Source organism: Klebsiella sp. BIGb0407, assembly GCF_024807845.1.
Lineage (GTDB): Bacteria > Pseudomonadota > Gammaproteobacteria > Enterobacterales > Enterobacteriaceae > JGM124.
Genome location: NZ_JANUEQ010000001.1, coordinates 1 through 115343 on the forward strand (window position 1 = coordinate 1; position 115343 = coordinate 115343).

The 115343-nt window shown below is 46.6% G+C and carries 110 protein-coding genes and 7 pseudogenes (1 of these 117 running past the window's edge); 52 read left to right on the plus strand and 65 right to left on the minus strand.

Features of this window, described 5'->3' with window-relative positions; all coding sequences use genetic code 11:
- Both M2387_RS00005 and M2387_RS00010 read left to right on the plus strand, forming a co-directional pair.
- The coding region (locus tag M2387_RS00005; RefSeq protein WP_259046451.1) for a phage tail tip fiber protein at positions 1-2503 on the plus strand (2503 nt) is incomplete at its 5' end.
- A gap of 1412 nt (positions 2504-3915) precedes the next feature.
- Positions 3916-4410, plus strand: a pseudogene (locus M2387_RS00010) (phage tail fiber protein); the annotation flags it as partial.
- Here M2387_RS00010 and M2387_RS00015 read toward each other — a convergent pair.
- Positions 4361-4873, minus strand: coding sequence for a phage tail fiber protein (locus M2387_RS00015; protein WP_259046452.1), 513 nt, complete (start codon positions 4871-4873; stop codon positions 4361-4363). The pseudogene M2387_RS00010 and the gene M2387_RS00015 sit on opposite strands and share 50 nt — an antisense overlap.
- Positions 4874-5433: 560 nt before the next feature.
- Here M2387_RS00015 and M2387_RS00020 point away from each other — a divergent pair.
- From M2387_RS00020 to M2387_RS00045, 6 genes and pseudogenes are all read left to right on the plus strand, one after another.
- Entirely contained in the window at positions 5434-6000 is a 567-nt protein-coding gene (locus tag M2387_RS00020; protein WP_259046453.1) for a recombinase family protein, read from the plus strand.
- Positions 6001-6316: 316 nt separating this feature from the next.
- Complete coding sequence (locus tag M2387_RS00025; RefSeq protein WP_259046454.1) at positions 6317-8317, plus strand: ATP-binding protein; 2001 nt, start codon at positions 6317-6319, stop codon at positions 8315-8317.
- A gap of 255 nt (positions 8318-8572) precedes the next feature.
- Positions 8573-8749: pseudogene (locus tag M2387_RS00030) on the plus strand (NADP-dependent isocitrate dehydrogenase); the annotation flags it as partial.
- A gap of 255 nt (positions 8750-9004) precedes the next feature.
- Positions 9005-10453, plus strand: coding sequence for an anaerobic C4-dicarboxylate transporter DcuC (gene dcuC / locus M2387_RS00035; protein ID WP_409039341.1), 1449 nt, complete (start codon positions 9005-9007; stop codon positions 10451-10453).
- Between the two features lie 384 nt (positions 10454-10837).
- On the plus strand, positions 10838-11332 hold the full coding sequence (locus M2387_RS00040; RefSeq protein ID WP_259046455.1) for a putative pterin-binding protein: 495 nt from the start codon (positions 10838-10840) through the stop codon (positions 11330-11332).
- A 17-nt stretch (positions 11333-11349) separates the two neighbouring features.
- Positions 11350-13278, plus strand: coding sequence for a putative bifunctional diguanylate cyclase/phosphodiesterase (locus M2387_RS00045; RefSeq protein ID WP_259046456.1), 1929 nt, complete (start codon positions 11350-11352; stop codon positions 13276-13278).
- Between the two features lie 87 nt (positions 13279-13365).
- Here the strand turns inward: M2387_RS00045 and catA are convergent, their stop codons facing one another.
- From catA to M2387_RS00060, 3 genes are all read right to left on the minus strand, one after another.
- Positions 13366-14043 (minus strand): type A chloramphenicol O-acetyltransferase, encoded by a 678-nt coding sequence (catA, locus tag M2387_RS00050; protein WP_259046457.1) that lies wholly within the window; start codon positions 14041-14043, stop codon positions 13366-13368.
- Positions 14044-14291: 248 nt separating this feature from the next.
- Positions 14292-14678, minus strand: coding sequence for a DUF1090 domain-containing protein (locus M2387_RS00055; RefSeq protein WP_259046458.1), 387 nt, complete (start codon positions 14676-14678; stop codon positions 14292-14294).
- A gap of 231 nt (positions 14679-14909) precedes the next feature.
- Positions 14910-16856 carry an autotransporter domain-containing protein gene (locus M2387_RS00060; protein ID WP_259046459.1) on the minus strand — a complete coding sequence of 649 codons (1947 nt, stop codon included), beginning with the start codon at positions 16854-16856 and terminating at the stop codon, positions 14910-14912.
- Between the two features lie 435 nt (positions 16857-17291).
- Between M2387_RS00060 and M2387_RS00065 the strand changes: the two genes are divergently transcribed.
- The 3 genes from M2387_RS00065 to M2387_RS00075 all read left to right on the plus strand — a co-directional run bounded on the left by M2387_RS00065 (position 17292) and on the right by M2387_RS00075 (position 19447).
- The gene (locus tag M2387_RS00065; RefSeq protein ID WP_259046460.1) at positions 17292-18212 is read left to right on the plus strand and encodes a bifunctional helix-turn-helix transcriptional regulator/GNAT family N-acetyltransferase; all 921 of its coding nucleotides are present in this window, start codon (positions 17292-17294) and stop codon (positions 18210-18212) included.
- A gap of 102 nt (positions 18213-18314) precedes the next feature.
- Positions 18315-18779 (plus strand): GNAT family N-acetyltransferase, encoded by a 465-nt coding sequence (locus M2387_RS00070; protein WP_259046461.1) that lies wholly within the window; start codon positions 18315-18317, stop codon positions 18777-18779.
- A gap of 356 nt (positions 18780-19135) precedes the next feature.
- Positions 19136-19447: an alpha/beta hydrolase gene (locus M2387_RS00075; RefSeq protein WP_259046462.1), complete on the plus strand. Its 312-nt coding sequence runs from the start codon at positions 19136-19138 to the stop codon at positions 19445-19447.
- 169 nt (positions 19448-19616) lie between these two features.
- Here the strand turns inward: M2387_RS00075 and M2387_RS00080 are convergent, their stop codons facing one another.
- Together M2387_RS00080 and M2387_RS00085 are read right to left on the minus strand one after the other, a co-directional pair.
- A complete protein-coding gene (locus tag M2387_RS00080; RefSeq protein ID WP_259046463.1) occupies positions 19617-20366 on the minus strand; it encodes a hypothetical protein in 750 nt (249 codons plus the stop codon).
- A 70-nt stretch (positions 20367-20436) separates the two neighbouring features.
- Positions 20437-21048 carry a TetR/AcrR family transcriptional regulator gene (locus M2387_RS00085; RefSeq protein ID WP_259046464.1) on the minus strand — a complete coding sequence of 204 codons (612 nt, stop codon included), beginning with the start codon at positions 21046-21048 and terminating at the stop codon, positions 20437-20439.
- Between the two features lie 128 nt (positions 21049-21176).
- On the opposite strand from M2387_RS00085, the gene M2387_RS00090 reads away from it, so the two are divergent.
- The 3 genes from M2387_RS00090 (at position 21177) to M2387_RS00100 (ending at position 23710) form a co-directional block, all read left to right on the plus strand.
- Entirely contained in the window at positions 21177-21758 is a 582-nt protein-coding gene (locus tag M2387_RS00090) for a sugar O-acetyltransferase (RefSeq protein ID WP_259046465.1), read from the plus strand.
- 114 nt (positions 21759-21872) lie between these two features.
- On the plus strand, positions 21873-22634 hold the full coding sequence (locus tag M2387_RS00095; protein WP_259046466.1) for an isocitrate lyase/PEP mutase family protein: 762 nt from the start codon (positions 21873-21875) through the stop codon (positions 22632-22634).
- A complete protein-coding gene (locus M2387_RS00100) occupies positions 22634-23710 on the plus strand; it encodes a bifunctional transcriptional activator/DNA repair enzyme AdaA (RefSeq protein ID WP_259046467.1) in 1077 nt (358 codons plus the stop codon). Before M2387_RS00095 ends, M2387_RS00100 begins: the two co-directional genes overlap by 1 nt.
- Positions 23711-23765: 55 nt before the next feature.
- Here M2387_RS00100 and M2387_RS00105 read toward each other — a convergent pair whose 3' ends face one another.
- On the minus strand, positions 23766-24797 hold the full coding sequence (locus M2387_RS00105; RefSeq protein ID WP_259046468.1) for a methionine synthase: 1032 nt from the start codon (positions 24795-24797) through the stop codon (positions 23766-23768).
- A gap of 25 nt (positions 24798-24822) precedes the next feature.
- Positions 24823-25806, minus strand: coding sequence for a DUF1852 domain-containing protein (locus tag M2387_RS00110; RefSeq protein ID WP_259046469.1), 984 nt, complete (start codon positions 25804-25806; stop codon positions 24823-24825).
- A 347-nt stretch (positions 25807-26153) separates the two neighbouring features.
- On the opposite strand from M2387_RS00110, the gene M2387_RS00115 reads away from it, so the two are divergent.
- Positions 26154-26492: a nuclear transport factor 2 family protein gene (locus M2387_RS00115; protein ID WP_259046470.1), complete on the plus strand. Its 339-nt coding sequence runs from the start codon at positions 26154-26156 to the stop codon at positions 26490-26492.
- A gap of 445 nt (positions 26493-26937) precedes the next feature.
- Here the strand turns inward: M2387_RS00115 and M2387_RS00120 are convergent, their stop codons facing one another.
- Both M2387_RS00120 and M2387_RS00125 read right to left on the minus strand, forming a co-directional pair.
- Positions 26938-28056 (minus strand): mandelate racemase/muconate lactonizing enzyme family protein, encoded by a 1119-nt coding sequence (locus M2387_RS00120; protein WP_259046471.1) that lies wholly within the window; start codon positions 28054-28056, stop codon positions 26938-26940.
- Positions 28056-29591, minus strand: a complete 1536-nt coding sequence (locus M2387_RS00125; RefSeq protein ID WP_310572760.1) for a BCCT family transporter — start codon at positions 29589-29591, stop codon at positions 28056-28058. The genes M2387_RS00120 and M2387_RS00125 overlap by 1 nt, the downstream gene beginning before the upstream one ends.
- A 145-nt stretch (positions 29592-29736) precedes the next feature.
- Between M2387_RS00125 and M2387_RS00130 the strand changes: the two genes are divergently transcribed.
- Positions 29737-30642 carry a LysR substrate-binding domain-containing protein gene (locus tag M2387_RS00130; RefSeq protein ID WP_259046472.1) on the plus strand — a complete coding sequence of 302 codons (906 nt, stop codon included), beginning with the start codon at positions 29737-29739 and terminating at the stop codon, positions 30640-30642.
- 4 nt (positions 30643-30646) lie between these two features.
- On the opposite strand, the gene M2387_RS00135 is transcribed toward M2387_RS00130, so the two are convergent.
- On the minus strand, positions 30647-30994 hold the full coding sequence (locus M2387_RS00135; RefSeq protein WP_259046473.1) for a DUF488 domain-containing protein: 348 nt from the start codon (positions 30992-30994) through the stop codon (positions 30647-30649).
- A gap of 163 nt (positions 30995-31157) precedes the next feature.
- On the opposite strand from M2387_RS00135, the gene M2387_RS00140 reads away from it, so the two are divergent.
- The gene (locus tag M2387_RS00140) at positions 31158-31874 is read left to right on the plus strand and encodes a CTP synthase C-terminal region-related (seleno)protein (RefSeq protein ID WP_259046474.1); all 717 of its coding nucleotides are present in this window, start codon (positions 31158-31160) and stop codon (positions 31872-31874) included.
- A gap of 63 nt (positions 31875-31937) precedes the next feature.
- On the opposite strand, the gene M2387_RS00145 is transcribed toward M2387_RS00140, so the two are convergent.
- Complete coding sequence (locus M2387_RS00145; RefSeq protein ID WP_259046475.1) at positions 31938-33122, minus strand: CynX/NimT family MFS transporter; 1185 nt, start codon at positions 33120-33122, stop codon at positions 31938-31940.
- Between the two features lie 96 nt (positions 33123-33218).
- On the opposite strand from M2387_RS00145, the gene M2387_RS00150 reads away from it, so the two are divergent.
- On the plus strand, positions 33219-34016 hold the full coding sequence (locus M2387_RS00150) for an AraC family transcriptional regulator (RefSeq protein ID WP_259046476.1): 798 nt from the start codon (positions 33219-33221) through the stop codon (positions 34014-34016).
- A gap of 90 nt (positions 34017-34106) precedes the next feature.
- Here M2387_RS00150 and sugE read toward each other — a convergent pair whose 3' ends face one another.
- From sugE to yeaG, 3 genes are all read right to left on the minus strand, one after another.
- Entirely contained in the window at positions 34107-34424 is a 318-nt protein-coding gene (gene sugE, locus M2387_RS00155; protein ID WP_259046477.1) for a quaternary ammonium compound efflux SMR transporter SugE, read from the minus strand.
- A gap of 540 nt (positions 34425-34964) precedes the next feature.
- Positions 34965-36251, minus strand: coding sequence for a YeaH/YhbH family protein (locus M2387_RS00160; RefSeq protein WP_259046478.1), 1287 nt, complete (start codon positions 36249-36251; stop codon positions 34965-34967).
- 120 nt (positions 36252-36371) lie between these two features.
- The gene (yeaG, locus tag M2387_RS00165; protein WP_259046479.1) at positions 36372-38306 is read right to left on the minus strand and encodes a protein kinase YeaG; all 1935 of its coding nucleotides are present in this window, start codon (positions 38304-38306) and stop codon (positions 36372-36374) included.
- 362 nt (positions 38307-38668) lie between these two features.
- Between yeaG and M2387_RS00170 the strand changes: the two genes are divergently transcribed.
- Complete coding sequence (locus M2387_RS00170) at positions 38669-39415, plus strand: MipA/OmpV family protein (protein ID WP_259046480.1); 747 nt, start codon at positions 38669-38671, stop codon at positions 39413-39415.
- A 140-nt stretch (positions 39416-39555) separates the two neighbouring features.
- Here the strand turns inward: M2387_RS00170 and M2387_RS00175 are convergent, their stop codons facing one another.
- The 10 genes from M2387_RS00175 to gapA all read right to left on the minus strand — a co-directional run bounded on the left by M2387_RS00175 (position 39556) and on the right by gapA (position 49825).
- The gene (locus tag M2387_RS00175) at positions 39556-40716 is read right to left on the minus strand and encodes a hypothetical protein (protein WP_259046481.1); all 1161 of its coding nucleotides are present in this window, start codon (positions 40714-40716) and stop codon (positions 39556-39558) included.
- Between the two features lie 33 nt (positions 40717-40749).
- Complete coding sequence (locus tag M2387_RS00180; RefSeq protein ID WP_259046482.1) at positions 40750-43356, minus strand: fimbria/pilus outer membrane usher protein; 2607 nt, start codon at positions 43354-43356, stop codon at positions 40750-40752.
- Positions 43357-43375: 19 nt separating this feature from the next.
- Complete coding sequence (locus M2387_RS00185) at positions 43376-44164, minus strand: fimbrial biogenesis chaperone (RefSeq protein WP_259046483.1); 789 nt, start codon at positions 44162-44164, stop codon at positions 43376-43378.
- A complete protein-coding gene (locus M2387_RS00190; RefSeq protein WP_259046484.1) occupies positions 44161-44901 on the minus strand; it encodes a fimbrial biogenesis chaperone in 741 nt (246 codons plus the stop codon). The genes M2387_RS00185 and M2387_RS00190 overlap by 4 nt, the downstream gene beginning before the upstream one ends.
- Entirely contained in the window at positions 44894-45508 is a 615-nt protein-coding gene (locus M2387_RS00195) for a fimbrial protein (RefSeq protein ID WP_259046485.1), read from the minus strand. The genes M2387_RS00190 and M2387_RS00195 overlap by 8 nt, the downstream gene beginning before the upstream one ends.
- An 11-nt stretch (positions 45509-45519) precedes the next feature.
- Positions 45520-46104, minus strand: coding sequence for a fimbrial protein (locus tag M2387_RS00200; RefSeq protein ID WP_259046486.1), 585 nt, complete (start codon positions 46102-46104; stop codon positions 45520-45522).
- Complete coding sequence (locus M2387_RS00205; RefSeq protein ID WP_259046487.1) at positions 46088-46816, minus strand: fimbrial biogenesis chaperone; 729 nt, start codon at positions 46814-46816, stop codon at positions 46088-46090. The genes M2387_RS00200 and M2387_RS00205 overlap by 17 nt, the downstream gene beginning before the upstream one ends.
- 63 nt (positions 46817-46879) lie before the next feature.
- On the minus strand, positions 46880-47401 hold the full coding sequence (locus M2387_RS00210) for a fimbrial protein (RefSeq protein WP_259046488.1): 522 nt from the start codon (positions 47399-47401) through the stop codon (positions 46880-46882).
- 462 nt (positions 47402-47863) lie between these two features.
- Positions 47864-48751, minus strand: coding sequence for a D-hexose-6-phosphate mutarotase (locus M2387_RS00215; RefSeq protein WP_259046489.1), 888 nt, complete (start codon positions 48749-48751; stop codon positions 47864-47866).
- Positions 48752-48829: 78 nt separating this feature from the next.
- Entirely contained in the window at positions 48830-49825 is a 996-nt protein-coding gene (gapA, locus tag M2387_RS00220) for a glyceraldehyde-3-phosphate dehydrogenase (RefSeq protein WP_259046490.1), read from the minus strand.
- A gap of 349 nt (positions 49826-50174) precedes the next feature.
- Between gapA and msrB the strand changes: the two genes are divergently transcribed.
- Positions 50175-50588, plus strand: a complete 414-nt coding sequence (gene msrB, locus M2387_RS00225) for a peptide-methionine (R)-S-oxide reductase MsrB (RefSeq protein WP_259046491.1) — start codon at positions 50175-50177, stop codon at positions 50586-50588.
- 40 nt (positions 50589-50628) lie between these two features.
- Positions 50629-50910: a YeaC family protein gene (locus tag M2387_RS00230; protein ID WP_259046492.1), complete on the plus strand. Its 282-nt coding sequence runs from the start codon at positions 50629-50631 to the stop codon at positions 50908-50910.
- A gap of 55 nt (positions 50911-50965) precedes the next feature.
- On the opposite strand, the gene pncA is transcribed toward M2387_RS00230, so the two are convergent.
- The 3 genes from pncA to sppA form a co-directional block, all read right to left on the minus strand.
- Complete coding sequence (gene pncA / locus M2387_RS00235) at positions 50966-51610, minus strand: bifunctional nicotinamidase/pyrazinamidase (RefSeq protein ID WP_259046493.1); 645 nt, start codon at positions 51608-51610, stop codon at positions 50966-50968.
- Positions 51611-51619: 9 nt separating this feature from the next.
- Positions 51620-52636 carry an asparaginase gene (ansA, locus tag M2387_RS00240; RefSeq protein ID WP_259046494.1) on the minus strand — a complete coding sequence of 339 codons (1017 nt, stop codon included), beginning with the start codon at positions 52634-52636 and terminating at the stop codon, positions 51620-51622.
- A 221-nt stretch (positions 52637-52857) separates the two neighbouring features.
- A complete protein-coding gene (gene sppA, locus M2387_RS00245; protein ID WP_259046495.1) occupies positions 52858-54708 on the minus strand; it encodes a signal peptide peptidase SppA in 1851 nt (616 codons plus the stop codon).
- 181 nt (positions 54709-54889) lie between these two features.
- On the opposite strand from sppA, the gene M2387_RS00250 reads away from it, so the two are divergent.
- The 4 genes from M2387_RS00250 (at position 54890) to M2387_RS00265 (ending at position 58791) form a co-directional block, all read left to right on the plus strand.
- Positions 54890-55441 carry an NAD(P)H nitroreductase gene (locus tag M2387_RS00250; RefSeq protein ID WP_259046496.1) on the plus strand — a complete coding sequence of 184 codons (552 nt, stop codon included), beginning with the start codon at positions 54890-54892 and terminating at the stop codon, positions 55439-55441.
- Positions 55442-55558: 117 nt separating this feature from the next.
- A complete protein-coding gene (gene selD, locus M2387_RS00255; protein WP_259046497.1) occupies positions 55559-56602 on the plus strand; it encodes a selenide, water dikinase SelD in 1044 nt (347 codons plus the stop codon).
- A gap of 4 nt (positions 56603-56606) precedes the next feature.
- The gene (locus M2387_RS00260; RefSeq protein WP_259046498.1) at positions 56607-58580 is read left to right on the plus strand and encodes a DNA topoisomerase III; all 1974 of its coding nucleotides are present in this window, start codon (positions 56607-56609) and stop codon (positions 58578-58580) included.
- Positions 58510-58791 carry a YnjH family protein gene (locus tag M2387_RS00265; protein WP_259046499.1) on the plus strand — a complete coding sequence of 94 codons (282 nt, stop codon included), beginning with the start codon at positions 58510-58512 and terminating at the stop codon, positions 58789-58791. Before M2387_RS00260 ends, M2387_RS00265 begins: the two co-directional genes overlap by 71 nt.
- A 60-nt stretch (positions 58792-58851) precedes the next feature.
- On the opposite strand, the gene M2387_RS00270 is transcribed toward M2387_RS00265, so the two are convergent.
- The 3 genes from M2387_RS00270 to M2387_RS00280 all read right to left on the minus strand — a co-directional run bounded on the left by M2387_RS00270 (position 58852) and on the right by M2387_RS00280 (position 61290).
- Entirely contained in the window at positions 58852-59313 is a 462-nt protein-coding gene (locus M2387_RS00270) for a YbaK/EbsC family protein (RefSeq protein WP_259046500.1), read from the minus strand.
- Positions 59314-59434: 121 nt separating this feature from the next.
- Positions 59435-60373 carry a DMT family transporter gene (locus M2387_RS00275; RefSeq protein ID WP_259046501.1) on the minus strand — a complete coding sequence of 313 codons (939 nt, stop codon included), beginning with the start codon at positions 60371-60373 and terminating at the stop codon, positions 59435-59437.
- Positions 60374-60411: 38 nt separating this feature from the next.
- A complete protein-coding gene (locus M2387_RS00280; protein ID WP_259046502.1) occupies positions 60412-61290 on the minus strand; it encodes a PhzF family phenazine biosynthesis protein in 879 nt (292 codons plus the stop codon).
- Between the two features lie 193 nt (positions 61291-61483).
- Between M2387_RS00280 and M2387_RS00285 the strand changes: the two genes are divergently transcribed.
- Entirely contained in the window at positions 61484-62938 is a 1455-nt protein-coding gene (locus M2387_RS00285; protein ID WP_259046503.1) for an aminotransferase-like domain-containing protein, read from the plus strand.
- Positions 62939-63053: 115 nt separating this feature from the next.
- Here the strand turns inward: M2387_RS00285 and M2387_RS00290 are convergent, their stop codons facing one another.
- Positions 63054-63602 (minus strand): GNAT family N-acetyltransferase, encoded by a 549-nt coding sequence (locus M2387_RS00290; protein WP_259046504.1) that lies wholly within the window; start codon positions 63600-63602, stop codon positions 63054-63056.
- Between the two features lie 226 nt (positions 63603-63828).
- Positions 63829-64233, minus strand: coding sequence for a DUF2251 domain-containing protein (locus tag M2387_RS00295; RefSeq protein WP_259046505.1), 405 nt, complete (start codon positions 64231-64233; stop codon positions 63829-63831).
- 535 nt (positions 64234-64768) lie between these two features.
- Between M2387_RS00295 and M2387_RS00300 the strand changes: the two genes are divergently transcribed.
- The gene (locus M2387_RS00300; RefSeq protein WP_259046506.1) at positions 64769-65356 is read left to right on the plus strand and encodes a phosphatase PAP2 family protein; all 588 of its coding nucleotides are present in this window, start codon (positions 64769-64771) and stop codon (positions 65354-65356) included.
- 95 nt (positions 65357-65451) lie between these two features.
- On the opposite strand, the gene M2387_RS00305 is transcribed toward M2387_RS00300, so the two are convergent.
- Positions 65452-66219: an AraC family transcriptional regulator gene (locus M2387_RS00305; protein WP_259046507.1), complete on the minus strand. Its 768-nt coding sequence runs from the start codon at positions 66217-66219 to the stop codon at positions 65452-65454.
- 116 nt (positions 66220-66335) lie between these two features.
- Between M2387_RS00305 and M2387_RS00310 the strand changes: the two genes are divergently transcribed.
- Both M2387_RS00310 and M2387_RS00315 read left to right on the plus strand, forming a co-directional pair.
- Positions 66336-67229 (plus strand): EamA family transporter, encoded by an 894-nt coding sequence (locus M2387_RS00310; protein ID WP_259046508.1) that lies wholly within the window; start codon positions 66336-66338, stop codon positions 67227-67229.
- 125 nt (positions 67230-67354) lie between these two features.
- Positions 67355-67951 carry a GNAT family N-acetyltransferase gene (locus M2387_RS00315; protein ID WP_259046509.1) on the plus strand — a complete coding sequence of 199 codons (597 nt, stop codon included), beginning with the start codon at positions 67355-67357 and terminating at the stop codon, positions 67949-67951.
- Here M2387_RS00315 and M2387_RS00320 read toward each other — a convergent pair.
- The 3 genes from M2387_RS00320 to M2387_RS00330 form a co-directional block, all read right to left on the minus strand.
- Positions 67946-68848 (minus strand): GNAT family N-acetyltransferase, encoded by a 903-nt coding sequence (locus M2387_RS00320; protein ID WP_259046510.1) that lies wholly within the window; start codon positions 68846-68848, stop codon positions 67946-67948. The two genes, M2387_RS00315 and M2387_RS00320, sit on opposite strands and share 6 nt — an antisense overlap.
- A 341-nt stretch (positions 68849-69189) precedes the next feature.
- Positions 69190-69762: a hypothetical protein gene (locus M2387_RS00325; RefSeq protein ID WP_259046511.1), complete on the minus strand. Its 573-nt coding sequence runs from the start codon at positions 69760-69762 to the stop codon at positions 69190-69192.
- Between the two features lie 233 nt (positions 69763-69995).
- Positions 69996-70544, minus strand: coding sequence for a GNAT family N-acetyltransferase (locus tag M2387_RS00330; protein ID WP_259046512.1), 549 nt, complete (start codon positions 70542-70544; stop codon positions 69996-69998).
- Between the two features lie 533 nt (positions 70545-71077).
- Here M2387_RS00330 and M2387_RS00335 point away from each other — a divergent pair.
- Positions 71078-72169: pseudogene (locus M2387_RS00335) on the plus strand (DUF4238 domain-containing protein).
- A 184-nt stretch (positions 72170-72353) separates the two neighbouring features.
- On the opposite strand, the pseudogene M2387_RS00340 reads toward M2387_RS00335, so the two are convergent.
- From M2387_RS00340 to M2387_RS00365, 6 genes and pseudogenes are all read right to left on the minus strand, one after another.
- Positions 72354-72957 (minus strand): annotated as a pseudogene (locus tag M2387_RS00340) (site-specific integrase).
- Positions 72958-73047: 90 nt separating this feature from the next.
- Positions 73048-73470, minus strand: coding sequence for a GNAT family N-acetyltransferase (locus tag M2387_RS00345; protein ID WP_259046513.1), 423 nt, complete (start codon positions 73468-73470; stop codon positions 73048-73050).
- Positions 73471-73634: 164 nt separating this feature from the next.
- A pseudogene (locus M2387_RS00350) lies at positions 73635-73918 on the minus strand (site-specific integrase).
- A gap of 119 nt (positions 73919-74037) precedes the next feature.
- Entirely contained in the window at positions 74038-75024 is a 987-nt protein-coding gene (locus M2387_RS00355; protein ID WP_259046514.1) for a hypothetical protein, read from the minus strand.
- A 69-nt stretch (positions 75025-75093) separates the two neighbouring features.
- Positions 75094-75648, minus strand: coding sequence for a TetR/AcrR family transcriptional regulator (locus M2387_RS00360; RefSeq protein ID WP_259046515.1), 555 nt, complete (start codon positions 75646-75648; stop codon positions 75094-75096).
- 213 nt (positions 75649-75861) lie between these two features.
- Positions 75862-77064, minus strand: coding sequence for an MFS transporter (locus tag M2387_RS00365; protein WP_259046516.1), 1203 nt, complete (start codon positions 77062-77064; stop codon positions 75862-75864).
- A gap of 61 nt (positions 77065-77125) precedes the next feature.
- On the opposite strand from M2387_RS00365, the gene M2387_RS00370 reads away from it, so the two are divergent.
- Complete coding sequence (locus M2387_RS00370; protein WP_259046517.1) at positions 77126-78139, plus strand: AraC family transcriptional regulator; 1014 nt, start codon at positions 77126-77128, stop codon at positions 78137-78139.
- A 246-nt stretch (positions 78140-78385) separates the two neighbouring features.
- Here M2387_RS00370 and panB read toward each other — a convergent pair whose 3' ends face one another.
- Both panB and M2387_RS00380 read right to left on the minus strand, forming a co-directional pair.
- Positions 78386-79186, minus strand: a complete 801-nt coding sequence (panB, locus tag M2387_RS00375; RefSeq protein ID WP_259048196.1) for a 3-methyl-2-oxobutanoate hydroxymethyltransferase — start codon at positions 79184-79186, stop codon at positions 78386-78388.
- A gap of 165 nt (positions 79187-79351) precedes the next feature.
- A complete protein-coding gene (locus M2387_RS00380; protein ID WP_259046518.1) occupies positions 79352-79966 on the minus strand; it encodes a LysE family translocator in 615 nt (204 codons plus the stop codon).
- A gap of 180 nt (positions 79967-80146) precedes the next feature.
- Between M2387_RS00380 and M2387_RS00385 the strand changes: the two genes are divergently transcribed.
- Entirely contained in the window at positions 80147-80599 is a 453-nt protein-coding gene (locus M2387_RS00385) for an Lrp/AsnC family transcriptional regulator (protein WP_259046519.1), read from the plus strand.
- A gap of 140 nt (positions 80600-80739) precedes the next feature.
- Here the strand turns inward: M2387_RS00385 and M2387_RS00390 are convergent.
- The 3 genes and pseudogenes from M2387_RS00390 to cho form a co-directional block, all read right to left on the minus strand.
- Positions 80740-80993: pseudogene (locus M2387_RS00390) on the minus strand (PIN domain-containing protein); the annotation flags it as partial.
- A gap of 288 nt (positions 80994-81281) precedes the next feature.
- Positions 81282-81446, minus strand: a complete 165-nt coding sequence (locus tag M2387_RS25850) for an integrase core domain-containing protein (RefSeq protein WP_409039499.1) — start codon at positions 81444-81446, stop codon at positions 81282-81284.
- Between the two features lie 143 nt (positions 81447-81589).
- On the minus strand, positions 81590-82450 hold the full coding sequence (gene cho, locus M2387_RS00395) for an excinuclease Cho (protein ID WP_259046520.1): 861 nt from the start codon (positions 82448-82450) through the stop codon (positions 81590-81592).
- Positions 82451-82711: 261 nt separating this feature from the next.
- Between cho and M2387_RS00400 the strand changes: the two are divergent.
- Positions 82712-82900, plus strand: a pseudogene (locus M2387_RS00400) (class I SAM-dependent methyltransferase); the annotation flags it as partial.
- On the opposite strand, the gene M2387_RS00405 reads toward M2387_RS00400, so the two are convergent.
- Positions 82897-83436: a P-loop nucleotide/nucleoside kinase family protein gene (locus M2387_RS00405; RefSeq protein ID WP_259046521.1), complete on the minus strand. Its 540-nt coding sequence runs from the start codon at positions 83434-83436 to the stop codon at positions 82897-82899. The pseudogene M2387_RS00400 and the gene M2387_RS00405 sit on opposite strands and share 4 nt — an antisense overlap.
- Positions 83437-83623: 187 nt before the next feature.
- Here M2387_RS00405 and M2387_RS00410 point away from each other — a divergent pair, with 187 nt between their 5' ends.
- The gene (locus tag M2387_RS00410) at positions 83624-84190 is read left to right on the plus strand and encodes a nucleotidyltransferase family protein (RefSeq protein WP_259048198.1); all 567 of its coding nucleotides are present in this window, start codon (positions 83624-83626) and stop codon (positions 84188-84190) included.
- Between the two features lie 58 nt (positions 84191-84248).
- Here the strand turns inward: M2387_RS00410 and M2387_RS00415 are convergent, their stop codons facing one another.
- Positions 84249-85151, minus strand: coding sequence for a LysR family transcriptional regulator (locus M2387_RS00415; protein ID WP_259046522.1), 903 nt, complete (start codon positions 85149-85151; stop codon positions 84249-84251).
- 171 nt (positions 85152-85322) lie between these two features.
- Here M2387_RS00415 and M2387_RS00420 point away from each other — a divergent pair, with 171 nt between their 5' ends.
- The 5 genes from M2387_RS00420 (at position 85323) to M2387_RS00440 (ending at position 90490) form a co-directional block, all read left to right on the plus strand.
- Entirely contained in the window at positions 85323-86087 is a 765-nt protein-coding gene (locus tag M2387_RS00420) for a type 1 glutamine amidotransferase domain-containing protein (RefSeq protein WP_259046523.1), read from the plus strand.
- Between the two features lie 201 nt (positions 86088-86288).
- Positions 86289-86978, plus strand: a complete 690-nt coding sequence (locus M2387_RS00425) for a helix-turn-helix transcriptional regulator (RefSeq protein WP_259046524.1) — start codon at positions 86289-86291, stop codon at positions 86976-86978.
- Positions 86979-87049: 71 nt separating this feature from the next.
- A complete protein-coding gene (locus tag M2387_RS00430; RefSeq protein WP_259046525.1) occupies positions 87050-87796 on the plus strand; it encodes an SDR family NAD(P)-dependent oxidoreductase in 747 nt (248 codons plus the stop codon).
- Between the two features lie 304 nt (positions 87797-88100).
- Positions 88101-89477: a hemolysin family protein gene (locus M2387_RS00435; protein ID WP_259046526.1), complete on the plus strand. Its 1377-nt coding sequence runs from the start codon at positions 88101-88103 to the stop codon at positions 89475-89477.
- Positions 89474-90490, plus strand: a complete 1017-nt coding sequence (locus M2387_RS00440) for a CNNM domain-containing protein (protein WP_259046527.1) — start codon at positions 89474-89476, stop codon at positions 90488-90490. Before M2387_RS00435 ends, M2387_RS00440 begins: the two co-directional genes overlap by 4 nt.
- Positions 90491-90682: 192 nt before the next feature.
- Here M2387_RS00440 and M2387_RS00445 read toward each other — a convergent pair whose 3' ends face one another.
- On the minus strand, positions 90683-90979 hold the full coding sequence (locus M2387_RS00445; RefSeq protein ID WP_259046528.1) for a YciI family protein: 297 nt from the start codon (positions 90977-90979) through the stop codon (positions 90683-90685).
- A gap of 27 nt (positions 90980-91006) precedes the next feature.
- Positions 91007-91567: an NAD(P)H-dependent oxidoreductase gene (locus M2387_RS00450; protein ID WP_259046529.1), complete on the minus strand. Its 561-nt coding sequence runs from the start codon at positions 91565-91567 to the stop codon at positions 91007-91009.
- A gap of 180 nt (positions 91568-91747) precedes the next feature.
- On the opposite strand from M2387_RS00450, the gene M2387_RS00455 reads away from it, so the two are divergent.
- Positions 91748-92650, plus strand: a complete 903-nt coding sequence (locus tag M2387_RS00455; RefSeq protein WP_259046530.1) for a LysR family transcriptional regulator — start codon at positions 91748-91750, stop codon at positions 92648-92650.
- A 156-nt stretch (positions 92651-92806) separates the two neighbouring features.
- Entirely contained in the window at positions 92807-94012 is a 1206-nt protein-coding gene (locus M2387_RS00460; RefSeq protein WP_259046531.1) for an MFS transporter, read from the plus strand.
- 10 nt (positions 94013-94022) lie between these two features.
- Here M2387_RS00460 and M2387_RS00465 read toward each other — a convergent pair whose 3' ends face one another.
- The 5 genes from M2387_RS00465 to M2387_RS00485 all read right to left on the minus strand — a co-directional run bounded on the left by M2387_RS00465 (position 94023) and on the right by M2387_RS00485 (position 98991).
- Positions 94023-94748, minus strand: a complete 726-nt coding sequence (locus M2387_RS00465; RefSeq protein WP_259046532.1) for a DUF3142 domain-containing protein — start codon at positions 94746-94748, stop codon at positions 94023-94025.
- Positions 94718-96880, minus strand: a complete 2163-nt coding sequence (locus tag M2387_RS00470; protein ID WP_409039364.1) for a hypothetical protein — start codon at positions 96878-96880, stop codon at positions 94718-94720. Before M2387_RS00470 ends, M2387_RS00465 begins: the two co-directional genes overlap by 31 nt.
- A gap of 282 nt (positions 96881-97162) precedes the next feature.
- Positions 97163-97732 carry a PadR family transcriptional regulator gene (locus M2387_RS00475; protein ID WP_259046533.1) on the minus strand — a complete coding sequence of 190 codons (570 nt, stop codon included), beginning with the start codon at positions 97730-97732 and terminating at the stop codon, positions 97163-97165.
- A 10-nt stretch (positions 97733-97742) separates the two neighbouring features.
- Entirely contained in the window at positions 97743-98507 is a 765-nt protein-coding gene (locus M2387_RS00480; protein ID WP_259046534.1) for a siderophore-interacting protein, read from the minus strand.
- An 82-nt stretch (positions 98508-98589) separates the two neighbouring features.
- The gene (locus tag M2387_RS00485; RefSeq protein ID WP_259046535.1) at positions 98590-98991 is read right to left on the minus strand and encodes a pyrimidine (deoxy)nucleoside triphosphate diphosphatase; all 402 of its coding nucleotides are present in this window, start codon (positions 98989-98991) and stop codon (positions 98590-98592) included.
- Between the two features lie 203 nt (positions 98992-99194).
- Here M2387_RS00485 and M2387_RS00490 point away from each other — a divergent pair, with 203 nt between their 5' ends.
- The 4 genes from M2387_RS00490 (at position 99195) to M2387_RS00505 (ending at position 103206) form a co-directional block, all read left to right on the plus strand.
- Complete coding sequence (locus M2387_RS00490; protein WP_259046536.1) at positions 99195-100475, plus strand: DUF1479 domain-containing protein; 1281 nt, start codon at positions 99195-99197, stop codon at positions 100473-100475.
- Positions 100476-100544: 69 nt separating this feature from the next.
- Positions 100545-101300, plus strand: coding sequence for a DeoR/GlpR family DNA-binding transcription regulator (locus tag M2387_RS00495; protein ID WP_259046537.1), 756 nt, complete (start codon positions 100545-100547; stop codon positions 101298-101300).
- A 108-nt stretch (positions 101301-101408) separates the two neighbouring features.
- Positions 101409-102620: a multidrug effflux MFS transporter gene (locus M2387_RS00500; protein ID WP_259046538.1), complete on the plus strand. Its 1212-nt coding sequence runs from the start codon at positions 101409-101411 to the stop codon at positions 102618-102620.
- A 22-nt stretch (positions 102621-102642) separates the two neighbouring features.
- Positions 102643-103206 (plus strand): TetR/AcrR family transcriptional regulator, encoded by a 564-nt coding sequence (locus M2387_RS00505; protein WP_259046539.1) that lies wholly within the window; start codon positions 102643-102645, stop codon positions 103204-103206.
- Here the strand turns inward: M2387_RS00505 and M2387_RS00510 are convergent.
- The 4 genes from M2387_RS00510 to M2387_RS00525 all read right to left on the minus strand — a co-directional run bounded on the left by M2387_RS00510 (position 103199) and on the right by M2387_RS00525 (position 105635).
- Positions 103199-103759: a hypothetical protein gene (locus tag M2387_RS00510; RefSeq protein WP_259046540.1), complete on the minus strand. Its 561-nt coding sequence runs from the start codon at positions 103757-103759 to the stop codon at positions 103199-103201. The two genes, M2387_RS00505 and M2387_RS00510, sit on opposite strands and share 8 nt — an antisense overlap.
- A 40-nt stretch (positions 103760-103799) precedes the next feature.
- Positions 103800-104465 (minus strand): TVP38/TMEM64 family protein, encoded by a 666-nt coding sequence (locus M2387_RS00515; RefSeq protein WP_259046541.1) that lies wholly within the window; start codon positions 104463-104465, stop codon positions 103800-103802.
- Positions 104466-104537: 72 nt separating this feature from the next.
- On the minus strand, positions 104538-105344 hold the full coding sequence (xthA, locus tag M2387_RS00520; protein WP_259046542.1) for an exodeoxyribonuclease III: 807 nt from the start codon (positions 105342-105344) through the stop codon (positions 104538-104540).
- A 33-nt stretch (positions 105345-105377) separates the two neighbouring features.
- Positions 105378-105635, minus strand: coding sequence for a hypothetical protein (locus M2387_RS00525; protein ID WP_259046543.1), 258 nt, complete (start codon positions 105633-105635; stop codon positions 105378-105380).
- Between the two features lie 190 nt (positions 105636-105825).
- Here M2387_RS00525 and M2387_RS00530 point away from each other — a divergent pair, with 190 nt between their 5' ends.
- From M2387_RS00530 to spy, 6 genes are all read left to right on the plus strand, one after another.
- Complete coding sequence (locus M2387_RS00530; protein WP_259046544.1) at positions 105826-107046, plus strand: aspartate aminotransferase family protein; 1221 nt, start codon at positions 105826-105828, stop codon at positions 107044-107046.
- Positions 107043-108077 (plus strand): arginine N-succinyltransferase, encoded by a 1035-nt coding sequence (gene astA / locus M2387_RS00535; RefSeq protein ID WP_259046545.1) that lies wholly within the window; start codon positions 107043-107045, stop codon positions 108075-108077. Before M2387_RS00530 ends, astA begins: the two co-directional genes overlap by 4 nt.
- Positions 108074-109552: a succinylglutamate-semialdehyde dehydrogenase gene (gene astD / locus M2387_RS00540; protein WP_259046546.1), complete on the plus strand. Its 1479-nt coding sequence runs from the start codon at positions 108074-108076 to the stop codon at positions 109550-109552. Before astA ends, astD begins: the two co-directional genes overlap by 4 nt.
- Entirely contained in the window at positions 109549-110880 is a 1332-nt protein-coding gene (gene astB / locus M2387_RS00545; protein ID WP_259046547.1) for an N-succinylarginine dihydrolase, read from the plus strand. Before astD ends, astB begins: the two co-directional genes overlap by 4 nt.
- Before the next feature lie 11 nt (positions 110881-110891).
- Positions 110892-111857, plus strand: a complete 966-nt coding sequence (gene astE / locus M2387_RS00550; RefSeq protein ID WP_259046548.1) for a succinylglutamate desuccinylase — start codon at positions 110892-110894, stop codon at positions 111855-111857.
- A 257-nt stretch (positions 111858-112114) separates the two neighbouring features.
- On the plus strand, positions 112115-112600 hold the full coding sequence (gene spy / locus M2387_RS00555) for an ATP-independent periplasmic protein-refolding chaperone Spy (RefSeq protein WP_259046549.1): 486 nt from the start codon (positions 112115-112117) through the stop codon (positions 112598-112600).
- A 189-nt stretch (positions 112601-112789) separates the two neighbouring features.
- On the opposite strand, the gene M2387_RS00560 is transcribed toward spy, so the two are convergent.
- The gene (locus M2387_RS00560; RefSeq protein WP_259048344.1) at positions 112790-113065 is read right to left on the minus strand and encodes a hypothetical protein; all 276 of its coding nucleotides are present in this window, start codon (positions 113063-113065) and stop codon (positions 112790-112792) included.
- Here M2387_RS00560 and ves point away from each other — a divergent pair.
- A complete protein-coding gene (ves, locus tag M2387_RS00565) occupies positions 112953-113462 on the plus strand; it encodes an environmental stress-induced protein Ves (RefSeq protein WP_259048202.1) in 510 nt (169 codons plus the stop codon). The two genes, M2387_RS00560 and ves, sit on opposite strands and share 113 nt — an antisense overlap.
- Before the next feature lie 61 nt (positions 113463-113523).
- Here the strand turns inward: ves and M2387_RS00570 are convergent, their stop codons facing one another.
- The 3 genes from M2387_RS00570 to nadE form a co-directional block, all read right to left on the minus strand.
- Positions 113524-114069: a dihydrofolate reductase family protein gene (locus M2387_RS00570; protein WP_259046550.1), complete on the minus strand. Its 546-nt coding sequence runs from the start codon at positions 114067-114069 to the stop codon at positions 113524-113526.
- A gap of 75 nt (positions 114070-114144) precedes the next feature.
- Positions 114145-115032 (minus strand): aromatic amino acid DMT transporter YddG, encoded by an 888-nt coding sequence (yddG, locus tag M2387_RS00575; protein WP_259046551.1) that lies wholly within the window; start codon positions 115030-115032, stop codon positions 114145-114147.
- A gap of 74 nt (positions 115033-115106) precedes the next feature.
- Positions 115107-115343: the 3' end of an ammonia-dependent NAD(+) synthetase gene (gene nadE / locus M2387_RS00580; RefSeq protein WP_259046552.1), read on the minus strand. Its footprint extends 591 nt past the window's final position; only the last 237 of its 828 coding nucleotides appear in the window; its start codon lies off the right edge, out of view; its stop codon occupies positions 115107-115109.

Below are 115343 nucleotides of genomic sequence, written 5' to 3' on the forward strand. Positions count from 1 at the left end.
CCGGACCGGTAATAACGAGTCGGCTATCAAAAATGTGGGTGAGGCGCTGACCAGTGAGACAGAGGCGCGGGTTCGCGAGGCTGAATCACTCAAGGTGAGAACGGAACAGAATGAGGCTGATGTTTCCACCCTGACGGAGGCGGTCACCACGCTGGAAGGTTCGACCGTTACACGTTTTGATGAGATCACCGCTAAAACTGACCAGGCCTCCGGCGCTATTCAGAATAATGCCCAGGCGATAATCAGTAACTCACTGGCGCAGGCTGACATAGCGACCCGTCTGTCGGTTCAGAACGGTGACAACGCGGCGAAATTTGAGCAGGTCACCCAGGCCATCGCGACGGAAACGGATGCCCGAGTGACGGACGTGACCCGGATCGAGGCCAAGACTGGCGAGAACACTGCCGGTATTAACTCGGTGCGCCAGGCTGTCACGGATGAGGCCAGTGCGCGTTCTGAGGCGGTCGATAAGTTAACGGCGGATACGGGTAAAAATGCAGCCGGACTGACGGATTTGAGTCAGGTTGTGGCTGATGAGAAAGCGGCATCAGCAACCCGCATGCAGTCTATTGAAACCCGGACCGGTAATAACGAGTCGGCTATCAAAAATGTGGGTGAGGCGCTGACCAGTGAGACAGAGGCGCGGGTTCGCGAGGCTGAATCACTCAAGGCGAGAACCGAACAGAACGAGGCTGATGTTTCCACTCTGACGGAAGCGGTCACCACGCTGGAAGGTTCGACCGTTACGCGTTTTGATGAGATCACCGCTAAAACTGACCAGGCCTACGGCGCTATTCAGAATAACGCTCAAGCCATCATCAGTAACGTTTTGGCTCAGGTCGATATCTCAACGCGCTTATCGATGCAGAGCGGCGAAAATTCCGCGAAGTTTGACCAAGTCACTCAGGCTATAGCGACAGAAACGGATGCCCGCATTACGGATGTGACCCGGATCGAGGTCAAGACTGGCGAGAACACTGCAGGTATAACTGCGGTGCGCCAGGCTGTCACGGATGAGGCCGGTGCTCGCTCTGATGCGGTCGATAAGTTAACGGCGGATACGGGTAAAAATGCAGCCGGGCTGACGGATTTGAGCCAGGTTGTGGCTGATGAGAAAGTGGCATCAGCAACCCGTATGCAGGCTATCGAGACCCGTACCGGTAATAACGAGTCTGCTATTACTGGCGTCAGTAAAGCGCTAACCACGGAAACGGAGGCCAGGACTCAGGCGGTCAATCAGCTTAATACTCGGGTCGGTGATAACGAATCTGATTTTTCTGATTTAACCCAAACGGTAACAACGCTCGACAGCGCTATGGCGTCCAGACTGGAGGAACTGAAAGCGCAGACTGATAATGCGTCAGGGAGTTCGAAAAATAATGCGATTACCCTGATCACTAATACTTTAGCCCAGGTCAATATGCGTCAAACGTTGTCCGTTCAGTACAACGCGAATCAGGCAGAGATTGACCGTATTGATACCGTTATTGCTGACGAGAAATCAGCGACGGCTACCGCGCTGGAACAGATTAAAACAGACGTTGCCGGGAATGCTGCCTCTGTAACTAATCTGAGCCAGACGGTATCGAATTATCAACAAGCGACCGCAACACAAATTAACGCAATTACTGCAAGCGTTGAGGGGAATACGGCTGCAATTACGACGACCGCCAACGCTATAGCGGGAATTAATGGCGAGCTGGGCGCGATGTATAACATTAAGGTCGGTGTTGATTCTAATGGCATGCAATACGCAGCAGGAATGGGTATTGGTGTTGAAAATACGCCGAGCGGAATGCAATCGCAGGTTATTTTTATTGCCGACCGGTTCGCGGTAATGATGAATGCTGGCGGCACTCCGTCGATAATATTCGCGACACAGAACGGGCAGCTTATTATTAAAGATACTCTAATCGGTGATGGAACTATTACTAACTCTAAAATTGGTAATTTTATTCAATCAACTGACTATGTAGCGGGTAAAACTGGCTGGCATATTAATAAAAATGGTGATTCCGAATTTAATAATGTCACGGTTAGAGGAAAGGTTTACGCAACAGAAGGAGAATTCAGAGGCACGGTATATGCAACGGATGGTCGCTTTGAGGGAACTGTATACGCAAATAAAATTGAGGGGGATGTCGTTGTTTGTGGCGTATGGAACCAGGTGCAAATATATGGAGTAAACGAATCGGCAACCCGGACTTTTACAGGCGGTCTGCCATATGAATCTGTCATGGTTATACCATTACTTCACGTTAGTAGCTCATCGACTATGAGTTCAGGGCGATGTTGGGTTGAAATTAATGGAACTCGAATTTTTGAGTCAGTACCAGGACCTAACGCGTCATATTCTAATTCTGTGGTTGTTAATTTACCTGCTTATGCCAGCGCTGAGGTTAAATTTGTGATTACGGGGGCGGGGGGTGGTATTCCATTCGGAACGCCAGGGCCAATCACTGTGCTCGTATTTAAAAAGAGTGAGAATAGATTTACAAACTAAATAAATCTTTTTGCTAATCATCATATATAACCCGCTTCGGCGGGTTTTTTCATTTCTGGAGATTATTAATGATTTACACCACAGGAACTATTTCAGTCAACGGGAATACATTAACCGGCACTGGAACTAATTTCACGGCAGCAGGCTCGTTAATTCGTGTTGGCTGTACAGTAATAACAATGACCTCTCCGCCGCAGGTATTTCAGATTACGGGCATTACCAGCGGTACAGCAATGACGGTCTCGCCAGCAGCCAGCCCGGCATTAGCGGCAGGAACAAAATATTCCATCCTGCTCAGTGATAGCCTGAGCGTAGATGGTCTGGCACAGGATATTGCCGAAACATTCAAAATGTATCAGAGCAATATTAGCGGATTTGCTGATGTGATGAATGGCACTGGTGACGTGACCATAACTATTAATGGTGTTTCCGTAACTGTTCCGGGGCAAAAGTCATTAGCGAAGAAAGGTGCAAACAAAGATATTACGAGCTTAACCGGGCTCACAACGGCGCTTTCTGTTGCCCAGGGAGGGACCGGGGCTAAGGATGCAAAAGGCATTCGCGAAAACGCTGGTTTAGGAACAGCGGCTGAAGCAAACGTTGGTACTGATGTCGGTAACATCCCAGCAATAGTGCAAAGGGATCACGGAAGACATATCAGCTCTATGTACGTATCGGCGCTATCCCTGGCAACTATTGCGCCTGGGGCGAATGAGTACATGATTGCTGCTGTTGAGCCTGGTGCTGATGGAATTAATGCCGTTGGCTTGATTGGACGGTTCACATATAGTCGCGGCGGATTGACTTCAAACAATATGCCGGGGCTCGTCGATGTAATGATCCAGGCATCGTATAAAGGTTTGGGCGCTACAATGGGGATCAGATATCCGATTGCCGGTGCGAGAAACTTATTTATTGGGACCGCTACTGCTACATACAAAGGCCGAAAGGTTTATCTTTTAAAATTGCCGACATCAGGTGGCCCGTTTAACAACGGAGTTTTCTTTGACGGCCTTGTTTTTAAAACCAACGATACCAACGATATATTCTCGGTTGTCAAAGCAGAGGATTTGACAGACCTTGTTGATCTTACAAACGACCCATCGATTAGCTACCCTATCTCGTCAGCATCAAGTAGAAAAGTAGGAACCGACGTTAACGACATACCCTATGTCGGTGCTTTCGGAGTTGGCAACGGCACATTAAACAGACCAACGACTCACGTAAACCAATTTATTTCTGAAACAGTAAACCCATCGACATGGACTCCAAACAACGGTGTTGGTGTGCAAATGTCGTATGCAAACCAAAGAACAGCACAGATATTTATCAATAGTGCTAAAGAGATGTATTTCCGCTGGAATGGAAGCCTTCCCCCGATGGCGTTAAACACGGAAATCCCATGGATTAAGATTTATCACGACCAAAACACTACTAAAGGCTCTGATGGTACGATTAAGGCTGCATCACCGATTGTAAAAATATTTCATGATGGAGTATTTGAAACTAACAATGAATCAGAGGGTTGTACTGTTACTCGATTGGGAATCGGCCAGTACCTGATTAAAAACTGTATTGGTATGAATTCAGATGCGACGTGGGGCGGAATTAATGGCGGATTTGATATTCCGAAAGACAGGAATGGCCAGGCGTTAATCTGGCTGGATTATGAAGTAAATGCCGATGGCTCGGTTCTGGTCAAAACCTATCACCGAACCTATCCGGATGCGCCAGAGTTTGCCAGAAATGAAATTGAAGGGATAGCTGCAGGTGAACCGGTCGACATTCCAGCCGACCAGTTTGTTTCAGTGCGTGTAGAGATGCCGATGGACAGTATCTGGAATCAGGAACAAGCCGCTATTCAGGCTGAGCCTGAGAATCTTCAACCGGTGAATCAGGAAGAATAACCGGTTCTGGCATATCCAACCGAACGTCTATCCAGGAGTTAGCCGGTACATCAATAGGCTCACCCGGTTTAATAACGATCTCCCCGTCTGCAAGTACCATCTTACGGCGGAACAGTGAAATGATGATCTCTCCATCAATCTGTTCCGCTTTCACCACACCCAAATCACCACTACCGTTTGGATCTCGAGGTGGCAGGAGACGCCAACCGGACGATGCCAGCGACTTAGCGCCTGTCACTCGATATACACCAACATCATCGCGGATAATTTCAATACCACGAGCCTCATAATTCGCTACACCACAACCACACCATTCAAAAGAGTCCTCATCAATATCAGTCCGTGAGCTGATTTCAAAACTAGCAATACGAGCAACAGGGGAAGCTGTTTTGAGCGTGCCATCTGAACCTTTAGTGGTATTACCATTATGGTAAATAGTTCGCCACGAAGTCCAAATATTCAACTCTCGCGCCCTAAACCCCATTGCTGTTGGCGATATTTGTAGCTGTGAAACCAAGCCGGTATTATCGTTTCCTCCTGATCTCACCATAGTCATTAGTGGGGCATAGTTATTGAAAAAGTTTGTAGCAGAGGCTCCCCCGCTAGCAGAGAACCCTGATGATGTAATTGTATTTGCATCCGAGTATTGGGTCGGTCCGAGCGTCGGACTAGAACCTAAACCAAAGTCTCCCGTTAATATAACTGATACCCACAAACCCCAACCATTCGTATCTTTCGATCGTCTCCACATCCGTGGCATAGATGAGTTGGACCGCATACAAAGCTGTGAAATGTAAGGTCCACTCGAAATACTTAAAACAAATAACCCAGAAGCAACGACGGGTAACTCTGGCTGAGTTTGTGCGGCTGCGGAGTAGAAACCTGTAGCAGTAATATCATCCCAGTTAGCTGAAGCTACTGCAGTATTACCGAACCCTTCCAAACCAGCGTTTAATAGAATGCCATGTACAATTTACCGATACACTCTACCAATACCCACACTTGAATTATTGGTGATAAAACATGCAAATAGGCTATGTTCGTGTGTCAACAAATGACCAAAATACTGCTTTACAACGAGATGCTTTGGAACGCGCAGGATGTGAACAGATATTTGAGGAAAAAATGAGCGGAACTATCGCTAATCGACCGGTCCTCAAACGAGTATTAAAGCAGCTTACTGAGGGGGACACTCTGGTGGTCTGGAAACTCGACAGGTTAGGCCGGTCAATGCGGAACCTGGTATTACTGGTGGATGAACTCCGCAACCGAAATATTCACTTTCGTAGTCTTACCGACAGCATTGATACATCCAGCCCTATGGGGAGATTTATATTTCACATCATGGGTGCTTTAGCTGAGATGGAACGCGAGTTAATCGTAGAGCGAACAATGGCGGGTTTGGCAGCAGCGAGAGAGCATGGGAGGATCGGAGGGCGTAGACCCAAATTAACGCCTGAACAATGGGACCAAGCCGGAAGGCTAATCGCTAATGGAGTGGATAGAAAACAGGTGGCGATGATTTATGATGTGGCTGTGTGTAGTCTCTACAAGAAATTCCCGGTTAGAAAAAATCAGTACAAAAATTAGAAAGGTTTCTACATGGTAGTGTGTGTTACTTCTAAATGTCCGCTCTGTGCCAGAAGCGGACGTGCATACTAATCTTTATATCTCAGTACACTGTAATACCGAGCAATATCATTCGGGTGATTTGGCGACTGCTTCAAATTTTTTCGGGCCCCATTTAGTTATCATTTGCAATTGTTGTAAATCAATATAAGGTGATATTGCATTTTGAATCGCAATGCCCTTCAAGTAACCAATTTGCTTTGGGGGGCCGGAAGACGTTTTAAATGCGAAATAAAATTGCGCTCTGTTTTATAAATTAATTTGAAGGGATGTCTTAATGATCAATAAAGCAATTACTAATCCTGGTTTCCACAAACAGTTTCTTTTAGAAAGGTTTAGTGCTGATGAACAAAAAATATTGAAGCTATTATCTAAAGGATGGTATTTAACAAATTCTGGTGAAGAAATACAAATTGCGCAATCTCGATATAACTATTTCCTTATGAAGCCAACACCGAAGACTTCTGAAATGTTCAACATTGAGAGAGAGATTGTTTGTGTATTTAGTAATTACGAATATTTTGAACCAAGATCATTAGACTTTTTCGAGAAAGTGTATATGCGCCTTCCAAAGATGCGTACAGAGTCAGTTTGTGCGGTGCTAATAGGAAGAGCGCCTGATACAGAAGAAAAGGTTGAACATCTTCTTAAATCAGATCCAGAGCACCAAATTATTGTACCTGTTAGTTATGTTGAAATGATGCAAGCGAATGCAATTATAATTCTTGAAAATAGATTTAGGAAACATTTTTACTCCCGAGATTTATTCTCATTTTTGTCTCCACTTAAAAAAGATACATACTTTTTTGGTCGTTCAAATCTTATAAATGAGATTGTAAATCGATTCCAGTCAGGGGAGCACACAAGTCTTTTCGGTCTCAGAAAAAGCGGTAAAACGTCAATTATATATGCAATCCAGAGACGTTTAGAGGCAAAAGGTGATTGTTTTGTATCATTGGATTGCGAAAGCCCATCAATACATGGACTTCGCTGGTATGAGTTACTTGAAAAACTTGTGTTATTATATTCCGATGCAAAAAAATCCAAAGTGAAAATTGAAACGACAGTTAGATATGACGTTAAAAATGCTGCGGATAGTTTTGAAAAAGACATGTTAAAAATATACAACTCAAAAAAACCAGCAGGTGCAATCTTTATTTTTGATGAAATTGAAAGGCTTACTCCTAAAACAGGAGCCTCAATTCATTGGAGAGAAGAAACCGATTTTATATACTTCTGGCAGACAATGCGTGGTTTTTACCAAAAGCATCCGTCTGTTTTCTGCTATATGCTAGTTGGGACTAATCCAAGTTGTACCGAAGCTCCATTATTGTTAGGCCATGACAATCCAATTTATGCTTCAATCCCTAGCCAATACGTACCTCCATTTACAGTAGACCAAGTTAGTCAAATGGTTACGCGATTAGGTGATTATATGGGATTAAAATTTGATACCTTGATTGCTGCGAAACTCACGGAAGACTATGGTGGACATCCATTTTTAATTCGCCAGGCTTGCAGTCAAATTAACAGGTTAATATCTACTGAGAGACCAGTAATAATCGATAAAGCTCTTTATAATAAGTCTAAGTGCGAGTTTAGAAATAATTCGCAAGAATATTTGGCTATGATGATTCAGGTATTGTCAGAATGGTACCCTGATGAATACGAAATGCTATGTTTACTTGCTCAAGGGGATATGGATAGCTTTAATTCATTCGCTCATGATCACACATCTTACACTAGACATTTAATCGGCTATGGGCTCATTCAAAAAAGCGCATCGGGTTATTCTTTTAATCTTGAAGAAATATCCGATCTACTCCGAAAAAAACATCAACACGAGAAACTAAACTTAAATGAAGAAGAAAAGGTTCAAGAAGTTTCGATTAGAAGAAATCGCCTAGAAAAAGGTCTTCGAGTACTTGTCCGAAACTCATTGAAGATATCTAAAGGTGCAAATAAAGCAAAAGATGCTGTGATTAATGCAGTTCCTGAAAATCGAAGATCAACATTACAAAATTACGAACTATCTGGGCTTTTAGATCCTAACTCATCCCCATTATTTTTCCTTGAATTAATTAATATAATCAGTAGGGAGTGGGCGACTTTTGAGAATGTTTTTGGAATTGATAAGACAAAGCTAATACTTATGCTTCAGGAAATTAACACCAGAGGACGCCCGGATGCACATGCGAAATGTATTGATGAAGATGATTTTCTGCAGTTACGGCTTTATTTCAAAAAGCTTGAAGTAATACTTCAAGAGTGGTTATAAGTCAACATAATCAGTCAAGTGTTGCTTACTTATTAAATACTATACCTGCTCACACTTCGTTGCGGCAGGAATATGATTCCGAATTTTAATAAGTCCGTTCCTAGCTCATAGCAGACCATCAGCATTTAAGTGAAAACGGTTATCAAAACTCAACATTAATTACTGTTAATCAAGAGGTTACAATGCAGTTAAAAGATAATGAAAAACCTCAAAAAAACCACGATTTAAATATTAAAATCAGCCTGTTAAGTTAACTCCCTAAATATATTGCTCCGTCACATGGGCTGGTTCGAAGCAGCTGACCTTATCGTTAAAGGTACCAGCGGCGCAATCAACGCGAAAACCGTGACTTATGATTTCGAACGCCTGATGGATGGCGCTAAACTGCTGAAATGTAGCGAGTTTGGTGACGCTATCATCGAAAACATGTAATTCCGTTTTTCGGGTTAGATGATAACGGGAGCCTCAGGGTTCCCGTTTTTTTTGAGCTTAAAAATCATTTCCCCAAAACCATTCCCCAAAACTGATTAAAAATTACCCTGTTTTTGCATCGATAGCGGTCAAATTAACGACAACAACTTAGTTTTCTGATTAAAAATGTGAACTACCCAGAGCTTTTTGATTAAGGGTGGTGTTTACTATGCCCTCTAATATCTTGAGCTATGGTTTTTTTGGAGATACACATATATGGTGGAAGTATCATATATCGTCAATTTATTGATCGGTGCGGTCGCTGCAGTTGCTGTTGGCTACTATATTATGAAAGGCTATTCAGCGACTGGCGTACTGATGGTCAGTGGTATTGCTCTGTTACTGATTAGTATTAGCCTGGGGCGTCCGATTGTAGCAGATAAAGATGCCACGGGTTTCTTGTTTCTGGATGTCTTTGAATACATTAAAATTTTATTGACCTCTCGCGCTGCCGATCTCGGTATGATGATCATGATTTTATGCGGTTTCGCCGCATATATGTCTCATATCGGCGCGAATGATATGGTGGTAAAGCTGGCCTCACATCCGCTTAAATATATTAACTCACCCTATATCCTGATGATTGCCGCTTACTTTCTGGCTTGCTTAATGTCTTTAGCGGTTTCGTCTGCTGCCGGTCTGGGCGTGTTACTGATGGCGACATTATTCCCCATTATGGTGAACGTCGGTATTAGCCGCGGCGCAGCAACGGCTATTTGTGCTTCACCCGCAGCGATTATTCTGTCGCCTACTTCCGGGGATGTTATCGTCGCGGCAGAAGCATCCAAAATGGGCGGAGAGAAGCTGATTGAATTTGCTTTTCACACCACATTACCTATTTCAATCATTGCTATTTTTGCTATCGCTGTTGCCCATTTCTTCTGGCAGCGTTACCTGGATAAGAAAGAGGGTGTAGTCAGCGAGAGGCTCGATGTTTCAAAGATAGTGACCAGAGTGCCTGTGTTCTACGTTATTTTGCCATTTCTGCCTATTATCGGCGTATTAGTTTTCTCCGGCAAAATGACATTACCGCTAACCGAACATGTGATTCCAAATCTGAATATTATTACCATTCTTATTATTTGTATGGTGATAACAGCGTTGATTGAATTTATTCGCACTTTTAAAGCGAAGACCGTCTTTGACGGGCTGGACTCCGCTTATAAAGCAATGGGGGATGCCTTCTACTCAGTAGTAATGTTATTAGTCGCTGCGGGTATATTTGCTCAAGGTTTAAATACCATTGGATTCATTTCCGGATTAATTCACTTGGCTGAAACCTCCGGCGGCGGCATTATTGTGATGATGTTGGTTTTAGTGATAGTAACTATGCTTGCTGCTATTGCGACCGGCTCTGGTAATGCACCTTTCTATGCCTTCGTTGAGTTTATTCCTAAGCTGGCCGATCAAATGGGTATTAATCCTGCCTATCTGGTTATCCCGATGCTACAGGCATCTAACCTTGGTCGTTCGATGTCACCGGTATCCGGCGTTGTGGTCGCTACAGCAGGTATGGCAAAACTATCACCGTTTGAAGTCGTTAAACGAACATCGGTACCGATGATTGTTGGCCTGCTGGCTGTGATTATCGCATCCCATGTTATGGTGCCGGAACATACTCCTGAGCAGGTTGCACAACAACAAACCGCACCTGTCGCACCTTAAGTGATTTATGTAGTTCAGGCTCAACTGTAATAAATCCGCCGTATTCAGCATACGGCGGATTTTGATTTTATTCCTGTCACTGCCAGCCCTCAGGTTTTACCTGCTGAGCCACATCCCACAGAGAGTTAACCTTTATCTTATTGTGTGTTTATTTGCGTTGAATAAAAGTGTGCCTTTTTGCGCAGGTAAAACGCTGTTTTGAATATTAAATAACGGTAACGACCTTGCTTAATCAATATAAAAAGGAAGTTTTTTAAACCGGTTGATTTTAATGAATTATAATGTTAGTGAAATGATTGCATTAACAATAGGATTGGAGCTTATATAAATGCTACTTTAACTAAATTATAATTCTTTAACATTCAGTTGATAGACGAGGTCAAAATGCGGTTAATTATCATTCTGTTGAGTTTTGTGCTCTCCACACAGGTTTGGGCGGGTGAGTTTTCCAAACCTGCCGGTAAAGTCCTTTTGACGCTGTCTGGTAATATCGAAAATACCAATGAAGATGGGAAAGCTGTTTTTGATCTTGCCAGTCTGGAAAAACTGGGTATGGTCAGCTTCGAGACCACTTCGCCCTGGTATAATGGCCGTACTACTTTTGAAGGCGTTTCACTGCAGAAGCTCATGGACTATGTCGGGGCGAAAGGTTCTGTGGTTAAGGTCACCGCGCTCAATGACTACACCACCGAAATTCCCCTCAGTGACTTCAAGGAATACAACGTTATCCTCGCTTTAAAAGTCAACGGAAAATACATGCGTATCCGTGATAAAGGCCCATTGTTTGTGGTCTATCCCTATGACAGCATACCTGAGCTGAATAATAAAATTTATTATTCAAGATCTGCCTGGCAGGTTAATAGAATGAATGTTGAGTAAGGAGTCAGAAGAGCAACATGAACAGAATTCTGGCTGGCATCATTTTTTTCCTTTTTATATCCACCGGGTATATCTCTTTCCTTGTGCATGAAAGGCAGCAAGAGTTACAGAAGCTGACTCACTACGCGGCTTCGTGGTCTGCTGCACAGATGGCATCAGAATATTACCGGTTCGAATCGTTGCTTGCTCTTTACACTATCGATGAGACTGTCATGCTTGATGATGTCCGTATGCGTCTCGATATAATGCTCAGCCAGAGTGATTTAATGAAAGAAGGTGATCTGAGGGGCTACATAGAAAGCAGCAAAGCCCACCATACACTGGCTCTACAGCTTGAAAAGGCACTTGAGTATCTGGATGTTCATCTTGAGAACATGAACCGCTCAGAACTCCAGGCCTACCTGAAAATATTGCACCAGTTTGATGCCCAACTGGGGCATCTGTCGTCCAGCGCTTTAGATAAGGATATCAACGCGATTAATGACGCCAACCTTAAAATTAAAACCCTGTACTATATTTACTCGGCGACGTCTGTCTTGCTGATAATTATGAGTGCGATACTGGGTGTGCTGATATTTTATCAAAATAGAAATATTCTGAAGGCACATCTTCAGGTGAAGAGCCTTGCTGAAGCTCTACAGGAATCTAAAGAAAAACTGCAAGTCCAGAATGCCAGGCTGGAGTATGACGTCTACCATGACTCTCTGACAGAAATGAATAACCGCCATTTTTTCTGGGAGAATTTAAATGAAACCATCGAGAACGCAGTAAAAAACAATGATTCTGTGACTGTGATGCTGTTTGATTTAGACCGATTCAAGGAGGTCAATGATACCTATGGCCATGATGTCGGTGATACGTTATTACGCCAGATAGCACAACGTCTGATCTCGATGGGTCTGACTTCCGGTACGCTTTATCGTTTAGGCGGAGATGAGTTTGCGTTTCTCTCGAGTGGCTTGACGGAGAGCACTGCCGTTTCACGCGCCAAAAATATATGCGATGTTATCAATCAGACCTACACGATTTATAACACGATTATAAATATTACCTCCAGTGTTGGTATTGTCATCTCAGACACTGAACGTCGCTCTGACTATCTCTATAAATTTGCCGATCTGGCTCTTTACGAGGCCAAAAGTGAAGGCGCTGGTAAGATAAAAGTCTTCCGGCAATGGATGCTGGATAAACTGCAGGAAAGCCGAATCCTTGAGCTGGATATGGCGCGTGCGTTAGTGAAAAAAGAATTCGTGGTTTATTATCAGCCTATTGTTGATTCTTTCAGCCAGGAAATTTACAGCTATGAAGCCCTTATTCGTTGGATACATCCAGTGAAGGGCCTTATGTCGCCGGACTGCTTTATTCCTGTGGCTGAAAAAACGGGTATGATTAACGAGATGGGGAAATCGGTGCTTGAAATGGCCTGCCGGGAAGCCGCTTCCTGGGTAATTCCGGCTAAAATTTCAGTCAATGTTTCTCCTATCCAGCTAGGTAGCAAAGTCTTTGCCGGATTAGTGCTGTCCATTCTGAACGAAACGGGGCTTCCGGCCGAGCGTCTTGAACTGGAAGTGACGGAATCTTCTATCTTTACTGAGAGCAATACGCCGACGAATACGCTTAACAGGCTTCGGGCTTTGGGAGTGACAATCTCCATTGATGATTTTGGTACCGGTTATTCCTCTCTTTCACGTCTCAGTAGACTTACCTTCGATAAAATCAAAATAGACAAGTCCTTTGTGAATTCAATATCGACGCAGGAAGATGCCCTTAATATTGTCAGACTCATCACCGGAATGGCGAAATCCCTCAATATGAAGGTCGTAGCGGAAGGTGTTGAAACGCAGGAGCAACTGGAGAGTCTTCAGGTACTGGGCTGCGATTACATACAGGGCTATCTGTTTGGTAAACCCCAGCCGTGTATAGATGAGAAAATAAGAAACGGTTAAATGCAAAAATACCGGGGTAGCAAACTCTCTGTTTCTCAGCTTGCTGCCCGAGTTATGTAAGAACAGGCCTTCAAAAATTTTGATGCATTAAGCGCGGAGTTCTTCAGAAAGGTGCTTTATGTTATTACTCATCTCTTGTAACTCATTGACCAGCCTGGCCACATGGAAACCATCGCACACGGAATGGTGTACCTGAACGGCGAGAGGCAGCAATACTTTCCCATCTTGTTTATAATATTTTCCAAGAGTGAACATGGGGGAAAAAAAGTTCTTCATGTTAGCTACGTTGATATCAAAACTGGTAAAACTTACCCAGGGAATAGCCGATACGAAAAATATATTTTCCCGGGACTCTTCCTTAGGCCAGTATGAAAGGTTATTACCATAGCGGGCAACGTCTTCTGAATAAACATCCTGGAAGTGCTGAATATTGCCATCAAAGTGACTCCATAATGATGAAAAAGTCTCCGTTTCATTATGGAAGATTGTATAGTTTGGATGAACTTCATTCCATATAACAAGTTCATCATTCTTTATGGTCATACGGAATTCCGCATGATTGTTTACGATTTTAGCCAGGAGGAAAATAATAGTAGGATAAAATTTCCAGCCAACTTCTTTTATATATTTTAGCAGCACGGTAATATCTACCATGACAGTTTGGTTGAAAGTGGATTGAGCAAATGACTGAAATACCTCAAAATGTTCTTTCCTTGCCCAGCGAGATAAGTCAACAGGTGTATATTCCAGAGGCGTTTCTTTCATCTTTTAACCTTTAATTATAAATCTGATATGGGTCTGATTTTTTTTATAAATAAACGAACATTCAGGACGTAAAACGTTTTGGTGGCGAGCGCATCTTGACAGCAGCGCATCATTATACAGGAGGGAAGGGAATTTAAAATATGTAATATATTCCAGATGATTGGGCTGATTTAACGGCAATGTGAGAGCGGAAGAGACAGGGAGACGCTGGATAGTTCTTTACACTTCTCCCTGACACAAGCCTGGTATTAATTCAGCGTACTTCTGGCTTTATCAAGCTCGGCTTGAGCATTTTCCAGTTTCCACTGTTTATGAATAATTTTATCTGTGCGTCCGATAGCCTGAGCCTCCGCCAGCTCATGGCGCCGCTCCTCAACCTCTTGTTCTTTTTTGACGATGTCGTATTTTCGTTTGGCACGCAACTCTTCATCTGAGCAGTAAGTGTTAACTTTAGACAGCGCTCTTTCCAAACCTGCCGCACGATAGCTGTTGTTGTGCAAACGAGCATAATCTAGCTGCCGCTCAATGTTCTGCCGCTTAGCTTCGCAGCCCGCGGAGGTTTGAGGCATAGCCAGTGCTGAAAAAGTAGGGGTAACGACCAGCAGGCCTGTCAGTAATGTTAGCGCGTATTTCATAATATTCTCCTGTTTAACTCTTTTGTCCTTAGATATCAGGAGCCAATATTACAGTAATCTTGTTAAACAACCATAAAACATTACTACTGACATGGTTATTTATGATATTGATTTAATTGGATAAAACTAAGAATATTCTTGTTTTGTCTGTCAGGGCAGAACATCAGGGGCTTAGTGGGTGGGTGAGGTAAGGCCTTTATGACATAGCCATAAAGGCCTTAATTACTATAATCAGAAGTTGATACTTAAGCGTGTATTCGCAGAGTTTTCATGTACGCCTGAGCCAATCTGGCCGACATATGAGATACCTACTACGGCATTTGGGGTAATGTTAAAATCCATACCTGTTTCGATGAGTCCGACATTTTTAGCAATTGGCACGCCTGTCACGGTGAATTCGTCACCGGAAGCAAAACGCTGACTGGTTGACGGAGTGATATCACCGAATGCGTGACGCCAGCCCAGTCCGCCGCGAGCAACGGACGGCACGCCCCCAATATCAAACGTCGTTTGCCCATTCAGGCCTAAAGTAGAGAAACTGGTGTCCATAGAGGTGCCGTTTGACGAGAGTGCAGCAGCGCCGCCTGATTCAGAGAAACCATTCGTTTTAGACCAGACATGAGCGAGACCAGCATAAGGCTCGATGCTTACTTTATCGCTACCAATTGTGTAACCTAATTCACCGAAGACTTGATAGGTATTCCCATTACGATCTGCTGAGAGCGAATCATACAGCGATGAATTACCCATTGCAGCAATACTCACGCTACGATCAGTCTCAATAGTATGTCTGGTGTAGCCAAAACCTGAGCGGAAAGACAAGGCATTGACTTTGGTTCCACCATAAACACCGAAGTGATAGTCATTACTTTTTCCTGATGAATTTGATTCATCAAACTTAGTACGGCTGTATCCACCGGTTAAACCGATGGTCCATGTATCAAATACCGTTGTGTCAGCCCCCATCAGTACACCACCGACATTCCTGTCAAGACGGCCATTATCATAGGAGCCTTTAGAGCCCAGGCCCGTCATCCAGAAGGCGTTATTCTGAGTATCGTTAGAGGAGGGGGCCATCAGTACTGAGCTACGAAGACGGTTATTGATGGCGCTGCGGAAAAGCTGCGTATCCTGAACCAGTATCGATTGTACTGATGCATTACTTGATCCTGCCAGTTGCTCTAGTGCAGCAGAAACGCCGCCATTTGCCAGATAGGTTGCGCTATAAATATCGCTTAATGGCGCCATATCGTTGATGGTTTCTGCAACTGCTTTCTGGTTCGGATTGACTGCTGCAATACGGAAATCAGGACGAAGATGAACATTCTCTTTGAGATATTTCATGCTGTTCTCGATTGTCTGAGCGGCATCATTCGGATTATCGTGTTCAATCAGATAAAGCTCAGCGCCGGATGCATAGACTGCGGGAATAATTGCTTCCCAGTCCATGACACCCGATCCGACATCGGCAAATCCACTTTCAGGCAGCGTATTGTAGCCTTCCATACCAACGCCGACTAACCCCTCGATATTGTCCTTTGCATGAACGGCATAGATACGGCCATGCAGGCGTTTAAGAACCTCGACAGGATCGGCTCCGGCACGGGTCACCCACGCCAAATCGAGTTCAATTTTAACGTCCGGTCCGGCAGCATCGAGTAAAACCTCAAGCGCGTACTTATCACCAAAGCGCTCTAGTTCATCATTATGATTGTGATAAGCAAGCGTCAATCCTTCTGATTTGAGCTGTTCGGCTATGCCCTTCAGCTTAGTACCCAAAGTAGCCCAGCCTGCAGCATCTGTTGGCCGGACATCTGCATTCAAATAAGGCAATACAAGAACATCGTTGCCAATTGTTTTATTATAATCGATCAGTGCCGGAAGGTCGTTTTCGAAAGAACCCAGCTGGATATGGGTTGAAGTCACTTTCATATCGTACTTAGCCAGCAGGTCTTTTAATTCCCCTGCAGTTCCACCACTTTGCCCATAAATAATCTCAATATCCCGTGCACCTTTGGCAGCTGCAATCTTCAGTTGTTCTTCAAACCCGCCCTCTGCTTTGATAAGCGTAAACATCGCAACGCCGACGGTAGGCTCTGCAGCAAGTGCTGGTGCTGCTGCGAGTTGCAGAAGTGTCGCCGCCAAAACGCCGCCAGTGATAGTTTTAAATGGGTGCATAGTTTTTATATCCTCAGTAAAGCCTGAAAATTCAAATACAAACCTAAGTAGCACCGCGGATCTATTGCTCCGCGATCAAGGTAATTGATATGTGTAAATCCCTCTCCGGGACCCAGATATGACCAGCCGATGTCCTTACGAGTCACGTAATGTAATCGATTACTTTTTGCTGTCAATTGAGATTGGGAATTGCAAGTCTAACTTTGTTCGGAAATGCTACGTCCGTCATACTTTCTCATTTGGCACTCAATTTGAGCTAGTATTGGTCGAGGATCTTCAGTTAAATGCAAAGATGATGATCAACGCAAGTGATGTGGTTAGAGCGTATTTGGCGGGTAACTTCTTTGTAAATATTCACTCGCATACACAAACTAGTTAACATGGTTAACTAGTTTGTGTATGGTGAACCAACGTGATTTATTGCAGAGAATGTTTATGAACCAAAATGAAATACGTCAGTTCCGTGCAGCCTTACGAGAGATGGTCAGAGAGCTGGGTATGCTCAGCCGTAAAAGTAGCGGAACTGAATTATCCCCTCTCCAGAGTCATATTCTGATTGAACTGAACAGTAAACCCTCCAGTGCAACAGAGCTGTCTATAAAGCTCTGCGTTGAGAAAGCGAGTATGAGCCGTACGCTTCGTAGCCTGATTGAGGCCGGATATTTACTGAGGGAATATGACGATCAGGATGGCAGAGCATCAATATTTTCGTTAAGCGATTCAGGAAGGGAGCGACTTTTATCTCTGGAAGAAAATGCAGACAGGTTTACTGAGGAAGCTCTGGCTTCATCCTCAGATGAAGAAGCACAAGAATTCCTAAAAACCATTATGCGCTTCTCCGGTAGTCTGCGAAACGCACGTCGTCAGCGTGAAGCCGGTATGACTTTCCGACCCATTGAGGCCAGGGATAATGCTGCTATAGCAGAGATAATACGGAATAGTTTTCGGGAGAATAAAATCGATCACCTGGAAGGTGTTAGCCTCCACGATCCGGAACTGGAGCGTTTAAGCGAAGCCTACAATCATCCCGGATCGGGATACTGGGTTGCTGAGGCTAAGGGAAAAATTATCGGCGGAGCCGGAATCGCGCCGCTTGCTGGAGAAGACAATATTTGTGAAATGCAGAAATTGTTTTTTAGTCGTGACGTAAAAGGAATGGGGGCAGGCAGACGAATGATCTCTTTCATTATCGATAAAGCGAGTGCTATGGGATATCAATCCTGCTATCTGGAAACGCTTGATGAGCTGAAGGATGCCGTTCGTCTTTATGAAATTTTTGGTTTCCGTCATATCACCGAAAGACTGGGTAATACAGGCCATAATAGTTGCGGAATCTGCATGCTCAGAAAACTGTAACAACACGACCTCAAAACAGATCTTTTAAAACCTAAAATCTTATTGAAATATCAGAACTATAAACGTTATAAACGTGGTTAACCCGTTAGTTAAGAGAAAAAAATGCAGATTAAAAGACTTATGGAGGATCCTGCTTATCTTGAACAGACCTCGGAGTTGCTGTTCAGGGAATGGTCATCTCTGCCTTCGTGGGCAAATAAAGAAGATATTCGTGCGCGGCTTATTGAGCGCAACTCTGATAGCCGTCAGATTACCCTGGTCGTTGTGGATCCAGAAAATAATGTTATTGCAGCCGGTAGTCATATTCTTTACGAGCTTAATGATGACCCCACGCGTATACATTGGTTAGGAGAGATAATCACAAGACCTTCATATCGTGGTAAGGGAATAGGCTCAGTGCTAATGAATGGATTAATTGAACTGGCATCCGTACAAAAAATTGCTGAATTATGGCTCTATACTCCGGACATGCAGCCCTTTTATCGCAAGCTTGGATGGGAGGACAGGGAAAGTCGTAATGTAGCAGGGGAAGATGTTACCCTGATGGCCTTAAATCTGCAGAATTGACTTATTAATGTGAATGACGAATACATAGAAATAGATTAAAGGGAGCCTGAAGCTCCCATTTTTTATACTCAAAAAAATATCCGAATGATGATCAGTACAGGCTGGATAACTCTTATTGATAAATATTTACGGGTATAAACAGGAAGCTGTCGGCTGTTCTACAGGACCCTGTACTTGGAGAGCATACTGATAACAATAGAATCGGATTTTTAGGCTTTTCTGCCGGAGGAACGACGGGTCATATACTGGCAGGAACCAAATCAGAATTATCCCGCCTTGTTGATTACTGCGTGAATCACGTCAAAGATAGCCATGTCTGTGAAGCCAGAGGAAATATCAGGATTGAATATCCGGAATTGCTTCCGTTTTCTGATAAACGTATTAAGTCTTTTGTTTTGCTCGCTCCTTTAAGCGTTATTTTTAGTCCTGAAGAATTAAACTCAATTAAGGCTCCATTGCTTATCTTTACCGGAAATAAAGATGAGGAATTATCACCTGATGAAAATGCGCTATCACTGGCAAAAGAGATCAACGCAACGTTAAAAATTATTCCTGATGCTGGTCATTTCACCTTTTTGTCTCCATGTTCAGTTGACATGAATCGCGTTATGCCGGCTCTCTGCTCGATCGCCAGGGCGTGGATCGGGCCTCAATTTACCGTGATATAAATGCAGATATGACGGCTTTTTTTAATGACACTTTAAAAGTGAAATAGCCGTTTTCTTATCCGTTTTCACATTTCTGGTCCGTTATCCATGTTGAGATAGCATTGAGCGCTCCCAGTGAGTAGGCATATCTCCCGGACACAATTACTACCTGGCTGTACTCAAATGATATCTACTTAACGATTCCATCTGCCGGTGCAAATATCCATCCTTCGATAGGATCTAAATCAACGGTTGGTTGTATCAATTTTTCGGGGCTGAAGAAATAAAGCCATCCGGTGAGTGCGCAAATCAGAGCATCACAATGATCCTGATGTGGGAAATTTTCTTTAATTTGTTGTTCCAGAATGTCTGTAACCATCTCTTTCATTAACCGTGAATCTTTACACGCTGAGGGGTAAGCCTCGATGGCAGTAAGATTATGTCTATCCTCCCATACGCCGCAGGATGTTCTCTGGAGTCCATATCGATTAAGAACATGAAGGCCTTTTGTCGCCTGGCTTCCTATCATATCTTTAACCGGGGAAAGCGGGCTGAGACCATTTTTAAATAAGAAAAACTCGGTCTGTCTGTGCAGGTAGGGATTTGCTGTTGAGGCTCCGACACAATCAGCCGTGACCCCGGTAGTGAGCAAATTGATAAAAGGGCGTGAAAATCCCAGAGGTGTATCAATTGCCAGCATAGCGGAAAGGTTAGTCTTTGTATTGTCATCTGAACAGCAGGACTGGAGAGCAAGAATAAAATCACGCGCGTTATCTGTATTATTGATAACTTCACGTAAATTACCCCTCCAGGGTTTGCCGACCAAATGTTTTTGACGGTCAATGATGACGATAGCATCGCGACTGTTAGGGTTTTTATCACAGTTCCAACCGCCAACATCCCAGCCGATAAAGAGTTCAGGTTGTTTATTAATGGTCATTACTCTTTCCGGATTCTGAGATTTGTTCATTTCAGGCTTAGCGAGTCTGGATACTGATACAAGGGTACTCTCATCCGGCAGAGGCTATCAGCCGTATCACCCGTTCAATTTCTGCCCTTGTCATCGGTTGTTCGTCAAAATAATTATGTATGCCGATACCTTCGATAAAGGCATCGATAACCCGCGCGGTGGCTGGCGTAAAGTGCTGTTCTAATGCCGCTCTGCTTTGTTTCATCCAGCTTTGAGGCAGGCTCTTTAACTGAGGATTTCTGGACACAAAGGTATAGAGTTCAAAGCTGAGCGTTAGCGTACCCTGTGAGCCCCAAATCTTTTGATCGATGATATCCACGACTGCAGTTAACGCTTCTTCCCGTGTTTTGGCAGCCGCCAGCATTTCACAGAACTCATTACTTATTGATAAAGAGAGTTGAGTAAATGCCTCTTCGATCAGTTGGTTAATACTTTCAAAGTAATAGGTTAGCGACCCCAGAGAGACATCGGCCATTTCGGCAACTTTCCTTGAGGACGTGCCGGTTATTCCATGTTTTTCAATGGCTTCTAATGTGACGGCGATAAGGCGTTCGCGCCGTGAAGGATCATAACGGCGTTTACGGCGGCCAGTCACCTTAACGGCATCTTTGTGGTTGTTATCATCCATATCGTAGTTCTCTTCTTTCTTCATACGGCTATACATTTATCATTTTATATGTACACTCGTACACATAATGATTTAATCCTTCTCTTCTACGAAACACTATGTACCGATTTGGGCATATTAAGCCCTTTTTCAGATCATTCAGGAGGTGCCAGATGAACGAAGCGGAAAAAGCTGCCGCAGGTATGTTATACGATGCAAACTATGATAACGACCTGCTCAGCAAGCGCGACGAGGCGAAATTAAAGATTTTTAATTTCAACCATACACCTTTTACTGAGAAACAGCTAAGAAGTGAAATTCTGGGCAGTTTACTCGGTAAGCAGGGGGCTAATATCACGATAGAGGGACCTTTCTATTGCGATTATGGCTATAACATTGAAATTGGTGATAATTTCTACGCTAACGTTAATTTTACCGTACTTGACGGTGCTAAGGTCACAATCGGCGATAACGTGTTTATTGCCCCGAATGTTGGGATCTATACCGCAGGGCATCCTCTCGATACAGAACGCCGAAATAAGGGGCTTGAGTACGCATATCCGGTAACAATAGGGAATAATGTCTGGATAGGGGCGGGTGTCAACATTCTTCCCGGCGTCACTATTGGGTCTGATACGGTGATTGGCGCGGGTGCCGTGGTGCTCCGGGATGTCCCCGGCGGTGTACTTGTTGCGGGTAATCCCGCCAGAATTATCAGAAAAATTACGGAAGAAGATAAGTTGCGCTATCGCTAAAATTCTGACTGTCAAATAACGAAGAATAGACTCCTAAAAATGGTCGTCCGATTTTCGGTTGTTGATTCCGGGCTGAAGTTCTAGATTTATCCGGGACAACAACAGGAGATTATCGTGGATTTCACTCAGCTTCATCATCAAAACAACCCCTTACTGATTGCCAATGTCTGGGATGTCTGTAGTGCCCGTGCCGCACAGCAAGCGGGATACCAGGCCTTGGGAACATCAAGTGCGGCTATTGCCGCTATGCTGGGTTATGAGGACGGGGAGGCAATATCATTTGATGAATTATTCTATATTGTCTCCCGTATTAAATCGGCAACCAGCCTGCCATTAAGTGTTGATATTGAAGCGGGTTTTGGGCAAACGGCTAGCGCAATCGCTGATAATATTAAACGTCTCGTTCGGGCGGGAGTCGCGGGTATTAATATTGAGGACAGTACCGTCACCGAGGGGGTAAGGCAGCTTGCCAGTGCTGAGACCTTTGCTGCTTGTTTACAAGATATTCGCAGTTATCTTGCAAAAGAAAATCTGCGTTTATTTATCAATGTGCGCACCGATACTTATCTGCTTAATCATGAACAGGCATTGCAAGAAACACTATTGCGTGGTCAGCTGTATCGGCAGGCTGGTGCGGATGGCCTCTTTGTTCCCTGCCTGACGGCGGAAAATGAGATGGCTATCCTGAGCCGTGAGATTGTTTTACCCTTAAACGTTATGTGTATGCCGGATTTAGCCTCGTTTGAATTGCTATGGAAGGCAGGCGTTAAGCGGATTTCTATGGGGAATTTTGTTCATGCTTGTTTGCAATCGAAGCTCGAAGAGATGATGCAGCAAATTAAATCCCAACAGTCCTTTTCAGGAGTATTTAGCTAATGGAAATTACCGATAATACTCAGTGTGATGTCTGGTATCAGGCATTGCTGGAACGGGCTTCAGATTATACCGGCGTGTTTTTTGTGGGGGTTAAAACGACCGGAGTATTTTGTATTTCGGTCTGCCGGGCACGTAAACCGAAACGGGAAAATGTCCTGTTTTACCGCGATGTTAAATCTGCACTTGCAGCAGGTTTTCGTCCTTGTAAAGTTTGCCGTCCCACAGAAAATGCCTGTAGTGCTCCGGTATATATTGAACAAGCTCTTCAGTTGGTTCGTGGGCAGCCTAAAGTGCGTATTACTGATGCCTGTTTGCGTGCTCACGGACTTAGCCCGGAAAGAGTACGGCGCTGGTTCCTTCAGAATCACGGTATCACTTTTCAGGCATTCCAGCGCATGCAGCGCGTGAATGTGGCGATTCAGGAATTAAAATCAGGGCGATCGGCCACTGATGTCGCTTTTGATAGTGGCTATGAGTCATTAAGTGGTTTTGGTTATACCTATAAACGGATGACCGGAACGGCACCGACTGGAGCCAGTGGCGTTATCCTGATCCACCGTTTTACCACCCCGCTCGGGCCGATGTTTGTCTGCGCAACGGAGCGTGGAATATGTTTGCTGGAATTCACGGATCGTCGAATGTTGGAAACCGAGTTTCGTGACCTTCAGCGTTTATTGAAAGCGAGGATTATGTCGGGTGAAAACAGCCATACCCGGCAAGCCGAGCAACAGATCGGTGAGTATTTTCAAGGTGCCCGGCAGCAGTTTGATCTCCTGCTTGATACCCCGGGTAGTGATTTTCAGCGCAATGTCTGGCAGGGTTTACGGGCTATTCCCTATGGTCAGACGACACATTACCAGCATCTTTCAGAGCAGATAGAAAGACCCACAGCCGTACGCGCTGTCGCCAGTGCAAATGGTGCAAACCGGGTGGCAATCGTTATTCCCTGTCACCGGGTTATTGGTAAAGATGGCACTATGACGGGATACGGTGGCGGAATGGCGCGTAAAGAGTGGCTGATTAAGCATGAGAAACAATATGCCATGATGGCGGGTGATATATTTAGTCCGGAATAATTGAACTCGCTTATTCCGGACTGAGTTGCTTTAGTTACTCTGACAACGGGCGATATTATTTTGCCAGCAGTTCGTTACGTACGATTTCCGCACCCGCGCTCAACGCCTGCAATTTACCTCTTGCCACCTGACGTGGAAGTGGAGCCATGCCACAGTTGGTCGATGGATAGAGCTTGTCGGCATCGACAAACTGCAGAGCTTTACGCAGAGTATTAGCGACTTCTTCTGCAGTCTCAATGGTATTGGTCGCTACATCAATAGCACCGACCATCACTTTTTTGCCACGGATAAGTTCAATCAAATCCATGGGTACACGTGAGTTCTGGCATTCCAGTGAGATAATATCGATAGCTGATTTTTGTAGCTTAGGGAAAGCTTGTTCATATTGACGCCACTCTGAACCCAGCGTTTTTTTCCAGTCCGTGTTGGCTTTGATGCCATAACCGTAGCAAATATGTACTGCAGTTTCACACTTAAGGCCTTCAATGGCTCTTTCCAGCGTGGCAATACCCCAGTCATTCACTTCATCAAAGAAGACATTAAATGCTGGCTCATCAAACTGGATGATATCGACACCGGCAGCTTCCAACTCTCTGGCTTCTTGATTAAGAATTTTGGCAAATTCCCAGGCGAGCTTTTCGCGGCTTTTATAATGATTGTCATACAGAGTGTCGATCATGGTCATCGGCCCCGGCAGTGCCCACTTAATAGGTTGCTGGGTTAACTGACGTAAAAACTTAGCATCTTCAACAAAGACCGGTTTTTTACGCGCGACGGCACCCACGACAGTCGGGACACTGGCATCATAGCGATTACGAATTCTGACCGTCTCGCGTTTCTCAAAATCAACACCGTCAAGATGTTCAATAAAAGTGGTGACAAAATGCTGACGCGTTTGCTCGCCGTCACTGACGATATCGATACCTGCCAGCAGCTGTTCTTGTAATGACAGGCGCAAGGCGTCTTGCTTACCGTCAATGAGCTCCTGGTCTTGTAATTTCCACGGTGACCAGAGCGTTTCAGGCTGTGCCAGCCATGATGGTTTCGGTAAACTGCCTGCAGTAGAAGTCGGTAATAAACGTTTCATAATAGATGACCTTATTTTAGATTAATTAGTGTGCGTACTGAGCGGACCACTGCTCAAGAATTGTCTGGTAGGGTTTGATAAAGATTTCCTCAACAAACTTTCCCTGCTCAGTCGCTAACTGGCTACGCTCTTCTCGGTCATAAACAATGCGCGTTAATGAGTAATCCTGATGTTTTAAACTGGGTTGATAATTTTTCCCGGCTGCAGAATTCGCATTATAAATCTCAGGACGATAAATCTTCTGGAAAGTATCCATGGTACTGATGGTGCTGATAAGCTCAAGATTAGTGTAATCACTCAGCAAGTCACCAGAAAAGTAAAATGCCAGAGGGGCAACACTATTGGCAGGCATAAAGTAGCGAACCTTCAGACCCATTTTATTGAAATACTCATCCGTTAAAGAATACTCATCTTGCTGGTATTCAACGCCCAGTACCGGGTGGGTATTTTCGGTACGAACGTAGGTTTTAGTATTTGAGACACTGAGACAGATAACCGGTGCTTTAGCAAAATTATCTTTGTAAGTGTCTGAGTTAACGAAACATTTAAATAAATTGCCGTGCAGGATGCCAAAATCATCCGGGACACTAAATGTGTTGCTGGCTTTATTATGCTCAGAAAGTAATACGCTGAAGTCATAATCACGAACATAAGAGGAAAAATTATTTCCCACCATGCCAGCAATACGTTCGTTGGTTTTCAGATCAACAATATTGGTTTTCAATATTTCAATTAATGGCAGCGCGTGCTCACTGTTTGCGCTATCAATATTCATCTCAACAGAGATGATTTCCAGTTCAACCGTATAACGGTTACCTTCCGGGTTATCCCAGTGGGCAAGAGAATTGAAACGATTGTCAATCATCTTTAAAGTATTACGCAAATTCTCCTGACGGCTTGCTCCTCGGGCCAGGTTTGCAAAATTAGTGGTGATACGCGTATTTCCTGAGGGGTTATAATTCTCATCGAAACAAATGCTTTTAATCTTGAAAGTAAAATCTTTATTCATTGTAATCTGACATCCTATAGATAAATCTGTTTTTATTTCTTGCTTTTTTAAGGGATTTCCGATTTTCTTATGGCATTCCCACTCATTAATCTTCATATTGCTTTTTATTCACAACAATGGATATTGTTATGCCTGAGCCATTGGTTGAGTAAAAGTGATTTAATTTCATTACAACATGAGAGATTTTCATGTTGGGTCATGAAATCAACAGTCTTTTCGTTATAAATCTTCTTTTTAAGTTAAATAATAGTTATCATTCATATTGTTAGCTACATTTCATGCATCATCCTGGCAACATGACAGAAATGCATGAATGACAAAAATGAAACGACTAATGAGGTGCTGAAATGTCAGTTGAGTCTCCGGTTGAGGCACAGTTTATCGCTTATAATGCACATGACATTGATGCATTTATCGCCTGCTTTGCTGATGATTTTAAAGGTTACCGAATGCCAGCTGAATCGCCATCGATGGTGGGTAAGGTTGCGCTGAAGGAATTCTATATTAATAACCGCTTCAATAACCCGGCATTAAAAGCAGAGTTATTATCGCGGATTGTCCTCGGGAATAAGGTTTTTGATCATGAATATATTTATGGTCTCACCCCTGAACCTTTGGCGAGTGTTGCCGTTTTTGAAATAGAAAATAAGCTCATTAAAACCGCATGGTTCTATTTTCCTTCCTGATAAATGCTGAGATTAATAAGTATCAGAGAGAGGAATTGGGCTAAGTGGGAAAACCGTTCAAATAGAGATGAAGAGAACCCGACAGACGTCGGGTCACCACAAGGCTATCATCATTAATATAATTGGGTGCACAACCGAATCATTTTAAAGTGGTTTCGGTGCCTCCAGTGGAGGAATAAATAGGCATATACGGAATATAGAATAAGGAGCATTCCATATCACCGCAGAACTGAAACTATCCTTACTGGAGACGGTTAGCAAGCAACAAATGATATTTTTTTAAAAAATTGTATTTAGGTCTAAAATTTGCAAAATCAGCAGCGACAATATTGTTCTGACGCAGGGATCTCATTGTTGGATAAACGGATGCCGAATGGCCCAGCAACGTTCATTTTGATTAAAAAAGGAACAGTGTTGTCTGTTCCTTTTTCGCTGAGCTCGCAGGCTATTTCACACGATACTCGTTGATAAAGTCCTGGTCTAATTGCAGACCTAATCCCGGAGCATCAGAGACGGCTACTTTACCGGCTACTACGGGGGTCTTATTTTTGACTAAATACTTATAGATGAGGCTTTCACTTTGCGAATACTCAATTAAGTCGCCGAATCGGGTTGCCGCTAAGAACTGAATAGTGGCATGCAAAAGTATCCCGGTACTAAAACCGTGCGGGACTAAATTTACACCATTATTCTCGGCTAACTGATTGATCTTTCTTATTTCACTGATACCACCGCAGCGGGTAATATCTGGCTGTACTATCGCAGGATTGGCTTCTTCAATAAATTGTTTAAATTCAGAATAATGGGTTAAACCTTCACCCCCCGTGACTTTAATCGCGAGTGTTTCGGATAAACGACGATAGCATTTCAAACTGTCTGAAGGCACAGGTTCTTCGATCCAATTAAGATTAAACTCCTTTAACATTTCAGCACGGCTGTGTGCGTAAGAAAAGTTACGCCAGAGTCCGACCAGATCAATGGCTAAGTCGACTTTATTGCCGACAGCTTCACGTACCCGACGTACGGTTTCATAATCTTTCCGGGCATCAACGCCGAAATTATTGCCACCAAATTTAATGCTATCGAAACCTTGCGCAACTAAGTTTTTTGCTTTTTGGCAGGTCTCATCATCGTTATTTGCCGGAATAAAGGTCCCGTAGGCGTTGATATGCTGACGATATTTCCCGCCTAAAAGAATATGTACAGGGACATTGTAATACTGACCCGCAATATCCCATAGGGCGATATCAATAGCGCTGATTGCGTGAATACCAGCTCCTCGACGACCCATATACTCACTGCCAGTAAACATCTCATCCCACAGTTTTGAGATTTCTAACGGATTTTTACCGATCAGAATTTCGCGCAACCCCCGGCAGGTTGAATGTGATGCCGGTGTTTCAATTATCGACTTAATAACCAGTGGGGAGCTATCCGACTCACCATAACCGACGATGCCATTATCTGTGGTGATTTTAATAATGACCGCGTCCTCACCCCATTCACAAGCTTCGGTCAGCGCCGGGACACGTAACCAAATAACCTCAACATCAATGATTTTCATTATTTTGCTTCCTGCTTAACAGAATGATTTTTTAGCCATTTAACTAGCCCAATTGCACAGATAATCAGAATGATAATAAAGGGGGCGGCAGTCAGGGTTACTGCTGTTTTCAAAGTGGAGAGCGAAGCGTTGATATAGAGCATCGCCAGCGGGATCAGGCCCAACATGATACACCAGAATACACGCAGGCTTCGGGCCGGATCTTGTCCCTGGTGCAAGCCTTTGGTGGTCACCGCTGCAACCGTATAGGCTGTTGCATCTAAGTGAGAGGCCAGAAATACCATCATTAACAGAAAATAGAACAGACTAAACATCGTCCCTAGCGGTAATTGCATGAGCAGGTGACCCACGGCGGCTTCACCTTCATTAACTTGCAGCATCGCGGGTGCGTTAACCAATGCACTATTAAATAAATCGATGGCATAGCCACTTAAACTACCAAAGAAGAACCAGCAACCGGCACAGCCACCTAAAATCAGGCCGAGTATCACTTCACGAATAGTGCGGCCCTTAGACACACGAGTGATAAAAATAGAGACGCCTGGCGTATAGGTTATCCAGTATAGCCAGTAGAATACTGTCCAGTCTTTATTGAAGCTGCCTTGATCAATAGGGTCAGAAAAGAGACTCATTTTGACGAAGTTACTCAATGTCAGGCCAAGACTATTAACGAAGTTATCAACAATAAAGGATGTTTTACCTAACAGTAAGACCACGACACCAAAAGCCAGCGTCATGCCACAGGCGGCTTTTGCCAGTTTCTGCATGCCACCATCTATTCCAATATATGAACTTAACGAGAAGGTCAGCGTGATAATGGCCAGCAGAATCAGCTTCAGCATAAAGCTGTTTTGCATACCAAAAATTTCTGAAATCCCTGCTGATACCGTCCCTACGGTGATGGTTGTCGTCAGAACTAAACCCCCGAAGGTTGAGAACAGAAAGATCAGATCAATAACTTTTCCAAGAGGGCCTTTATCGGAAATACCAGTAATCGATGAAATCAGCGAGGACAGATTCAGCCCCTTCGATTTATTGACATAGAAGTGATAAGCCATTGCCAGTGAAGCAACAGCATAAATTGACCAGGGCGTTAATCCCCAGTGGAAGAACACATACGACAGGCTGGTACGCAGGGCTTCTTTGCTTTCTGCGGTGATGTTAAGGCCTGGGGTATTGTAATAATATGCCCATTCCATAAAAGCCCAGTACATGGTTGCAGAGCCTAATCCCGCACAGATAAACATAAATATCCAACTGACATTGGAATATTCGGGTTTACCTTCACCCAGTTTAATATCACCGGCACGGCTGCATGCAATAATGATGACCATAATGACGCATGAAAAACCTAATAATTGAACAATCGACCCAATGGAATTCGTTAAACCATTGAATAGATTACCGGCAATTTGCTGAGATGATACAGGGTACATCATGAGTAAGATAATGGTAAAAATAACGACGATAATGCTTACGGAGATGAGGAATAAATCATTCCTGACGACAATATTGTTATCTTGTGATGTATCTATTTCTTATTCATAGTCGTTTCCATCAGTTATGGATATTTTATGTAAAGCAATATACTGCTCAAATACTATTTAAAATGCTTGCCAACTGAGATACCAACCCGTTTTACTTATAGAACTATTAAAAATGCTAATTCATGGATAACAAATGAGTGATAAAATAACACGCGTTCCACAGCTGGCATGGTTACTGGCTTTTAAAAGCGTTGCTGAAAATAGTAGTTTTACTTTCGCAGCACGTGAGCTACGCCTCACTCAGTCTGCTGTGAGCCAGCGTATTGCGAAGCTAGAAGATCTTTTAAAATCAACATTATTTTTTAGAAACTCAAAGAAAGTTGAATTAACAGAATCAGGAAAGATGTTACTTGAACAAATACAGTCGCCTTTTGATGAGATGTTGGGCGTACTGGAAGGCTATACCAGCTACTCTGGTAATCGCCATTTGATCATCGAAACAGAACCTGTCTGGAATAGGGTTGTTTTATCGCCAGAATTGCCTCTGTTTCTGGATAAAAACCAGGATATTATTTTCAGGCAGGCGCTCACAACCCATCATCTTGATTTTGCCGTGGGTACAGAACTAGCCATTAAATGGGGGGAAGGGGTCTGGGACGGTTTTGATGCTCAGTTTCTTTCAAGCCTGGATTATTACCCGGTCTGTTCACCCAAATATATGCAACAGCATAATATCCAAACGGTTGAAGACTTAGCGCGGGTGAGAATTCTGCATGAACGGGATTATTCAGACTGGCGATTTTGGTTAAAGTATCACCCATGTAAAGATATTCATCTCAGCAGCGGCCATATTGTCGGTGAGTCAAATATTTTAATGCAATTAGCCGTCTCGGGCGTGGGGGTTGCACTCTGTGGTTATACTCTGGTCAAAGAGTTACTGGCGTCCGGTCAGTTGGTCTTGCCCTTACCACAACATAAAGTTCGTCATCATAAGGCCTATTATATTTTGACCCGAAAAAATCATAAACTGTCAGCACAAGCCAAGATATTCATTGATTTTGTCAATGAGATTACGCTTGCACAACAGGGACAGCATTGAACACTCAGATCATGTTGCGTAAAAAATCAGCCAGCACCAGCGCATGATTTTGCTGGGTGTTTTTTGCGGCATACAGCAGCGTGACTGGCCCGTTTTTACTGCGTTCCGCCAGAATCCAGGCGGTTTGCTGGTGCTCTGCCAGTTCGGCACGGTAGCATCGACTAAATTCAGCAAAATCGATAGTTTCATTATGAAATGCGGTGCGCAATTCACTGGAAGGGGTTAAGTCTTTGGCCCATTCATCATAGAGCAGATCGGTTTTTTTGACACCGCGCGGCCACAGTTTGTCAACCAGAACACGGTAGCCATCCTCTTTCTCAGGAACATCGTAGACACGTTTACACTGGATCATGCGTTCACCTGTATTTGCCTTGATAAGGTTAAGTATAGCAGAGCGAGAGGGGATCTTTATCAGGTAACCTTGCACTGAATTTCTCTTGCAAGCCTTGTCAAAGTGGCTTAGCCTGATGTTCCTTATGCTGTTCTGTTAACCATGCACATAAGGAACTCCCTCGATGACGATTCTTCCTCAGGCCTCACTCAGTATTGCTTTAGTCGGCGACTATAACCCCGCGGTAATCGCCCATCAGGCCATTCCTCAGGCGTTAGCACAAAGCGCGGACACCCTCGGCATTGATATCCGCTGGCACTGGCGACCGACTACAGACGTTAAATCACCGGAAGACCTGGCGGGTTATGACGCTATCTGGTGTGTGCCGGCGAGCCCTTATCAAAATGAACAGGGCGCATTATCCGCGATTCGTTATGCCCGTGAACATCAGCGGCCTTTTTTAGGCACCTGCGGTGGATTTCAGCACGCAATTCTGGAATATGCGCGCAATGTAATGGGCTGGCAGGATGCCGGACATGCAGAAACCGCAACCGGAGGGAGGATGGTGATTTCGCCGCTGATTTGTTCTCTGGTGGAAAAGTCCGACACAATTATCCTGAAAGATAACTCAGCGACAGCGATGGCCTATGGTGAGACAAGCATTCACGAGGGGTATCACTGTAACTATGGCATTGATCCTCAGTTTGCTGTTGAACTGAACGCCAGCTCGCTGATGCCCGTGGGCTGGGACCTGCAGGGTGATATTCGAGCCGTTGAGCTGACCGGACATCCATTCTTTGTTGCCACTTTATTTCAGCATGAACGTCGGGCGCTAAATGGCCAGCCATCGCCGTTGGTCCTGGCATTCCTGAAGGCAGCGAAGGAACAAGCAGGGCAGTAAGATACTGATTTATTGCAGGCCTTATCCTGGTTAATGCCAGAATAAGGCTTCTGTTTTAAGAGGTTATTCGTGAATTTGAATGGGGCGTCCGGCATAGGCTCCAAATATGGCCATTACAATCGCCAGTACTGCGCATACCATCAGTGGCCAGGACCAGTTGCCGGAAAGGTCATGAATTTTACCCATTAATGGCGGACCAGCAGCTGCCAGCAGGTAACCAATAGACTGTGCCATTCCCGAGAGCGCAGCAGCCTGATGTGCTGACCCGGTACGTAAAGCGATAAAAGATAGCCCGAGGATCAGTGCGGCACCGGAACCAAAGCCGCCCAATGCTATCCATAATATCGCCAGTTGCGGAAACCACACCATTCCGGATACCGCAGTACACCAGAACAATGCTACCAGAATAGCAATACCGCGCTGATCTTTTAGACGACTGAGGATCAAACCCACCACCAGGCCAGGAACCGCGGTGGCGAGCTGTAACACGCCGTGCAATGAACCCGCCTGCTGTTCACTATACCCAAAGCTTATCAAGATAGAGGGCAACCAGCCCACGACCACATAATAGATAAACGAGTTAATCCCAAGAAACAGCGTCACCTGCCAGGCCAGAGCAGAAGACCAAATTCCACGATTTTTTAAAGCCGGATTACCCGAAAGGGTTGCACCGGATCGGTTACGCAGATGGGGTAACCAAAAAAGGATGGCCAGCAGCGGAAAAATCATCAGTGATAGCAAGGAGCCGGACCAGCCAAAACCGTACAGCGCGATGGGCACCACCATTACGGAACCGATAGCCGCCGCAATCCCCATGGTTAAAGAGTAAGCCCCGGTTAATTTGGCAATGCTTTCAGGGTAGTCACGCTTTACCAGACTCGGCAGCAATACGTTCCCCATCGCAATGCCGCAGCCGATAATTGCGGTACCGAAATATAGCCACAGTGGGCTGCCACCTGAGCGAATGGCAATACCCAGACAAATCATTACCATCGCCGCAAATAAAGTCCGTTCACTACCAAAACGACGTGAAATTCCCGCAACAAAAGGGGATACCAGGGCAAAAGCCAGCAGTGGAATGGTGGTTAACAGTCCTATTTGTGCGGTGGTTAATGAGAAACTGTCCCGAACCATATCCAGAAGGGGAGCGATACCGGTAAAAGGGGCCCGCAGCGTGCCGGCAATCATAAGTATGCCCGTTAACATGAGCAGACGGTGTTTTTTACTCTCAGGAATTATTATTTTCATGGTCATCATCCAAAATACTGAAATGTAACGATACAGGTTTCATCCTGAGAATGAATCAAGATAAAATGACAGATTATCGCTAAATTCGGACAATCTATGGAACGTGGCTTAAATCTTGACGGCTTTGATCCTGATAGTAGCTCGGCGCCAGCGCTGGCTTTCAGAGTGCGGACGGTACAGACCAGTCAGGAGATCCCCTTTCATTTCCATCGTAAAGGGCAGTTGATTCTGGCGCTGCATGGCGGTGTAACCACGGAAGTTCAACAGGCGATGTGGATGGTTCCGACCCATTATGCGGTATGGATCCCGAGTAATATGCCGCACAGTAATCGTGTTACCGCTAATGCCAGACTCAGCTTTTTATTTATCGAACCCGGTAGCGTTGAGATGCCGGAGCAATGTTGTACCTTAAAGATCTCGCCCCTGGTGCGTGAACTGATTTTACATCTCGCCAGTATTCCCTATGACAATCTTAACTGCCCGATGGTGCAGCGTCTGACTCAGGTGCTATTTGATGAGTTACCGAAACAGCCGATAGAGCAGCTGGAATTACCGATTTCCGGTAACGCCAGGATCCGCGAGATGGTGGATATGATGGCGCGAGATTTACAGGATAAACGTCCGCTCTCAAGCTGGGCAGATACCTTTGCGATGAGTGAGCGTAACCTTGCCCGTCTTATCGTCAAAGAGACCGGGCTTAATTTTCGACGCTGGCGCCAGCAGTTACAGCTGATTATTGCTTTACGATTGCTGGTAGGGGGACTAAACGTCCAGCAGGTGGCCGAGTCGCTGGGGTACGATTCGACTACAGCATTTATTACCATGTTTAAAAAAGCACTGGGCACGACACCCGGGCGTTATCTTAAAACGCTGACTAATAACGAGACTGAGTAAAGAGCCGTCGCTGGGATCATCACGTTTATATTTCGCCCGATAATGGTGCGTTCGGAAATAACCCGCACCATTATCGCTCACTAGCTGAAATTATTTGGTTGCGACTTTAAGTAAGACAACGCCTGAAATAATCAAACCAGCAGCAATAACACGAGTAAGATTGAGCGCCTCACCAAACACGGTGACCCCGACAATAAAAGCGCCTACCGCGCCAATACCCACCCAAACCGTATAAGCGGTACCCAGGGGTAATGTTTTCATCGCATAGGCCAGAAGAGCAAAACTCATCAGCATAAACGCCATCGTGATAATGCTCGGAATCAGACGAGTGAAACCATGAGATTCTTTCATGGCGCTCGCCCATACCACTTCAAAAATACCGGCCAGAGCCAGAGATAACCATGCCATGGTGACATCCTTTATAATTGCGGGGTCGTCCCGAGAAAAATATTCATTGCCACAGGCCGTCCTGTGCAAGCGTTTTCATGAAGAAACGAGGGTAAACCAGACGCATCTATGGATACATTCTTTGTCATCAGATTTTAGACGTGCTGAAAAGGTATCGCGTCAATTTACCCAGAATATTACCTGCGACACCGCAGCAGAGAACAAGAGAAGAACAGATTAAAAAAGCGTTGAGTCCCGGTTTGAGTCCGGTTTGAACGAGGAGTTGGGTAATAATAAAACCGGAAAGTATACCAGCCAGTGTAAATAAAGAGATCAGAACATTCATCGCTAAGCCTCGCAAATTTGTAAGAGGGTCGTCCCTCCAAAAAAATCGAAGCACAGCAGGTCGTCCTGCGTGGCGGGTGATAGACATCGCTAGTTTTTATAACACTGGTGGCATCAATATGCCACCATTTTAGTTTAGAAACAGGGAAGTTTGATTATCAACTATTTCAAGAAATCAGCCAGAAAAACTAAAGTTAACTGACTGATTTAGCATGGTTAATCATTACCCTGGGAAACCTGCTTCTGAAAGAGTTCACGGAATACCGGATAAATATCACTCTGTTCTTTTATATGCTGCATGGCGAAATTATCGTAACTTTCCTGCAGTTTTTCATACTCCAGCCACAGGGACTGGTGAGCGCGGCGAGTGATTTCGATATAGCTGTAATAACGCACCGTCGGGAGGAGTTTTTTCACTAAAATTTCCCGACATTGGGGGGAGTCATCTGCCCAGTTATCACCGTCTGATGCTTGAGCCGCATAGATATTCCACTGGGCGGCGTCGTAACGCTCCTCAACAATTTCGGCCATCAGTTTCAGTGCGCTGGAGACAATGGTTCCTCCGGTCTCCTGCGAGTAGAAAAACTCCTGTTCATCGACCTCTTTTGCCTGGGTATGATGGCGAATATAGACGACTTCAACGTTCTTATAGCTTCGGCTCAGGAACAGATAGAGCAAAATATAGAATCGCTTAGCCATATCTTTGGTGGCCTGATCCATTGAGCCAGAAACATCCATCAGGCAAAACATCACAGCCCGGCTGGAGGGTTCAGGGCGTTTTTCATAATTCTTAAAACGTAAATCAAAGGTATCAATAAAGGGAACCCGGGCAATTTTCTCCCGCAGTGCTGCGATTTCCCGGCGTAGCTCCTCTTCTTCCAGTAACTGCGCGGGTTCACTGTTACTGAGTGTTTCTAGCTCATCTTCCATTTCATGAAGCTGGCGCCGTTTACCCGCGGTTAATGCGGTGCGTCGGGCAAGGGAGTTTTGCAGCGAACGAACCACACTGATATTGGCTGGCACGCCATTGGCGGTATAGCCCGAGCGATGGGTGCTGTATTCCGTCAACTGGCGGTATGCATTACGTTTCAGATTGGGCAGGGCAAGATCTTCGAATAACAGGTCGAGATATTCATCTTTTGAAATTTGAAAAACAAAATCCTCACTGCCTTCACCGTCTTTACCGGCTTCACCCTGGCCGCTCCCACTGCCGCTGCCGCCATTTCCTTGCGGACGTGCGATACGGTCATTGGGGACAAAATGATCGTTTCCTGGATGCACGCGATGACGCAGACCGCCACTTCCCTGATGAAACATGGGTTCGCTAATATTCTCTTTCGGGATAGTGACCGACTCACCGCTATCAACATCGGTGACTGAGCGCTTATTAATTGCCCCTGAGAGGGACTGTTTGATTTGTGCTTTGTAACGGCGCAAGAAACGCTGGCGATTTACCGCGCTTTTGTTTTTTCCGTTGAGTCGCCGGTCTATAAAATAGGTCATGGTTCCCCCAAACGTCTTTGCCAGGCGACAGAACCCTGGAAAAGGGCTCTGTCGTGCTGATCGCGGTTGCTGACGCACAGTCATCAGTCAAAGGCGGAGTTCACTCCGCCTGTAACCGGCTTATGAAGATTTACGGACCCGTAAATACCACTCACAGAGCAGGCGTACCTGCTTGCGGGTATAGCCTTTCTCCATCATACGATGGACAAAATCATCATGTTTCTTTTGTTCATCGGTTGAGGTTTTACCGTTAAAGGAGATAACGGGCAGCAGTTCTTCGGTATTGGAGAACATTTTCTTTTCAATGACGGTGCGCAGTTTTTCGTAACTGGTCCAGTTAGGGTTACGACCATTGTGATTCGCACGTGCACGCAGGACAAAGTTAACGATTTCATTACGGAAATCTTTTGGATTGCTGATACCAGCGGGTTTTTCAATTTTCTCCAGCTCAGCATTAAGTGACTCACGGTCAAACAGCTGCCCGGTATCAGGATCGCGATATTCCTGATCCTGAATCCAGAAGTCAGCATAGGTGACGTAGCGGTCAAAAATATTCTGTCCGTACTCTGAATAGGACTCAAGGTAGGCAGTCTGGATCTCTTTGCCAATAAACTCGGCATATTTCGGGATCAGATAGCCTTTGAGATACTCAAGATATTTTTCCGCCAGTTCCTGAGGAAATTGCTCGCGCTCAATTTGCTGTTCAAGGACATAGAACAGGTGTACCGGGTTGGCAGCGACTTCGGCGTGATCAAAGTTAAATACCCGAGAGAGAATTTTAAACGCAAAGCGGGTGGATAGCCCGTTCATCCCCTCATCAACGCCCGCATAGTCCCGATATTCCTGATAGGATTTTGCTTTCGGATCGGTGTCTTTTAGACTTTCGCCGTCATAGACGCGCATTTTAGAGTAAATGCTTGAGTTTTCTGGCGTTTTCAGCCGAGATAGTACAGTGAAACGTGAGAGTGTTTCCAGTGTTCCCGGCGCGCAAGGGGCCTGTGTCAGCTCACTGTGCTGCAACAGTTTCTGGTAGATTTTGATCTCTTCAGATATGCGCAGGCAATAAGGCACTTTGACAATATAGACGCGGTCAAGGAAGGCCTCATTATTTTTGTTATTTCTGAAGGTAACCCACTCTGATTCATTAGAGTGCGCCAGAATAATGCCATTAAACGGCAGGGCGGAGATCCCCTCTGTACCGTTATAGTTTCCTTCCTGGGTTGCCGTTAACAGAGGATGGAGCACCTTAATCGGCGCTTTGAACATCTCAACGAATTCCATAATGCCCTGGTTTGCACGGCAAAGGGCTCCGGAGTAGCCGTAAGCATCAGGGTCATTCTGAGCAAAATGTTCCAGTTTGCGAATATCGACTTTACCCACCAGGGCGGAAATATCCTGGTTATTTTCATCGCCCGGTTCGGTTTTGGCGATGGCCACTTGCCCCAGAATCGAAGGCCAGACTTTCACCACTTTGAACTGGGTAATATCCCCGCCAAATTCTTTCAGGCGTTTAGCCGCCCAGGGCGACATAATGGTGCCGAGATAACGGTGCGGAATCCCGTACTCTTTTGTCAGGATACCGGCGTCTTCCTGCGGATTAAACAGGCAGAGAGGGTGATCGTTGACCGGGCTGTGTTCACCATTAGCACTGAGCACGTAAATTGGCACATGCTGCATTAAGGCTTTCAGGCGTTCTGCCAGCGAGGATTTACCGCCACCCACTGGACCCAGTAAATAGAGAATTTGTTTCTTCTCCTCAAGGCCCTGGGCTGCATGTTTCAGATAAGAGACGATTTGTTCGATGGCATCTTCCATGCCATAAAAATGTTCAAACGCAGGATAACGTGCAACGACGCGATTGGAAAACAGGCGTGATAAGTGGGGATTGGTGGCGGTATCAACCATCACCGGTTCACCAATAGCCTTCAGCAGACGTTCCGCCGCATTGGCGTAGGCACTTTTATCCTGGCGGCAAAGGGCAAGGAATTCTTGCAAGCTAAACTCTTCATCCTTGGCTGCTTCATAACGCTGGCGATAGTGATCGAATATGTTCATAGTATGTCGTCCTTTCGTTTAGCACAGGTTACAGAGCCGTTGGTATCAGTCTTTATGGCTCCCCGGAAGATGCATAAGAAATTAGAAGCAATACCTATGCCAGATTGTTTACTGGCAACACCTGATTCACCAGGCTCTTAGCTATTCATCTATCTGTCATAAAGCGTAGATGGCATTTTCAAAACCTGCCTCCATGACTACCCAATTTCAATGGTATATCAATAACTCATCAAACGAATTTCACTGAACGGCTAACATACTTCTGAGTCTCATTTCTCCTTAGTGTAAAAAATTTGAGCTAGCTATAAGGGAAAGTTACACTAAGTCACGACTAACTATGTAATTAAAGGAACGGATTAATTGTGAGCAAAGTTAAACTTCTTGCATTAGGTGTGTTTATGGCCTCCTCGGTTTCTCTGGCTCACGCTGAAGGACCATGGTCAGTTGGCGCAGCCGCTCTGGTATCACCGGATCCCTATCGCGGACATCAGGATAGAATCCAGGCTGTACCTTTGGTGGGCTACGAAGGCGAAAATTTCTATGTTCGTAGCCTGAATGCCGGTTACTACTTATGGAATGATGCGACGGATAAATTATCGGTTACGGCGTATTACTCCCCGTTACGCTACCGTCCGAAAGACAGTCACGATGATGATATGCGCTCACTGGATAAACGTAAGTCCACGGTGATGGCGGGTCTGGCCTATGCCCACTATACCGATTACGGTTTCCTGCGCACCGTGCTGGCGGGGGATATCCTGAATAACAGCAACGGTATCACCTGGGATACCGCATGGTTATATCGCTATAATACGGGCAGCCTGACCTTTACGCCGGGTATTGGTGTTGGCTGGAACAGCAAAAACCAGAATAAATACTATTACGGTGTTTCTGGTAAAGAAGCCCAGCGTAGCGGTATGCAATACTACAAACCTGACAGCAGCTTCTCTCCTTATGTCGAGCTGTCGGTTGATTACAAACTGACTCAGGACTGGACGGTCTTTGGTATGGGTCGTTATGTCAGACTGGCCAGCGAAATTACCGACAGCCCAATGACTAATGAACAATGGACTGGGGTATTGCTAACCGGCATCAACTATAGTTTCTGATTAATGTTTTTGGCTTCCGGTTTCGAATAGTAATGTTCGGCCGGAAGCATATTGGTAATTTACTATCATTTATAATTAACAATTAATACCCCGCTGCCTGTTGCCAGACCGGGGACTTCATTTTTTTCCAGCATAACTACCTACTTATAGCCAATATCGAGCAATACGCTACCCGTCGCCCGGCCAGGAACCTCATTGCCTTGCAGGCAAAGCTGCCAGACCAATGGGATTTGTAATGCCAGGCCGTTGCTTACCGGGGCAAGTTTGGAATTAAATGCCCCGTCAAATGACAGGCTATTGGCAGAGTCAAGACAGTGAACGTTGTCAGTGTCGACTCCCTGGCCGACATAGCCGCGCACGACTCCGCCGGGATTATCACCGCTACTGGTCAGGGCGAGCTCCGTTGAGGAGGCAGGGCTACCCACGGCAGTGGCAACCAGGTATGCGTCCAGCACCGTACTGCTCTCAACGTCGCCACACTGGTAGGTAATAGGGGCGCTAACTATTCTTCCTGCAGGGTAGGAGGTATCAAAGTTGATGCTGGTTTCAGTATTGATGGTGCAGGGGGGAGGAACAACAGTAAGCGTATCGCCAGCTTGGGTGATATCGATGGATGCATAGTTGCTAAACCCTGGGCCTTGCGACAGAAACAGGCCATTTAGGGAATAAGTCCCTAGCGGAATATCTTTTGCTACATATATCCACAGATATCCCTCAGCAGTGGCCAGTTTATTTCCCCACTCCGTATTATTAGGAGCTGTCATTAAATTGTTTCTGTTATTTGCTCCTCCCGTTGGATAGGGACCCGTGACGGTGGCGCAGAATCGATCTGCAAATGATTGTTCCGCATTACCTTCAGCAGTTATATACCCATTATTATCAATGAGTATTCCCCCAGAATATGTTTCACTCACAGTCTGTTCGTCAGACTTTTTAATTGTTACAACTCCGCCGCTGATCCTACCCGTAAATCCGGCAATAATGCCGGCCTGATTGATTTTAATGCCGTTCCTGCCATCAATTTGCATCACATCGCTTTGTGAAATACAATTTCCGCCTTGCTTACTAAATCCCCCCATTAAGGGCAAGGACATCATGGACATATTGTTTGCCACTATTAATCCATTTTGCACATTAGTCGGTGCCAGCTCATTATTGATCGTTGCTAAAAGCACCTGTGAACCCGCAACAACGGAATAATTGGCCGCAGATACTGACGATATACAGCATCCGGTTCCCAGAAATATCGTTGAAATAACGGGAAGATAACTTGGCATTAAGTATTTATAAGATTTAAACATACAGTTATTCCTGTTCCAGGCAGTTGCGCGCAGTTAATTCGCACCAGAGGCGGTAAGCTGACAAGTCAGAGTCACCTGATGCAGTGTGGTCTCGGCATCAACCGTCAATTTACTGAGATCAAAAGGAACCAGGCACCGCTGGTCTTTAGCCTCACCCCATTTCACCAATAACCTTCCTTCAGGTGGTAACCCGGTCAGATAGACCTGCCCGCCGTCGCCAACAATACTGCTGGTCTCCTCGGCCTGCTGCTCCGTTTGCAGTGATGCGATAGCGCCGAACGGCACTACCCCCTGGTTCAATTTGAGTTTGATCAACACCTGATAGCCAATACGGGTTTTAAAGTCGGCTCTGACCACCGCCCCTTTAGTGGGGTAAACGTTGACATTGGACTGCACTAAATCGACATCATCTGGCAGGGTGCTGGGGTCAAGGCCGATACTGTTTTTGCCGTAAGCAGAAAGATAAGGTGCCAGCGCATAGCCACGGGCGTTGGTGATCCCCGCCTGATTATTTACGGACACATTAGGGGCGTCTGGCGCACTGACCAGTGCCATTGATTCGCCCATGGTACGGGAAAACAGCAGGCCGTCACCGTGGAGTAATGTCCCGCCGGACGCGTTGATATTCAGCGTCTGATGGGAATGGCTGTAGCTATACCCGCCGCTGACAGTCCCCTTGCTGCCTTGCCAGGAGAGGTTGGCGTTGGTATTACTGGCCTCTTGCTGGTTTCCGAAACTTTGCGCCAGGCTATAGCTGATATTCCCCCCCGGCATACTGCCGCTAAGTCCCAGATTATTTTGCGTACGGCCCTGATTATCATGCGTGATTGACGTGGTGGCATACATTGCTTGTAACTGAGGGGCAGAGCCAAAAATGGAGAAGGGAATACTTACGTTCGCGCTAATCTGACGATTTTCTGGCCAGTTATTATTTTTATCTTTAATACGGTCAATATTGTAGTTAATGCCGTAGCTTATCCCCTGTAAGGTCGTACTATACCCGGCAGAAAGCCCGGTTAACGTACGGTCACTGTTCCAGTAATCGTCCCGGTTAAGACGAAAATAGAGCGATCCCCAGGAACTGATTTGCTGGCGTACCTGAGTTTGAAAACTGCTGCGTCTGCGCTGCAGTAACCAGGGGCTGACGCCATTTTCCAGCTGATAGCCCTGGCTGTTGTATTCATTAAAGTTGAAATAATCCCGGGTCGAGTAGCGCAGAGCGGTTAAGTCGACGCTGGTGCCGGTTGAAGTCATACTTTTTGAATAGCGTAGCCGCCAGGACTCCCCTGACTTTTTATCACCGGAGCTAAAATTAGCCTCTGAATGAGTGACATCGGCAGAAAGTGCGCCAATATTGCCAAGGGATATGCCCGTTCCCAGGCTGTAAGCCTGATAATCGCTGGCCAGCAGGGTGCCACCGTACATTGTCATATTTTGCGGCAGGCCATACACCAGACTGGTTAAGAGAAAATTAGCTTCGCGCGAGCCGCTGGTGAGATTACCGTCATATTGCCCGGCACTGACTTCGTATTTCCAGCCGCCAGGCCGGAGCATCAGCGGCAGAGAAGAGTAGGGAACAATAAACTGCCGTTCAGCACCATTGGCTTCGGTGATAGTGACATCATAATTACCCGACATTCCGGCTTGCTGGATATCGTTAATATTAAAGGGACCCTGGGCGACATAGGTTTCATAGATAATATTACCGTTCTGGCGAATGGTCACACGCGCATTACTGTTGGCGACCCCGGTGATAGCAGGCGCAAATCCCCGTAACTGGCTGGGAAGCATCTGTTCATTGGAGGTTAATTTGACCCCTTTAAACGGCACGCCATCAAGCACATCTCCCCCGGTCCAGGTCTCACCCATCGCCAGCGAGGAGCGTAAGGGGATGATATCCCGGGACAGGGTAGTGCTGGAAAATCGGGTCTGATTAACGGCTGAACCAATACTGTTGTCGTAGCGACTATGCGTGATGGTGCTGCGTAATCGCCAGGGCCCGGTATTGGCTCCCATGCGCGCTGAAGCAAACAGATTGGTATTGGTCGAGCTATCCCCATTGCCCTTATTGTTTGAACGTCCGGCACTGACATTATAGTTTGCCATCAGCACCGGGATACCGTTGTCCCACAGCTCAGGATTATAGTCCCGGCCATAGTTTGACTGCATGGCGACTTGCGGAATACTTATCTCAAGGCGTAAACGCGAGAGTTCAAGAGTGGTTTTTGCCTGGGGAATAATGGCGGAAAGATTAGTCAGTGTTTTATCTGCTGGCTTATCTTTAAGACCAGGCAGGTTTTTGACATTCACGCCCAGCATGTCAAGAAATGCCGGGGTCAGTAAGGGTTCTATTTTACCCTCAGCATTTTTCTGAAAATTCAGCGTGTGCTGCCCCGCTGAACGCTGGTTAATAAATACCGCAACGCTGTACTCTCCCGGCGCGATACCTCCTGGCTGTGAGAATGCGGTGAGATCGACGGTTTCTGTGCTACCAAGGACATTTAAAAACGCGGGATCAAAATAGTCAGCCGCCTTGGCTGAATTAAGACTTAATAATAAGCAGATAGCCAGCGGATGCCAGCGTAAATTAACCTCCAATTTATTGGTTTGACGTCCATTGTCGACTTGATATTTATCCATAATCATTCCACATTCATAATTATTGCGTTAATGGGCGACGATATATTTCTGACGCGTAGCCATAATCGTTAATCAATTGCCAGCGGATCTCGCCGGAGGCAGAAACCGGGAGTGGGTAGCTCAACTGGCCAAAGGGAGCGACCATCTGAAATAATGCATTCTCATCGATAGCGGTATTGCCAACCGTAAGAGATTTAAAGGTCACATAGTAGGGCGTTGAATTGCTGACGTTGAGCTTCCCGTCTTGTTTAACAAAGCGTAATTTGTCGGCAATTTGCTCCACGGTATAAACAGGCAATTGCTGTGGGCGATAAAACAGCTTCAGGGTATTTTGCAAAGCGAGCATCACGTTAACCTGGCCCGGAGCCGTACTCTCTTCGCTGTCGGACTTCGTCGGTATTGCCTTAATCTGCAGGGCAAAAACTGACTCGCGATCGGCAGGGAGGTTCGCTTTCGTCAGTCGAATCGTCAGGGACAGCTGTTCATCGGCGTCCAGCCGTTTCAGCGGGGGGAGAGTAATAAAGGGGGCTTCCCTCAGCGGCTCAATATCATTACCGGGCAGGTAGCTGGACGGGGCATTAACGACTCGGGACTGTATCAGATAGGGAACCCGGGAATCATTTTTCAGGGTAAAGGTAATCCCTTTTTTCTTATCCTCAGGGTAGATAACGCGTGTTGACTGGAGCGTTATCCCTTCACGTGGCGTTGACACTGCATCGGCCGCGCCCATATAGAGAGCCATCAATGAGACCAGCAGATAGCCGCCTGATCTGCAAAGAGAACAGGGCGTGAAAGACGAAATAGTCATTGGCTACCCTTATCAACCGCAAGGGTTGCCTGATAAGGGGTGCTGAGGCCCCCATAATCATTAATGACCGTCCATGTGACTTCTTTGCTCAGACTCTCGAATGGATAGGTTGCCTGTGAAAATGGCGCAATCATTTGGCCCGTTTCACCGAAGCTGACAGGCTTACCTGCAGAGCGTAGTGACCCCAGGGTCAGATAATAAGGTGTTGGATTCTCGGCAATCAGTTGTTTTCCAGATAACCGAAAGGTCAGCTTTTTCGCCGCCTGCTCTGCTGTGATAGCTAACTGCTCTGGGCGGTAAAAGAGTTTAATCACTGTCTGTAAGCCGATAGCTACCCGATTCTCAGCATCACTGATTTCCGTTATTGAAGGGATGGCGAGAAAACTTAAATAAAGCACTGACTCCCGGTCTACAGGAAGCTGACCCGTACCCTGGCGAACAACTCTGACGGTTTGCTGATTACGCGGTTCTAAGCGAAATAACGGAGGTGTCACCGCGAAAGGCGCAATTTCGCTATTCATGCTGGTATCATTGAGGGCACTGGCTTTCACCAAATAAACGTTATCCCCTTGGTTTTGGATAGTGGCGAGCGCATTTTTATCTTTGCTATTAAAAATAACCCGTGTTTGCGGCAGCTTTATTCCTGCTGGAGGAGCAGCATTGCCAATTATGGTGAAGTTTAATAAAAACAGCGTTATCAGTGAAATCAAACCATATTGAGAGAGTATTTTATTCATAGCTCAGCCTAAAAATAACTCTGGCAGTCAAGGTGCCACCATTACGTGGAGTGATATCGCCACAGGTGTCAGAGCCGCAGGATAAAACAGCTGTGACAGGCAGTTGCTGGTTATTTAATGAGACCACCGTTGTTCCTTGCGTAGCGGAGACAATATTGTTTTCAGCAAGGTTAGTGGCGTTGTTAAATAAACTATTCCCGGGGCTGGATAACTTAACGCCATAGCCTACGGCCTGCCCCTCAGTTCCGATATTATCCGAGAATAACTTCACCCCGTTTAATGTCGTGGTATTGCCACTGACGGTAATCTTCGGTACGCCGGGAGTGGCCGACGTATCCTGACAATCAGTGAAACTGATATTGAACGTTTGCTGAATATTTTCCCCTTCAATGGCATTTGAAGGAATGCCTGCTTCATAATTCCCCTGATTAAAGCTTATCGATGGCGGCACAGTAATACTGCAGGTTGCTGCGGTATAAATAGCCTGAAAATTAACAGTCAGTTGATTACTCAATACAGGGAAGCTAAAACTACCAAGTAGCAAGCTGTTAATACAATAAATAATGCCTGTTTTTTTTATAAGGCCTGAAAATAAAGAACGTTTCATAGTCACCTCGTTTAAGGGATCAGACCTGTAATAGTGAGTGAGGCGGAGAATGTACCGGGAACAACAAGACTGTCAGCATTCATACCGATTAAGCCCACCCAAATAATTTGTTGTACCTGCTGACTCTCTGTCACAGCGCCAAGATTAAAAGGTATGTTATTAATAAACGCTTTCCCCGCAATGCCCTCGTTATAAAAGTTACTCAATGAAGGCAGAGTTTGACTACCATTATCTGGCTGGAGCATAAAACCAATATTTCGCAGATTACTACCGTCAATAAAAATAGAGGGGTCATCAGCGTAGGGCGTATTGCCGGTGACTTTTAATTGCGGTGTCAGCGGCTGAGTGCACTGAATAAAAACGGTCAGTGGTTTTATTATCAGGGTGTTTTTTGTTTTTATCTGTTCAGCGGTTACCGGCGGAAAATGTAATTCAGTTTCATTCCATAGCCAGTCACAGCTTCCGTCAGTGATAGTCGCATTAAAAGTGGTTTCTGCACTGGAGAGCGGTATTTCGTCAGCCATCACCGCAGTACCAGCACCACTAAAAAAAATCATACTCGCCAGTAATGGCGATAGCTTATTGAATTTTTCCATGAAAAGTGTCCAGGCCGCCGTAGTCATTGATGGTTTGCCATTGCACCGCGCCAGTCGTTTTTTGATAAGGGAAAACATAGTCGGAAAAAGGTGCAATCATATTACTGCCTGGCGATGTTTTGATATTGACCGCTTTGCCATTAACCTGAAGCGAAGAAAGTGTCAGATAATAGGGGCCTGGGTTGGCGACTTTTACCCCTTGAACGCTGCTGGAGAAACCTAATGCCGAAGCAGATTTTTCCGGGGATTCGGTTAATCCCTTCGGACGATAGAAGAGTTTGATAACATTGCCGCTGGCCAGCTGTAACTCCCCACCGAGTTTATATTTATCACTTTGTTCTGTTGTCCGGCTGGCAGGTAATGCAGTGGCACGAAAATAAAAAACAGATTCTCTGTCCTGAGGCAAACTGTGGGGCGTTACCAGAATTCGAACTTGATTTGCATTGCCCGGTTCAAGGCGAAATAAACTCGGTGCAGTAATAAAAGGCACCGCAGTCTGTTGTCCGGAAGTATCCCGGGTGATCTGTGTTTTCACTAAATAGGGACTTTCTGAAGACAGGGCACTTCTTACCTGAATTGACGCCCCTATTTTATCATCTTCAGCACGAAAAATAATACGCGTACCGTCGAGAGATATTCCCGCCATAGCCGGAATACTGTTCAGGATAGTTGTTCCAAACAGGGCCAGAATATTTTTTTTGATAAACCGCATAGTTATGCCTTAATAAATAAATCGACATTAAATGAAAGCGGGCAGAGCCCGCTTGATTTTTAATTAGTCAGAAACATAGGCAATAACAATTGGAGCGGAATAAACACCATTTGCAGGCGTGGTATTTAATGAACCCATGCCCGCGGTGAATTGATAACTATTACTTCCCGCAGTGACATCCAGTGGAATCGCCTGGTTATTCACAACAGGCTTGCTGGCAGCATCAGTCAGCATAAATCCAACGCTATTAGAGGCATTATTAACAAACAAACTTTGACTGCCGTTAGCGGTCATTCCCTGAACATACAGATTTCCTGAATCTTCTTCCGATGCTGCACTACAACCATTCAGTGAGATATACAGCGGTGTGGTGCCCACTTGTTTGCTGGCAACGGTGAAGGCATCGGCCGCGAATGTACCAACATTCAGTGTCGATGACCCACCGTTGAGCACCACTTCACAGGAAACGGCACTGATAGCACCTGTCAGGGTAATATCTTGTTGGTTGGGGCCAGCAATAGCCGATAAGCTGATTACTGAAGTTAGTAACGTTGCAGAAAGAGACGCTTTATTTAAAATCATCATTGAATTTTCCTTAATTTAACGATTTTTCTGTCTGTACCATTCCAGTCGGTACATAGGGCATATTTATATGTATGGATTAATACATATAAAGAGACTGTATCATTTTCAGTGATATTCAGGATTTTTTCGTAAGAGAGCAGAGCTCGATATAAAATCAAGTTCTTTGATTGTTACAGGTATCTAAAGCTGAGGTTAAAGAAAGAGTCGTTTTGGCATGGGTTAATTCCTTTTGAGGTTAAATCACACAGTCCTTGTATGAATAATCGTAATCTATCAATCAGGAATATATTATGCAATCAATTTATGGCGTGATGTTAGTTACCAGTAATTAACCTGCTAATGAATAAGTGAATTCTGTCAGCGTATTTAACCTGATAAAAGATTGACTCTGTATTAACGATAGTCTTTGTTGCACCTGATGGTGTTGCAGTCAGATTGTCTGCAACACCATCAAAAGAGCGATTAGGCTTTTTTCGTCACGCTGATGGTTTGACCGAGGCGGCTAGGTTTATCCGCTGTGGCGGTTTGTGTTGCCGTGACACAGGCAGTTTCAACGCAAACAAAGGTCTTATAACCCTCATCCGGCAAGTCGGACATGGATACCGAGAGTGCCGGACCCGGGTTCCAGGCAACGACATTCTGCTGATGGTGATGCACGACATGAATAGCACGTTTCAGGTCACTATCATGGATAACGCTACATTCTTCCGGTTTCAGATAAACCCGGTCGGTACGATCCGGGAAGGTTTGGATGCCGTCAGCTAATTGCCCCTGCTGGCCACCCAGAACTTTATCCAGGTAATCTGTACCCAGTCCGCTGACACTGACGTTGTCGATATCACCGACGGTAAAGTAGCTGTGAAGGGCAGACGTCGTTTCAAAATCACCGTGTGCTTCCAACTCAATTTCACAGGTTTTAGCCAGTTTAAAGCGGGCATACAGCTGGAACTCATGAGGCCAGAGTTTGAGTGTTTCTTCGGTACTCTTCAATTCAAACGTCAGCACCACGCCATTGGCGTCTTCGTTATGCGCGCTCAGTACCCAGGGCAGATTACGGGCAAAACCATGGGAGGGCAATGAGGCCTCTTTTGCCGGGCCAAACCATGGCCAGCAAATAGGTACACCACCGCGTAATGCAACGCCTGTATGGAATGGGGTGTTGTCACTGAGCCACAGTACCTCTTCGGCACCCGCAGGCTGCCAGGAGAGCAGATGTGCTCCTTGTAGCGTCACGGCAGCACGAACCTGTGCATGTTCAACAACAATGACTTCCAGCTGGTCTTGCTGGCGTACAGAGATAGCGGGAGTAATTTGTTCAATAACTGGCAGGGCAAAAATTTTATTTATCATTAGCGTGACCTCACATTATCGAAAGCAAAAAAAAGGGCGACCTTAGTCGCCCCTTAGTGGAAAATGATTCATCACAACTTATTTAGAGATGTGAGCAATCAAATCCAGAACTTTGTGGGAGTAACCTGTTTCGTTATCGTACCAGGAAACCAGTTTCACAAAGTGATCGTTCAGTGCGATACCCGCTTTGGCATCAAACACAGAGGTGCAAGTTTCGCCGTTGAAGTCAGTAGAAACTACTTCATCTTCGGTATAACCCAGAACGCCTTTCATTGCGCCTTCAGAAGCCGCTTTCATTGCGTTTTTGATGTCTTCGTAAGTTGCTGCTTTTTCCAGACGTACAGTCAGGTCAACAACAGAAACGTTAGGAGTTGGAACGCGGAACGCCATACCAGTCAGTTTGCCATTTAATTCTGGCAGAACTTTACCTACTGCTTTAGCAGCACCGGTAGATGAAGGAATGATGTTCTGGGATGCGCCACGACCGCCACGCCAGTCTTTGTGAGACGGGCCATCAACGGTTTTCTGAGTTGCAGTAGTTGCATGCACAGTGGTCATCAGAGCTTCAACGATACCAAAGTTATCGTTGATAACTTTAGCCAGTGGAGCCAGGCAGTTAGTAGTACAAGATGCGTTAGAAACGATGTCCTGACCCTGGTATTTGTCAAAGTTAGCGCCTTTAACAAACATAGGGGTGTCATCTTTAGATGGACCAGTCAGAACAACTTTTTTAGCGCCAGCAGTGATGTGCTTACGTGCAGTTTCGTCGGTCAGGAACAGACCCGTTGCTTCAGCAACAACATCAACACCGATTTCATTCCACTTCAGGTTTGCTGGATCTCTTTCTGAAGTAACACGGATGGTTTTGCCGTTAACAACCAGATGGCCGTCTTTAACTTCCACAGTACCGTTGAAACGGCCATGTGTGGAGTCATATTTCAGCATATAAGCCATATACTCTGCGTCTAACAGATCGTTGATACCAACGATTTCGATGTCAGAACGTTCTTGAGCAGCACGGAAAACAATGCGACCGATACGGCCAAAACCGTTGATACCTACTTTGATAGTCATATATTCCACCAGCTATTTATTCGTGAATAAAAGGTTGCCTGTAAAATTACAAAAACCTTACGCATCGTCAAGCGGAATCGTGTCAATCATTGGTACAAATCAATATATCGACCACAGATTGTACGACTTATATCCACTCACACCCTTAATCGTCGATTTTGATGTGGGGGTGCGAGTGATGATTTTAAACACAGACTCCACAAAACTGCGACGTTCGTCTCGTTTTTGATCGAGCTAATAAATCATTGTCTAGTTTAGAGCAAAAACCCGCGTGGTGTTGTTAATTATTTGTTGTAATATAGTGCGTAGGACACACTGATTTGCCCGTTTAAGAGATAGAGATTGAGTTATGTCGAACGCATTACTTCCTGATTTAAATAAGAAAAAACTCAGCGAAATGCAATATTTTGTCACGCAAAAACAGGGTACAGAGCCGCCATATTCTGGACGATTATTGCATAATAAGCAGGACGGAATGTATCACTGCCTGGTTTGTCAGACAGCATTGTTTCTTTCAGAGACCAAATATGACTCCGGCTGTGGCTGGCCGAGTTTTTATCAGCCCGTCAGCCCGGACGCGGTTCGTTACTTGAGCGACAAAGCTTATGGTATGGAGCGGACTGAAATCCGTTGTAGTCAGTGTGATGCGCACTTGGGGCATGTCTTCCCTGACGGGCCAAAGCCTACGGGAGAGCGTTATTGTGTGAATTCTGCGTCACTTAGCTTCACTGATGAGCGCAATGGGACACAAACTGAAGGCTAATGAATCGATTCAGCAAATTATTCTGCTATAGGGTTAAAAAATGAACGATCTGGATGAAATGTTAGCGGCGATGACGCCAGAAATCTACCAGCGTCTGGCAACGGCTGTAGAGCTAGGTAAATGGCCTGATGGTGTAGCGCTCACTCCTGAGCAGAAAGAAAATAGCCTGCAGTTAGTGATGCTCTGGCAGTCGCGGCACAATACCGATGCACAGCATATGACTATCGATACTGAAGGCCAGATGGTCATGAAAAGTAAGCAGCAGCTGAAAGCGGAGTGGGGGATTGGGGCTGAGTCCATTGCGACAATCAAGCTACACTAAGCCCCGCTGATCGTCTGGAACAGGGGACAAACTCACCGTCCCCTGAATGTTTTCTTTAGTGCTGTGTCTCAGCGCCAAATTCCGCAGATGTCATTAAACGAGCACCCGCCAGTGCCATATCCTGCAAAGCCTGCTCACTGTCTGATGGTTGAAGATTCACGCCACGGCAACCATCGGTGATGACTGTGACGTTATACCCCAGATTTAAGGCATCCAGTACGGTGTATTTCACACAATAGTCTGTTGCCAGTCCCATAATCACCAGTGTGCTGACGTCCTGCTGACGCAGCCAGTTATCCAGGCCTGTATCATGGCGATGACCGTTATCAAAAAAAGCACTGTAGCTATCAATCTCCGGCTGGCAGCCTTTCTGTGTGACGTGGTCAGCAGTTTCAATGTTCAGTTGCGGATGAAATTCCGCACCATGACTTTGCTGGATACAATGATCCGGCCACCAGGTTTGTGTCAATCCGGCCAGGGTTCCCTGCTGGTAGGGCACGGAATTCTGTACACTGGCAAAACTACCGTGATCTGCCGGATGCCAGTCCTGGGTTGCGACAATCTTACTTTCCAGTAACTGAAAAAGTGAGATCATATGATTGGCTACGCTCACAGTCTGAGAGCCTTCCGGCACCTCCAGCGACCCCCCGGCACAAAAATCGTTCTGTAAGTCGACTAACAACAACGCTTGCTGTGACATCACAACTCCTTAGTCATCCGGTGTCAGTTCACCGCGCAGATTCTCTGACATAGCGGCGCGAATGGTAGAGACATCTTGTTGCTGGCTCAGCAAATAGTGCAGCTTGGTCAGTGCCGCTTCAACAGTCATATCCGCACCACTGATAACACCGGCTTGTGCCAGAGCATTACCGGTCGCATAGCCTCCCATATTCACCTTACCGGACATGCACTGGGTCAGATTAATGACGATGATTCCCCGCGCGCAGGCCTCCCGTAGTTCATGGATAAAGGCCCCTTGCTGCGGGGCATTACCGACCCCATAGGATCGCAGAATTAACGCCTTGACAGGCTGACGCAGAAAGTTACTGACAACATCAGCAGACATCCCCGGATAAATGGTTACGACCCCAATCGGCTGAGGAACGACGGTGTGGACGATTAACGGCCCCTGACCTTTGGGAGCCGGGGGCGTATTTAAGCGCCTGATATGAATACCCGCTTCCAGTAATGGCGGCAGGTTTGGGGAACTAAACGCATCAAAGCCATCAGCGTGCGCTTTCGTTGAGCGGTTGCCACGATAGAGTCGGTTATTAAAAAAAAGACAGACTTCATTTATCGGATAATTTGCGGCGATATACAGCGAGTTGAGCAGATTGATTTGCCCGTCTGAACGGAGTTCTGCCAGAGGTATTTGTGACCCGGTGACAATGACCGGTTTGCCTAAATTTTCCAGCATAAAGGACAGCGCGGACGAGGTGTATGCCATGGTGTCGGTGCCATGCAGAATAACGAAACCGTCATAGTTATCGTAGTTAGCAGCGATATCGTCAGCGATATGTTGCCAGTCTGCGGGAGTCATATCCGAAGAGTCCATCAGCGGCTGATATTCATGAATAGTGAAATCAGGCATTTCGGCACGATGGAACTCAGGCATTTGGGCCAGTTGTTGCTGGAGATGGCCGGAAACCGGGATGTAGCCTTGGGTTGAGCGCTGCATGCCGATAGTACCGCCGGTATAGGCAACATAAATAGATTTCTTTTGCATAAACATCGCTCAGTCGGTGTAGTAATCAGAAGTGCCAGAGTATAAGGCCGTGGCGGGAAAAAAAAAGCCTGTCAGTGACTGGAGCAAGATAATGATTGGAATAGCGGATATTTTTCTTTCAGAAAGGACACAAAACATTCAGAAGACGCGCCACTAGCGGAAAGTTCGCCAGCAGCGTTGCTGAATTGCCCGACCCTGGCAGGTCGGGCAGGGAAGTGCGACTACTTCACTTCACCACAAGTCAGACAGATGGCATAACGGTTTTGCGGATCGTTCATGGTCGCAAACTGGTCGTTTTGCGCTTTTACCGCCATGGCTGCATCAGCAAGAGGAGCTGGCAGATAAGCTTGTAATGCCTGTGGTAATACGGCGCGAACAGAACCGGTTACCGAGTCAAACACCACATCAATCAGCGTAGGTTCTTCTTGCCAGAAGCTCAGATGCCATTGTTTCAGCTTCGCAAGCTCTGCGGCTTTCGCCACCGCGTCATCAAAGTCGCCTAATGCATCCACCAGTCCTTTTGCTTTTGCATCCTGACCGGTCCAGACATGGCCCTGGGCAATGGCATCCACTTGTTGCAGGCTCATGTTACGGGATTGAGCAACGATATCAATGAAACGCTGATAGCCATGCTCAATTGACAGCTGAATCATCTGTTGTACTTCAGGTGATAGCGCCTTGGTCACAGCCAGATCGGCCAGTGGTGAGGTAGCCACGCCGTCAGTGTAAACACCCACCGAGGCCAGGGTATCCTGCACGGTATTGATCACCCCGAAGATACCAATTGAACCGGTCAGAGTGCTTGGGTTAGCAATAATATAGTTCGCAGGTGTTGATACCCAGTATCCTCCGGAAGCTGCCATCCCGCCCATGGAAACGACAATCGGCTTACCGGCTTCTCTGGCTGCCATTAATTCACTGCGGATCAGTTCAGAGGCGTTGACACTGCCACCAGGGCTGTTAACGCGCAGGATAATCGCTTTCACCGTGGAGTCCAGGCGCGCGTCACGGATTTGTTCTGCGGTGGTGTCTCCGCCAACTTGTCCGGCAGTTTCCGGGCCATCCATAATGGCTCCATTCACGAAGATAACCGCAATACCGCCGCCTTCGGATGAAGCGGGTTTAAGGTGATAGTCGTAAATACTGGTCGCGCTAAAGTCTTTGTTCTCTTTGTTCCAGCCAAACTGTTTAATTAAGGCCTGATCGATTTGCGCATTGGGTGCCAGCTCATCAACCAGTTTATTATCCAGCGCGTACTGCGCGGTATCACCGTTCAACTTTTTCAGGTTGTCCAGCATCTCCTGCGCACCCGGGAAGGCTTGCTGAGCGGTTATCTGGCGGTTGGTGGCGATGGTGGTGATGAAGTTCTGCCACAATTCGCCAATCCACAGGCTGTCCGCCTCACGCGCAGCGGGGGACATATCGTCGCGTAAGTAAGGCTCTACTGCGGATTTATAGGTGCCGACACGGAAGACATAGGTCGAAACCTTTAATTTTTCCAGCAGGCTCTTGTAATACAAGGTATTGGTGGCAAAGCCACGCAGGTCAATGCCGCCTTGCGGAGACAGCCAGATTTTATTGGCAAAACTGGCCAGGTAATACTGGCTTTGATTGTAGTACTCACCACGCGCATAGACTGGTTTACCGCTATCGCGGAACTCACGCAGGGCTTTACCAATATATTGCATCGAAGGCTGATCGGCCCCGGCAAAATCTTTTAAATCCAGCACGATACCGGTAATGTTACTGTCGCCTTTTGCCTGACGGATGGCATCAACAATATCGAACAGCGAGTTTTCTTGTAGCCGGTTAGAATTGGAACCCAACAGCTGACGGCCTATTACGCCCAGTTTGTCACTCACCGACGCTTTATCTACCACGACACCGCTGATATCGAGCAGCAGGGCACCGCGGACAGGTTCTGTAGTGTCACTTTTCATCTGAAGCCAGATACCGACGCAGGCCAGGATGATAATAATAAAAAAGATGTTCAGTACTAATTCGCGGATAAAATTAAGCAGACGCCATGTCCACTTAAAAATACCTAAGATGAATCGCCCGATAATGCGCATATTTTCTCCAAAACTTCCACTGGGATGCCCGCACGTCAGAATATTGACAGCTAAAACGGTGAGCGTGACGGCTATCCTAAAGACAGGACAACGAAAAGTCAGTAGCCAATCGGCATAGCACTGTAACAAAAATAGTGCCTGTGTTAGTTTTGTGAATGAAAATCATTTGAGGGGGAAGGTTATGGATGCTCTTGAACTACTTATTAATCGTCGTAGTGCGGCTCGTTTAGCCGAGCCTGCTCCGTCAGGAGAGGTACTGGAAAATATTCTCCGCGCGGGTATGCGCGCACCGGATCATGGCACGCTACAGCCCTGGCGTTTTGTGATTATCGAAGGGGAAGCGCGTGAGCGGTTTGCTGAAGTTTTAGTGGCCGCGGCCACCGCCGCAGGCTTTGATGACAAAGCGCTTGAGAAAGCCCGTACCGGTCCGTTACGTGCACCACAAATTATTGCGGTGATTGCGCATTGTGATACCCAGCATAAGGTTCCGGTCTGGGAACAGGTCGCTTCTGCAAGCTGTGCGGTAATGGCAATGCAAATGGCCGCCGTCGCCCAAGGATTCAATGGTATCTGGCGCAGCGGCCCCTGGACAGAAGATGCTTCTGTACGTGAAGCCTTAGGCGGCCGTGAACAAGATAAAGTGGTCGGTTTTCTTTATCTTGGTACTCCGCAGCTAAAAGCCTCTACGACGATTAATCCCCCCGATACAGCGCCATTCGTTCACTATTTCTAGTCAAAATTTGTCTGGATTACGCGCAACTGTGGCGTAATCCAGATAACTGCACTTATCAGAATCACTTTTGGGCGCTACCATACAGGGATGAGAGTTCATCAATGACAGGAGCGACTGATGAGTGAGCAACATATTCGCCTGACGCAGTATAGCCACGGAGCTGGTTGTGGCTGCAAAATTTCTCCCCAGGTGTTAGAGACAATTCTTCATAGCGAGCAGGCGAAATTTATTGACCCTCATCTGCTGGTCGGTAATGAAACGCGCGATGATGCTGCGGTTTATGACCTTGGGAACGGAACCTGTATTATCAGTACCACCGATTTCTTTATGCCGATTGTCGACTCGCCTTTTGATTTTGGTCGAATTGCTGCCACCAATGCCATCAGTGATATTTATGCCATGGGCGGTAAGCCGATTATGGCTATCGCTATTCTTGGCTGGCCGGTGAATGTCCTGGACCCGGCGATTGCCCGACAGGTGATTGAAGGCGGACGCTTTGTCTGTCAGCAGGCTGGCATTTCGCTGGCCGGTGGGCACTCTATTGATACCCCTGAACCGATTTTTGGTCTTGCCGTCACCGGTATTGTCCCGACGTCTAAAGTGAAGAAAAACAGTTCAGCTCAGGCAGGCTGCAAGCTCTATCTGACCAAACCTCTGGGTATTGGCGTGCTGACTACGGCTGAGAAAAAGTCGCTGCTGCTTCCGGAGCATCAAGGTCTGGCGGCTGAAGTGATGTGCCAGCTTAATCTTGCAGGCGCTGAGTTTTCTGATGTTGAAGGCGTGACGGCGATGACCGATGTCACCGGATTTGGTTTACTCGGCCATCTTAGCGAAATGTGTCAGGGCGCAAACTTGCAGGCGATTATCGACTATCAGTCGGTACCTAAATTACCTGCGGTTGAAAGCTATATTGCTCAGGGCTGTGTTCCCGGTGGTACCGGACGTAACTTTGCCAGCTATGGTCATTTAGTCGGTGAGATGCCTGAGTCCTGGCTTGATTTACTCTGCGATCCTCAGACTTCGGGTGGGCTATTACTGGCGGTACGCGATGATGCCCAGTCTGCCGTTCATGCTATTGCCGAGCGCCATGGCATCTCACTGAATGTCATTGGTGAGCTTTACTCGCCGCAAGCGGGTCACCCGATGATTGAGGTTCGTTGATTGTATGCGGTTGTTTATTGCCGAAAAACCGAGCCTGGCCCGCGCTATCGCTGATGTATTACCTAAGCCCCACCGCCGAGGCGATGGTTTTATCGAATGTGGTAATGGCCAGGTCGTCACCTGGTGTATTGGCCATCTGCTCGAACAGGCTCAGCCGGATGCCTATAATGAACGTTATGCGCGCTGGAATCTGGCAGATTTACCCATTGTGCCGGAAAAATGGCGGCTCCAACCTCGCGCTTCGGTAACCAAACAGCTCAACGTTATTAAAGGTCTGCTAACCCAGGCGGCGGAAGTGGTGCATGCCGGAGACCCCGACCGCGAAGGCCAGTTGCTGGTGGACGAAGTACTCGATTACTTACAGCTGGCGCCGGAAAAACGTCAGCAGGTTCAGCGCTGCCTGATAAATGACCTTAACCCACAAGCGGTTGAACGGGCGATTTCGCGCCTGCGAGCCAACAGCGAGTTTATTCCGCTTTGTGTCTCGGCCCTGGCGCGTGCCCGAGCCGACTGGTTATACGGGATCAATATGACCCGCGCCTATACCATCCTGGGCCGTAATGCCGGTTATCAGGGCGTACTCTCCGTTGGCCGCGTTCAGACCCCGGTGCTGGGGCTGGTGGTCAGGCGGGATGAAGAGATCGAAAATTTTGTACCCCGGGACTATTTTGAGGTTAAAGCGCATATCGTTACCCCGGCGGACGAGCGTTTTATCGCGCTCTGGCAGCCCAGTGAATCCTGCGAGTCACATCAGGACGAAGACGGACGTTTACTGAACCGTAAACTGGCAGAGCATGTCGTCGCGAGGATAACCGGGCATCCCGCCATCGTCACGTCATATCAGGATAAGCGCGAGTCAGAAATTGCACCGCTGCCGTTTTCACTCTCCAGTTTGCAGATCGAGGCGGCAAAACGTTTTGGGTTCAGCGCTCAGAATGTGCTCGATATTTGTCAAAAACTCTATGAAACCCATAAAGTGATTACCTATCCTCGCTCTGACAGTCGTTATCTGCCGGAAGAACACTTTGCCGGACGCCAGTCGGTGTTAAACGCGATTGGCATCCAGGGGGATTTTCAGCCTTTCCCCGATATCAATATCGACCAGCGTAATCGCTGCTGGGATGACAAAAAAGTGGATGCTCACCACGCCATTATCCCGACTGCCCGCAGTAGCAAAGTGTCACTGAACGACAATGAAGCCAAAGTGTATAACCTGGTGGCACGGCAATATCTGATGCAGTTTTGCAGTGATGCCCAGTTTCGTAAATGCACCATTGAGCTGGATATTGCCGGAGGCAAATTCATCGCCAAAGCGCGTTTTCTGGCTGAAGCAGGCTGGCGTACTTTATTAGGTAATAAAGAACGCGATGAAGATAATGACGGTACACCTTTGCCGGTGGTCGCCAAGGGTGATGAGCTGTTATGTGAGCAAGGGGAGGTGGTCGACAGGCAGACCCAGCCGCCACGCCATTTTACCGATGCCACTTTATTATCCGCAATGACGGGTATTGCCCGCTTTGTTCAGGATAAAGATCTAAAGAAAGTCCTGCGAGCGACCGATGGTTTAGGGACAGAAGCAACCCGGGCCGGTATTATTGAATTGCTGTTTAAGCGGGTATTTTTAGAAAAGAAAGGACGTGCGATTCATTCCACTCCGGCGGGGAGGGCGTTAATTCACTCGCTACCGGAACTGGCCGCGCGTCCCGATATGACCGCGCACTGGGAAGCGACTCTGACGCAAATCAGCGAGAAGAACTGCCGCTATCAGGACTTTATGCAACCGCTGGTTGAAACGTTGTATTCACTTATCCATCAGGCCCGCACTACGCCGGTACGGCATGCTTTTAAGGGCATCAGTGCGCCGGACAGTGCAGGCCGGGGTAAATACAAAAAACAGGGAAACAGCCATGCCGCTAAAAAACCTTCTGCTCGCCGCCGCAATACTCCTGGGCCTGCCGCTTCTGGCGACAGCGAATAACGGTGCTGATGTCGGTATTATTGTACCGCCGGAGGTATTTACTCAGCAAGGGGCAGGGCAGCCAACCCCCTGCTTACAGTGCTGTATATACGGCAATAAGAGTTATACCGAAGGGGCGATTATCAAAACCGAAGGTATCCTGCTGCAATGCAGTCGGGAGAATCAGGTATTGAGTACTAACCCGCTTATCTGGCAGCGGGTTAAGCCCTAAAACAGTAGCGAGTTTTGCTCATTCATGCGTATCACCTACGTCAATGAAATACAGAACTCGCTACTCTGTGCATAAGTCCACCCAGATGGCGGCGGTAATGTCCCCAAGTGTATCAGGTGAAATCCTGACCCCCGAACGGCCATTGCCGCCAGACGGCAGAACTTCTTCATAACTCTTCAGACTCTCATCACAATATACGGCAACCTCTTGATTTATTCCCAGCGGACTTACGCCTCCGGGGGCAAAACCTGTTGCATCAAGAACCTCTTCTGAGGGCAGCATGCGCGCTTTAACGCCAAAATAATCTTTAAACTTTTTGTTGTTCAGGCGGCGGTCTCCCGCCATGACCAGCACAACAACGGCATCATTCACCCGGAACGACAGGGACTTTGCTATCTGACCGGGCTGCACGTTAAATGCATCGGCAGCCTGACTGACCGTGGCCGTAGGCTCATCAAGTTCAGTTACGTTAACTGCAGGTGCTTTCTTATCCAGGAAGGCGCGGACACGCTCTATACTCATTAAAATTCCTCTTGTAGAATTTCTGTTCAAAGGCTTGTTCAGGATTAAGGGTTTGAATTCTACGCCTGCAGGAAAAGGGGCTACCGGAACAGGCCGTTCTTCAGAATACAAAAATTTACGGTCATGATCGTCTATCTTTTTGTTTAATGTTTGCCAGGCCTACGCCTAAGAGAATTATGCTGATACCCATGATATGAAAGAGTTGTATGTGCTCACCCAGGAAGATCACGGAAAGCACCACACCAAATACAGGAATGAGGTGGATACTTAATCCTGCCCGGGCAGCGCCTACAGCTTCAACACAACAGCCATACAGGAGATATGAAATGAAAGAAGGAAATACGCCAAGAAAAATCACTCCCGGAATCGTTATCGGGTTCCAGTTCACCTGAATATCAGAGTGATATTCCCGGAGAAACAGCGGGGCAACAGCAATCAGGGTAATCATCACCTGTATCCCCAGTAATCCCACTTTATTGATATCTGCTGGCAACTTGCGCAGCCACAGCGTATAAAAAGCAAAGCAGGACATGGCGGTAAGTAGTAACAGGTCTCCTGAAGAGAACGCAAGGTTGAAAAGCGCACTAAGATCGCCTTTAAGAATGATGACTAACACACCACAGCAGGAAACGATCAGGCAGATTATCTGCAGATGATTCAGCCGGGCTTTAAAAAAAAGACATGAAAATAACGTGATAAGCACAGGCACACAGGAGTTGAGCAACAGCGCGTTAGTACCTGACGTGTGATGCAGCCCGTAATAAACCAGAAGGCTGAAGGCTGCTATGCCACTCAGTGACACGGCGATTATCCTCAGCGGATGCTGAAGATAGCGTCTGTAATCACGTTTGATGTGCGGAGCGGCAAACGGAAGAATGATTGCCAGAGCAATCAGCCAGCGCACAAAGGTTAGCGTTACGGGGGGAATATCATTTCTTACTGCCCGGCCCACAATGTAGTTTCCTGCCCAAAATAGGGGCGGGATGACAAAAAATAGAATGGTCAGTATTAACTGGCGGGTACCGTTTGCTGTCAGTCTTCCAGCATTTTCCTGCGACATGTTATCTTCCTTTGCCGGATTTCTGTTTACTTAATAAATCAGTAGTTTAATGTGCCATTAATACAGGTGATTGCATGTCCGCCTACGCGAATTTTACCGCTCTCGATGCGCAACTGCAGCTTTCCCTCTCTTCCGATAACCCGCCCTTGTGAGGAAAGCACCAGCCCGTTTTCGGGTAATATCACGCTATAATGGCGCATAAACGCCGCAACGCTACCATTACCACTTCCGCAGACTGGATCCTCGTTAACGCCGCAGGCCGGTGCAAATGACCTGACTTCAATATTCATCCCGGCTTCATCGGTATACTCACCGTAAATGCAGATACCCGTCACGCCCATTGCAGCATCATGTTTACTGAGCTTTTCGTAATCCGGCTTAACGCTGATAACCGCAGCGGCATCATTCACGTGGGCGACAATCCACCGTGCACCCACATCCACCAGTAGAGGAGGCATCAAAGGGTCCAGTGCGCACCCAAGCAGAGCTTCCAGACGACCAACCTGCACATTTGTGAGCACGGAGATATCCGGTTCTGGCAGATCGAATGCAATTGAGACAAACCCTTTTGCATCTTCAATAACCGTCAGATTAATCAGACCCGCAGCGCATTCCTGCACCACGATACCGTTCCTGGCATTGACTATACCTGACTCGATCAAAGCCCAGGCTGTACCAATCGTCGGATGACCTGCAAAAGGAAGTTCGCTTTCCGGCGTAAATATCCGGACTTGGTAATCCGCCTGTTTATTTTCCGGAGGCAATACAAATGTGGTTTCAGACAGGTTGGTCCAGCGAGCAATTTCCTGCATCTGAACGGCAGAGAGTTCGCGCGCATCCATGATGACGGCAACTGGATTACCCCTGAATGGAACAGCTGTAAAGACATCAACCTGGCGAAAAGCAACGCTGGACATAGCCCACCTTTAAAGAGACATAACAATCAGAATGGCACTGATACTACACTTTGCACTGTGATGGGTACAGATACAGAAATGTGTCTTTTATATGGACACAGAAATGAGTTTATTAGCCGAATGGAGTTTCATTTCTGATAAATAAAGGACACACTTACCCGTTACTGATTATCAACCTATACGATATTCCACCATGCATCTTTATGAACAAGTCGCTGCGGACATTATCCGGGCAATCAGTGTCGGACTGTTAAACGCCGGGGGGCGCATTCAGTCGATTAGGGAATATGCGCAGGCTCATAATGTGAGCATTAATACGGTCAAAACGGCTTACCGGCTCCTTGAAGATCGGGGGATCCTGACTGCCCGCCCTCAGGCTGGTTACTATGTCAGCGCGACACTGCCTGAGCTCAGAACAGTCCATAATGCCAGCGTCGCTGGAAATACGCTGCCACTGTCCGGTATCAGTCGGCTTCTTTCTTTAATTTTGCAGAATCAGCAAAAAGGGGGCTACACCGATCTGGCTCTGGCATGCCCCTCAGGTGAAAGCTTCTATCCCGCAACCAGAATAAGAAAACTGACCTCTCATGTAATGAGGCATTCTCCTTACATCCAGTCTACTTACGTGCTTCCTCCTGGTTCTGAACGCTTGCGATCTCAGATTGCTCGTCGCGGTACACATCTGGGGATGTTGTTATCCGTTGAAGATATTTTAATCACCCACGGCACAATGGAAGCGCTAAATCTGGCCGTAAGAGCTTCAACGAAGCCCGGCGACAGTGTAGCGGTTGAGACCCCCACGTTTTACAACCTGTATCCGATGCTGGAAGAAATGGGGAGGAAAGCAGTAGCGATACCCACTCATCCGCAGACGGGGATGTGCCTGGATAGTCTGGACGAGGTTTTAAGAAAGGGCGGCGTTTCAGCAGTCATAACCATTCCGAGCGGCCACAACCCGCTGGGTTTTACCATGCCGGAAGAAAATCGCCGGCGTCTTGCATCAATGGGGCATACCTATGAGATAGCAATTATTGAGGACGCGATGTATGCCGAGCTGCAGTTTGGGCCATCTCCTGTACCGAATATTAAAGCGTTTGATACAGACGGATGGGTAATGGTGTGCGCCAGCTATACCAAAACAGTGGCGCCAGACTTCCGGATTGGCTGGCTTGAAGCGGGGCGTTTTCGGGATATAGCCCGCCAGATGAAGTTTACCTCCACAGTCGCAGAACCCGCGTTACTGACGGAAACCTTGGGGTTATTTCTGGAAAACGGTAGTTATGATCTGCATCTGCGATTTCTTAAAAAACGTTACAACGAACAGATTGAGGCCGTCAGAGCCCTCTTATCGCGCCACTTTCCTGAAGGAACCCGTGTCAGCCGTCCTCAATGCGGTTTCATTCTCTGGCTTGAGCTGCCCGGTGATATTGATACGCTTGATCTATTCCATGCGGCTTTGGATGAAAAAATAATCTGTATGCCAGGACTTTTATGCTCAGGAAATAAAGCGTTCAGTCATTGTCTGCGGCTTGCGGTTTGCTTTGAGCTCACCGACCAGTATGTCAGCGGAATACGAAAACTTGGGGAGCTGGCCTGCCGACAGCTTAAGCAACCATTGCGCAGGGCCGACGATGAAGTGCATATCTGAGTGGGTTAATTTTGATGCCTTTTTATCTGAAGTAAGCGAAGGAAGTTATGATAAAACCTTCAGCCAGATTCATAATGTTTGGCGGGAGCAAGGAGCAGACACCAGATGGCTGATATCAGCGGACTTGACGAGCATTCCATTCATCACGGGTTATTTCCCAAAGTTCAGAATCCAGAAGGCCGCTGACATACTCTTGCTTAACGGTTTTTATCAGCCGCATTCCGCTGCTGACTGAAATACGCTGTGAGCGGCTGTTAACCGCAGCCTTAGGAGCGCGTAGCACCTGTTTATTTAAAATATTAAACCAGTAATCCGTAGCAGCAATACTGGCCTCACGCATGAAGCCTTGTCCCTGATATTCCGGAGCGAGCCAGAATCCGCGATTATTATCTTCAAAATCGTACAAGCAGATTAATCCCATGAGTTTGTCGGGTGTTTCAAGGCTTCTGATAGTCCAGAACCATGCAATTCCTTTTGCTATATCAGGTAGCGCAACGTTATTGACGTAATGCTCCGCACCATTCTCCGGATAAGGCCAGGGGACCGACGCCACCATATAACGCACTATTTCCCAGCGTGGATAAAGCTTCTGGATTTGCAGAGCATCTTCAGCGACTAACGGTTTTAATAGCAGCCGTTCTGTTGTAAGTATTGAAGTTCTCATGGGTGATTATCCTGATTGATTGATGTATTCCTGAGCAGGTTCTGGTTACCTTACGATCAGACACACAGCAGACAAGCACGTGGCGCTGAAGGTCTGCTGATAGCGAGGAGCGGATATTCGGAATACCTAGTTTATATCCTGAGAGTCCAGGAAATCGTCCGCCCCCTTCAGAGTGACATTATCAATATGGATAGATAATAGCGTCAGGCGTTAAGCCCTCCACAACTCACCGGAAAAAGTCATCCACCGAATCGCTCCACTCATGACCGGACACCGACCATACCTTGCTTATCGGGGGAGGAAATCCGCTTCTGCAGTAGCCATTTTTCCCCATGAAATCGAAGGCTCCATGCGGATATCCGTTGATAAGAAGTACGCACTTCTGACTGTCTTCTGACCAGCCGATTTTAACGTCAGAAGGAATATGACCGTCTGAAATATCCTCGACATCGTAGATATGCACTGCATCCTGAATCGGGTTTCCTTCAACGGACTCATCGAGCGCGTAGAAATACCCGGTCTGGCCGTCGTCTTCAAATGCGGCGGCCAGCATGCCCTCAGGAGCCAGGCTTTTTATCACCTGCGCTTCTCCAGCAATGAGCTGAGCCTGTATCGTCACTAAAATCGTCATCCCGACGATTCTCCTTTCCCTGGTTGTTTGGTTTGGCTGCTTTCCAACTGACAAGTAATTCACTATAACATTTTTACGATGAACGAAGTCCGTGACCTGCGTCCACTTTGTTGACACTCAATTGCTTTAGAAAAGTCCGCTCATGATGTCAGTCTCCCTGCAAAAGGAACCATTCACTTCCAGAGGTCTCTCGGTCTTAACACGGAGGCAAATCTCAGTTTCCTGCTCTTAGCCAGCTATTTGATTCAACACCGCCAGTGTTCACCTGTGAATATTGGCCCAGTTCCGAAAATGTATATCAAGCGCCCGTTTTTTCTGTAATTTCGGTGCGATATGAAAGATATAAATCTCGTGTTTCTGCGTCTAATTTTCGTGACTGTGTGGTCTAAGGTTTTTTGCTTAATGTTATAATAATGGATTAATTGTGGTTTCAATCTTCAAAATTAGGTTAAGATATTGAGTTACTAAATGAGTATGATTTTTTTGAAAGCCAGGGTAGTCTTAGTGTTTTTCTGAAAAATCAATAAGGGAATAAATGTTTGCTTCACTTTTAGAAAAAATGAGTCACATCGATGCATTAGTTGTATTGTGGGCTGAAAAAATACGTACGCCGGGCTTATTTGAGTTTTTTAAGTTTACCACCTATGCCGGTACTATTGCGGTAACGGCAGCAATAGCAGTCATTACATCGATAGTACTGATTCGCCAGCATAAGCGAATTTATGTTTTATATTTATGGCTGGCATACGTTGGTGCAGAGCTTACTACTTGGGCTATTAAATATATGGTTAATCGACCTCGGCCAGATATCATTGCGGGTGTCGAAGAGTTTAATCCTTCTTTTCCAAGCGGGCATGCAACTGCAGTGACAAGCATCGCGCTGTATATTGCCTATGTGCTGGTGAAATCAAGTTCTAATATTAAGACGAGAATATCTTATATTATCGGAGCATTCTCTGTTATCACGTTCGTATCGTTTAGTCGAATATACCTTAACTTACATTATCTTAGTGATGTGGTATTTGGATTCCTTATAGGCCTTCTGTGGGTTTTAATTTCATGCTATTTTTGTGAAATATCACTCTCAAAGACACAGAGTGAAAGACGCGGGCGTAATAGATAGAATGCCTTTATGCAATCTGGTTTATGCTAAATAGCATTCCTTTGCTGGTGTAGCTATTTATACAGATTTATATAATACGTGTTTTGCAGAAAATTCTAAAAGTATCGACTTGGATTCTCACCCAATATACTTTTGAAAACCGTCGAGAAAGCGCTCGGGCTGCTATATCCCAGCTCCATTGCAATGCGTGTAATGGACTCACCGTTTCCCAACCGAACCACGGCAGTGAGCAGACAAACCTGCTGTCGCCATTCAATGAAGCTTATTCCCGTGTGCTGGCGGAACTGCCGTGTGAATGTACGGCGACTCATGCCAGAGCGTTCTGCCATATCATCGATCCCCATTCCCAAATCGGGTGCGCTCAAAAAATAATGGCATGCTCGCGCAAGGCGTGGTTCATCAGGCATGGGGGCGTGAAGCGATAACGTAGGCATCCTGGCTATCTCATGGAGCAACAGCCCCATCAAATGGCTATCGCGTTTATTGGTAGCAGAGTGAGCTGGTATGTTTACGGCATTCTCAAGCAGTTGTCGAACCAATGGAGATACGCCAAAAACCTGGCAATGAGTCGGAAAGTTCAGGCGTTGCGCAGCTTGTGGGCTAATATAGCTATTCAGCATAGTCACCGGGCCGCGCATCTGCATGGAATGGGGAACACCCGTGGGTACCCAGATGGCTCTGAGTGGTGGTACCGCCCAGTTTCCAGTGTCAGTTTCAACGGTGATGACGCCGCAGGCAGCGTAAGCGAATTGTCCCCTTAAATGGCTATGTTCAGGAAAGAATTCACCATCGGCGTAGTCCCTCTTAGTCACTATGACATCGAGAGGCGTATCTTCGTATAAATCATACAGATCTGTTTTCATGGCCCAATTTTAATCATATTTGACCCGAAAAAGAAAGTGGGCCAAATTATTCGGTGGCATATTGGTTGGATAGCAAATAACGATCTTCTTAATTCCGGAATTAGAGCCGCCAATCCATGCGTAGAAAACACCTTATCCTTGCCATATTGGTAACAGCAATATGGGGAGTTAACTTCCCGATAACTAAACTTGGGCTTGCCAGAATTGATCCGCTGCTTTTGACAGCCATTCGGTTTTCATTATCTGCATTCCCGCTGGTATTTTTTGTAAAGCGCCCTCAGGTCGCCATGCATTGGCTTGTTGCATATGGTTTGATCTTCGGCGTAGTCATGTGGGCGTTGATCAATCTCGGTATTTCTATGGGGGTACCGCCTGGTAGTGCTGCTCTACTCATACAGTTCAGCGCATTTTTTACTCTTGGCTGGGGCGTATTATTATTTCGTGAACGTCTAACCAGGCCACAACTGATTGGCATATTTTTGGCTGCCATCGGTTTGGTCAGCATCTTAATGGAAAGCCCTGGAAAATCGACAACGGTCGGTTTTGCTCTGGTGATGATAAGTGCGATAGCCTGGAGTGTTGGAAACATCATCATCAAACTCGCCAAAGTTAAAGAGATATTTGCTTTCGTTGTATGGGCAAGTCTTTTTTCACCTGTTCCACTATTTGTGCTGACTTGGTGGTGGCATGGGACGGCCCCATTTTCCACGCTATCGTCTGGCATGCAGACAATAGAGGTGTTTTCTTTGATATTCCAAGTCTATGCAGCTACCCATTTCTGCTATTGGGGATGGAACCTTCTGCTGCGTGAATATCCGGTATCAAAAGTCGCGCCGTTATCACTGCTTATTCCCGTATTTGCGATGATTAGCTCTGTTTTCATCATCCATCAAAAACCTGGCACCTGGGGATGGGCTTCCATATCAATCATATCGATTGCGCTCATTATTGGAATGAGGCAAGGGAAGGCAGTGATTATACGAAAAGAAGGGATGGTGGGTGGGACATAGAAAAAATCATTCACGTAATTGTTAGGATATGATACTGATACGGCTGTTTCTTCCATTTTTTTGCCTGAGACTAAATCAAGTAAAACATGAGTTTTTGAGCTTTTGTATATCCAGGAACAATTAATATGGCAGACATTAAACCGTTATATGGCAGAACAGTTACTTTAGAACCAATGAATATTTTGCACCGAAATGAAATCGTTACGGCTGCCTCAGATGGTGCTTTATGGGATTTAAATTTTACAGTTGTTCCCGGTGAAAGTACGGTCGATAAATTTTTGGCGGAAGCGCTACAGGGACAGTTGGAGGGGACAGTATTACCTTATGTCATCATGGTTGGGGGAACTGTAATAGGAAGTACAAGATTCTGGAAACTAGACTTACAAAACAGAAATGCTGAAATTGGCCGAACCTGGATAGCCAAAAGATATCAAGGCACAGTGGTTAATACGGAAGCAAAATTCTTGATGCTCCAGTATGCTTTTGAATCACTAGAACTTATTAGAGTTCAGTTTACTACTGATGTACTTAATATACATTCTCAGCGAGCAATCCTTCGCCTGGGTGCTGTTGAAGAAGGTATCATCAGGAATGAAAGAATTATGCCCGATGGCAGGTTTCGTCATTCAGCCCGATACTCAATAATTGAATCAGAGTGGCCCCTTGTGAAGAAATATTTACATGAGAAGATGCAACAACGAGCTGTACAAGATCCATTATGAGAGAGGGTTACTGCACGAATATATTTTTTCAAAATCCTGTATTTTTAGTCTCATCGGCGTCACCGGCATACCATAAAAATCAAAAGCCTCTCCGGTAGTTTCACCACCCAGTTGACTGATAATTTTGACAGTTGTATCCCGGGCTTCAGTTATTATCTCGTCAGTTTCAAGAAAACATTCTTTTAAGGATACAGAGGCTAACTTTTTACCTATACCAAGCCCTCTGTAAGCTTGCTCAACGGCAAAGCGCCCCCAGTGATATTCGGCATTTTCTTTCCAACAGGCTACGGCTCCCAGTAAATATTCACCCGAGCGCGCTATCCACCAGTTGCTTTCATATTCCTTCGGAATATTGATGAGATTCTCCGGGATATTTTGTTCATTAGAGAAAGTTTCAATTAACAGGCTAGCTACGTCTGCTCTGTATTTATCCCGCAACTGCTCAACTTGAATTCTTTCCGGATTGTGAAGACAGTTGCGGTGGAATGCTCCTTTACGAAGTATACGTAATCCTTTAACGATAGCTTCTGCATCGTTAATGCCCATGCCCTCATCAATAAAGCCCATTGTTTTGTCGGCTGCGCTATTGGCTTTAGATAAAGCTTCCCTGCCAGCCGCTGTAATCTGAAAGTGTTTTTGCCGTTTATCGGATGAAATGGAAAGTGCCTCAGCGTAATTTTCGTCTGCCATAAGAGCTAACATTCGGCTTAAAGACGCTTTATCGATATTTAACTGAAGCTTCAATTCATTGAAAGAGGTTGTACCATTTTTAAACAGATACGTAAGAAGATGAGCTTGCGTTAATGACAGCCCGGAGCCAAAGCAGTTTTTATCAAGCAAGCCCAGCTCTCTGACAAGAAAGCGTAACTCAGTACGTATTTCACCAATAAGAGACATTGATTCCTCGAGAGTAAAAACGATCTATTCAAGATATTTATCATGAGCAAATCAAACCGTCAATGGTATTGTTGATACTATCAACGATACTATGCCGGAACAGGGTGAGTTTTTTAGCTGATAACAGGGTCTTTGTTCCAGGGGATGTTCATACTCAAATCTTCTGCAATGAGGGATATTTGAGAGTGGTTGTGTTTAAGGTAAGTCTGACTGATGGCTCTTATAACCTGATTGGTTATCATCGAGAGAAAAGTACTTACATACCCGGTTTTATCGGGAGTTTTCTCAGCCCGGTTTTTCTCATCTATGTCGGGTTAGATATTACTCTGACCCGAACATCATCAGATGATTACAACGCCAATTTTTAGGCATTCATCATAATGTGATGCCCCCCGGCACGAGCATAAATACACAGGTTCGTGAAAAATTTTGGAGTACTGGCTAATCTCTTTCTTAGCACGGTCAACAGTCAAAGTATGGAAAGAATGATAAAAACCCACACACCAGAATGAACGCTGTTTAATTTCCGTCTCAACATAATGTGATTGAACGATTGAATTCACTTTGGTTATGTCATTCAACATTTCTTTCACTAACGTTGTCGCTTTTACTGCCCGCTTGAATTCCAGATATATGTACTGATCCTTTGCGGTATTAGGCTTTCTGAAAATTAAATCGACAAACATATAAAAGCGATTAAGTTTGCTTCTTTTATCAGAATTCGCCTTCAACTCTCTTCTGGTATGAAAATACTTTTCATTCAAAAGAAAATATTCAAACTCTATTTGAAACCACTTTTCCCAATCGTTATATTCATTGGCAACAACATGGGAGAGTCTGGATTTCACTTCCTTTTTTTTTATGAATTCTAACAGTAATTCCTTCACTAATTTGAAATCTTTAGACTCACTCATTGCATGCACCATAAATAAAAAATGAATCTTAAGAAAGTGATAAGTATTAATCAACGGGAAAAACAATATAGATACGATAAGTTCACCATAAGATAAATTTGGATTTCAAAAGTTCAGGATATGATTCTTTCAGAGCAGGAAATCAGGCTGCAATTGTACAAAACATACTTGAGAGATAAAAATCTTCACTAACAGTTTAACGGGAGCGAGGAGCTGGCACCACATGTCTGATGTCAGCAGGTTTGACGAGCATTCCATTCATCACGGGTTATTTCCCAAAGTTCAGAATCCAGAAGACCGCTAACATATTCTTGCTTAATGGTTTTTATAAGCCGCATTCCGCTACTGACTGAAATACGCTGTGAGCGGCTGTTAACCGCAGCCTTAGGAGCGCGTAACACCTGTTTATTTAAAATATTAAACCAGTAATCCGTAGCAGCAATACTGGCCTCACGCATGAAGCCTTGTCCCTGATATTCCGGAGCGAGCCAGAATCCGCGATTATTATCTTCAACATCGTACAAGCAGATTAATCCCATGAGTTTGTCGGGTGTTTCAAGGCTTCTGATAGTCCAGAACCATGCAATTCCTTTCGCTATATCAGGCAGCGCAACGTTATTGACGTAATGCTCCGCACCATTCTCTGGATAAGACCAGGGAACAGATGCCACCATGTAACGAACAATTTCCCAGCGAGGATAGAGCGCCTGGATCTGCTGAGCATCTTCGGCGACTAATGGTTTTAATAGCAGCCGTTCTGTTGTAAGTATTGGAATTCGCATAGGTGATTATCCTTATTGATCGATGTATTCCTAATCAGGTTCTGGTTACCTTACGAATAATGTACACCTACAGCCATCTTTTACATCTTATAAGGATGATTAATGTGACTTAAGGCCCCACAGCAGACAAGCACGTGGCGCTGAAGGTTTGCTGAGAGCGAGGAGCAGCCCTTCGTGCTCAAGTCGCCATAGATCATACTTACAATGTCGTGTATCAATTTACTGGGAACCGGTCACTGGAAATGTCAGGTTACTTCCGACCTAGATTAGGTGAATATGAATATTTCATTCCTCACTCAAATTATGATATAAGAGTTACTCTAATGGGTAAAATGCCTAGATTTGTTTGTAAAATATTAATTCATCAAAATGTGTTAACAGCACTATTTTGGTTAGCTATGCACTCTGGACGTTATAGCCTTGGCGATGGCAAGTTGACTCGCGAAAGAAAGTAGTTATGGGAACACTAAACTTTGATTTCTCACAGCCTAAAATTATTTTTAACCCCTTAATTTTATCAAAGGCAGGAAGTTATGGCGTCGAATAAGAATCAACATTTCGTACCACAATGCTATTTAAAACGTTTCTCTAATGAAAACTCTAACAGCTCAATTTGTCTTTATAATTATGACAGGAGGTTTTTTGTTGCGAATGCATCTATAAAAAGTCAATGCTCTAAAAACTACTTTTATGGTGAGGACCTAAAACTAGAAAAAACTCTTCAACCAATTGAGGGGGAATATTCAAATCTTGTGAAAAGGATTGTCAGTCCCGGATATAAGTTAAACGAAGAAGATTCTGATTTTTTGCTGGATTTTTGACTGCTGCAACATATGAGGACTGAGGCTGCGTCTAAGAGATATGTCGAAATTGTTGAGGGTATGTCCGATAAGTTTGGGATAGATGATTTTAAGGTTGAACTTGATGAAACCGTTCTTGAATCAATGAAGTCGTTTATTTATACACGTCATATCATAAAGGATATGAAGGTGTGTCTTATTAAAAATAAATCAAAAAAAAGATTTTATACCTCAGATAATCCTGCCATACACACTAATAAATGGTATTTCATTGATGAAAGAGCCAGAGGAATGTCTTATGGTTTGGGTTCAGCAGGAAATCTATTTCTACTTCCATTGACTCCCTATGTATTGATGGTTTGTTATGACTCTGATGTATATGATTTAAGGCCAAGTAATGGTTGGGTTAATACTAAAAATGGAAGGGATGTAGACTGTTTTAATTATTTCCAGTTACTGGCTTGCAATGGTAATGTTTACACTGGAAATAATTCCGACAAGGTAGATATTGAAATTTTGCATAAGGATGTCGAGTCGATTAAATCGCCAGTAAAATTCAAAATTAATTACGCGATTTTTGTTAATGATGAAAATGGTTATGAACGTTATAAGGTTGTTGACAGAAATGAAGCCGGAGAGCATACAAAAGCATTAGTGCATACCCAGTCGATCAGAACATACCCTCCTGAATGGCCAATACAGATTAGATGGAAAAATAAAGGCTTCGTTATGGGCAATGGAAGTGGTATCGGTTATATTAGACAATTCATTGCCGAATTCAAACATGCTGATATAAAAGATTTTAAGAAAATAAATGTTCGTTAGTAAATTCACAGGGTATTAATACAAAACTATTTATAATAGGTTTGCTTAAAGGGACATATTGTCGAATTTTTCTCTGGGACGTGAATCACTATATGAACTATGGCCTGCTCCCAACAAAGTAACATAGCGTGATGTAAGCACGTTCCGCTCCTGGCACAGGGCTGCTGTTACAGCCCTGATAGCCTTAAACTTCAATCGACTCAGAGATCTCTAACGCATCATCGACTTCAATGCCCAGATAACGGACTGTGCTTTCCAGTTTCTTATGACCCAGCAAAAGTGTGGATCACCCGAAGATTCTTGGTTTTTTTGTAGATCAGGTAAGGTTTTGTTCTTCTCATGGAATGTGTGCTGTAAAGCGAATCATCGAGACCAAGCTTTTCAATCCACCCATGAAAAATTCGATTGTATTGCCGGGTTGAAATGTGCTGGTTAGTCCCAACTCGAGACTGAAACAAGAAGTCTTTACTGTGCAAATTGCCTAGCTTTATCAATGCAGCAACAGCTTCTCTTGTCCCTTTGGTTATCTCAAATTGCACAGGGCTACCGGTTTTCTGTTGCAACACCGTTGCTCTGTTTGAAACAGAGCTACCATATGCAATATGAGAAACTTTTAGCTTAACTAGATCACAGCCCCGAAGTTTACTGTCTAGGGCCATATTAAACAGAGCTAAATCGCGCGTTTTACCATCCAGTTCAAGTCGGATCCGGATACCCCAGATATGAGATATCTGAAGTGGTCTTTTTTGGCCTATGATACGGTTTTTGTTCCACGGTGACGTGTTCATACTCAAATCTCCTTCAATGTAGGAGACTTGAGTATGGTTGTCCCTTATGAGCGAGGAACGGAAGTTTTAGCGTATTTAAACCAGTACTAGCTATCCCAGGTTGAGTTTTATCAGCGTTAAGTTCTGAATTCCTGCCTCTGGGAAATCAGGCAGGCTCATCTGTAATTTGTAGCCTTGCTTTTCATAAAAGGGCTGAGCCTGAAAACTGAACGTTTCAACCAGTGCATATCGGCAGCCAGTTCTCACCCCTTCCTGTTCAGCCAGGTTGAGTAATTTGCTTCCAAGTCCTGAGCCTCTGGCATCTTCATTTACCCATAGGTAATCTATGCAAAGCCACAGGCCTTTCGTGGTGGCAATAAGACCTCCAGCCATTACACCTGAATCATTTCTGCAAAAAACGCCAAGATCCCCCCAGGATTTGGTTTTTACATACCGACGGTTAAACCCTCGCAATCCTTCCAGTAGCTCAGCTTTAGCAGTTTCGGTAATTTGTTCAGAAATTTCGATATTCAAGTTGCATCTTCCTTTGAATTGCAGATGTTGAGAATCATTATACATACTGAGTTTAAATCTGTTCCTCCTTTCAACTGCGTGAGTTGGTTATCGAAGAACCTACACGTCCTCTCCCTGTTATCGTCCGCTACTGGCACAGGGCTGCTGTTGCAGCCCTGATAGTCTTAGACTTCAATCGACTCAGAGATCTCTAACGCATCATCGACTTCAATGCCCAGATAACAGACAGTGCTTTCCAGTTTCTTATGTCCTAACAGAAGTTGGATCACCCTGAGATTCTTAGTCTTCTTATATATCAGGTAAGATTTGCAACATCTGATACTTTGAGTTTTATCAGATCACAGCCCCGAAGTTTACTGTCTAAAGCCATATTGAATAGAGCTAGATCACGTGTTTTACCTTCCAGTTCAAGTCTTATCCGAATCCCCCATATATAAGAAGCGGACATCTATTTCATCATGATATGAGGTAAGGAGTTCCAACTGGCTGTCATCAGAGAATGATAAGGATTTTTTTAAGTACTGAAAGCAGCCAGCTGTTTATTGAAATTAAGAAAATAATGCTCAGTTAATCCGGCAAACGGCTAAATATGGCACCAGACTGAACAAGTCGCGATAGCATCAGCTCGGGATCAATCATTTGAGAGGTGAGATACAGACCTGGGATACCCTCGCCCTGCAGAAGGGATTCGATTCCAACTGCCACGCCTGTTGCGGTAAGGTAAGCCTGTCCTTCAGGATGCGTCAGCTGGAATCTTATCATACCTTCTTGACCATCATTGAAAGTCCCCTCTATCTCGTAAATAATTTCGACAGATGGTTTTTTACTGTGACGGCTGCCATGCGATTGGCCAAGCGCAAAATCAACCCTCACTGAGGTGGCGCCAGTGGCGTACGCAAGTTCTGCTGCATCAAATCCTGGGAAACTTGTACCTGTGAAAGCAAATCCATCTTCCAGTGTATATTCCTTCTCCTCTTTTCCATTGCTCGGAACTATCCATTGAGAATCTTCGAGCAACAAACCTGCTTCCTTCTGCGAAAAGTCACCAGAATCTGCTTGACTGGCAGGCCCGCCCAGATCGTTTTCATCCATTAAAGAACCGACCCGAACGCTATGCACTTGCTGAAAATATCTTGAACAATAAGCACCAGCAGAGATAACGATGCCTGCAAAACTCGTATCCAGAACGAGCACCCTGCTATCGGGATTCGTAAGATACAGTGTCAACTTTGGGGCAATATGATTCAACTGTGTTGCGATGCTGGTATAGGGAATACGATGTTTGATTGCATACTTTGCAGGATTGGTGGAAAGGTCGTTGGTTAAAACAGCAATACCACTGAATTCTAAGTTAGCATCTATACCCAAATCTTCCCGTCGTGTATCGACAGCAATACCCGTTGTATTAGTAAATGATTTCGCGGAGTTGCAGGCTTTATCCGCATCTCGTCCTGCAATAACTATCGGGAGCTGTGGAAGAAACTGATTCAACAATGAAACAAGGTGTGAACCAACAATCCCATATCCACCAATGATAAGGAAGGGCTTAAGCATAATGAATCCTTAATAAAATGTATCCTTAATAAAATGTATCCTTAATAAAATGTATCCGTAAAAGCGAAGTTACTGCGCATCTGGTGCAGCCGAGAGGCGACGTAAAGCAGAAATAACACCGGCAAGATCAAGTGGAAAAATATCCATAGTCACGCCCATACAAAGGCCATCAGCTGCAAGCCTGACTATTTCAAATTCAGGTCGTTCCTCAAATTCTTTACGTTCTTCCAGGATCGTTAAGTACCAATCACGCCAGTACTGACACACCTGTGTATCAGTCATTGCTGACTTCCACAGAGTAACCATCTCAGGATTGTTAATTGTTGATATTGCAAGTTCGAGATAAGCCCGTGTGAATGCGCCAGTCTGGAAGGGATCCGTCTCCATCAAGTGAGTAATTTGAGTTGAATATTCCTCAAGCATCTGTGCATAGACGCAGCTGAGCATTGCCTCTTTACTTGGGAAATGATGAAAGAATGCACCTTTGGTAACCCCTGCCATATCGCAGATTGCTTGTACGCTCGTAGTTGAAAGAGAGTCACGCGCTGCCAAGATTCGAGTACATTCGATAAGCGAAGCCCTGACAAGGGCTGGCTGTTTTTTTCGGGTATGTTTATTTGTCATTAATAAAACATACCTACCGGTATGTTTTATGTCAAATAGTGAATAACGTTTGCTTATGGCACGAAGCTGATCGACGGAAATACCTATACCTGATATGAGCGAGGCGCGGGCATCAAATTGAGCGGAAAGCCATAGGAAATTTCAGGGCTTCTATTCAGGCCAGTCATCGGATTCTGCTGGCCATTATTTAACACGGGAGCATATTCAAAATTATCAGGTCATCGCGACCTTCACTTTTAGTCCAATAACTAGCGAGGCAAGAAACATTATGCAACCAGCAGTGATGAAAACGCCAGTTACGCCGCTGATACTAAAGAGTAAGCCTCCCAGCGCAGCTCCAGCAGCAATTGAAGACTGTACTGCTGCGACTACCATACCCCCTGCGGTTTCAGCCTGATCGGGAACGGAACGTGCTACCCAGTTTGACCACGCCACGGGTATGCCACCAAAAGCCATGCCCCATAATGCAACGAACAATATCAATCCGTTTTCTTCCAGTGGCAATAAAATCATGCACAGTGCTGCCAGACCGACAAGTGCTGGCATCAGTATCAGCGTAAAACTCAGACTTCTTTCCATCAGCCAACCGGCCAGTAGCGTCCCGATAAAATTAGCCACGCCGAACCCAAGCAGTATTAAAGACAAATGGTCTACATCAAGATGATTAATATTTTCAAGAGCTGGGCGAATATAGGTAAACATCGCATACTGACCAGTATGTGCAATAACACATCCAGTCATTGCGATCGCCATTCCTGGGCGGCGAAGCACATCCATGACCGTCTCCGTTTTCATCATTCTGCGCGGAGTCATTCGAGGAAGCGTAAACAGCTGAAAAATGAGTGTCAGCACCCCAACTGCGGTTGCAGCGATAAAAGCACTGCGCCAGCCATAAAGCCCACCTAAGTAGCTCCCCAGCGGAATCGAAACCACTGTGCCAATGGCTATGCCGCTAAAAATAATGGAAAGAGCACGCGGGACGCTTTTTGCAGGAACCAGCCGCATAGCTACGGCAGCAGCCATACTCCAGAACCCCCCCAGTGCGATGCCCAGCAAAATGCGCATTACAAGCAGAATTGACAGGCTCGATGAAAGTGCCACAAGCAGGTTAGAAGCAATCATTAGCACGGTAAAGCCAAGCAAGACATTTCGGCGATCATAATTGCGTGTCAGGCGGGGAACCATCAAACCCGCAAACAGTGCCACCACAGCTGTTACCGTCACAGCCTGACCCGCAAGGGCTTCGGTCACACCAAGATCGGCGGCCATAGGTGTCAGCAGGCTGGCAGGAAGATATTCTGCAGTCAGCAACCCAAACACCCCCATGGTCAGTGAAATAACAGCCATCCATGCGGATTCTTTCGGTTCTGAACTGCTGAGACTAGCGGATAAAACTTCAGTTACTTCATTTCTCATAGCGCACTCTTTTCAGGAAAAATTCAGGTTTCAAGTCTAGAGTTGAGAGGCTGGACGATCTATGATGCCACATCCTGATTTTTTACCCGAAACGCCGGAACTATATGTGAAGAAACAATTTGCTCTGTCATCCGAACTCATCAGTGAACTACTGCTTGAAATGCGCCTGCGCGGTGTGCAGTACCGCCGTTTACAGACTGGCTCTGAGTTTGGTGTTGGTTTTAGCAATAGACCGGGTCATGCCTATTTTCATTACATTGCTGTGGGAACTTCTCTGCTTCGTACAAACGATGGTGCGCTTCACGAGCTGAAAGCCGGAAGCATGGTATTTATGCCACAGGGTGAGGAGCATCAACTTATATCGGATGTCGGCTGTGCCATTCAGCATATCGATACGTTAGGCTCAGCGCCTTTAGGCGAGGCTGTGAGCGGAATCAATACCTGTCCCAGTACGCATCCGACTCCCAGCACAGTTCTGTTTTATGGCTGCATGGAGTTCAATCTCGGTGGAATGCAGGGCCTGGGTAAACTGATGCCGCAAGCCATAGTGGTTGAAGCGAACGAAAAGATATATCCGGGGCTGGTTCCCATTCTGGGCGCAATGAAATTTGAAATCTGTTCCGGACGCGCGGGCTTCGCGGGCATTCTGGCACGTCTGGCAGAAGTGGCTGCTGCTATGATTGTGCGTGGATGGATTGAAAACGGCAGCGAAAATGCCGCTGGTCTTATCGCTGCGCTACGTGATCCGCGGCTTGCCCGTGCGATTCTGACTATCCATCGCGATATAAGTCGGGAGTGGTCTGTTGCTGAGCTTGCTGCCCAGTCTCATGTGTCACGTTCTGTTTTCGCTGAACGCTTTACATCAATCATTGGGATACCTCCCCAGCGCTATGCAAGGGAAGTGCGAATGCGCCTCGCTGGTCACTGGATTGTTCACGATAAGATCTCAATCGACACGGTAGCGTTACGTCTCGGCTATGCCTCACAGGCAGCATTTAGCAGAGCTTTTAAGCGCATCAATGGATATCCGCCGGGCGCTATGCGAAACAACCAGCCAAAAGCGATTCATAATTAACATACTGAAATTATGAGTATTATTTATTAATTTCTGTGCTGAATTCTGCATATGACACTGAGAACTGAGCATAAAATAATCTTCATCAATTAACGTATCGCATTTTCACTAATGTCCGTTTCTGGCACGGAGCGGAAAAACACAGGGTGCTGAACGTTCGCTCTGAGCGAACAGCGGACGTCGGTGATTAGCCTCTTTACACAGATTACAGATGCAGCCGCTAATATAAGCGGCTGCATCTGTAACTTATTCTGAGTAGCAGTGCTCCGCCGACGGAAAGCTGCCGTCTTTGACGGCGGCAATGTAACTTTTTAACGCGCCCTGAATGTCGTGCTGCCCTTTCATAAAGTTTTTGACGAATTTCGGGGCCCTGCCGGTGATGCTCAGGCCAAGCATGTCGTGCAGTACTAAAACCTGTCCATCTGTATCCGGGCCAGCGCCGATGCCGATGACTGGTACGGACACCGCCTCGCTCAGCGCTCTGCCCAGCGAGGCGGGGACGGCTTCAACCAGCACCATTGCCGCGCCGGCTTCTTCAAGCTTTTTCGAGGTGTCGACCAGTGCGGCCGCCTGATGGCAGTCACGTCCCTGCACTTTAAAGCCGCCAAAGACGTTAACCGACTGAGGGGTGAGTCCAATATGGGCGCAAACCGGTATACCGTTACGCGTCAGCTGACGCACTGTGTCGCACAGCCACTCTCCACCTTCAATCTTGACCATCTGCGCACCGGCCTGCATTAACTGCGCGGAGCTGTGCAGTGCCAGCTCAGGCGAGGAGCAGGTCATGAATGAAAGGTCGGCTATAATGAAACCGCCGTTGTTTCCGCGCTTAACGCAGGCCGTGTGATAAACCATATCTTCCAGCCTGACCGGCAGGGTGCTGTCATGGCCTTGCAGGATCATTCCCAGCGTATCGCCGATAAGAAGCATCTCAACGCCTGCCGTGCTCAGCTCGTGTGCAAACGTGGCGTCGTAGCAGGTGAGCATGGTGATTTTCTCGCCGCGCTGCTTGAGTTTTTTCAGATGTGTTAGTGTGACTGATGACATGGTGTTCTCTGCTAATTCGTTACGTTGATGAAGGATGTTGCGGGGCGATAATACCAGCTTTCGCAACGCTAAATGTATTGCTCGGTCTGACGTTTCCCTGAGGTCGAGTGTATTCATAGAGTCCCTGCTGCATGATGCTTTGTTATAAGCCCCTATGGCCATGCGTTAGAGAAACTGCTCTGCCAGCAGGAGGGCCGCAATAATGATCATCAGACTGCCCGAAATCCGGCTGACATTCTGTGCGGCGCGCGGTCTCGTCCCAAGCACCGTACCGGAGCCATACCCCACGAGCAGGTAGACCACGCCGCAGCTGATCACATGTACCAGCCCCAGCGCGATCATCTGCAGTGGAAGTGGCCAGGCCGCGTGGGCATCAGTAAACTGTGGCAGCAGGGCCAGAAACAGCAGAAAAACCTTCGGATTAAGCCCGCTGATGCAAAAGCCCTTGAGTGCCCATTTCAGTGACGAATCTGCATTATTATTCTGTCCCGCCGCTGGCGCTGTCGGATGGCGCAGCATGCTGAGGCCGAGCCAGAGCAGATAGGCTGCCCCGGCTACGATCAGGAACGTCAGTACGCCCGGCGTGCCTGCAATGACTGAGCCGACCCCCGCTGCCACTATGAGCGTTGCAACAAGATGGCCGCTCAGCATGCCGGCAACCGCCGGCACAATCCGGCGTCCCCGAATGCCGGCTGAAATGGCGTAAGCCCAGTCGGCGCCTGGCGTGATGACTAAAAGCACGGAAACAGCCCAGAATGCGGCGAACATACTCAGTGACATGTGACGTAATCCTTATCTATCCCATCACTAACCGGATATTCATTGGTGTCAGAAACCTTCATATAGGTAAACCTCTACCCGACGAACACGTTTAGAATTGAAGAAAGAATATCGCTTTGTAAGCGGAATGTGCTTTCATTTATACTTTAAAAAACGATATAACTCGGGAGGTTTTCAGGAATGGACAGAACAGATTGCAATATTCTTGCAGAGCTTCAGAAGGACGGGAGGCTTTCGCTCACTGACCTGGCGGAACGGGTGATGATCAGCCTGTCATCATGCCAGCGCAGGGTCAGAGCCCTTGAGCAGGAAGGGGTAATCAGCGGCTACCGGGCTCATCTGGATCCGGCCAGATTCGGGCTGAACTTTTCAGCCATAGTTTTCGTCACCCTGCGCGAGGGAGACCGACAGGCGGTCGCCGCCTTCGAGGCGGCTGTAGAGGAGATACCGCAAATTATTCAGGCGCAGCGACTTTTTGGCGATCCGGATTATCTGCTTCATGTTATCACCCGTGACCTGCGGGCTTTTCAGGAGCTGTATGATGAAAAACTCTCTGGTATCTCAGGTGTGCAGCGGCTTACCTCAACACTGGTTATGAAAACGGTTGTGAAAGATCGCGCACTACCTGTCTGACACTTGTGCAACGCCTCCTCCATTCGATATTTTCAAAAAGTTTTTGGCATGGAGAAAATGTTGTCTTGAGGATCTGTACAAAAAGTCGAACTTCCGCTTTTGGCACAGAGCGGATATTCACCTTCCGTCATTCTCCGGAATCATTTAGCCCAGTCTTCCAGCACCAGTCCTGGCACGCGCGCAAACTCTCTCGTATTGTTCTTTACCAAGACAGCTCCGGCGGCGATGGCATACCCGGCAATCGCCGTGTAGTTTGGACCAAAGGGTGTTCCGCGCGCAGCCAGCGAAGCCTTTACGTCTGTGGTGGCATCCACGGCAGCCTATTCCAGGACAGCACAGCATCGAGGCGGACACAGAATGCCTTAACCAGCTGCCCGTGGCGGGTGAGGCTTTTTTACGATAGATTGGTTCAGGTATACTACGAGTGGGTCGACTGAATCGTCCCCCTCCATTAAGTAATCACAAAGAGAAGAAAATGATTTACAGAACTGGCGTCTCGTCAACCATTTGCACTGAACCTGAAAAAAGAAAAGAATGCTACTCGATGGTAGCTGCCCTGTTTGGTTATTTACTTAGTGAATGACTTCCTATTCTTAGCGTTTTTTCTAGTGTTTTACTTTTTTCGCGATATATCAAAAAAAACTTGCGTGAATTATTTTTTTACCTGGTTCAGTGATTCAGATTAATATGAATTTGAACATTCAGGAAGAAACGATCCATGAAAACGCTTAATAAACCCGTTTTGTTTTGGTTTTTCCGGCTGAATATAATACTGTTTTCTGTATAAATCTGAACCCGTTTGCCCGATGGAAATTAAACAAGCAGGTATGGTCGCTCCTAAGATTATGAGCGAAGATTTAGTACCACTGAGCGAACGAAAAGAGCATGTTCACTCTTTTCTTAACTAAGATACAAAATACCTGCTAGCTTGGTTAGTCATATTGTAAATACCATAAGTATTAAAACATACTACTAATTTTCAGCGCCTGTTTAATTTATATCTATCTCACTTATATTGTAGTGTCCGGAAAGTAATAACTTTACGAGGATCTTATAACTATCAATGTCATAACCATCAACAACTGAGGTTAATTTAGAGGCATTTTCCAGACTGTCAACGTCGCCGAGCCATGCCCAATTATGGATGATATGATAGCACTGACAGCATTCACTGTGCTCATATACAGCGATCCTGCCGCGCCAGGGCCAGCAAAGAACTTCAATAGATTTAAGTGCGGCCAGTAAACGACCGCGATGCTCACTGAGACTAATTTCTGCGCAGCAAGCACCAGAGCATTTATTTAACGCATAGCGAAAACAAGGACGATTGGGGGGGAGTTTTTCAAGTCCAAGCAGGCTGTAGCACAAGCGATGTTCATCGGCAATTCGCTTGAGCGCTTCCTTGGCTAAATGACTATTTTTATACAACCCGTAAATATTGGGCGTACGACCAATCTCAGTTTCCCGCAGTCCAACAATAGAGATAGTCTGTTCTGTTAGTCGTAGAGTGTAGAGTTGACGCAGCTTGCGTAGCCGTTTATTAAATAATGGTGTCAAACGTTTGATTAAATGCGCTTCAAGCAATAATGCACCTAATTCACCTGCTGTTTGCCGAAAAGTCACTTTGCGACTTTGACTTAATAGAGCTGCTTCGGCTGGATTACGCAGATGCGCCAGCACCCGAGAGCGTATATTCACGCTTTTGCCGATGTACAATGGCAATGTGTCACTTTCGCCATAAAAGAAATAGACCCCGGGTACCGAAGGTAAATGCTCAATACTCTGCCGCAGAGCATCGGGATAAACATAGGGTATAGGGGGTCTACGGCTCGATCGATTCTCTTTCGTCACGAGCAGGTTCTCCTTATCTAACAGTAAATCGGCAAAATTTCATGGTATACGATATGCAAACACCTTATTCATCCTAGCTAACTGTTCACTTTAATCATAATGTTTGTCTGGATGGTATCTGCATATTTTTATTCCACGTGTTGGGTAAGCCCTAATGCCGGGCTTACCCAACGATATGAGCAAAAATTGGAATCTACTATGAGCTTGTAGTCAATCACGATTTCTTTGCCCTGATTAACCAAGTATCGGACTGTTTGAAATCACGATCCGCTCAGGTATCACTTACTGAAAGACGCTCAACCCTGGCGTACTTTGAAACCGCTCCCGGCTTTAACGGATGAGATACAGAAAGCGCAATTTAACGTGCTGGCAATCAGAGTTAATCACAACGCATGGTGGGATCATGCCACTGTAGTATGTTCGGTGAACCCATCACCAAGTGATGATTAAAGGATAGTTTCATTCTGGCTAATAAGATTGTTTTTTATACTCTTAATAGATTCTATAATCTTTTCAACGCTCTGAGACACGGATAACGTTGAGCTATCAAGTATCAGACGGTCTCTGTTCCATGGTTCGTAATGACGATGGATTACGGCATTCCAGTCCGGTAGGTTTAACCCCGGGATATCGGTGCTCCTGTTTTCTACACGAGAACGATGTTCAGTCAGATCGGAACAAATAATCTCTATTTCCAAAAATTGCGATCCCGCAGAGAGAGCGACATCACGATAAGCATTTCTGGTCAGCAGCATTGGGTTAACTGAATCAGTGATAATGGTTAATCCTGTACTCAGGTTTTCGCGAGCTAATGCATAGGCGACAAAGTAACCCGCAGGGCCCATTTCCTCATATGCATCTTTGGAATCGAGAATTGCTTGCTCTATGGTGTCAATTCGTAAATATACGGCATTCATTTTTTTGGCAAGTGCACGTGCGATAGTACTTTTCCCAGACCCGGGTAATCCACTAAAAATAATTAACATGATTTATCCTTTTCATGGACAATAAAACTGAACGTGATTTTCCTGTCTGTGCAGATGCGGAGTCCAACAGATTTAAGACATTTGTGTATATGAATGCATCAATATATCAAAGCCTGACTAATGGAGAACAGGAACTCAAGAGATGACAACTGAAATAAGGCGCAAACACAGCGTTCAAGCACTTGAAATCAAGCACCAGCTGGCATTACAAACATTATTGTTAAATGATCCTGTAAGAATGAAAGCCCTTTATATCATTAGAGAATTAAAGCTGAGCGATGGCTGGATAGGCGCTGGATTTGTACGAAATGCGGTATGGGATCATTTACACGGATACGGGCAGAGAGCAATCACCGGTGATGTAGACGTCGTCTGGTTCAACGCTCAGAATTGTAGCCTGGAACACGATATCGGCCTGGAGAAGACACTGATTCAGCGATCTTCAGCGTACAACTGGTCAGTTAAAAATCAAGCCAGAATGCATCAACGCAACAACAATGCACCCTATAGTTCAACGGAGAATGCTCTACGATATTGGACTGAGACCGCGACAGCGGTTGCCGTCAGAGTCAGTGACACGAATAATATCGAGATTATTGCACCCTATGGGCTTGATGATTTGTTCGGGTTACGTTTACGGCCGACGCCCCCATTTGAGGGTGAAAGATTGAGCGTTGTCATGGAACGGATATCGGAAAAAAAGTGGCTGGAACATTATCCAAGGCTGCAACTTATCGTAGAGCGGGCTGATTAACTCACATTATGTCGCAATGATGGCATTTACCTTCTGGATACATTAAATATCATGTGATTTATGTTTTTAGTAAATCTGAGCACAGGTCGATAAATGCGCGTAATTTGGGTTGATTCTTCGCTGAACTGGGAAAATACAGGAACAGCCCATCATGACTGGGAGACTGATCGAGCAGGGCGACTTCCAGCGTGCCGTTGGCGAGCTCCCGCGATGTATGAAACGTGGATGAATAGATTAACCCTGTTCCCCTGACAGCAAGATTACGCATTAATTCCCCGTCATTCACAGTAATCGAACCCTGAGGTTCAAATCTTTTATTTTGATTATTTTCAACAAACTCCCAGCGATAAATATCTCCCTTCTCGGGACGGCGAAAACGAATACACTCATGCAGTTCAAGATCTCTCACCTGCTCTGGTTTTCCATTTTTTTGAAAATATTCGGGAGATCCGAAGACTGCCCATCTGAATGGTGGTGACAGCCTTATAGCAATCATGTCGAGTTCAATATATGAACCAATCATGATCCCCGCATCATAACCCTCGGATACAAAGTTTTCGTGTCGATTACTGACGGTAATATCAACATGTATGTTCGGCCAGGCCTTTCTGAATACAGGTAAAAGAGGTTCAATAACATGAGGCAGAGCTAAACGCTCTACAATCAATTTCAACCTTCCTGCGGGCATCTTTGCTGATTGTGCGATTTCTTCAACGCTATTCGCAATAGCCTGTGTTGCGGGGATGATTTGTTCAAGAAGACGCTCACCCGTTTCGGTGAGTGACATCCTGCGCGTTGTCCGATGAAAGAGCGATGACCCAAGACGATGCTCCAGTTTCTGGAGTGCAATACTTACCGCTCCTGGGGTTCTGCCCAAATCAATCGCTGCTTTTCTAATACTCATATGTTTTGCGATGGCCAGGAACTCGTTTAAACCATCAAAAATATCGGACTGCCGCATAGCATCTCAAGCCATTCAATACAAATGATTGATTAACCATACAGTAGCATACGGAAACAATCAGTGTTTATTACATCGTTTTATTAAACATCCTATCCCATTTTTAGCGTCTATCCATCCTGATTTCTTTCCGATAGAGTCGCCACATACCACTCACCGGAGAAACTATCTGTGTCAATTCTAAAATTTTGTTCCTGTATCCTGGCATCCGTATTCTTTTATACGGCATCACCGCTTGTTTTTGCTCAAAGCAATCTTAAGGGAGAAAAAATCCTTATTGTCGTTTCCAGCCTCGATAAAAAAACGCCAGATCTTGTTGGTGGTTTTTGGTTTCCTGAACTGACTCACCCTGTCGAGGTTTTTGATAACGCTGGTATTAGTTATGATATTGCAAGTCCTGAAGGCGGGCTACCTCCCTTTGATGGATTCGACTTGAAAGACCGTGCAAGTCTTGATTTTTGGACGGATCCTGAACATCGAAATAAACTGGCCAATTCAATACCGCTTAAAGACGTTAATCCTGATGCATACAGTGTCATTCTACTCGTCGGGGGTCATGGCCCTATGTGGGACTTTGTGAATAATCCCCAGCTCGAATCGATCGTTAAAACCATGTATGAGAATAATAAAATTATTAGTGCTGTTTGCCACGGACCTGCCGGATTATTGAATATAAAACTCAGCAATGGAGAATCGTTGCTCAAGGGGCGTCATCTGACAGGATTTACTGCGGAAGAAGAAGCTTTCAGGCATTACGATAAAATAGTGCCATTTGAACTGGAGGCCGCATTAGAAAAAAATGGGGCAATCTTTGAGGAAGCACCTATCTTCGAAAATAAAGTCGTTGTTGACGGACAGCTTATTACAGGGCAAAACCCTGCATCCGCTAAAGCACTGGGAGATGCTATCGTGAGTGCCTTACAAAAAAAGGCCTGATCAATATTTAAATCTTTCTTCATTGTCTTTGAATCACATAGATATCTTGTAGTCCTGGGATCGTGCTATTTCCTGTAACATACCGATGTGTTAATCAACGGAGAGCAGGTCAGTTTAAACACGTATGCTTGATTTGTACTAAGATGCTTATCCGGCAATTGCTTGAAAGCATGATCTCAGGATTAAGATGGACTTATCAATATGACCAGAACGGAAAGGCTTTTCGAATTACTACAAATATTAAGGGCGCAAAGATATCCTGTCACGGCATCAACGCTTTCAGAACGATTAGGCATAAGTTTGCGCTCGATCTACAGAGATATAAAAACGCTACAGCATCAAGGTCTGCGTATTGAAGGTGGCGCAGGTATTGGCTATATCGTGAAGTCGGACTTTCATTTACCACCTTTAAATTTATCGCATGATGAAATAAATGCTATTACGCTTGGGTTAAATTGGGTATCTCATAATACAGATTCTGATTTCAAAAATACCGCGAGAAACGTACTCGCAAAAATACATGCCGTCATTCCCGGTGAATTAAAAAGCCTTATTGAGAGTCAATCTTATCTTACTGGCCCCTCAGAAAAAAATGAGGTGTTTTTTGAAGAAATCCGCAACGCTATAAGCAAGCGAAAGAAAGTCAAAATAAAGTATTGTGACAAGAAAGACGTTCACTCTTCCCGAATAATATGGCCCGTCGCATTGGTATATATGGAGTCATGCTGGCTTCTGGCTGCATGGTGTGAGATGAGAAATGATTTTCGTCATTTCAGGACGGACAAAATTGAAGAGATTGTACAACTGGATTCCACCTTCAGTGAAAGCAGGGCTGTTTTATTGAAAAAATGGAGAGTGAAAGAGGGTATCGATGCAGGGAAAGAGTACTGACAAAAATTGTCACAGCTATTTTGTACACTATCCCGGATGAAAGATGCCATTCAACTTCATAGGGGGGAGTTATGAATTTCCAGAATAAAGTCGCTGTTATAACAGGAAGTACCACTGGTATAGGTGAGGCCGTCGCAGAACAATTACATAAACATGGCTCTTATGTCGTCATTGTATCCCGCTCGTCAGAGCAAGCTAAACAAAAAGCGAAACTATTATCATCCCAGGGACAAGAAGCGATTGGGATCGGATGTGATGTATCTCGGCCCGAACAAGTACGTCAAATGATTGATGAGGTTATCAATTATTTCGGCAGGATTGATTATGCTGTAAATAATGCAGGCTTAACCGGTGAACATGGTAAAAATATTACAGAGCAGACCGTTGAAAACTGGGATAAGGTCATTGCCACCTCATTGAGTGGCGTTTTTTATTGTCTGAAATATGAAATAGCTCAGATGATGAAGTTTGGTGGCTCTATCGTTAATTTATCGGCAGTAAATGGCCTGGTTGGCATTCCCGGGCTGGCACCTTACACCGTAGCTAAACACGGCATCATTGGTTTAACCCAAACCGCAGCACTGGAGTTTGCCTGTCACGGTATTCGAATCAATGCCGTGGCTCCAGGCTATGTCGAAACTCCACGAATGAGTGAGTTTCCCGAAGATATCGTCCGCAGTTTCGCAAATAGCCACCCTATGAAAAGAATGGCCAGAATGCGGGAAGTAGCAGACTTCATATTGTTTTTGCTCTCAGAAAATGCGGGATTCTGTACCGGAGGCACTTATCCCATTGATGGGGGTTATTTAGCCGAGTGATATTCATCTTCACGCATATTTATTATTATATTTCCTGAATTCAGGACTTTAATAATTACAATTATGCGTCATTTTTTAGTAAGTTTTTGGTAAATATTCAGTAAATTATTGGCGTAAGGTCTTATCCAGATTGAGCGTGCTGATTTTGTCGGCAATGCAGCCACTTGACGATGTAAAAGGAATACTGATATAGATTACGCAACTCTAATAACCAGGGATTTATTAAACACACAGTGGACAGAACAGAATCGTCAACCGCCTCCAGCAAGACCTATAGTAATTTAGTATCTTTGTGGGGGACAATATGATGATTGAATCAATCCTCATCCTCCTTCTGGGGATATTACTTATCCTCTTCATCATCGCTCTCAACGGTTATTTCGTCGCGCAAGAATTCGCTTATATGGCGGTTGACCGCACTAAACTTGCCGCTCGTGCTGCGGAAGGTGACTTAGCCGCCAAACGCGCTCTGGCCGTGACCAAACGTACAAGTTTTATGCTGTCCGGTGCACAGTTAGGTATCACCGTTACCGGGCTTATCGTTGGTTTTATCGCAGAACCCCTTATCGGTCGGTCATTTGGTGTGATTCTCGGTGGCGCGGGTATTCCTGTCGAAGTGGGTATAACCATAGGTACTGTGCTTGCCTTGGTAGCGGCAACCATTATCCAGATGATTTTTGGTGAGCTATTTCCAAAAAACCTCGCTATTGCCAACTCAGAACCGCTTGCCAGGAAATTAGCGAACTCAACCCTTATTTATCTGGCTGTATTTGGCTGGCTTATTAGCTTCTTCGATAAATCTGCGAATCTTTTTTTAAAAATTCTGCGTATCGAACCGGTCCATGATCTGGATGTCAGCGTGTCCGCTAACGATCTTCCCCACATCATCGCAGACTCGCGTGATAGTGGCGATCTTCCGGTCGAACTTTCCCTGATGATGGACAGAATTCTCGACTTTCCTCAGCGTGACGCCGAACATGCCATGATCCCGCGGTTCCAGGTCGACTGGCTCACCCCGGAAACAACAATAGGTGAACTGCGTGAGATGATGGCGAAAGGCCATACTCGCTACCCAGTTGTTGAGGACGATACGCCTGTCGGTATTGTTCATTTGGAAGATGTACTGGCAAGTTTCTCTGAAGGCAATAACGACCAGCCAGTCTCGACGATAATGAAGGATGCTGCTGTTATCCCTACGCTGATGCCGCTTCCTGATGCGCTCAGTCAATTAATCCGCAGCAAAAACCAACTTGCCTGCGTTATTGATGAATATGGTGGTTTTGCCGGCATTCTGACGCTAGAAGACCTTGCAGCAGAAATCGTCGGTGAAATTACCGATGAGCATGATCTCGAGACAGGAGACTCCGTGACTCCGGGCGGAGAAAATGTCTGGCTGATGGACGGTGATGCTCCCCTGGATGAAGTCGAACGCGCGATTGGCTATGAGCTTCCGCGTAATGAGGTTGAAACCGTTTCAGGAATGCTGATTGCTGAACTCGGCGCACTGCCCGCTAAAGGGGATTCGGTGACTATCCTGTTACCTGTTGACCCGGCTGATTTGGTGGCCGATGTCCCGCTCCAGAGAAAGCTAGTGGTTGATATTTTGGAGGTTGAGCGCTACGTCCCAACTCAAGTCCGGGTTTGGTTAGTGGAAGAAGTCATGAGTGAGGAGTCCCGATGAACGATCCGTTGTTTGTCACCTTAGCAACAGTCGCTTTAATTGTACTCAGTGGCCTGTTTGTTATTATTGAATTTGCGCTTCTCGGCTCCCGCAGACATCGTTTAGAGGAAATGGCCGCCAATAGCCGCTCAGCCAGGGCAGCACTGCGCGGTATGAATGACTTAACCTTAATGCTGGCTGGCGCTCAACTGGGTATCACCTTTTGTACGTTTGCCCTGGGTGCGATAACCAAGCCTGCCGTCGATTTCTGGCTTGAACCCTTGCTTGCCGCCTGGGGAATGCCGCTCTGGATAGCAGGGGGAACCTCTTTTGTTCTCGCCTTCTTTGTGGTGACATTTTTACACTTAGTGATCGGTGAAATGGCACCCAAATCCTGGGCAATCGCCAACCCGGAGCGTTCGGCATTGGCGGTGGGTATTATTGCTCAAGTCTATATATGGCCATTACGCTCTTTGATGCGCTGGCTGAATAGCCTGGCAAACCGTCTGGTGAGAGCCGCCGGTGTTGAACCGGTGGAGAGTGCTGCCGTTGGCGGGCAGGATATAGCCACCATTCGTCAGCTTGTTGAGCACTCAGCAAATACAGGAACGCTCGAACCGCAAGTTCAGCAGCAGATCTCAAGCCTGATTGACCTTGTTACCGTTCAGGTGAAAACGCTGCTGGTGGAGAAAAATGAACCGACATCTCTTCATACGGGTGTGAAGGTTGCTGATATTCGTGATGCGGCGCAGCAATCTGGCCATCAACGAATACTTCTGTTAGGCGAAGCGGAATCAACGCCCCTTGTTGTACACCTGCGGGATACGCTGATGGAGCATGATGACCGTCCTGCCTATGAGATAGCGCGCCCGGCCTTTATTCTTGATGCCTCGACGCCTATCTATGAGTCATTAGCCCTGATGCGCAAATCAAGCGTGCAGTTCGCCGTTGTGATGGACGGGCTGAAGATGTGTGGTGTTGTCACGTTGAACGATATTTTAAAGAAAATATTACCGGCTGCCTCTTCAGCTTAAATAAGTACGGGCTAATTTGAGAAGTATCGACTCTCTGAATGAATGATATTTCTTCTCTGTCATACTCCATGCTGCCTGCGTACGGCCCGTCGAGTTGCATAGTTTATCTATGCTCATCGACGGGCTGAACCTGGCGCCTGAAGACAAGACGAATTATCTGGGGATATCCCCTTCAACAGGGCGAGTGTTTTTTTATTTGGCCGCGTCAGTAAAGTCTTTTGCAATAAACTTAGGCGTGAATTCACGCACTTCATACTGAGCAAAATCAGGATAATAGCAGTCTTCATCAAGAATCGACTGTAGTTCGTTTCTGCTATTTACCCGGGCAAAAATAACGCCGGCATGGGCATCAGTATCTATATAGGGACCCAGCATCAAAAACTTTCCAGCCTGAAAATATTTCTCCAGCCATTTGACGTGAATGGGGAACATTTCATTTTGAGTTTGCGCGGTAATATCGGCGTTAACGGTGATATTAATGATAAACATGACTGAACCTTAGGTTGCTGATGCTAATTAAACGGAGATATTTCTGATAATTTTAATCAGGCGGCCAGCATGCTCACGCGCTGAAGATATTTGATCGGATCTTTTTTCTTCATCATCCCGACCGGTATAACTTACGCCGTGAGTATAAATGGCACCTGTATATTCAAGATTACACAGAGCAGCTGTGGTCTCAAATTGAGGCAGATACTCTTCAATGTTGTGTCCAAAAAAACCAGCCGGTGTGTAGGCCACTTCTGGGGCACCTGTCGTGAAAGAAAGCAGCAACTTTTTACCAGCAAGTTTTGCCGTTGAGCCATGTGCGAATCCGTGAGTAAATACTTCATCGACCCATAATTTCATCATGCCTGGGAGTGAATACCATGAAAAAGGAAACTGCCAGATAATCAAATCGGCGTCTAATAATGCTTGCTGCTCGGCGTGAATATCAAACTGATAAGCAGGATAGAGTTCGTCAAGGCGACGGATATTCACTTCTGGTAATTCTCTGGTAACCTCATCAAGAATAGTCGCATTCGCCAAAGATTTATTCAGATTCGGATGACCTGAAATAATAAGTATGTTTTTCATTTTATATCCATCCCGAAAGAAGAGTGCTAAAGAGTGTTAAATACTGAACCCACCATCCACGGCAATATCAGAGCCCATTCAATAACCCTCTGTTATGTGCCGAAGAGCTCCAATATAGATAATCCGACGGACAGCGAGTAGACTGCATCAATGACCTAAACTCTTAACTAAAAGTTAATAATGGATAATCCGACTTACGGTCAGCTGACCATCCTCCATGTCATCGCTCGCGAGGGAAGTATTTCTGCCGCAGCACGTAAATTAGGTGTTTCAGCGCCTTCGGTCAGTAAATCACTGAAGCTTCTTGAGACTAAAACCGGCGTCCCGCTATTCACCCGAACCACACGCAGAATCAGTCTCACGGATGCCGGAAGAAATCTGCTGCTGAAAACAAAGGAGGCGATCGCTACCTTGGATCTGGCGATGGAGGACATCCAAAGTTTGGGAGAAATACCTTCAGGACCCGTTAGGATCACGCTTTCTCGCTTTGCCTATCAGCTTATCGTGAAGCCGGGGCTTGCTGAATTTCATCAAACCTATCCGGATATACAACTGGAGTTGTCTATTAACGATGGTGCTGTTGGTCTGGTTGACGAGGGATTCGATCTCGGGATTCGTTTCGGGGATACCGTCAGTGAAGGAATGGTTGCCAGAAAAATTTATCCGGCATTCCGAATGGGGCTTTATGCTTCAGAAGAGTATATTAAGAAATATGGGTTTCCCGAAACGCCTGGTTGTCTTTCCGCACACCGGCTGATTACTTACCGGTTCACCACCTCTAATCGTATTTCATCCCTGACCCTTCTTGAGGACGGTCTATCGATTCACCCCGAGATCGCTTCAGCCATGATATGTAACGATACTGATGCAGTCTGTGATGCGGTAAAAGCGGGAATAGGAATAGGGCGTATATTTGAACCGCTGCATGCCAGAATGGCGGATCGCGAGGATTTTATCCCGATACTGGATACATACTGGCCGATGTACCCGGCCGTCTATTTTTACTATACCCAAAACACGCAACGAGCAAAGCGAGTGCAAGCCGTTATCAATTTTTTCGATTATCTTAAAAAAGCTGAATAAGTCTCACCTCGTCGTACTAAATTCAGTTATCAGATTGAAAATGAAGTTTAGCAGGGTACTCTTTATCGCCTATTTCTCTGACAAAACTCTGACTCCTGATATACAGAGAATAACGCATACAATTATGCAAATATTAGGCTTAATGGAAAATTGTTGATGACACGGAATGATTCATTACTCAAGTTACCCGGAATTAGAAGACTGCTGGCAGGTTACGGCCTCTCGGTTATTGCAGATACGTCGGTATATATTGTCTTTGCGCTGTGGGCTAAACAGCTAACTGGAAGTACATCAGACGCGGGGCTGGTACTTTTCTGTTTTATTATCCCTTCATTAATTGCTCCACTTACAGGAAATGCCATAGACAGCCTGAAAAAGGACAGTATTATGGTATTTACCAACCTTGTTATGGCAGCATCCATACTCACTCTTCAGTTCGCGCATGAAAAATATCAGTTTATATTGTTATTAATTTCAGCTTTTATCTATGGGTTAGGGTATGTGGTATTTAATTCCGCACGCGTTTGTCTTGTAGTCAATAATTATGAAAAAAAGGACATAGGCGAAATCAATGCGGTGCTCAGAACGCTTCGGGAAACGGTGAGACTGACAGCCCCCATACTGGGTGTCTATTTATATACCACTTTTGGAAGTCATTTCTTTGTCTGGTTTGTCAGTCTCTCTCTGATTATCTCCGCTGTTTTATTTCTAAATCTTGAAGTAAAAAATAGTGACTACCGCCAGGAAGCGAATATTTCTGCATTCTCATTTTCTGGGTTGATGGATGGCGTGAAGGGGTTATGGAGCGTTTCTCTTATTCGTTCATGTGTACTCTGCCTGTTGGTAACGCTTTTGGTTGCAGGGTTTTACGAGGTGATTCTGTTCAGTATTCTTGAGCACCTGAATCAGCCCTTGTCCGTTATCGGGCAACTGATCTCAGCTCAGGGCATCGGGGCGGTTCTCGGGGGAATATTGTCGATAAGACTGATCAAGAAAACACCTCCGGAGTTACTTATCCTCGGCGGTTTTTTTATTCAGGCGCTGGGTATAGCCGGGCTATTTGCGTCAGCAATGCCGCTTATTTACCTCAGCTGCGCCCTGTTTGGTTTCGGGTTGCCACCGTCTATGGTGGGGCTGGATACGCTGATTCAGACAAAACTTCCGGCATCCATTCAGGGCAGGGCGAATACATCACTTGAGGCTATGACCAGTATCCCTTTTTCACTTTCATTTCTGATCTCAAGTCTGATGATTACCGCTATCTCTTACAGAGTTATGCTGTGGTATATGTTGGCTGTGACGGTTTTAGCCGCTGTCCTTTTGACCTTTGCCGTCCGGAAAGCGTCGTCTTCCCGGTCATAACCATGACAAGTCAGTGCTCAGTTTTATTCCGAAGCATAAAAACCACGGTGCCACGATACCAGGGAGAGTTTGCCAGCGATTTTTCATACTGGTCATCCCAGTCGCCATGCTGAACCAGGCCGATAGAGAAAGGGATTTTCAGCTTGCTCAGGGCCGGTAAATACTGGGAATAATCGGTGACCGTATGCCGCCCCTGATAGCTTTGCACCACAATCTCATCAATAGGTAAGGTATTGAGGGTTGATATATCCCCCGTTTTTGCCCAGTCCAGTAAACCGGTGACCCCGAGCGCGTAACGCGCGGGCAGCTGCTGACGGATCTCACGCAAGAATGCCGCATAATCGTTTAAACGGTGGGTTGCCGCGTCAAAATCGATTTGTAATCCGACAACCTGATTTCCCGCGATCTCCCAGCGGTCCAGCAACAAAATAATCCGCCGCCAGGCATCAGCTGGCATATCAAGGGTTGTTATGCGTACCGTTAGCCAGATACGGGGAAAGGTCAATCGACTCACGGGTAATCCTACCCGCTCAAAAACCACCCGTCCGCTGCGCGTGACCAGCTCACCCTGATGCAGGTAAACCACCTGAGCCTGGCGTAGCGCCTCCCCGGGTTTTACGCCGGACCAGAGCCAGAATGCCCGATGCTCTTCGGCGTTAACCCGGGCGTGAGCGGGAAAACTGAACAGCCCGGCTATCAGCAACCCTACCAGTAGTATTTGAGTTTTTGCGCCCATACACTTCCTGGATACTGTGATTTCAGCTGAGTGAACCAGCCTTTACGCACATGTTTATCAACGTCAGCGCCTCCACAGTCGTTATAACCGGAAGGGGCATAACACATAATCGCCCGGTACAACGCATAGCTCTTATCTTCCGGCTCACTCTTGGCGTCATTGATGATCTGCCGGTAATAATCCTGACGGCTGGGCTGGCCGATAAATTTATCGTCGGAGGTAAGAGCATCGAGGGCGATGTTTCCCGGGGAGTCTTGTCCCAGCGAAATGCGCGCATCACTGATTCGCAGAAACTCACCCAGGCAATTTAACGCATGTCCGTCGCGGTTGTTCTTACTCAGTACGCTGACGGTTTTAGTGAGTGATGAGCAGAAGTAGCCATCTTTGATGTGCTCGCCAGGCCAGTCAAAAATGCTCAAGGAGACATCCGCAAAGGCATCACCAATAACCGGCTGTGAAATATGGCTCGCCAGTGCTTTATCTGCCAGCCAGTCCGCATAGCGCGCCTCTATCAAGTCACGCATCAATAAGGTATGCAGGGCGATAGTTCGCTCTTCGTTATTCGGTGCCGAAGCCACCTGCTGGCGTAAAAAATCAGCATCAGCCCGTGTTTTAAGCACTACAGAGCGGTAGCGCAGGTTGGTTATCGGGCTGGCGGCGGCAAAAATATCAGCAATATTATTTGACTCAACCAGAGTCGCTGCCAGCTGGCTTTGCAGATATTGCTGCTGTTCCACATTCCTGGTGGATGCCAGTAGCTGTGACCAGTGTTCCTTTGCCTGGGACCATTTTTCTTGCGCCATCAGAGCATTGCCATACAGCGCCTGTTCACTGAAGGCTAAAATATCGTTTTCCGGCAAATGGCTAACAGGCTTAATTTCACGGATTACCTGCGCATAATCTTTTTTCTGATAGGCCAGCATTTCGTTGAGATAGTGCCAGTAATTCAGCGTATTTGACTGTTCGAATACGGGTTTGATTTCATCCAGATAGGCTTTGTCAGCACAGGGTTGCCGTTCATCGCAATTCGTATTGCGCATCATACGCAACGCCTGGGTAAAGGTGAGCAACGGCGCATCAGGCGAGTAGCGATAAAATGCGTCATTCCAGTTGTTATCCCGGCTCTGCAATTTATTGTCATTCTCAGCGATAAGCGCTACCAGACTGTTGACGTCTTTAGCCTCAGCAAATGCAGTTTCATAAAGTTTTGCCAGGCTATCTGTGTCCTGCAGATACCAGTTAATTCTCCGTAACAGACCGGTAGTGGACGCCGCATATTCTCCTGTTGGCCAGCGCTGAAGATAATCATTGGCCCATTTTAATGCCAGTTTTGCCGCCTGCGGATCCACTTTATTGACATCAAAATCACCGTATTCACCTGCGGCATTCTGGCTACTGGTATTCAGCGCATTGCGGATAAGCATATAGCTACTCGCTTCAGCAAGCCAGGGCTGCTGGCTTTCCTTGAGTGCCAGCCACAAGGGTTCAGCCTCGGCATAGTTACCGCTATAGAAGTCATTGGCAGCAGACAGATAGGTTTTGAACTGATTTGCCATGGAGCCCGCAGGAAAATTGAGAGCATCAATCCTTGCCTGACTCTCCTCACTGCCATCAATAACGATCCTGACTTTCGCCAGCGCCTGTCGCTGTTCCTGGGTCAGGCTGTCATCCGTCAGCAGGGCTGAAAGAAAATTTTCATCAGATTGCGCCGTCATCGAGACAAAACGATTCTCAAGCGAGTCCTCATCGCTATAGTCAGGTTCCACGTCGGCTAAGCCCAGACGTGCGAGTGACGCTTTCACTTCAGCGATAGCAGGTTGAACGGTGTTTTGTTCTGCGGGGGGTGTAAAGCGATACCAGGCATCAAGGTGCGGGCCGAAGTAGAAATCACGGCTGCGGGTGAAGTCAGTCGGTATCGGCTGGCCGGGTAAGGACAGCGCCGCTTTTTCACCGAGCAAACGCAGCAAGTTATCACGTGTATCATTGTATACACCCAGTACCGGCGGGCTATCGATTAAACAGCCCGGCGCCCCCCAGGGACAACTCGTTTCATCTGATGAGGCAAACGCCATTTTGCTGACGATGAGTGAAAGAAGTAATGTGGTGGCGCAACGGTATACTCTGGAATTCATATCATGGCATCCTAAAAATCAAACGCCCAGCGTCAGGGCAGTGAGCACGATGCACTGTCTCTGGTGGCGCTGGTTATTACGCTTATTTTAGCCATAAACAAGCAAGATAGAGCTAAGTAATCTTCTGATTTGATTTATCAGACTCAAATTTCCCGCGTTCTCCGTCGGTGATAAGTCAGATGTAATATGAAAAATACGGTTATGACAAAAAAGAAAAGGGGACTTAACATTTCTCAACGTTAAGCCCCCCGTATAAGTGGAGCGCGAGCGTCTGACTTTTAACTAGCTGCGTTCAATATCTTTAGCCGCCTGGTCGAGGGTATCGATAATTTTATACAGCGTTTCCTGGGGGATATCGCTGTTAGCCAGTTTAGTATTCAGGGCTATTTTAAAGTTATGGATCGCGCGCTGCACTTCCGGGATCCGGCGGTTGCCTCCCAGCACACCCAGTGATTCCAGGCGCTCAAGTATCGAGCGGATTTCTTCTGACTGCTGTTCCAGGGAGGCTTTACCCTCATCGGTCAGTTGCCAGGCTTTCTTCGCGGTCTGGTTTTCAGTTGCCTGTATAGCACCCATTTCTTCAAGCAGGGTCAGGTTCGGATAAATAATTCCCGGGCTCGGAACATATTCCCCTTTCGCCAGGGCTTCAATCGACTTAATGAGCTCATAGCCATGAGCTGAGTTTTGCGAAAGAAAATAAAGGATCAGTAAACGAATATCACTGGCGTCGAACAGCCTTTCCCGACGATGGCGAGCGCGTCCTTCCGGGTTACCATGCTCATGACGGCCGTGACCGCCGGTGTGTCGTTCATGTCTGTCGTGTCGGGTGTGGTTATGATGATGTAATCGCATCAAAAATCTCCTATTTTTTATGCCAGTAAGCCACGGCGCGCAGATAGTCTGCGTCGAGATCGTGGGTTGCCAGCAGGTCATCGCTCAACTGTTTCACTTCATCACCTTCACCGGTTATCCAGAAATAATAGTCTGTTGCCGGAACCGAAAGTGACTGCAGTTTTTCAGCGATAGATTCAATATTTAGCCATTCAATATGAGCATGGCTGAACTCGCTCAGGTATTCCTGAGTTTGCGGCTGGCTACAGTTCACCAGCACCTGGACCGAAATATCTTTCGGTAATGAAAGTAACCGGCGACGCACAGCGGGTAGTCCGCTTTCGTCACAAACATAAAGCTGCCAGGCGTAATCCACCGGGGTCACCAGTGACCCCCTTGGGCCGCCAATCACCAGTGTGTCATTGGGTTGCGCGGCTTCTGCCCACTGGCTCGCGATCCCGCCTTCGTGAATGAAAAAGTCGATAGTCAGTTCATTCAATGTGGCATCAAAGGCCAGAGGGGTGTAGTCACGTGCCGCGGGGCGGGGACCGTCAGGCCAGACAATACCTTCGCTGGTGATTTCAGGTAGCACGCATTTTTCGTTGCCCGCCGGGAAAAAGACCTTCACATGGTCATCGAAACCCTGTGAGGAAAACCCGGCCAGCTGATCGCCCGTCAGGACAATACGATAGAAACACCCGGCGACTTTTTGTTTACTTTTTACCGTTAACTCACGGAATTTAAGCTCATTTTTCACGCGTTTTGCGAGTTTTGGTTTGTTATTTTGCGTTGTCATTATTTTCTCGTCTGTGATGTAAGATATATCATAGATATGTTTTACCACGTGAGAATGACTTTGTCTTTATCAAAAAATGTTTTTATTTGTGGTAAAAAGCGGCGAGTAAAGGAATATCGGCAGGAGCCAGCTTATGGCGGTCAGCGCAATCCTGAGCATCGAGCTGCGAACACCAGCGCAGTTCACTGTGGCATAGCGGTGTCGGAACACCGGTAAACTCTGTGACATGCCAGGCATGTAAATGAATGATTCTGTCTGCGACCTGCCACTGCTGGCTGGCGATATAACGCCCGATTTTGGCGGTTATCCCCAGTTCCTCCTGTAGCTCCCGCGCCAAAGCCTGCGGCTGAGTCTCACTGGCTTCAACTTTGCCGCCGGGAAATTCCCAGTAACCTGGCTGATCGCCGGTTTCCGGACGGCGGGCCAGTAAAATGTTTCCGTTATGCTCAATAATCGCCGCAACAACATCCAGTACTTTAGTCATACACTATTTTTCCAAAAAAAGGTCGGTAATCGGGCAGAAGCTGGGCTTAAGGATAGCCTGGTGAAGAGTGCTGAGAAGAGCATTTTGTGAGTCATATCAAATTCACCCTGTTGCAAAGTTGTTATGCTCGTTAAAACTTTCGAATGAAGATATTTTAATTTCAATCGAAACTCTAACAGTTCAATTTTGATTTGGAGCCTGCAATGGAAAACAACTTTATCCCGACCCGTCTTCCCGAAGACTACAAAGCCAGTATTCGTGAACTAAAGCGGACGTTACGTGAGCAAATAGGGGACGTGGAAGGTCTCTTTCAGCAGGTCTGCCAAAAAATTGAAACTGAAATCGCTGCGGCAAAGGCTGATGAAGCCCGTTATGGTACCGCGTGGCCGGTAGTGGAGTGGCGAGATATCCAGGCAGGTAAGATTAGCGCTGAAACGGTGAAGCATATTAAACGCCGGGGTTGTGTTGTCGTCAGACAAAACTTTCCGAAAGAGCAGGCGCTGGCCTGGGATCAGTCCCTGCTTGATTACCTCGATACCAATGACTTTGATGGCATTTATAAAGGGCCGGGAGATAACTTTTTTGGCAGTCTGGATGCGTCGCGTCCGGAGATCTATCCCATTTACTGGTCCCATGCGCAAATGGAAGCGCGTCAGAGCGACCGTATGGCGGCGGTACAATCCTTCCTGAACCGGTTATGGACTTTCGAATCGGGTGGTGTTCAATGGTTTAACCCGGATATCAGTATCAACTATCCCGACCGTATTCGCAGACGTTTGCCGGGCACTACTTCAAAAGGCCTGGGGGCACACACTGATTCTGGTGCCCTGGAGCGCTGGTTGCTGCCTGCCTATCAAAAAGTTTTCCAGAAAATATTCAATAATCAGTTTGAGAGCTACGACCCCTGGGATGCGGCATGGCGCCCGGAAGTGAATGAGTATTATGCCGACAATACCACCAAATGTTCGGTTTTCCGTACCTTCCAGGGCTGGACCGCGCTGTCAGATATGCAGGTGGGCCAGGGGCTGTTACACGTGGTGCCTGTACCGGAGGCAATGGCCTATGTCTTACTGCGCCCATTGCTGGATGACGTGCCTGAAGATGAGCTCTGTGGTGTCGCACCGGGCAGAGTACTGCCGGTTTCCGAGAAGTGGCATCCTCATCTGATTCAGGGGTTAAGCAGTGTTCCGGCCATTGAAGCGGGGGATTCCGTCTGGTGGCACTGCGATGTGATTCACTCTGTTGCCCCGGTACAGGATCAACAAGGCTTTGGTAACGTGATGTATATCCCGGCAGCACCGCTGTGCGATAAAAATTTAGCCTATGCCCATAAGGTTGCCAGCGCTTTTCGTGAAGGACGCTCACCGGACGATTTCCCGCGTGAAGACTATGAGGTGCAGTGGAATAACCGCTTCAACGAAAGTGAACTGAATAAAAATGGTCGCCTCAGCCTGGGCATAGATACTGCCGAACAGTTAAAATAACGCGCGCAAAAATAGGCATGTCGGTTTTTTTTGATAAACTGGCATGCCTTTCTCTGGATACAGAATGTTATGAATCCCCGTCATCAGCAAATTATTCAAGTGGTAAACCTGCGCGGAAATATCAGCGTCAGCGAGCTTTCGCAACTGACGGGTGTCTCTGAAGTCACTATCCGGCAGGATTTGAACCTGCTTGAAAAAGACAGCTATCTGCGCCGTATTCATGGTTCAGCGGTTGCGCTGGACAGTGATGATGTGGGGGCGCGTATGCAGACGCGTTATCAGCTAAAACAGGTGATTGCCGCCAGGGCTGCCTCTTCAGTCAATGAGGGTGAATCGGTATTTATTGAGGGGGGCAGTACTTGTGCTCTGCTGGCGCGTGCCCTTGCCGACAGCCGCGGACTGACGATTATCACGGTCAGTCACTATATCGCCCATCTGTTAAAAGACAGCGCCTGCGAAGTGATTGTCCTGGGCGGGTTATACCAGAAAGAGAGTGCCTCGGTGGTGGGGCCGTTAACGCGTTTTTCATTGCAGCATATCCATTTCCATAAGGCATTTATTGGTATTGATGGCTGGCATGAGAACACCGGTTTTACCGGCAGAAATATGCTTCGTAGTGATGTGATTAATGCGGTAATGGAAAAAGAGGGTGAAAAAATCGCGCTTACCGACTCGTCAAAATTTGGCCTGGTACATCCTTACCCGCTTTCACCGGAGATCCCTTTTTCACGCATTATTACGGATGATGCGCTGGCGACTGAGTATCAGCATGTCATCAATAAACAAGGTATAATGCTTACCCTGGTGAGTGACACCGGCCAATAATGTCCTGAAGTTATACCTCTGGTTTTGAACAGAGGTTTTTTTGAAAAAATAATTGCTACCGACCGGTAGGTTGTATAAAGTGATTTTTTTTATCACAGGTAATTAACAATGCAGTTCAAAGCGACAGGATTTAAATTTTTAGCCTCATTAGCGCTTATCACCGTTCTCGGGCCCTCGGCGATAGATATGTATCTGGCCTCTATGCCCGATATGGCCGCTGAGCTGGGGGCTTCTTCCGCCAGTATTCAGCTGACATTAACGGTATTTTTGCTGGCGATGGGTTTTGGGCAGCTGATCTTTGGGCCGATTATTGATGCCCTGGGTCGTCGCGGTCCGTTATTGGCCGGTATCTTCTGTTTTATTATTTGCTCAGTCTGGGCCGCTTACGCCCGCACTTTTGATGCACTGCTCTACGCCCGGTTCTTTCAGGGGCTTGCCGCTTCTCTTACTCTGGTTGTGGCTATCAGTACCGTACGTGATGTAGCGACAGGGACGGATGCCGCCAAACTCTTCGCCTTGCTGATGACCATAGAAGGGCTGGCACCGGTACTTGCGCCAGCCGTGGGCGGGTATGTTGATGCCCATTTTGGCTGGCGCGCGGTGATGTTTGTCCTGGCGGCAATGGGCGTTTTTGCTCTGTTTAATACTGCCCTTAACTTACCGGAAACACTGCCTGTTCATAAACGTACGTCATTACAGTTAGGTACCGTGATGCGCAATTACGCACGCCTGTTGACGGATGTCTCCTATATCCTGCCTGCGCTGGCGCTGACCTCAGCATTTTTCTTTCTGTTTGTTTATATCGGTGGCGCTTCAGGGGTGTATCAGTCGTACTACAAACTGACTCCGGATATGTTTGGTTTAGTCTTTGGCGCGACCGGTATTGCCGTATTACTGGGTGCGCTGGCTACCGCTCGCTGGGTGTCCTCATCCTCGCTGGGAAGTGTCGCTGTTAAAGGCGTGTTGTTTATGGCGGTCGGTGCGGTAGTCGCTGCGGTGTCAGCAACCAGTGGTTTAGGGTTAAAGGGCGTGGTACCCGGTATGTTTATTGCCATGTTCGGTCTGGGTATTGCCGAGTCCACTCTGATGTCAGTGACCATGTCTTCTCAGAAAACCTCTCTCGGTTCTGCCGCGGCGCTGCTCGGCGCATTACAGCTGATTCTGTCATCAGCAGCCACGCCCCTTGCCGGATGGCTTGCCGGAAAAAGTGCCGAACACTGGCTCTCTTTTCTGGCGTTATTTGGCCTTTTTGTTGTCATCATTACGGTTGCCGCGATCCGTCGTGCCGGGACTGATATAGAATACGTCACGAGTCACTAAATCAATCAAGGAGCTTTAACTTATGTCACTTTCGCCTGCTGCCCAGAAAATTGCCGATGCGGCCGTTATTCATTTCACCGAAAATGGCTACGATGCGGCATCGCTGAGTACCCTTGCTGATGCGGCAGGCATTAGAAAAGCGACCATTTACTCTCACTTTAAAAATAAAGATGAGCTGTTTCTGTCGGTATTTGAACAGGCTTTAACTATTGAGAGGGAATTTGCCGTACGCTGTTTTGAACAAGAAAGTCGGGCCGGAGAGAAATACCTTTTTGCGGTATCTGAACGTTATACCTGCTCGCCTTATCTGCGGCTGGTGCTACGAACCGCTTTTATTCCTCCGATTGCTGTGAAGAAAGAAGTGAGTAGTGGATATGAAGATTTCATCGGTTTAATCGGTGAACACTTTTTACAGAATTTTAATCGCTGCCATTCTCAGTCAACAGGGCAGTCAGCGATGTTCTGTGATGCCTACCTGGGGATAGTGGACAGTCTTCATATTGAGCTTCTGTATGCGTCACCCGAAGCGGCTGACAGACGCCGCGTCTCCTTGTGGCAGATCTTTTCAATGGCGCTAACTAGTTGAATAATTTCTCTGTGGCTATTTTGCTTACCGATCGCAACATACGTAAGCGAATCAGCCCGCTGACCGGTCGAATCAAATACCAGTAGGGCGAAAATTTTCTCCTGGCCTGTTTATCTATACAGAATACGCGAGTCTCTGTGGTCAGACGGGTATGGCTGTTATCCAGTTTTTCCAGATGATAGCTGAGCACGAGCTTGGCGGCACCAGGCTGATTAAAGGCCTGAAAATCCTCGGCATCCATCACAGTTACTTGCCCGTAATCAGGCTGCCAGAACTTACCGGTTAGCCCGAAAGCCAGTTGCTGATCATCGGTCTGCTCCAGCAGGGTAAAGTTATCCAGATTAAAGGCTTTACGTGGCGTCGGTGTCCGGTGTTGTAAACGGTCAATCAAACGTACCGGTAACTCGCGCAGCGCAATTGCCCCCCGGAAGAAACCGTCATTATCAGGCCGGTAGGCCAGCACGGCCGCCATGACATCGGCTTGCGAGGCGGCAATATCCAGGGCATGTTTTTCACTAAAGTGCCAGACCGGAAGATACTTATCATTAAGCATGGAACAGGCTCCAGAAGTATTTGCGTATCGCCATTGAGTCCTATTTATTGACTGACTTCAGTATCCAGCGGGAAATTAACGGCAGAGATCCTAACAGCACAAACAGCAGTAAAATGCTGGGGGAGAGAATATCCTGTACGCTTTGAATCTGACTCAGCTCACGACCGGTACTGATATATAACACGATAGAAGGCAGCAGACCGACCAGCGTAATCACGGCAAAGCGCATCACGGGAAAAGGGGTGAGCCCCATTAACAGATTAATCACCGAGAAGGGTAAAACAGGCACCAGTCTGACAGCAAATAAGTAATATGAACCGTTACGTGCCATACCGGTATTGACTTTATCCATCACAGTAATAAAGCGTCTTTGTACCCAATCCCGCAGCAGATAACGGCTGAGTAGCATGGCAATAACCGCGCCGCTGGTGGCGGCACTCGCGACCAGCACTGTACCTTCCAGTAAACCAAACAGCGCCCCGCCTAACAGCGCCAGGATACGGGTGCCGGGAATCGACAGGGCGGAAATAAGGAAATAGCCTAAGAAAAATAGCCCGATAGTGGCCTTGGGGTTATCTGCCTGCCACAGTTTAAGCTGCCCCTGATAGTGCTGAAGTGTCGCAAGGCTTAGGGTGCCCGGCGGCAGGGAGATATAAATCACCACAAACAGAACGACAAATAACACCAGTACCAGACTACGTGTCATGTTGGTTCCTTTTGCTACAGATAACCCACATATGTCGTTCTCCTCAGGTCAGGTAACCGGTAAGCCGCGCGCTTAAAGACTAAACTCAGCCCACACCGGCGCATGGTCGGAAGGTTTTTCCATACTGCGAATTTGGTAATCAATACCCGTTGCTGTGCAACGTGCGGCCAGAGGCTGGCTGGCTAATAGCAAGTCGATGCGCAGTCCGCGGTTATCATCGAATCCTTTAGAGCGATAGTCGAACCATGAAAATTGGTCCTGTACTTCCGGGTTGGCATGACGGAAGGTGTCGACCAGGCCCCAGTCCAGTAAACGCTGCATCCATTCACGTTCTTCAGGTAAAAATGAGCATTTACCGGTTCTCAGCCAGCGTTTGCGGCTGTCTTCACCAATCCCGATATCCAGGTCGGTGGCACTGATGTTCATATCACCCATGATAAGAACCGGATTTTCCGGGTTCAGACTCGTTTGCAGGTAATTTTGCAGGTCGAGATAAAATTTGGCTTTCGCCGGGAACTTGGTTTCGTGCTGGCGGCTTTCCCCTTGTGGGAAATAGCCATTGATCACGGTCAGCGGGCCGAGTGGCGTTGGGATCTCGGCCATAATAATTCTGCGCTGTGCGTCTTCAGCATCCCCCGGAAAACCGCGCGTGACGGAGACAGGCTCCTGTTTGGTGAGCAGAGCAACACCGTAGTGGCCTTTCTGTCCGTGATAAAACACGTGATAACCCAGCTTTGCGACCTCATCCAGAGGGAACATATCGTCATGGACTTTGGTCTCCTGCAAACCAATCACATCAGGCTGATGTTGTTCGACGATAGCCTGAAGTTGATGCGGGCGCGCACGCAGGCCATTGATATTAAAAGAGACAAATTTCATGATAGTCGCCAAATTATCCATATAAGTGTTGCATTATAGTAACAGAAATCTCTGTAATGTGCTGGCAGTTAACCACAGGCTTGTGCCCAAAAATGCGCTTGCAGGGCTGCAGAAAATGACAGACTCACCGATGGCATAGCTTTTATCGCGCATCTCCTGCGCCAAAATGGGGAGTTCGCACTCAAATGGGGCGCGTTCATGTCGATAAATCCCGAAGGCGATCACAAATCCAGAATTATATTTTACCGGTGCATAATTTTTCTTTTTATTGCTCTGGGAATCAACCTTCATTGTAAAATTATGCACCATTTATTCATATTGATTGCATAAGTCGTTTTTGTAACTCATTGATTTTTCTTCCTGCTACTCAATTTATGCATTTTTACCGCTGGTCGGCACAGATCCTGCAATCTACATTAGTAGCCAGTGAGTACATTTCATTAACACAAATTAAACTTTTCAGTTACTCGGTGAGGTCATTATGTCGCAGCCCATTACTCGTCAGGATTTTGATTCATTGATGATGCCCGTTTACGCGCCAGCCGCGTTTATTCCGGTACGTGGGGAGGGATCAAAACTGTGGGATCAGCAAGGTAAAGAATATATCGACTTTGCCGGAGGTATTGCGGTCAATGCCCTGGGTCATGCGCATCCGGCATTACGCGAGGCCCTGGAACAGCAGGCGAGTAAATTCTGGCATACCGGAAATGGTTATACCAATGAGCCAGTGCTGAGACTGGCGCGTCAACTGATCGATGCGACGTTTGCCGATAAGGTATTCTTTTGCAATTCTGGCGCGGAAGCTAACGAGGCGGCGCTCAAAGTTGCCCGTAAATATGCCCATGATAATTTTGGCCCGGATAAAAGCGGAATTGTGGCATTCAAAAATGCCTTCCATGGCCGGACTTTGTTTACCGTGACGGCGGGCGGTCAGCCCAGCTATTCACAAGACTTTGCTCCTTTACCACCTTGCATCAGCCATGGGGTTTATAACGATTTAGCGTCGGCTGCGGCACTGATTAACGATAACACCTGTGCGGTGATTGTTGAGCCAGTACAAGGTGAAGGCGGCGTTGTACCGGCTCAGGTTGAGTTTCTTCAAGGGCTGCGTGAACTCTGTGATAAGCATCAGGCCCTGTTGATTTTTGATGAAGTACAGACGGGGGTGGGACGTACCGGTGAGTTGTATGCCTATATGCACTACGGCGTAACGCCTGACTTATTGTCCACCGCAAAGGCGTTGGGCGGAGGTTTCCCGATTGGGGCTCTGCTGGCGCGGGAACAGTTTGCGAAGGTGATGACGCCGGGAACGCATGGCACCACTTATGGCGGTAATCCCTTGGCGAGTGCGGTCAGCAATCGGGTACTGGAACTGATCAATACCGCTGAGGTGCTGAATGGCGTGAAACAACGTCACAACTGGCTGGTTGAGCGTCTGGAACAGATAAACCAGCGTTATTCATTATTCAGTGAAATTCGTGGGCTGGGATTATTAATCGGCTGTGTATTGCGTGAAGAGTATCAGGGTAAAGCGAAGCAATTACTTCTGCTTGCTGCTGAAGAAGGCGCGATGGTGCTGATTGCCGGTGCCAGCGTTATTCGTTTTGCTCCTTCACTGATTATCAGTGAAGCAGAACTCCAGCAAGGACTTGCCCGATTTGAGCAAGCTTGCGAACGTTTTCTCGGGGAGGGCCTGTCATGATGGTGATTCGTCCGATTGAATATCATGACCTCGCGGCATTGCTCGCGATGGTTAAAAATACCGGGGGCGGGCTGACTTCTTTGCCCGCTGACGAAGCGACGCTGGCATCACGGATTGAAAGATCGGTCAAAACTTGGGAAGGTAGTTTGCCGCTGGCAGAACAAGGTTATGTCTTTGTACTGGAAGAGTCGGTGAGCGGTCAGATAGTCGGGATTTGTGCGATTGAAGTCGCGGTAGGCCTGAATGACCCTTGGTATAACTATCGGGTCGGGACTCAGGTTCATGCTTCGAAAGAGCTGAATATCTATAATGCGCTGCCGACTCTCTTTCTGAGTAATGATCATACGGGCAGCAGCGAGTTATGTTCCCTGTTTCTGGCACCTGAGTGGCGTAAAGAAGGAAACGGCTATCTGCTGTCTAAATCACGGTTTCTGTTTATGGCGGCATTTCGTGAGCGGTTTAATCACAAAGTGGTGGCCGAAATGCGTGGGGTTATCGACGAAAAAGGCTACTCGCCATTCTGGGAAAGTCTGGGAAACCGATTCTTTTCTATGGAATTTTCCCGGGCAGACTATTTGTGCGGTACCGGTAAAAAAGCCTTTATTGCTGAATTAATGCCAAAGCACCCGATCTATACCGATTTTCTCTCACCAGAAGCGCGGGCGGTCATTGGTCAGGTTCATCCCCACACTGCACCCGCGCGCAGCGTGCTGGAATCTGAGGGTTTTCGTTATCGCGATTATATCGATATTTTTGATGGCGGGCCGACACTTGAATGCGATTTGGACCGCGTGCGGGCAATTCGCAAAAGTCAGCTTCAGACGCTGGCTATTGGCCTGCCTGATGAGACAAAACAGCCGCTCTGCCTGGTGGCCAATGAAAACTATCACCAGTTCCGCACCATGCTAGTGCATGCCGATCCGCATGCTGAGGTTCTGACAGTGGATGCTGCCACCGCCGACGCATTGAAATGCGAAGATGGCAGCAAAGTACGCGTGGTGCGTTTGCATCCGGAGGAGAAAGTAGCATGAGCAATTTTATCAATGGCATCTGGGTGAACGGACAAGGTGAAACCTTACTAAAACAGAATCCGGTTTCAGGTGACGTGCTGTGGCAAGGGGCTGCCGCGGATGAAGAACAGGTTACGGAAGCTTGTCGCGCTGCACGTAAGGCTTTTGCTGGCTGGGCAAAGCGTAGTTTTAGCGAACGCCAGGGGATTATTGAACGCTATGCCACTCTGCTGGAAGCACACAAAGAACGGCTGACCGAGGTGATTGCTTCCGAGACCAGCAAACCTCGCTGGGAAGCAGCCACTGAAATCACGGCAATGATCAATAAAATTGCCATCTCGATTAAGGCTTATCATGCCCGTACGGGTGAGACGCATAACCCTATGCCTGATGGTGCCGCAACCTTGCGCCATCGTCCCCATGGTGTATTAGCCGTTTTTGGTCCCTATAATTTTCCCGGCCACCTCCCTAACGGACACATTGTCCCGGGACTCCTGGCGGGCAATACCCTTGTTTTCAAACCGAGCGAATTGACCCCGTTAATCGGTGAAGAGGTGATGAAACTATGGCAGCAGGCCGGCATACCTGACGGGGTGCTTAACTTAGTACAAGGGGGCGCGAGTACTGGACGTAGCCTGGCTCAGCAACCTGAGCTGGATGGCCTGTTGTTTACCGGGAGTGCTTCCACCGGTTATCAGTTACATCGTCAGTTTGCTGGCCAGCCGGAGAAAATTCTGGCTCTGGAAATGGGCGGTAATAACCCGTTAATCGTTGATGACCCTGCAGATATCGACGGCGCGGTACATGTCGCTATTCAGTCGGCTTTTATTACCGCCGGACAACGCTGTACCTGTGCCCGACGCCTGCTGGTGAAAGAGGGGGCGCAAGGTGATGCATTTATTCGTCGACTGGTTGACGTCGCAGCACGGATACAGCCCGGTGAATGGGATGCCAGTCCGCAGCCTTTTATGGGCGGCTTAATTACTCCCTTTGCTGCAGAACAGGTCCTTGTTGCCTGGAAGGCACATTTAGCCCGCGGCGGTAAGGCATTACTGGAACCGAAGCTGATGAAGGCAGGAAGCTCGCTATTGTCGCCGGGAATAATTGAATTAACCGATGCGGTCTCAGTTCCGGATGAAGAGGTCTTTGGGCCACTGCTGACTGTTTATCGGTATAGCGAATTTGATGAGGCGATTCGCCTGGCGAATAGCACGCGTTACGGTCTGGCGTGCGGTCTGATTTCACCTGAGCGTGAAAAATTCGAACAATTACTGCTGGAAGCTCGGGCCGGGATTGTTAACTGGAATAAACCGTTAACGGGTGCTGCGAGTACCGCACCCTTTGGTGGTACAGGCGCTTCAGGTAATCACCGGGCCAGTGCCTGGTATGCGGCCGACTATTGTGCCTGGCCGATGGCAAGTCTTGAGAGTCCGCATTTTGCCCTGCCTGCGACGCTGAGCCCCGGGCTTGATTTTAGCGGTGAGGATTCAGTATGAAAAAAGCGCGAGAAGCTAACTTTGACGGGCTGGTCGGGCTGACTCACCATTATGCTGGCCTGTCTTTTGGTAACGAAGCCTCGACCCAGCATAAGCATCAGGTTTCTAATCCAAGATTAGCTGCCCGACAGGGGCTGGCAAAAATGAAAGCGCTGGCAGATGCAGGCTACCCGCAAGGCGTGATCCCCCCCCAGGAGCGCCCGAATATCGCGCTGCTGCGCCAGATAGGGTTTAGTGGTACCGACGCTCAGGTGCTGGAGAAGGCGGCGAAGCGGGCACCACAGTTACTGTCGGCTGCAAGCTCTGCCTCTTCAATGTGGGTGGCCAACGCCGCCACGGTTGCCCCATCCGCGGATACACTGGATGGCAAAGTGCATCTGACCGTTGCTAATCTCAATAATAAGTTTCACCGAGCCAGCGAGGCACCAACCACTGAGTGCCTGTTAAGCGGGATTTTTCGTGACCCTGAGTATTTTGCGGTGCACGAAGCTTTACCCCAGGTGGCCTTATTTGGTGACGAAGGTGCCGCTAACCATAATCGGCTGGCGACAGAATATGGTGATGCCGGGCTACAGTTATTTGTCTATGGTCGGGAAGACGCCAGGCCAGAGCAGGGGCCTCAGCGCTATCCGGCCAGACAAACGCTGGAAGCGAGTCATGCAGTGGCCAGGTTAAATCAGGTACGGCCAGAACAGGCTCTCTTTGTTCAGCAAAATCCGGCGGTGATTGACCAGGGCGTCTTTCACAATGACGTTATTGCCGTGACAAATCGCAATGTCTTGTTTTGTCACCAGCACGCGTTTTTACACCAGGATGCGCTCTACGCTCAACTGCGCGAAAGAGTGCCTGGTTTTATGCCGATAGAAGTGCCTGACGATCGGGTTTCAGTGGCGGATGCGGTCAATACTTATCTGTTTAATAGCCAGTTGCTTAGCCAGGAGAATGGCAGTATGACATTAGTACTGCCCGAAGAGTCACGTCAGCATCCTGGTGTCTGGCGTTATCTGAATCAGCTCTGTGAAGCGGATAACCCGATTGAGGCGTTACAGGTTTTCTCGTTACAAGAGAGTATGGCGAATGGTGGTGGCCCGGCCTGCCTGCGTTTGCGGGTGGTGCTCAATGACGCTGAATTAGCGGCGGTGAATCCGGCAGTGATGATGAATGATCATTTGTTTAGCAAACTGAATACCTGGGTTGACCGCTGGTATCGTGACAGGCTCACACTGGCTGATTTAGCCGATCCTCTATTACTGCGTGAGGGGCATGATGCCCTGGACGAACTCACGCAGTTACTGAATCTCGGTGCCGTTTATCCTTTTCAGCAATAACAGGGAGTCGTATGGGAAATTTTCTAACCCAGACGCTAGCGGGTGGCATGCCACCCGTCACCAGCGGGAGTAACCTTCAGGGGACATGGCAGTGGTGGGATGAAGGTATTCTGACTTTTACTCCACGGCAAAAGTCAGACCAGGCTTTACTCTTGTCGGCAGGAATTCATGGGAATGAAACGGCACCCGTGGAGCTATTGATGCCATGGGTGGATGACTTGCTGGCGGGAAAAGTGCCGGTTGCCTGGCGTCTGATGGTGATATTAGGTAATCCGGCGGCATTAGCCGCGCAAAAACGTTACCTTCAAAGCGATCTTAATCGGATGTTTGGCGGCCGCTGGCAGTCATTTCCTGACAGTCCGGAGACTCAGCGTGCGCTATTGCTTGAACAGGCTGTGACGCGTTTCTGGGATGAAGGTGATGAGTCTCGCCGCTGGCATCTGGATATGCATACGGCTATTCGTGAGTCATACCATCCACGTTTTGGAGTGCTCCCTTTCCGGGAGATGCCTTATGAGGCCGATTTTCTCAACTGGTTAGGCGACGCTGGGCTTGAGGCATTAGTGTTTCACCAGCAGCCCGCGGGAACGTTCAGCCATTTTACCAGCGAGTATTTTAAGGCCAGTAGCTGTACGCTGGAATTGGGAAAGGCTCGGCGTTTTGGTGAAAATGAGCTGGAAAAATTTGCCACCACCAAAGAGGCATTGTATGCATTACTCGCCGGGGTAACCGCCACTCAAACGCACACCCCACCCCAGTATTATCGCGTCTCTCAGCAAATCACTCGTACTTCAGAGCGTTTTATTTTGCATATGTCTGATGATACGCGAAACTTTACTGCCTTCACGCGCGGCACCTGTCTGGCAGAAGATGGTATAACTCAGAGCATCGTACAAAAAGAGACTGAGTACGTACTATTTCCTAATCCTGGTGTTGCCCTGGGGCTGCGAGCGGGCTTAATGCTTGAGAAAATTTAAGGTCAATAATGATACGAGATAACCTCTAAGTAAGATAAGATAGAGGTTGTTTACCACCTTATTTTGCTCCTTTATCGGTGTTTTGTTGCAATTAACCGCCCGTTAATTCTTATTCCCTTCACAATCCGCGCACATTTCATTTTCTGCTTTCAATGATTTACCCGCGCCGCCATCCCATTGACTTTTCAGTCGATAGAATAGAACTCGATTAGCGGCTATGGTGCCGTACAGGTAAATGAATAAAGAAGGATAATACTATGCGTAAAATTACAGCTCTCTTTGTGGCATCTACTCTGGCGTTAGGCGCAGTTAATCTGGCTCATGCGGCAGAAGCTACGCCAGCAGATAACGCTAAAATTGATGCTCCAGCTAAGCATCATAAAGGTGGGCGTGATGGTGAACATGGCAACATGTTTAAAGGTCTGAATCTCACTGATGCACAAAAACAACAAATCCGTACCATCATGCAAGAAAAGCATGGTCAGATGAAGGGGAACTGGCAGCAAGATAAGCGCGGAATGCATGACTTAGTGGCCAGCGACAGCTTCGATAAAGCCAAAGCTCAGGAGCAGGTCGATAAAATGGCTGAAAATTACAAAGTACGTATGCTATCGCATCTGGAAAATCAGAATAAAATCTACAATATTCTGACCCCGGAACAAAAAAAGCAGTTTAATGACAAATTTGAGAAGCGTCTTACAGAACGTTCCGGACACCAGGATAAAATGGCGGCCAATCGCTAATACCCGATAATCTCTAAGACCGTCAGCTCTGTCCACGATGCCGATTCTTGCAGTGGACAGTGCTGGCGGTTTTTTTCTGCCTTTTTTCTTGTCTGCTGCCTCATCTGCATAGTCACCCTCACTATTGTACATTAGTAATTGTTAACAACCAGGTATCTCCCTTTGCCAATATCTGGCAATATGCATCCGTTAGTTTTTTAATGATAAAAATAATAACGGCATGGCATCGTCGCTGACGGTCATAATTAAAATCTCACGCCTGCCGATAACAAAAGTAATCATCTTTTGCACTAAAGTTTGTTCACCAGGAGTGATGATGGATTTTTTTGACCTACGCAAAGTACCGGTCAATCTGTGGCGGAATGGCGCTGGAGAAACCCGAGAAATTTGCTGTTTTCCACCTGCAGCCCGAGACTTTAACTGGCGGGCCAGTATAGCCTCCATTGCCAGCAGTGGGGATTTCACGGTTATACCCCAGGTTGACAGGGTAGTCACCATGCTGGAAGGCAGCGAGGTTGTTCTTGATGGCGGAGCGGCATTTCGTCATACGCTTAAACGACATCAGCCTTTTGCCTTTGCTGGAGAACAGCCGGTGAAAGCGGAGCTGAGTAGCGGAATGTCTCTCGATTTTAATATTATGACCCGGCGAGACAGGTGCCATGCTCGTGTCAGAGTCGCCGACAGAACTTTTAAAACATCGGCAGCACGTGGTGGCGTTATTTTTGTCTTGAGCGGTGAATGGCAGCTGGGAGATAAACTGTTAGGTCAGGATCAGGGCGCATGGTGGGGTGAAGGCAGCCATACTTTACGTTTACTGAAAAGTGAGGGACAGTTACTGTTTAATGAAATAACCTATTTATAGTCAAAGCTATTCCGTGCTGACAGTGAAGAGATTTCTCTTCACTGTTATATTATCTCAGGGTTTATTGCCGAGTAGGCAGCAGGTTTATGACGTTCTCCGTGGCGCCGTTGCTTAACACCCGTGATGAATGGGGTAAGGTGCTGATTGTCTGTTTTACCGGGAGAATTTCTATACCCTGACCCAAAAAGACCGGAATAGTGGTAATAAAAAGCTGTTGTAACTCTCCCGCATCGGCAAACCAGGCCGCCGTTTTCCCGCCACCTACCAGCCAGACATCTTTTCCTTTTGCCGCCAGTCTGGCACGCTCTGCGACAGCTCCGGCATCATCTGTTATTTGCGTAATATTTAAATCTTCAGGGATAATCAAAGCGTGACTGCTGATAACAAAAGCAGGAATCTGGCTATAGGGCCAGTGATGGGCCGAATGGGTCATAATCCAGCGATAGGTTTCAGCTCCCATCACCACCGCGCCAATCGTCTGATAGAACGTCTCATAAGGGGTGGCATCTTCGGCTTGCGGAAAATTTTCCAGCCAGTCTAACTGGTGGTCTGTCGTCGCAATATAACCATCCTGAGAAGCTGCAACATAATAGATAATTTTTGACATAGGTATTCCTGGTATCGTTGTTGTTACTGTGTTTTTATACAGTATAACCATTTTCAGGAAAAGAAACAGGGCCTGTCATCGACAATGTCGCGTTGCCAGCCAGCAAATTAAGGATCCCGCTACCACCATAATGACGCCTTGCCAGAAGGGGAAACCCGGGCGCAAGCCGAGCCATAAACTGGCAAGCAGAGCAGAGCTTACTGGCGTGAAGTAGGATGCGGTGGCCAGTAACGTCATATTTCCCGCCTGTATCCCCCGATTCCATACCGAATAAGCAACGGCAGTAGAAATGCCCATAAACAGCAGTTGCAAGGTGGGTGCGAGCGAAAAGCCGATAGCAGGCTGACTGGTGAGGGCGTATTTTGCCCATAGTACGACGGCAGTGGCACAGAAAAACAGACTTACACCGCTCTTACCTTCGCTAAAGCGGCGTGTCAGATTACAGTACAGGGCCCAGGTAATGGCCGCGGTAAATGCCAGTCCATAGGGGAGTGGATTGCTTTCAATATTGTGCCACATGGCGGAGAGTGAACCGCCACCGCTCTCCTGCATGACCAGAAATACACCACCCAGAGTCAGCATCAGTCCTGGCCATAACCAGAAGCTACAGCGCTGACCATTGATAAACAGTGACATGACGATTGTCAGGCAGGGCCAGAGATAATTGATTAAACCGAGTTCGAGTGACTGCGCGCGTGTTTCTGCCAGGCCAATAGCCAGTGCAAAGCAAATCTCATAACTGACGAATAAAATACCGGCGGAAAATAAATATCGCCGTGGCAGTTCTCTGATTTTAGGTAAACCCTGGGACAGGCATAGACTGATTGCACTGACGGTATAAATCAGTGCTGCACCACCGGTGGCACCAAAATGTTCGCTGATACTGCGTAACAGGCCAACGGAGGTGCTCCACAGTATGATGGCGACCAAACCAATAGCCGTGGCCCGAGAGGATGGACTCATAAATATCTCTGATAAAACAATACTGTAGCACTTAACGTGCACAGGGCAGAGCTAACTGCCCTGTGCAGGGACCGCTATTTTTTCCAAAAATCATCGAATACTGTTATCGGTAAACGACGTTTGTGTTCCGTTTTTAAGTACCAATTTTCAATGGTTTTTTGCGTTGCTTCATCCAGCGTTTTGCCTTCGAGATAATCATCTATTTGCTGATAGGTGACACCGAGAGCAACCTCATCAGGCAGTGAAGGGCGGTCATCTTCAAGATCGGCCGTCGGAGTTTTTAGATACAAATGCTCCGGGCAACCCAGGGC

Excerpts from the sequence above, each read along its gene's own strand:
- M2387_RS00195 (WP_259046485.1), bottom strand. The coding sequence starts at position 45,508 with ATGAAACGTTCTTTATTTTCAGGCCTTATAAAAAAAACAGGCATTATT.
- M2387_RS00080 (WP_259046463.1), bottom strand. The coding sequence starts at position 20,366 with ATGACCATTAATAAACAACCTGAACTCTTTATCGGCTGGGATGTTGGC.
- gapA (WP_259046490.1), bottom strand. The coding sequence starts at position 49,825 with ATGACTATCAAAGTAGGTATCAACGGTTTTGGCCGTATCGGTCGCATT.
- pncA (WP_259046493.1), bottom strand. The coding sequence starts at position 51,610 with ATGTCACAGCAAGCGTTGTTGTTAGTCGACTTACAGAACGATTTTTGT.
- M2387_RS00455 (WP_259046530.1), top strand. The coding sequence starts at position 91,748 with ATGGATAATCCGACTTACGGTCAGCTGACCATCCTCCATGTCATCGCT.
- M2387_RS00135 (WP_259046473.1), bottom strand. The coding sequence starts at position 30,994 with ATGATCCAGTGTAAACGTGTCTACGATGTTCCTGAGAAAGAGGATGGC.
- M2387_RS00465 (WP_259046532.1), bottom strand. The coding sequence starts at position 94,748 with ATGGGCGCAAAAACTCAAATACTACTGGTAGGGTTGCTGATAGCCGGG.
- M2387_RS00385 (WP_259046519.1), top strand. The coding sequence starts at position 80,147 with ATGGACAGAACAGATTGCAATATTCTTGCAGAGCTTCAGAAGGACGGG.
- M2387_RS00260 (WP_259046498.1), top strand. The coding sequence starts at position 56,607 with ATGCGGTTGTTTATTGCCGAAAAACCGAGCCTGGCCCGCGCTATCGCT.
- M2387_RS00180 (WP_259046482.1), bottom strand. The coding sequence starts at position 43,356 with ATGGATAAATATCAAGTCGACAATGGACGTCAAACCAATAAATTGGAG.
- M2387_RS00310 (WP_259046508.1), top strand. The coding sequence starts at position 66,336 with ATGCGTAGAAAACACCTTATCCTTGCCATATTGGTAACAGCAATATGG.
- M2387_RS00330 (WP_259046512.1), bottom strand. The coding sequence starts at position 70,544 with ATGCGAATTCCAATACTTACAACAGAACGGCTGCTATTAAAACCATTA.
- M2387_RS00290 (WP_259046504.1), bottom strand. The coding sequence starts at position 63,602 with ATGAGAACTTCAATACTTACAACAGAACGGCTGCTATTAAAACCGTTA.
- M2387_RS00470 (WP_409039364.1), bottom strand. The coding sequence starts at position 96,880 with ATGAATTCCAGAGTATACCGTTGCGCCACCACATTACTTCTTTCACTC.
- M2387_RS00435 (WP_259046526.1), top strand. The coding sequence starts at position 88,101 with ATGATGATTGAATCAATCCTCATCCTCCTTCTGGGGATATTACTTATC.
- M2387_RS00365 (WP_259046516.1), bottom strand. The coding sequence starts at position 77,064 with ATGAGAAATGAAGTAACTGAAGTTTTATCCGCTAGTCTCAGCAGTTCA.
- M2387_RS00175 (WP_259046481.1), bottom strand. The coding sequence starts at position 40,716 with ATGTTTAAATCTTATAAATACTTAATGCCAAGTTATCTTCCCGTTATT.
- M2387_RS00300 (WP_259046506.1), top strand. The coding sequence starts at position 64,769 with ATGTTTGCTTCACTTTTAGAAAAAATGAGTCACATCGATGCATTAGTT.
- M2387_RS00020 (WP_259046453.1), top strand. The coding sequence starts at position 5,434 with ATGCAAATAGGCTATGTTCGTGTGTCAACAAATGACCAAAATACTGCT.
- M2387_RS00060 (WP_259046459.1), bottom strand. The coding sequence starts at position 16,856 with ATGCACCCATTTAAAACTATCACTGGCGGCGTTTTGGCGGCGACACTT.
- ansA (WP_259046494.1), bottom strand. The coding sequence starts at position 52,636 with ATGCAAAAGAAATCTATTTATGTTGCCTATACCGGCGGTACTATCGGC.
- xthA (WP_259046542.1), bottom strand. The coding sequence starts at position 105,344 with ATGAAATTTGTCTCTTTTAATATCAATGGCCTGCGTGCGCGCCCGCAT.
- M2387_RS00530 (WP_259046544.1), top strand. The coding sequence starts at position 105,826 with ATGTCGCAGCCCATTACTCGTCAGGATTTTGATTCATTGATGATGCCC.
- M2387_RS00425 (WP_259046524.1), top strand. The coding sequence starts at position 86,289 with ATGACCAGAACGGAAAGGCTTTTCGAATTACTACAAATATTAAGGGCG.
- M2387_RS00190 (WP_259046484.1), bottom strand. The coding sequence starts at position 44,901 with ATGAATAAAATACTCTCTCAATATGGTTTGATTTCACTGATAACGCTG.
- M2387_RS00065 (WP_259046460.1), top strand. The coding sequence starts at position 17,292 with ATGAACCAAAATGAAATACGTCAGTTCCGTGCAGCCTTACGAGAGATG.
- M2387_RS00210 (WP_259046488.1), bottom strand. The coding sequence starts at position 47,401 with ATGATGATTTTAAATAAAGCGTCTCTTTCTGCAACGTTACTAACTTCA.
- M2387_RS00570 (WP_259046550.1), bottom strand. The coding sequence starts at position 114,069 with ATGTCAAAAATTATCTATTATGTTGCAGCTTCTCAGGATGGTTATATT.
- M2387_RS00090 (WP_259046465.1), top strand. The coding sequence starts at position 21,177 with ATGAACGAAGCGGAAAAAGCTGCCGCAGGTATGTTATACGATGCAAAC.
- M2387_RS00475 (WP_259046533.1), bottom strand. The coding sequence starts at position 97,732 with ATGCGATTACATCATCATAACCACACCCGACACGACAGACATGAACGA.
- dcuC (WP_409039341.1), top strand. The coding sequence starts at position 9,005 with ATGGTGGAAGTATCATATATCGTCAATTTATTGATCGGTGCGGTCGCT.
- M2387_RS00305 (WP_259046507.1), bottom strand. The coding sequence starts at position 66,219 with ATGAAAACAGATCTGTATGATTTATACGAAGATACGCCTCTCGATGTC.
- M2387_RS00460 (WP_259046531.1), top strand. The coding sequence starts at position 92,807 with ATGACACGGAATGATTCATTACTCAAGTTACCCGGAATTAGAAGACTG.
- M2387_RS00370 (WP_259046517.1), top strand. The coding sequence starts at position 77,126 with ATGATGCCACATCCTGATTTTTTACCCGAAACGCCGGAACTATATGTG.
- M2387_RS00315 (WP_259046509.1), top strand. The coding sequence starts at position 67,355 with ATGGCAGACATTAAACCGTTATATGGCAGAACAGTTACTTTAGAACCA.
- M2387_RS00270 (WP_259046500.1), bottom strand. The coding sequence starts at position 59,313 with ATGAGTATAGAGCGTGTCCGCGCCTTCCTGGATAAGAAAGCACCTGCA.
- astE (WP_259046548.1), top strand. The coding sequence starts at position 110,892 with ATGGGAAATTTTCTAACCCAGACGCTAGCGGGTGGCATGCCACCCGTC.
- M2387_RS00045 (WP_259046456.1), top strand. The coding sequence starts at position 11,350 with ATGAACAGAATTCTGGCTGGCATCATTTTTTTCCTTTTTATATCCACC.
- M2387_RS00360 (WP_259046515.1), bottom strand. The coding sequence starts at position 75,648 with ATGACAAATAAACATACCCGAAAAAAACAGCCAGCCCTTGTCAGGGCT.
- M2387_RS00120 (WP_259046471.1), bottom strand. The coding sequence starts at position 28,056 with ATGAAAATCATTGATGTTGAGGTTATTTGGTTACGTGTCCCGGCGCTG.
- M2387_RS00405 (WP_259046521.1), bottom strand. The coding sequence starts at position 83,436 with ATGTTAATTATTTTTAGTGGATTACCCGGGTCTGGGAAAAGTACTATC.
- M2387_RS00280 (WP_259046502.1), bottom strand. The coding sequence starts at position 61,290 with ATGTCCAGCGTTGCTTTTCGCCAGGTTGATGTCTTTACAGCTGTTCCA.
- M2387_RS00200 (WP_259046486.1), bottom strand. The coding sequence starts at position 46,104 with ATGGAAAAATTCAATAAGCTATCGCCATTACTGGCGAGTATGATTTTT.
- M2387_RS00145 (WP_259046475.1), bottom strand. The coding sequence starts at position 33,122 with ATGAAAATAATAATTCCTGAGAGTAAAAAACACCGTCTGCTCATGTTA.
- M2387_RS00275 (WP_259046501.1), bottom strand. The coding sequence starts at position 60,373 with ATGTCGCAGGAAAATGCTGGAAGACTGACAGCAAACGGTACCCGCCAG.
- M2387_RS00450 (WP_259046529.1), bottom strand. The coding sequence starts at position 91,567 with ATGAAAAACATACTTATTATTTCAGGTCATCCGAATCTGAATAAATCT.
- M2387_RS00185 (WP_259046483.1), bottom strand. The coding sequence starts at position 44,164 with ATGACTATTTCGTCTTTCACGCCCTGTTCTCTTTGCAGATCAGGCGGC.
- M2387_RS00055 (WP_259046458.1), bottom strand. The coding sequence starts at position 14,678 with ATGAAATACGCGCTAACATTACTGACAGGCCTGCTGGTCGTTACCCCT.
- astD (WP_259046546.1), top strand. The coding sequence starts at position 108,074 with ATGAGCAATTTTATCAATGGCATCTGGGTGAACGGACAAGGTGAAACC.
- sppA (WP_259046495.1), bottom strand. The coding sequence starts at position 54,708 with ATGCGCATTATCGGGCGATTCATCTTAGGTATTTTTAAGTGGACATGG.
- M2387_RS00440 (WP_259046527.1), top strand. The coding sequence starts at position 89,474 with ATGAACGATCCGTTGTTTGTCACCTTAGCAACAGTCGCTTTAATTGTA.
- M2387_RS00295 (WP_259046505.1), bottom strand. The coding sequence starts at position 64,233 with ATGACGATTTTAGTGACGATACAGGCTCAGCTCATTGCTGGAGAAGCG.
- M2387_RS00490 (WP_259046536.1), top strand. The coding sequence starts at position 99,195 with ATGGAAAACAACTTTATCCCGACCCGTCTTCCCGAAGACTACAAAGCC.
- M2387_RS00130 (WP_259046472.1), top strand. The coding sequence starts at position 29,737 with ATGAGTGATAAAATAACACGCGTTCCACAGCTGGCATGGTTACTGGCT.
- selD (WP_259046497.1), top strand. The coding sequence starts at position 55,559 with ATGAGTGAGCAACATATTCGCCTGACGCAGTATAGCCACGGAGCTGGT.
- M2387_RS00500 (WP_259046538.1), top strand. The coding sequence starts at position 101,409 with ATGCAGTTCAAAGCGACAGGATTTAAATTTTTAGCCTCATTAGCGCTT.
- M2387_RS00205 (WP_259046487.1), bottom strand. The coding sequence starts at position 46,816 with ATGCGGTTTATCAAAAAAAATATTCTGGCCCTGTTTGGAACAACTATC.
- astA (WP_259046545.1), top strand. The coding sequence starts at position 107,043 with ATGATGGTGATTCGTCCGATTGAATATCATGACCTCGCGGCATTGCTC.
- M2387_RS00215 (WP_259046489.1), bottom strand. The coding sequence starts at position 48,751 with ATGATAAATAAAATTTTTGCCCTGCCAGTTATTGAACAAATTACTCCC.
- M2387_RS00515 (WP_259046541.1), bottom strand. The coding sequence starts at position 104,465 with ATGACACGTAGTCTGGTACTGGTGTTATTTGTCGTTCTGTTTGTGGTG.
- M2387_RS00265 (WP_259046499.1), top strand. The coding sequence starts at position 58,510 with ATGCCGCTAAAAAACCTTCTGCTCGCCGCCGCAATACTCCTGGGCCTG.
- M2387_RS00100 (WP_259046467.1), top strand. The coding sequence starts at position 22,634 with ATGGAAATTACCGATAATACTCAGTGTGATGTCTGGTATCAGGCATTG.
- M2387_RS00485 (WP_259046535.1), bottom strand. The coding sequence starts at position 98,991 with ATGACTAAAGTACTGGATGTTGTTGCGGCGATTATTGAGCATAACGGA.
- yeaG (WP_259046479.1), bottom strand. The coding sequence starts at position 38,306 with ATGAACATATTCGATCACTATCGCCAGCGTTATGAAGCAGCCAAGGAT.
- msrB (WP_259046491.1), top strand. The coding sequence starts at position 50,175 with ATGTCGAACGCATTACTTCCTGATTTAAATAAGAAAAAACTCAGCGAA.
- M2387_RS00325 (WP_259046511.1), bottom strand. The coding sequence starts at position 69,762 with ATGAGTGAGTCTAAAGATTTCAAATTAGTGAAGGAATTACTGTTAGAA.
- sugE (WP_259046477.1), bottom strand. The coding sequence starts at position 34,424 with ATGGCATGGTTATCTCTGGCTCTGGCCGGTATTTTTGAAGTGGTATGG.
- M2387_RS00150 (WP_259046476.1), top strand. The coding sequence starts at position 33,219 with ATGGAACGTGGCTTAAATCTTGACGGCTTTGATCCTGATAGTAGCTCG.
- M2387_RS00445 (WP_259046528.1), bottom strand. The coding sequence starts at position 90,979 with ATGTTTATCATTAATATCACCGTTAACGCCGATATTACCGCGCAAACT.
- astB (WP_259046547.1), top strand. The coding sequence starts at position 109,549 with ATGAAAAAAGCGCGAGAAGCTAACTTTGACGGGCTGGTCGGGCTGACT.
- M2387_RS00415 (WP_259046522.1), bottom strand. The coding sequence starts at position 85,151 with ATGCGGCAGTCCGATATTTTTGATGGTTTAAACGAGTTCCTGGCCATC.
- M2387_RS00160 (WP_259046478.1), bottom strand. The coding sequence starts at position 36,251 with ATGACCTATTTTATAGACCGGCGACTCAACGGAAAAAACAAAAGCGCG.
- M2387_RS00250 (WP_259046496.1), top strand. The coding sequence starts at position 54,890 with ATGGATGCTCTTGAACTACTTATTAATCGTCGTAGTGCGGCTCGTTTA.
- panB (WP_259048196.1), bottom strand. The coding sequence starts at position 79,186 with ATGTCATCAGTCACACTAACACATCTGAAAAAACTCAAGCAGCGCGGC.
- M2387_RS00085 (WP_259046464.1), bottom strand. The coding sequence starts at position 21,048 with ATGAAGAAAGAAGAGAACTACGATATGGATGATAACAACCACAAAGAT.
- M2387_RS00355 (WP_259046514.1), bottom strand. The coding sequence starts at position 75,024 with ATGCTTAAGCCCTTCCTTATCATTGGTGGATATGGGATTGTTGGTTCA.
- M2387_RS00140 (WP_259046474.1), top strand. The coding sequence starts at position 31,158 with ATGACGATTCTTCCTCAGGCCTCACTCAGTATTGCTTTAGTCGGCGAC.
- M2387_RS00510 (WP_259046540.1), bottom strand. The coding sequence starts at position 103,759 with ATGCTTAATGATAAGTATCTTCCGGTCTGGCACTTTAGTGAAAAACAT.
- M2387_RS00480 (WP_259046534.1), bottom strand. The coding sequence starts at position 98,507 with ATGACAACGCAAAATAACAAACCAAAACTCGCAAAACGCGTGAAAAAT.
- M2387_RS00110 (WP_259046469.1), bottom strand. The coding sequence starts at position 25,806 with ATGAATAAAGATTTTACTTTCAAGATTAAAAGCATTTGTTTCGATGAG.
- M2387_RS00025 (WP_259046454.1), top strand. The coding sequence starts at position 6,317 with ATGATCAATAAAGCAATTACTAATCCTGGTTTCCACAAACAGTTTCTT.
- M2387_RS00495 (WP_259046537.1), top strand. The coding sequence starts at position 100,545 with ATGAATCCCCGTCATCAGCAAATTATTCAAGTGGTAAACCTGCGCGGA.
- M2387_RS00320 (WP_259046510.1), bottom strand. The coding sequence starts at position 68,848 with ATGTCTCTTATTGGTGAAATACGTACTGAGTTACGCTTTCTTGTCAGA.
- M2387_RS00115 (WP_259046470.1), top strand. The coding sequence starts at position 26,154 with ATGTCAGTTGAGTCTCCGGTTGAGGCACAGTTTATCGCTTATAATGCA.
- spy (WP_259046549.1), top strand. The coding sequence starts at position 112,115 with ATGCGTAAAATTACAGCTCTCTTTGTGGCATCTACTCTGGCGTTAGGC.
- M2387_RS00040 (WP_259046455.1), top strand. The coding sequence starts at position 10,838 with ATGCGGTTAATTATCATTCTGTTGAGTTTTGTGCTCTCCACACAGGTT.
- M2387_RS00430 (WP_259046525.1), top strand. The coding sequence starts at position 87,050 with ATGAATTTCCAGAATAAAGTCGCTGTTATAACAGGAAGTACCACTGGT.
- catA (WP_259046457.1), bottom strand. The coding sequence starts at position 14,043 with ATGAAAGAAACGCCTCTGGAATATACACCTGTTGACTTATCTCGCTGG.
- M2387_RS00505 (WP_259046539.1), top strand. The coding sequence starts at position 102,643 with ATGTCACTTTCGCCTGCTGCCCAGAAAATTGCCGATGCGGCCGTTATT.
- M2387_RS00380 (WP_259046518.1), bottom strand. The coding sequence starts at position 79,966 with ATGTCACTGAGTATGTTCGCCGCATTCTGGGCTGTTTCCGTGCTTTTA.
- M2387_RS00105 (WP_259046468.1), bottom strand. The coding sequence starts at position 24,797 with ATGAAACGTTTATTACCGACTTCTACTGCAGGCAGTTTACCGAAACCA.
- M2387_RS00230 (WP_259046492.1), top strand. The coding sequence starts at position 50,629 with ATGAACGATCTGGATGAAATGTTAGCGGCGATGACGCCAGAAATCTAC.
- M2387_RS00525 (WP_259046543.1), bottom strand. The coding sequence starts at position 105,635 with ATGAAGGTTGATTCCCAGAGCAATAAAAAGAAAAATTATGCACCGGTA.
- M2387_RS00070 (WP_259046461.1), top strand. The coding sequence starts at position 18,315 with ATGCAGATTAAAAGACTTATGGAGGATCCTGCTTATCTTGAACAGACC.
- M2387_RS00285 (WP_259046503.1), top strand. The coding sequence starts at position 61,484 with ATGCATCTTTATGAACAAGTCGCTGCGGACATTATCCGGGCAATCAGT.
- yddG (WP_259046551.1), bottom strand. The coding sequence starts at position 115,032 with ATGAGTCCATCCTCTCGGGCCACGGCTATTGGTTTGGTCGCCATCATA.